The sequence below is a fragment of the Marisediminicola sp. LYQ85 genome, from assembly GCF_046600695.1.
Taxonomy (GTDB): Bacteria; Actinomycetota; Actinomycetes; order Actinomycetales; family Microbacteriaceae; genus Marisediminicola.
Genome location: NZ_JBKIWO010000001.1, coordinates 400,331 through 513,086 on the forward strand (window position 1 = coordinate 400,331; position 112,756 = coordinate 513,086).

General features: G+C 69.0%; 113 protein-coding genes (2 of these 113 cut by a window edge). 71 read left to right on the plus strand and 42 right to left on the minus strand.

Annotation, left to right across the window (positions count from 1 at the left end):
• From ACLHG5_RS01855 to ACLHG5_RS01865, 3 genes are all read right to left on the minus strand, one after another.
• On the minus strand, positions 1–378 hold the beginning of the coding sequence (locus ACLHG5_RS01855; RefSeq protein ID WP_411317695.1) for a hypothetical protein. It extends 567 nt beyond the left edge of the window; only the first 378 of its 945 coding nucleotides appear in the window; its start codon is at positions 376–378; its stop codon lies beyond the left edge, outside the window.
• A gap of 117 nt (positions 379–495) precedes the next feature.
• Complete coding sequence (locus tag ACLHG5_RS01860) at positions 496–735, minus strand: hypothetical protein (protein WP_411315897.1); 240 nt, start codon at positions 733–735, stop codon at positions 496–498.
• A gap of 102 nt (positions 736–837) precedes the next feature.
• On the minus strand, positions 838–1,839 hold the full coding sequence (locus ACLHG5_RS01865) for an aldo/keto reductase (protein ID WP_411317696.1): 1,002 nt from the start codon (positions 1,837–1,839) through the stop codon (positions 838–840).
• A gap of 108 nt (positions 1,840–1,947) precedes the next feature.
• Here ACLHG5_RS01865 and msrA point away from each other — a divergent pair, with 108 nt between their 5' ends.
• The 6 genes from msrA to ACLHG5_RS01895 all read left to right on the plus strand — a co-directional run bounded on the left by msrA (position 1,948) and on the right by ACLHG5_RS01895 (position 6,219).
• Entirely contained in the window at positions 1,948–2,475 is a 528-nt protein-coding gene (gene msrA, locus ACLHG5_RS01870) for a peptide-methionine (S)-S-oxide reductase MsrA (protein ID WP_411315895.1), read from the plus strand.
• A gap of 47 nt (positions 2,476–2,522) precedes the next feature.
• Complete coding sequence (locus tag ACLHG5_RS01875; RefSeq protein WP_411315894.1) at positions 2,523–2,741, plus strand: methyltransferase; 219 nt, start codon at positions 2,523–2,525, stop codon at positions 2,739–2,741.
• A gap of 95 nt (positions 2,742–2,836) precedes the next feature.
• Positions 2,837–3,385, plus strand: coding sequence for a single-stranded DNA-binding protein (locus tag ACLHG5_RS01880; RefSeq protein WP_411315893.1), 549 nt, complete (start codon positions 2,837–2,839; stop codon positions 3,383–3,385).
• A gap of 86 nt (positions 3,386–3,471) precedes the next feature.
• Positions 3,472–3,972, plus strand: coding sequence for a DUF6993 domain-containing protein (locus tag ACLHG5_RS01885; protein WP_411315892.1), 501 nt, complete (start codon positions 3,472–3,474; stop codon positions 3,970–3,972).
• Positions 3,973–4,055: 83 nt separating this feature from the next.
• Complete coding sequence (ettA, locus tag ACLHG5_RS01890) at positions 4,056–5,738, plus strand: energy-dependent translational throttle protein EttA (RefSeq protein WP_411317697.1); 1,683 nt, start codon at positions 4,056–4,058, stop codon at positions 5,736–5,738.
• A gap of 4 nt (positions 5,739–5,742) precedes the next feature.
• On the plus strand, positions 5,743–6,219 hold the full coding sequence (locus ACLHG5_RS01895; RefSeq protein ID WP_411315890.1) for an acyl-CoA thioesterase: 477 nt from the start codon (positions 5,743–5,745) through the stop codon (positions 6,217–6,219).
• 89 nt (positions 6,220–6,308) lie between these two features.
• On the opposite strand, the gene ACLHG5_RS01900 is transcribed toward ACLHG5_RS01895, so the two are convergent.
• Positions 6,309–7,223, minus strand: a complete 915-nt coding sequence (locus tag ACLHG5_RS01900) for an acyl-CoA thioesterase (RefSeq protein WP_411317698.1) — start codon at positions 7,221–7,223, stop codon at positions 6,309–6,311.
• Positions 7,224–7,306: 83 nt separating this feature from the next.
• Between ACLHG5_RS01900 and ACLHG5_RS01905 the strand changes: the two genes are divergently transcribed.
• Entirely contained in the window at positions 7,307–8,023 is a 717-nt protein-coding gene (locus tag ACLHG5_RS01905; RefSeq protein ID WP_411317699.1) for a hypothetical protein, read from the plus strand.
• Positions 8,024–8,038: 15 nt separating this feature from the next.
• Here ACLHG5_RS01905 and ACLHG5_RS01910 read toward each other — a convergent pair whose 3' ends face one another.
• Positions 8,039–8,776, minus strand: a complete 738-nt coding sequence (locus ACLHG5_RS01910; protein WP_411317700.1) for a maleylpyruvate isomerase family mycothiol-dependent enzyme — start codon at positions 8,774–8,776, stop codon at positions 8,039–8,041.
• A gap of 38 nt (positions 8,777–8,814) precedes the next feature.
• Between ACLHG5_RS01910 and ACLHG5_RS01915 the strand changes: the two genes are divergently transcribed.
• Positions 8,815–10,092 (plus strand): MFS transporter, encoded by a 1,278-nt coding sequence (locus ACLHG5_RS01915; protein ID WP_411317701.1) that lies wholly within the window; start codon positions 8,815–8,817, stop codon positions 10,090–10,092.
• Between the two features lie 84 nt (positions 10,093–10,176).
• Here the strand turns inward: ACLHG5_RS01915 and ACLHG5_RS01920 are convergent, their stop codons facing one another.
• Positions 10,177–11,109 (minus strand): ROK family protein, encoded by a 933-nt coding sequence (locus ACLHG5_RS01920; protein WP_411315885.1) that lies wholly within the window; start codon positions 11,107–11,109, stop codon positions 10,177–10,179.
• A gap of 159 nt (positions 11,110–11,268) precedes the next feature.
• Between ACLHG5_RS01920 and ACLHG5_RS01925 the strand changes: the two genes are divergently transcribed.
• The 8 genes from ACLHG5_RS01925 to ACLHG5_RS01960 all read left to right on the plus strand — a co-directional run bounded on the left by ACLHG5_RS01925 (position 11,269) and on the right by ACLHG5_RS01960 (position 19,526).
• Entirely contained in the window at positions 11,269–11,868 is a 600-nt protein-coding gene (locus tag ACLHG5_RS01925) for an SRPBCC domain-containing protein (protein ID WP_411317702.1), read from the plus strand.
• Positions 11,831–12,844: a deoxyribose-phosphate aldolase gene (gene deoC, locus ACLHG5_RS01930; RefSeq protein ID WP_411317703.1), complete on the plus strand. Its 1,014-nt coding sequence runs from the start codon at positions 11,831–11,833 to the stop codon at positions 12,842–12,844. The genes ACLHG5_RS01925 and deoC overlap by 38 nt, the downstream gene beginning before the upstream one ends.
• A gap of 2 nt (positions 12,845–12,846) precedes the next feature.
• Positions 12,847–14,322 (plus strand): aldehyde dehydrogenase family protein, encoded by a 1,476-nt coding sequence (locus ACLHG5_RS01935; RefSeq protein WP_411317704.1) that lies wholly within the window; start codon positions 12,847–12,849, stop codon positions 14,320–14,322.
• Entirely contained in the window at positions 14,319–15,173 is an 855-nt protein-coding gene (locus tag ACLHG5_RS01940; RefSeq protein ID WP_411315880.1) for an aldehyde dehydrogenase family protein, read from the plus strand. The genes ACLHG5_RS01935 and ACLHG5_RS01940 overlap by 4 nt, the downstream gene beginning before the upstream one ends.
• 60 nt (positions 15,174–15,233) lie before the next feature.
• Entirely contained in the window at positions 15,234–16,715 is a 1,482-nt protein-coding gene (locus ACLHG5_RS01945; protein ID WP_411317705.1) for an SDR family oxidoreductase, read from the plus strand.
• Between the two features lie 100 nt (positions 16,716–16,815).
• Complete coding sequence (locus ACLHG5_RS01950; RefSeq protein WP_411315878.1) at positions 16,816–17,451, plus strand: GDSL-type esterase/lipase family protein; 636 nt, start codon at positions 16,816–16,818, stop codon at positions 17,449–17,451.
• A gap of 21 nt (positions 17,452–17,472) precedes the next feature.
• Positions 17,473–17,829 carry a DUF6804 family protein gene (locus tag ACLHG5_RS01955; protein ID WP_411315877.1) on the plus strand — a complete coding sequence of 119 codons (357 nt, stop codon included), beginning with the start codon at positions 17,473–17,475 and terminating at the stop codon, positions 17,827–17,829.
• Positions 17,830–17,942: 113 nt separating this feature from the next.
• A complete protein-coding gene (locus tag ACLHG5_RS01960) occupies positions 17,943–19,526 on the plus strand; it encodes a stealth family protein (protein WP_411317706.1) in 1,584 nt (527 codons plus the stop codon).
• A gap of 62 nt (positions 19,527–19,588) precedes the next feature.
• Here the strand turns inward: ACLHG5_RS01960 and ACLHG5_RS01965 are convergent, their stop codons facing one another.
• Positions 19,589–20,536, minus strand: a complete 948-nt coding sequence (locus tag ACLHG5_RS01965) for a phosphodiesterase (RefSeq protein ID WP_411315875.1) — start codon at positions 20,534–20,536, stop codon at positions 19,589–19,591.
• Positions 20,537–20,860: 324 nt separating this feature from the next.
• On the opposite strand from ACLHG5_RS01965, the gene ACLHG5_RS01970 reads away from it, so the two are divergent.
• Entirely contained in the window at positions 20,861–23,020 is a 2,160-nt protein-coding gene (locus tag ACLHG5_RS01970; protein WP_411315874.1) for a DEAD/DEAH box helicase, read from the plus strand.
• Positions 23,021–23,084: 64 nt separating this feature from the next.
• Here ACLHG5_RS01970 and ACLHG5_RS01975 read toward each other — a convergent pair whose 3' ends face one another.
• Genes ACLHG5_RS01975 through ACLHG5_RS01985 form a run of 3 tightly spaced genes read right to left on the minus strand, consistent with a single transcriptional unit; the run spans position 23,085 to position 27,003 of the window.
• A complete protein-coding gene (locus tag ACLHG5_RS01975; protein ID WP_411317707.1) occupies positions 23,085–24,479 on the minus strand; it encodes a maltokinase N-terminal cap-like domain-containing protein in 1,395 nt (464 codons plus the stop codon).
• A gap of 40 nt (positions 24,480–24,519) precedes the next feature.
• A complete protein-coding gene (locus tag ACLHG5_RS01980; RefSeq protein WP_411315872.1) occupies positions 24,520–24,795 on the minus strand; it encodes a mycoredoxin in 276 nt (91 codons plus the stop codon).
• A 9-nt stretch (positions 24,796–24,804) separates the two neighbouring features.
• Entirely contained in the window at positions 24,805–27,003 is a 2,199-nt protein-coding gene (locus ACLHG5_RS01985; RefSeq protein ID WP_411317708.1) for a S9 family peptidase, read from the minus strand.
• 90 nt (positions 27,004–27,093) lie between these two features.
• Here ACLHG5_RS01985 and ACLHG5_RS01990 point away from each other — a divergent pair, with 90 nt between their 5' ends.
• Positions 27,094–28,656, plus strand: a complete 1,563-nt coding sequence (locus ACLHG5_RS01990; protein ID WP_411317709.1) for a CHAD domain-containing protein — start codon at positions 27,094–27,096, stop codon at positions 28,654–28,656.
• Positions 28,657–28,740: 84 nt separating this feature from the next.
• Here ACLHG5_RS01990 and ACLHG5_RS01995 read toward each other — a convergent pair whose 3' ends face one another.
• The 6 genes from ACLHG5_RS01995 to ACLHG5_RS02020 form a co-directional block, all read right to left on the minus strand.
• The gene (locus ACLHG5_RS01995; RefSeq protein ID WP_411317710.1) at positions 28,741–29,484 is read right to left on the minus strand and encodes a hypothetical protein; all 744 of its coding nucleotides are present in this window, start codon (positions 29,482–29,484) and stop codon (positions 28,741–28,743) included.
• A 54-nt stretch (positions 29,485–29,538) separates the two neighbouring features.
• The gene (locus ACLHG5_RS02000; RefSeq protein ID WP_411317711.1) at positions 29,539–29,736 is read right to left on the minus strand and encodes a hypothetical protein; all 198 of its coding nucleotides are present in this window, start codon (positions 29,734–29,736) and stop codon (positions 29,539–29,541) included.
• Between the two features lie 81 nt (positions 29,737–29,817).
• A complete protein-coding gene (locus tag ACLHG5_RS02005) occupies positions 29,818–30,846 on the minus strand; it encodes a glutathione S-transferase family protein (protein ID WP_411315866.1) in 1,029 nt (342 codons plus the stop codon).
• Positions 30,847–30,935: 89 nt separating this feature from the next.
• Positions 30,936–31,124: a hypothetical protein gene (locus tag ACLHG5_RS02010; RefSeq protein ID WP_411315865.1), complete on the minus strand. Its 189-nt coding sequence runs from the start codon at positions 31,122–31,124 to the stop codon at positions 30,936–30,938.
• Positions 31,125–31,206: 82 nt separating this feature from the next.
• The gene (locus ACLHG5_RS02015) at positions 31,207–31,653 is read right to left on the minus strand and encodes an Hsp20/alpha crystallin family protein (RefSeq protein WP_411317712.1); all 447 of its coding nucleotides are present in this window, start codon (positions 31,651–31,653) and stop codon (positions 31,207–31,209) included.
• 140 nt (positions 31,654–31,793) lie between these two features.
• Positions 31,794–32,090 (minus strand): tryptophan synthase subunit alpha, encoded by a 297-nt coding sequence (locus tag ACLHG5_RS02020; protein WP_411315862.1) that lies wholly within the window; start codon positions 32,088–32,090, stop codon positions 31,794–31,796.
• 638 nt (positions 32,091–32,728) lie between these two features.
• Between ACLHG5_RS02020 and ACLHG5_RS02025 the strand changes: the two genes are divergently transcribed.
• Positions 32,729–34,174 (plus strand): aspartate ammonia-lyase, encoded by a 1,446-nt coding sequence (locus ACLHG5_RS02025; protein WP_411318396.1) that lies wholly within the window; start codon positions 32,729–32,731, stop codon positions 34,172–34,174.
• Between the two features lie 33 nt (positions 34,175–34,207).
• On the opposite strand, the gene ACLHG5_RS02030 is transcribed toward ACLHG5_RS02025, so the two are convergent.
• The 3 genes from ACLHG5_RS02030 to ACLHG5_RS02040 form a co-directional block, all read right to left on the minus strand.
• Positions 34,208–34,744 (minus strand): hypothetical protein, encoded by a 537-nt coding sequence (locus ACLHG5_RS02030; RefSeq protein ID WP_411317713.1) that lies wholly within the window; start codon positions 34,742–34,744, stop codon positions 34,208–34,210.
• Positions 34,745–34,810: 66 nt separating this feature from the next.
• A complete protein-coding gene (locus tag ACLHG5_RS02035) occupies positions 34,811–35,560 on the minus strand; it encodes a glycosyltransferase family A protein (RefSeq protein WP_411317714.1) in 750 nt (249 codons plus the stop codon).
• 4 nt (positions 35,561–35,564) lie between these two features.
• On the minus strand, positions 35,565–38,114 hold the full coding sequence (locus tag ACLHG5_RS02040; protein WP_411317715.1) for an ATP-dependent DNA ligase: 2,550 nt from the start codon (positions 38,112–38,114) through the stop codon (positions 35,565–35,567).
• 134 nt (positions 38,115–38,248) lie between these two features.
• Here ACLHG5_RS02040 and ACLHG5_RS02045 point away from each other — a divergent pair, with 134 nt between their 5' ends.
• Positions 38,249–39,307, plus strand: a complete 1,059-nt coding sequence (locus tag ACLHG5_RS02045) for a Ku protein (RefSeq protein WP_411317716.1) — start codon at positions 38,249–38,251, stop codon at positions 39,305–39,307.
• Between the two features lie 5 nt (positions 39,308–39,312).
• Here the strand turns inward: ACLHG5_RS02045 and ACLHG5_RS02050 are convergent, their stop codons facing one another.
• The gene (locus ACLHG5_RS02050; RefSeq protein ID WP_411315857.1) at positions 39,313–40,842 is read right to left on the minus strand and encodes an AlkA N-terminal domain-containing protein; all 1,530 of its coding nucleotides are present in this window, start codon (positions 40,840–40,842) and stop codon (positions 39,313–39,315) included.
• A 93-nt stretch (positions 40,843–40,935) separates the two neighbouring features.
• Between ACLHG5_RS02050 and ACLHG5_RS02055 the strand changes: the two genes are divergently transcribed.
• From ACLHG5_RS02055 to ACLHG5_RS02075, 5 genes are all read left to right on the plus strand, one after another.
• Positions 40,936–41,877: a ribokinase gene (locus tag ACLHG5_RS02055; RefSeq protein WP_411317717.1), complete on the plus strand. Its 942-nt coding sequence runs from the start codon at positions 40,936–40,938 to the stop codon at positions 41,875–41,877.
• Positions 41,874–43,325, plus strand: coding sequence for an FAD-binding oxidoreductase (locus ACLHG5_RS02060; RefSeq protein ID WP_411317718.1), 1,452 nt, complete (start codon positions 41,874–41,876; stop codon positions 43,323–43,325). Before ACLHG5_RS02055 ends, ACLHG5_RS02060 begins: the two co-directional genes overlap by 4 nt.
• Positions 43,322–44,518, plus strand: a complete 1,197-nt coding sequence (locus ACLHG5_RS02065) for a PrsW family intramembrane metalloprotease (protein WP_411317719.1) — start codon at positions 43,322–43,324, stop codon at positions 44,516–44,518. Before ACLHG5_RS02060 ends, ACLHG5_RS02065 begins: the two co-directional genes overlap by 4 nt.
• Before the next feature lie 93 nt (positions 44,519–44,611).
• Positions 44,612–46,876 carry a HelD family protein gene (locus tag ACLHG5_RS02070; protein ID WP_411317720.1) on the plus strand — a complete coding sequence of 755 codons (2,265 nt, stop codon included), beginning with the start codon at positions 44,612–44,614 and terminating at the stop codon, positions 46,874–46,876.
• A gap of 18 nt (positions 46,877–46,894) precedes the next feature.
• The gene (locus ACLHG5_RS02075; protein ID WP_411317721.1) at positions 46,895–48,058 is read left to right on the plus strand and encodes an acyl-CoA dehydrogenase family protein; all 1,164 of its coding nucleotides are present in this window, start codon (positions 46,895–46,897) and stop codon (positions 48,056–48,058) included.
• On the opposite strand, the gene ACLHG5_RS02080 is transcribed toward ACLHG5_RS02075, so the two are convergent.
• The gene (locus tag ACLHG5_RS02080; protein ID WP_411317722.1) at positions 48,059–48,997 is read right to left on the minus strand and encodes a DMT family transporter; all 939 of its coding nucleotides are present in this window, start codon (positions 48,995–48,997) and stop codon (positions 48,059–48,061) included.
• Between ACLHG5_RS02080 and ACLHG5_RS02085 the strand changes: the two genes are divergently transcribed.
• Positions 48,996–50,408 carry a PLP-dependent aminotransferase family protein gene (locus ACLHG5_RS02085; protein ID WP_411317723.1) on the plus strand — a complete coding sequence of 471 codons (1,413 nt, stop codon included), beginning with the start codon at positions 48,996–48,998 and terminating at the stop codon, positions 50,406–50,408. The genes ACLHG5_RS02080 and ACLHG5_RS02085 overlap by 2 nt on opposite strands.
• Before the next feature lie 36 nt (positions 50,409–50,444).
• Here ACLHG5_RS02085 and ACLHG5_RS02090 read toward each other — a convergent pair whose 3' ends face one another.
• Positions 50,445–51,338: an EamA family transporter gene (locus tag ACLHG5_RS02090; protein WP_411317724.1), complete on the minus strand. Its 894-nt coding sequence runs from the start codon at positions 51,336–51,338 to the stop codon at positions 50,445–50,447.
• Positions 51,335–51,913: a helix-turn-helix domain-containing protein gene (locus ACLHG5_RS02095; protein ID WP_411317725.1), complete on the minus strand. Its 579-nt coding sequence runs from the start codon at positions 51,911–51,913 to the stop codon at positions 51,335–51,337. Before ACLHG5_RS02095 ends, ACLHG5_RS02090 begins: the two co-directional genes overlap by 4 nt.
• 307 nt (positions 51,914–52,220) lie before the next feature.
• Between ACLHG5_RS02095 and ACLHG5_RS02100 the strand changes: the two genes are divergently transcribed.
• Positions 52,221–52,784, plus strand: coding sequence for an adenine phosphoribosyltransferase (locus ACLHG5_RS02100; RefSeq protein WP_411315847.1), 564 nt, complete (start codon positions 52,221–52,223; stop codon positions 52,782–52,784).
• Between the two features lie 259 nt (positions 52,785–53,043).
• Here ACLHG5_RS02100 and ACLHG5_RS02105 read toward each other — a convergent pair whose 3' ends face one another.
• The 3 genes from ACLHG5_RS02105 to ACLHG5_RS02115 are packed head-to-tail and all read right to left on the minus strand — an operon-like array spanning position 53,044 to position 55,444.
• On the minus strand, positions 53,044–53,937 hold the full coding sequence (locus tag ACLHG5_RS02105; protein ID WP_411317726.1) for an NYN domain-containing protein: 894 nt from the start codon (positions 53,935–53,937) through the stop codon (positions 53,044–53,046).
• Between the two features lie 39 nt (positions 53,938–53,976).
• Positions 53,977–54,345, minus strand: a complete 369-nt coding sequence (locus ACLHG5_RS02110; protein ID WP_411317727.1) for a protealysin inhibitor emfourin — start codon at positions 54,343–54,345, stop codon at positions 53,977–53,979.
• Positions 54,346–54,358: 13 nt separating this feature from the next.
• Positions 54,359–55,444, minus strand: coding sequence for a M4 family metallopeptidase (locus ACLHG5_RS02115; protein ID WP_411317728.1), 1,086 nt, complete (start codon positions 55,442–55,444; stop codon positions 54,359–54,361).
• Between the two features lie 147 nt (positions 55,445–55,591).
• On the opposite strand from ACLHG5_RS02115, the gene ACLHG5_RS02120 reads away from it, so the two are divergent.
• Together ACLHG5_RS02120 and ACLHG5_RS02125 are read left to right on the plus strand one after the other, a co-directional pair.
• Positions 55,592–57,040, plus strand: coding sequence for a phytoene desaturase family protein (locus ACLHG5_RS02120; protein ID WP_411317729.1), 1,449 nt, complete (start codon positions 55,592–55,594; stop codon positions 57,038–57,040).
• Between the two features lies 1 nt (position 57,041).
• Positions 57,042–57,491 (plus strand): SRPBCC family protein, encoded by a 450-nt coding sequence (locus ACLHG5_RS02125; protein ID WP_411315842.1) that lies wholly within the window; start codon positions 57,042–57,044, stop codon positions 57,489–57,491.
• A gap of 51 nt (positions 57,492–57,542) precedes the next feature.
• On the opposite strand, the gene ACLHG5_RS02130 is transcribed toward ACLHG5_RS02125, so the two are convergent.
• Together ACLHG5_RS02130 and ACLHG5_RS02135 are read right to left on the minus strand one after the other, a co-directional pair.
• Positions 57,543–58,385, minus strand: coding sequence for an SDR family oxidoreductase (locus tag ACLHG5_RS02130; RefSeq protein ID WP_411317730.1), 843 nt, complete (start codon positions 58,383–58,385; stop codon positions 57,543–57,545).
• A gap of 64 nt (positions 58,386–58,449) precedes the next feature.
• Positions 58,450–59,181: an RNase H family protein gene (locus ACLHG5_RS02135; protein WP_411317731.1), complete on the minus strand. Its 732-nt coding sequence runs from the start codon at positions 59,179–59,181 to the stop codon at positions 58,450–58,452.
• Between the two features lie 433 nt (positions 59,182–59,614).
• Between ACLHG5_RS02135 and ACLHG5_RS02140 the strand changes: the two genes are divergently transcribed.
• The 3 genes from ACLHG5_RS02140 to ACLHG5_RS02150 all read left to right on the plus strand — a co-directional run bounded on the left by ACLHG5_RS02140 (position 59,615) and on the right by ACLHG5_RS02150 (position 62,656).
• A complete protein-coding gene (locus ACLHG5_RS02140) occupies positions 59,615–60,700 on the plus strand; it encodes a quaternary amine ABC transporter ATP-binding protein (protein WP_411315839.1) in 1,086 nt (361 codons plus the stop codon).
• Positions 60,697–61,656 (plus strand): ABC transporter permease, encoded by a 960-nt coding sequence (locus ACLHG5_RS02145; protein ID WP_411315838.1) that lies wholly within the window; start codon positions 60,697–60,699, stop codon positions 61,654–61,656. The genes ACLHG5_RS02140 and ACLHG5_RS02145 overlap by 4 nt, the downstream gene beginning before the upstream one ends.
• 112 nt (positions 61,657–61,768) lie before the next feature.
• The gene (locus ACLHG5_RS02150; RefSeq protein WP_411315837.1) at positions 61,769–62,656 is read left to right on the plus strand and encodes a glycine betaine ABC transporter substrate-binding protein; all 888 of its coding nucleotides are present in this window, start codon (positions 61,769–61,771) and stop codon (positions 62,654–62,656) included.
• 66 nt (positions 62,657–62,722) lie between these two features.
• Here ACLHG5_RS02150 and ACLHG5_RS02155 read toward each other — a convergent pair whose 3' ends face one another.
• On the minus strand, positions 62,723–63,283 hold the full coding sequence (locus tag ACLHG5_RS02155; RefSeq protein ID WP_411315836.1) for a hypothetical protein: 561 nt from the start codon (positions 63,281–63,283) through the stop codon (positions 62,723–62,725).
• Positions 63,284–63,373: 90 nt separating this feature from the next.
• On the minus strand, positions 63,374–64,555 hold the full coding sequence (locus ACLHG5_RS02160) for a MarP family serine protease (protein ID WP_411317732.1): 1,182 nt from the start codon (positions 64,553–64,555) through the stop codon (positions 63,374–63,376).
• A 358-nt stretch (positions 64,556–64,913) separates the two neighbouring features.
• Here ACLHG5_RS02160 and ACLHG5_RS02165 point away from each other — a divergent pair, with 358 nt between their 5' ends.
• Genes ACLHG5_RS02165 through ACLHG5_RS02175 form a run of 3 tightly spaced genes read left to right on the plus strand, consistent with a single transcriptional unit; the run spans position 64,914 to position 69,512 of the window.
• Positions 64,914–66,710, plus strand: coding sequence for a glycosyltransferase (locus ACLHG5_RS02165; protein WP_411315834.1), 1,797 nt, complete (start codon positions 64,914–64,916; stop codon positions 66,708–66,710).
• Entirely contained in the window at positions 66,707–67,438 is a 732-nt protein-coding gene (locus ACLHG5_RS02170; protein ID WP_411315833.1) for an HlyD family efflux transporter periplasmic adaptor subunit, read from the plus strand. Before ACLHG5_RS02165 ends, ACLHG5_RS02170 begins: the two co-directional genes overlap by 4 nt.
• Before the next feature lie 4 nt (positions 67,439–67,442).
• Positions 67,443–69,512, plus strand: coding sequence for a glycosyl hydrolase (locus ACLHG5_RS02175; RefSeq protein WP_411317733.1), 2,070 nt, complete (start codon positions 67,443–67,445; stop codon positions 69,510–69,512).
• Positions 69,513–69,540: 28 nt separating this feature from the next.
• On the opposite strand, the gene ACLHG5_RS02180 is transcribed toward ACLHG5_RS02175, so the two are convergent.
• Entirely contained in the window at positions 69,541–70,338 is a 798-nt protein-coding gene (locus ACLHG5_RS02180; RefSeq protein ID WP_411317734.1) for a lysophospholipid acyltransferase family protein, read from the minus strand.
• Positions 70,339–70,438: 100 nt separating this feature from the next.
• Positions 70,439–71,566, minus strand: coding sequence for a hypothetical protein (locus ACLHG5_RS02185; RefSeq protein WP_411315830.1), 1,128 nt, complete (start codon positions 71,564–71,566; stop codon positions 70,439–70,441).
• Positions 71,567–71,751: 185 nt separating this feature from the next.
• Here ACLHG5_RS02185 and ACLHG5_RS02190 point away from each other — a divergent pair, with 185 nt between their 5' ends.
• The 3 genes from ACLHG5_RS02190 (at position 71,752) to rpsO (ending at position 72,979) form a co-directional block, all read left to right on the plus strand.
• On the plus strand, positions 71,752–72,039 hold the full coding sequence (locus ACLHG5_RS02190; protein WP_411315829.1) for a Fe-S cluster assembly protein HesB: 288 nt from the start codon (positions 71,752–71,754) through the stop codon (positions 72,037–72,039).
• Positions 72,040–72,066: 27 nt separating this feature from the next.
• Positions 72,067–72,603 (plus strand): DinB family protein, encoded by a 537-nt coding sequence (locus ACLHG5_RS02195; protein ID WP_411317735.1) that lies wholly within the window; start codon positions 72,067–72,069, stop codon positions 72,601–72,603.
• 106 nt (positions 72,604–72,709) lie between these two features.
• Positions 72,710–72,979 carry a 30S ribosomal protein S15 gene (gene rpsO / locus ACLHG5_RS02200; RefSeq protein WP_411315827.1) on the plus strand — a complete coding sequence of 90 codons (270 nt, stop codon included), beginning with the start codon at positions 72,710–72,712 and terminating at the stop codon, positions 72,977–72,979.
• A 71-nt stretch (positions 72,980–73,050) separates the two neighbouring features.
• On the opposite strand, the gene ACLHG5_RS02205 is transcribed toward rpsO, so the two are convergent.
• From ACLHG5_RS02205 to ACLHG5_RS02215, 3 genes are read right to left on the minus strand one after another with little or no spacing between them, the layout of a single operon-like run.
• A complete protein-coding gene (locus ACLHG5_RS02205; RefSeq protein WP_411315826.1) occupies positions 73,051–73,764 on the minus strand; it encodes a CDP-alcohol phosphatidyltransferase family protein in 714 nt (237 codons plus the stop codon).
• The gene (locus tag ACLHG5_RS02210) at positions 73,761–74,171 is read right to left on the minus strand and encodes a DUF5684 domain-containing protein (RefSeq protein ID WP_411315825.1); all 411 of its coding nucleotides are present in this window, start codon (positions 74,169–74,171) and stop codon (positions 73,761–73,763) included. The genes ACLHG5_RS02205 and ACLHG5_RS02210 overlap by 4 nt, the downstream gene beginning before the upstream one ends.
• Positions 74,168–74,743, minus strand: a complete 576-nt coding sequence (locus ACLHG5_RS02215) for an HdeD family acid-resistance protein (protein ID WP_411315824.1) — start codon at positions 74,741–74,743, stop codon at positions 74,168–74,170. The genes ACLHG5_RS02210 and ACLHG5_RS02215 overlap by 4 nt, the downstream gene beginning before the upstream one ends.
• Positions 74,744–74,819: 76 nt before the next feature.
• Here ACLHG5_RS02215 and ACLHG5_RS02220 point away from each other — a divergent pair, with 76 nt between their 5' ends.
• The 7 genes from ACLHG5_RS02220 to ACLHG5_RS02250 all read left to right on the plus strand — a co-directional run bounded on the left by ACLHG5_RS02220 (position 74,820) and on the right by ACLHG5_RS02250 (position 81,742).
• Positions 74,820–75,650, plus strand: coding sequence for an aldo/keto reductase (locus ACLHG5_RS02220; RefSeq protein WP_411317736.1), 831 nt, complete (start codon positions 74,820–74,822; stop codon positions 75,648–75,650).
• Positions 75,650–76,489, plus strand: a complete 840-nt coding sequence (locus ACLHG5_RS02225) for an aldo/keto reductase (RefSeq protein WP_411318397.1) — start codon at positions 75,650–75,652, stop codon at positions 76,487–76,489. Before ACLHG5_RS02220 ends, ACLHG5_RS02225 begins: the two co-directional genes overlap by 1 nt.
• A gap of 84 nt (positions 76,490–76,573) precedes the next feature.
• Entirely contained in the window at positions 76,574–76,768 is a 195-nt protein-coding gene (locus ACLHG5_RS02230) for a hypothetical protein (RefSeq protein ID WP_411315821.1), read from the plus strand.
• Between the two features lie 57 nt (positions 76,769–76,825).
• Positions 76,826–77,317 carry a VanZ family protein gene (locus tag ACLHG5_RS02235; RefSeq protein WP_411315820.1) on the plus strand — a complete coding sequence of 164 codons (492 nt, stop codon included), beginning with the start codon at positions 76,826–76,828 and terminating at the stop codon, positions 77,315–77,317.
• 14 nt (positions 77,318–77,331) lie between these two features.
• Complete coding sequence (locus ACLHG5_RS02240) at positions 77,332–78,105, plus strand: fructosamine kinase family protein (protein WP_411317737.1); 774 nt, start codon at positions 77,332–77,334, stop codon at positions 78,103–78,105.
• Between the two features lie 388 nt (positions 78,106–78,493).
• Positions 78,494–80,767, plus strand: a complete 2,274-nt coding sequence (locus ACLHG5_RS02245; RefSeq protein ID WP_411315817.1) for a polyribonucleotide nucleotidyltransferase — start codon at positions 78,494–78,496, stop codon at positions 80,765–80,767.
• Between the two features lie 243 nt (positions 80,768–81,010).
• Positions 81,011–81,742: a glutamine amidotransferase gene (locus ACLHG5_RS02250; protein ID WP_411317738.1), complete on the plus strand. Its 732-nt coding sequence runs from the start codon at positions 81,011–81,013 to the stop codon at positions 81,740–81,742.
• On the opposite strand, the gene ACLHG5_RS02255 is transcribed toward ACLHG5_RS02250, so the two are convergent.
• The gene (locus tag ACLHG5_RS02255; protein ID WP_411317739.1) at positions 81,743–83,440 is read right to left on the minus strand and encodes a long-chain-fatty-acid--CoA ligase; all 1,698 of its coding nucleotides are present in this window, start codon (positions 83,438–83,440) and stop codon (positions 81,743–81,745) included.
• Between the two features lie 468 nt (positions 83,441–83,908).
• Between ACLHG5_RS02255 and ACLHG5_RS02260 the strand changes: the two genes are divergently transcribed.
• A complete protein-coding gene (locus tag ACLHG5_RS02260; protein WP_411317740.1) occupies positions 83,909–84,913 on the plus strand; it encodes an aldo/keto reductase in 1,005 nt (334 codons plus the stop codon).
• A 148-nt stretch (positions 84,914–85,061) separates the two neighbouring features.
• On the plus strand, positions 85,062–86,120 hold the full coding sequence (locus tag ACLHG5_RS02265; protein WP_411315811.1) for an aldo/keto reductase: 1,059 nt from the start codon (positions 85,062–85,064) through the stop codon (positions 86,118–86,120).
• Between the two features lie 43 nt (positions 86,121–86,163).
• On the opposite strand, the gene ACLHG5_RS02270 is transcribed toward ACLHG5_RS02265, so the two are convergent.
• Entirely contained in the window at positions 86,164–86,796 is a 633-nt protein-coding gene (locus tag ACLHG5_RS02270) for a TetR/AcrR family transcriptional regulator (RefSeq protein ID WP_411315809.1), read from the minus strand.
• A gap of 248 nt (positions 86,797–87,044) precedes the next feature.
• Between ACLHG5_RS02270 and ACLHG5_RS02275 the strand changes: the two genes are divergently transcribed.
• Together ACLHG5_RS02275 and ACLHG5_RS02280 are read left to right on the plus strand one after the other, a co-directional pair.
• The gene (locus ACLHG5_RS02275) at positions 87,045–88,391 is read left to right on the plus strand and encodes a M16 family metallopeptidase (protein WP_411317741.1); all 1,347 of its coding nucleotides are present in this window, start codon (positions 87,045–87,047) and stop codon (positions 88,389–88,391) included.
• A 6-nt stretch (positions 88,392–88,397) separates the two neighbouring features.
• Complete coding sequence (locus ACLHG5_RS02280) at positions 88,398–89,000, plus strand: histidine phosphatase family protein (RefSeq protein WP_411315807.1); 603 nt, start codon at positions 88,398–88,400, stop codon at positions 88,998–89,000.
• A 48-nt stretch (positions 89,001–89,048) separates the two neighbouring features.
• On the opposite strand, the gene ACLHG5_RS02285 is transcribed toward ACLHG5_RS02280, so the two are convergent.
• A complete protein-coding gene (locus ACLHG5_RS02285) occupies positions 89,049–89,549 on the minus strand; it encodes a GNAT family N-acetyltransferase (protein ID WP_411315806.1) in 501 nt (166 codons plus the stop codon).
• Between the two features lie 61 nt (positions 89,550–89,610).
• Here ACLHG5_RS02285 and dapB point away from each other — a divergent pair, with 61 nt between their 5' ends.
• Positions 89,611–90,351 carry a 4-hydroxy-tetrahydrodipicolinate reductase gene (dapB, locus tag ACLHG5_RS02290; RefSeq protein ID WP_411315805.1) on the plus strand — a complete coding sequence of 247 codons (741 nt, stop codon included), beginning with the start codon at positions 89,611–89,613 and terminating at the stop codon, positions 90,349–90,351.
• A gap of 23 nt (positions 90,352–90,374) precedes the next feature.
• On the plus strand, positions 90,375–90,791 hold the full coding sequence (locus tag ACLHG5_RS02295; protein ID WP_411315804.1) for a hypothetical protein: 417 nt from the start codon (positions 90,375–90,377) through the stop codon (positions 90,789–90,791).
• 3 nt (positions 90,792–90,794) lie between these two features.
• Here the strand turns inward: ACLHG5_RS02295 and ACLHG5_RS02300 are convergent, their stop codons facing one another.
• Complete coding sequence (locus ACLHG5_RS02300; protein ID WP_411317742.1) at positions 90,795–91,721, minus strand: TIGR01777 family oxidoreductase; 927 nt, start codon at positions 91,719–91,721, stop codon at positions 90,795–90,797.
• Positions 91,722–91,881: 160 nt separating this feature from the next.
• On the opposite strand from ACLHG5_RS02300, the gene thyX reads away from it, so the two are divergent.
• The 13 genes from thyX to dapF all read left to right on the plus strand — a co-directional run bounded on the left by thyX (position 91,882) and on the right by dapF (position 104,954).
• The gene (thyX, locus tag ACLHG5_RS02305; protein WP_411316330.1) at positions 91,882–92,580 is read left to right on the plus strand and encodes an FAD-dependent thymidylate synthase; all 699 of its coding nucleotides are present in this window, start codon (positions 91,882–91,884) and stop codon (positions 92,578–92,580) included.
• Positions 92,581–92,832: 252 nt separating this feature from the next.
• Positions 92,833–93,321, plus strand: coding sequence for an endonuclease domain-containing protein (locus ACLHG5_RS02310; protein ID WP_411317743.1), 489 nt, complete (start codon positions 92,833–92,835; stop codon positions 93,319–93,321).
• A gap of 137 nt (positions 93,322–93,458) precedes the next feature.
• Entirely contained in the window at positions 93,459–94,436 is a 978-nt protein-coding gene (gene dapA / locus ACLHG5_RS02315) for a 4-hydroxy-tetrahydrodipicolinate synthase (RefSeq protein WP_411315801.1), read from the plus strand.
• Positions 94,437–94,503: 67 nt separating this feature from the next.
• Positions 94,504–97,362, plus strand: a complete 2,859-nt coding sequence (locus ACLHG5_RS02320) for a DNA translocase FtsK 4TM domain-containing protein (RefSeq protein WP_411315800.1) — start codon at positions 94,504–94,506, stop codon at positions 97,360–97,362.
• Positions 97,363–97,366: 4 nt separating this feature from the next.
• Complete coding sequence (gene pgsA, locus ACLHG5_RS02325; protein WP_411315799.1) at positions 97,367–97,996, plus strand: CDP-diacylglycerol--glycerol-3-phosphate 3-phosphatidyltransferase; 630 nt, start codon at positions 97,367–97,369, stop codon at positions 97,994–97,996.
• A complete protein-coding gene (locus ACLHG5_RS02330) occupies positions 97,993–98,544 on the plus strand; it encodes a CinA family protein (RefSeq protein ID WP_411317744.1) in 552 nt (183 codons plus the stop codon). Before pgsA ends, ACLHG5_RS02330 begins: the two co-directional genes overlap by 4 nt.
• A gap of 167 nt (positions 98,545–98,711) precedes the next feature.
• Positions 98,712–99,020, plus strand: coding sequence for a helix-turn-helix domain-containing protein (locus ACLHG5_RS02335; protein WP_411315797.1), 309 nt, complete (start codon positions 98,712–98,714; stop codon positions 99,018–99,020).
• 96 nt (positions 99,021–99,116) lie between these two features.
• Positions 99,117–99,338 carry a DUF3046 domain-containing protein gene (locus ACLHG5_RS02340; protein ID WP_411317745.1) on the plus strand — a complete coding sequence of 74 codons (222 nt, stop codon included), beginning with the start codon at positions 99,117–99,119 and terminating at the stop codon, positions 99,336–99,338.
• A 322-nt stretch (positions 99,339–99,660) separates the two neighbouring features.
• A complete protein-coding gene (recA, locus tag ACLHG5_RS02345; RefSeq protein WP_411315795.1) occupies positions 99,661–100,752 on the plus strand; it encodes a recombinase RecA in 1,092 nt (363 codons plus the stop codon).
• Between the two features lie 60 nt (positions 100,753–100,812).
• Complete coding sequence (locus tag ACLHG5_RS02350; RefSeq protein WP_411317746.1) at positions 100,813–101,541, plus strand: regulatory protein RecX; 729 nt, start codon at positions 100,813–100,815, stop codon at positions 101,539–101,541.
• Positions 101,542–101,605: 64 nt separating this feature from the next.
• Positions 101,606–103,144, plus strand: a complete 1,539-nt coding sequence (gene miaB / locus ACLHG5_RS02355; protein WP_411317747.1) for a tRNA (N6-isopentenyl adenosine(37)-C2)-methylthiotransferase MiaB — start codon at positions 101,606–101,608, stop codon at positions 103,142–103,144.
• Positions 103,144–104,079 carry a tRNA (adenosine(37)-N6)-dimethylallyltransferase MiaA gene (gene miaA, locus ACLHG5_RS02360; RefSeq protein ID WP_411317748.1) on the plus strand — a complete coding sequence of 312 codons (936 nt, stop codon included), beginning with the start codon at positions 103,144–103,146 and terminating at the stop codon, positions 104,077–104,079. The genes miaB and miaA overlap by 1 nt, the downstream gene beginning before the upstream one ends.
• On the plus strand, positions 104,076–104,954 hold the full coding sequence (gene dapF / locus ACLHG5_RS02365) for a diaminopimelate epimerase (RefSeq protein WP_411317749.1): 879 nt from the start codon (positions 104,076–104,078) through the stop codon (positions 104,952–104,954). Before miaA ends, dapF begins: the two co-directional genes overlap by 4 nt.
• Positions 104,955–104,980: 26 nt before the next feature.
• Here dapF and ACLHG5_RS02370 read toward each other — a convergent pair whose 3' ends face one another.
• Positions 104,981–105,607 (minus strand): class I SAM-dependent methyltransferase, encoded by a 627-nt coding sequence (locus ACLHG5_RS02370; protein ID WP_411317750.1) that lies wholly within the window; start codon positions 105,605–105,607, stop codon positions 104,981–104,983.
• A gap of 41 nt (positions 105,608–105,648) precedes the next feature.
• Here ACLHG5_RS02370 and hflX point away from each other — a divergent pair, with 41 nt between their 5' ends.
• Entirely contained in the window at positions 105,649–107,211 is a 1,563-nt protein-coding gene (gene hflX / locus ACLHG5_RS02375; RefSeq protein ID WP_411315789.1) for a GTPase HflX, read from the plus strand.
• On the opposite strand, the gene lexA is transcribed toward hflX, so the two are convergent.
• On the minus strand, positions 107,163–107,855 hold the full coding sequence (gene lexA, locus ACLHG5_RS02380; RefSeq protein ID WP_411317751.1) for a transcriptional repressor LexA: 693 nt from the start codon (positions 107,853–107,855) through the stop codon (positions 107,163–107,165). The genes hflX and lexA overlap by 49 nt on opposite strands.
• Positions 107,856–108,270: 415 nt before the next feature.
• Here lexA and ACLHG5_RS02385 point away from each other — a divergent pair, with 415 nt between their 5' ends.
• From ACLHG5_RS02385 to ACLHG5_RS02410, 6 genes are all read left to right on the plus strand, one after another.
• A complete protein-coding gene (locus ACLHG5_RS02385; protein WP_411317752.1) occupies positions 108,271–108,585 on the plus strand; it encodes a LysM peptidoglycan-binding domain-containing protein in 315 nt (104 codons plus the stop codon).
• Positions 108,586–108,631: 46 nt separating this feature from the next.
• Entirely contained in the window at positions 108,632–109,723 is a 1,092-nt protein-coding gene (locus ACLHG5_RS02390) for a histidinol-phosphate transaminase (RefSeq protein ID WP_411317753.1), read from the plus strand.
• Positions 109,724–109,777: 54 nt separating this feature from the next.
• Positions 109,778–110,383 carry an imidazoleglycerol-phosphate dehydratase HisB gene (gene hisB / locus ACLHG5_RS02395; RefSeq protein ID WP_411315785.1) on the plus strand — a complete coding sequence of 202 codons (606 nt, stop codon included), beginning with the start codon at positions 109,778–109,780 and terminating at the stop codon, positions 110,381–110,383.
• 2 nt (positions 110,384–110,385) lie between these two features.
• Positions 110,386–111,027: an imidazole glycerol phosphate synthase subunit HisH gene (gene hisH, locus ACLHG5_RS02400; protein WP_411317754.1), complete on the plus strand. Its 642-nt coding sequence runs from the start codon at positions 110,386–110,388 to the stop codon at positions 111,025–111,027.
• A 131-nt stretch (positions 111,028–111,158) separates the two neighbouring features.
• Positions 111,159–111,908, plus strand: coding sequence for a bifunctional 1-(5-phosphoribosyl)-5-((5-phosphoribosylamino)methylideneamino)imidazole-4-carboxamide isomerase/phosphoribosylanthranilate isomerase PriA (gene priA / locus ACLHG5_RS02405; RefSeq protein WP_411315783.1), 750 nt, complete (start codon positions 111,159–111,161; stop codon positions 111,906–111,908).
• Positions 111,908–112,681, plus strand: a complete 774-nt coding sequence (locus ACLHG5_RS02410) for an SseB family protein (protein ID WP_411317755.1) — start codon at positions 111,908–111,910, stop codon at positions 112,679–112,681. The genes priA and ACLHG5_RS02410 overlap by 1 nt, the downstream gene beginning before the upstream one ends.
• A gap of 42 nt (positions 112,682–112,723) precedes the next feature.
• Here ACLHG5_RS02410 and ACLHG5_RS02415 read toward each other — a convergent pair whose 3' ends face one another.
• Positions 112,724–112,756 carry the 3' end of a DUF1844 domain-containing protein gene (locus ACLHG5_RS02415; RefSeq protein ID WP_411315781.1) on the minus strand. The gene runs 336 nt beyond the window's last position, so the window shows 33 of its 369 coding nt (coding positions 337–369); its start codon lies off the right edge, out of view — the gene reads right to left on this strand; its stop codon occupies positions 112,724–112,726.

A 112,756-nucleotide genomic window follows, 5' to 3' on the forward strand; every position in this document is an offset into this window, starting at 1 on the left:
GCTGAACGAGATCGAGTCGTTCTTCATCGACGCGATCTGGTGCGCGGCCCAATCGGCGGCGAGACCCGAACCGGGAACGGCGAGGAGTCGCACGCGCACATCGGCTTCGCTCGCCACGTGGTCGGCGTGCTGCTGCTCGGGCACGCTCAGGGTGTTCCACACCGACGCCTTGCGCGCGGCGCCGATCATCGTCGCGACGGCGGCGATGCGGTTCTCCCGGTCGTTGAGGGTGATGAGACGCTTCGTCGACCCGCGCCCGATGAGGGCCGCCACGAGGCCGGCGACGACGATCGCCACGAACGGGATGATCGCGCTCACGACGACGGTCTGCCCGTCATTCGAACCGAACCACTCGAGAAAGTCATTCCACCACTGCATAGGGGCAAGATAGCCCGCCGCGGACCCGCCGCGTCGGCCATCGCCCGAGTGTCACGACAATGCGGGTCGGATGAGGCTGCGGCTAGCGCCAGCGCAGGCGAGGGCCGCGCGTCGTCGTCAGCCGCGGAAGCACGCGAGAGCGTCGTTCATCGCCCAGAACTCGCCGTCGACCATGAATCGGCGTTGACGCGCGAGGAACCTCTTGGCACGGAACCGTTGGCCTGCCGGGGCCGTGAACCGCTCGACGTATCCGAGCACGTCCCCATCGGCGGTCGTGACCCTCCAGAGTTCGTCGTGCAGTTGCACGACGCCGAGGCCGGTCGGGCGGCGGATGTCGACGAAATCGAGAGTGGGCATCATTCCTCCTGTCGCGCCGCCGGCCCGGCTGCTGTGTCGACTCGACGCTAAACGCGACGGGCGACATTCAGGAGTGCGCGAACATCCGCCCGCCTCTGCGGGTCAGCGCGCGGTGCCGTCGACGGCGAACTCGTCGATCGCCGTCACCTCGTCGTCGGTGAGCGCGGCGCCGTCGAGGGCCCCGAGGCTGTTCTCGAGCTGCGTGACACTCGACGCGCCGATGAGTGCCGAGGTGACCTGAGGCTGACGCAGAACCCAGGTGAGCGCGAGCTGCGCGAGGGTCTGCCCGCGACCGCGGGCGATCTCCTCGAGCCCGCGGGCGCGGTCGAGGTAGGTGTCGCTGATGGTCTCCGAGTTGATCCATCGGCCCTCGGCCGCGCGCGAGTCGGCCGGAATGCCGTCGAGGTAGCGGTTCGTGAGCAGCCCCTGGGCGAGCGGCGAGAAGACGATGCTGCCCATACCGAGGTCGTCGAGCACGGGGAAGAGCCCGTTCTCGATGTGCCTGTCGAACATGTTGTAGCGCGGCTGGTGGATGAGCAGGGGGATCTTGTGCTCGGCGAGAGCCGCGTGCGCGGCGACCGTCTGCTCGGGGTCGTAGTTCGAGATGCCCGCGTAGAGCGCGCGGCCCGACTGCACGGCCGTGGCGAGAGCACCCATGGTCTCCTCGATGGGAGTCTCGGGGTCGGGGCGGTGGTGGTAGAAGATGTCGACGTAGTCGAGGCCCATGCGGTCGAGGCTCTGGTCGAGCGACGAGAGCAGATACTTGCGCGAACCGAAGTCGCCGTAGGGGCCCGGCCACATGTCGTACCCGGCCTTCGACGAGATGATCATCTCGTCGCGGTAGGGGCGGAAGTCGCGCGCGAACACCGTGCCGAAGTTGGACTCGGCGGCGCCCGCATCCGGTCCGTAGTTGTTGGCGAGGTCGAAGTGGGTGATGCCCAGATCGAAAGCGCGGCGGAGGATCGCCCGCTGGGTGTCGAGCGGTCGGTCGGAACCGAAGTTGTTCCACAGGCCGAGGGAGATGGCGGGGAGGCGCAGACCGCTCCGGCCCACTCTCGGGTAGTCGACGGACTCGTAGCGATTCTCTGCAGCGACATAGCTCATGCTGCCAGCCTAGGGCGGCGCGGGCACCGGGGAATGGTGGAGCGGCATCCGGTGTTCAGGTGAGAGGCCGCACAGGAGATCCCGCGGCCGGGAAAGTAGGGTCGAACCATGCAGACTTTCGTACTCGCCGGTGGATGTTTCTGGTGCCTCGACGCGGTTTACCGCGTACTCAAGGGAGTGGAGTCGGTCGTCTCCGGCTACACGGGAGGCGACACCGCCTACCCGAGCTACGAGGCGGTCTGCACCGGTCGCACCGGCCACGCCGAAGCGGTCGCCGTCACCTTCGACCCCGACGTCATCCCCGCCGACGTCATCCTCGACGTCTTCTTCACGCTCCACGACCCGCGCCAACTCAACCGCCAGGGAGCGGATGTCGGCACGCAGTACCGCTCGGCGATGTTCTACACGGACGACGCGCAGCGCGCTCTCTTCGAGTCCGCTCGGGACCGCGCATCCGAGATCTGGGACGGCGGAATCGTCACCGAGATCTCACCCCTCGGCGAGTGGTTCGAGGCCGAGTCCTACCACCAGGACTTCTTCGCCAAAAATCCCGGGCAGGGATATTGCATGGCCGTCGCGCTCCCCAAGGTAAATAAGGTGCGCAAGTCGTATTCTGAATACATCCTCGCGTCCTGACGCTCCTCGCGTCGGTCGCCGAGGGTCACGAGAGAAGGGGCTCAATGATGAGCAACGACAACTTGACGATGGAGCGCCACACGTGGGTCGCGTTCGGCTCGGCCGGGGCGATCGGTTCGGTCCACCGGGTCGTGGGTGGTTACACGTTCCGCTTGCTGCGTGACGAGCGCGAGCGCGCGACCTACCCGTCGCTCGAGGTCGCGAAGCGCGCGCTGCACGCGAGCCTCGTGCCCGGGTCGGAGTGGCCGGAGTTCCGCGAGCACTGACTCGTCTTCCCCGCCCCAGGGCGGTGCGAGGTCGCAGCATCCACGGATGCGGGCGACCTCGGTTTCTCGCGAGCCCGGGCGCCGAGACTCTCGGCATGACAGACACCATCACCATCGCCGGCGTAGTCGGCACCGTTCCGCGTCACGTGCTCACGGGCGCGGGACTCGCCATCACGAGCTTCAGGCTCGCCTCCACACAGCGCCGCTTCGATCGCGCTCAGAACAAGTGGGTCGACGGAGACACCAACTGGTTCACCGTCACGACCTTCCGCCAGCTCGCGCTCAACGTCGCGACATCCGTGAGTAAGGGTGACCGCGTCGTCGTGCTCGGCAGGGTGCGACTGCGGGATTGGCGGGCCGACGACAAGTCGGGGACAACGGTCGAGATCGAGGCCGATTCGCTCGGCCACGACCTCGCGTGGGGGTCGGCGGTGTGGTCGCGCTCGACGACGAATTCGGGCGCGGGCGAGTCCACCCCCTCCGCGGCGCCCCACGCTTCGGCGGGAGGGGGTGGCGCACCCCAGAGCGCGGCCGCGCACGATGCCCCGGCGAGCGTCGGTAGCGGCTCAGGCGAGGGCGCGGCGCAGAGCGAATGGGCGACCGCGTCGCTCGGTGACGGCGAGGTCTCCGAACCGCCGTTCTGAGTGAGCACGGCTCTCGGTCTCGAAGGTGAGAGCCCCACTACACTCGACCCGACGCGATCGCCTCCGATCGTGAGAGTCGGGAGTGCGTGGTGCGTCGCAGAGTCAACGAGAGTGGTCGGCGCGCGGTCCGAGGGCTCGCCCTCACGGGACTGATCGTCGCCGCGACCCTCGCCCTCGCGGGGTGTTCGACCGAGTCGCTCACGCCCGAGCCGTCGGCGAGCGCGGAGCCGACTCCGAGCCCGTCGGCGCCCGAGTCCGCCCCCGAACTCGTGCCCGACGGTTCGGCCGCCGACAACCGCGCCTACTTCGATCTCGTCAACTCCGATCTTCTCGACGACGGCGCACGCCCCGGAGGGCGACCCATCATCGACAATCTCGTCGAGGCGGGTTTCGACAAAGACCTCATGCAAGTGACGCCCGACGGCACGGTCACGGGCCTCGAAGCCGACTCCGTGCAGTTCTCGGTGCGGTTCGGCGATGAATGCCTCATCGGCCAGTCGAGCGCCTCCGGCTACTCGAGCAGCGTCGGGCCCGTCGTCGCCGAAACCCGATGCCTCCTCGGAGTGACCCGCGCCATCGACTGGTGACGACGCGCGGCGTTCGCGACGAGCGCGCGGCGAGATCGGAGCCGTGGGTCGGTGGCGAGGCTTCTCCCAAATAGACTGGGCAGATGGCCGAATACATTTACTCGATGGTGCGCGCCCGCAAGGCGGTCGGCGACAAGCTCATTCTCGACGACGTCACGATGTCGTTCCTCCCCGGAGCGAAGATCGGGGTCGTCGGGCCCAACGGTGCCGGAAAATCGACGATCCTCAAGATCATGGCGGGGCTCGACACCCCGAGCAACGGCGAAGCCCGACTGAGCCCCGGTTTCACGGTGGGCATCCTCATGCAGGAACCCGAACTCGACGAGTCGAAGACCGTGCTCGAGAACGTGCAAGAGGGCGTCGGGCCGATCAAGGCGAAACTCGACCGCTTCAACGAGGTCTCGGCCGCCATGGCCGACCCCGACGCCGACTTCGACGCGCTCCTGGCCGAAATGGGCACTCTGCAAGAAGAGATCGACGCGGCAGACGCGTGGGACCTCGACTCGCAGCTCGAGCAAGCGATGGATGCCTTGCGAACCCCTCCGGGCGACGCCTCCGTCACTAGCCTCTCCGGTGGAGAGAAGCGTCGCGTGGCCCTCACGAAGCTCCTGCTCTCGAAGCCCGACCTGTTGCTCCTCGACGAGCCCACCAACCACCTCGATGCCGAGAGTGTTCTGTGGCTCGAGCAGTTCCTCTCGAAGTACCCCGGCGCCGTGCTCGCCGTCACTCACGATCGGTACTTCCTCGACAACGTCGCGGAGTGGATCGCCGAGGTCGACCGCGGTCACCTCTACCCCTACGAGGGCAACTACTCGACCTACCTCGAGAAGAAGGGTGCCCGCCTCGAGGTGCAGGGCAAGAAAGACGCGAAGCTCGCGAAGCGCCTCTCGTCGGAACTCGAGTGGGTGCGGAGCAATGCGAAGGGCCGACAGGTCAAGTCCAAGGCGCGACTCGCGCGCTACGAGGAGATGGTCAACGAGGCGGAGAAGACCCGCAAACTCGACTTCGAGGAGCTCGTGATCCCCGTCGGGCCCCGCCTCGGCGCTCAGGTCATCGACGCGAAGAAGGTGCACAAGGCCTTCGGTGAGCGCGTGCTCATCGACAACCTCACCTTCACCCTTCCCCGCAACGGGATCGTCGGCGTCATCGGGCCCAACGGTGTCGGAAAGACGACCCTCTTCAAGACCATCACGGGCATCGAGCCCCTCGACGGCGGCGACCTGAAGATCGGCGAGACCGTCGACATCTCCTACGTCGACCAGGATCGCGGCGGAATCGACCCGAACAAGACGCTGTGGGAGGTCGTCTCCGACGGCCAGGACTTCATCCAGGTCGGCAAGACCGAGATCCCGTCGCGCGGCTACGTCTCGCAGTTCGGGTTCAAGGGTCCCGATCAGCAGAAGAAGGCGGGTGTGCTCTCCGGTGGTGAGCGCAACCGCCTCAACCTCGCGCTCACGCTCAAGCAGGGCGGCAACCTCCTCCTGCTCGACGAGCCCACCAACGACCTCGACGTCGAGACTCTCGGCAGCCTCGAGAACGCGCTCCTCGAGTTCCCCGGATGCGCCGTGGTCATCACTCACGATCGGTGGTTCCTCGACCGCATCGCGACGCACATCCTCGCCTACGAGGGCACGGCGGAAGACCCGGCCAACTGGTACTGGTATGAGGGCAACTTCGAGGCGTACGAGCAGAACAAGATCGAGCGGCTCGGGCCCGACGCGGCGAAGCCGAGCCGCGCGACCTACCGGAAGCTCACGCGGGACTGACGGCATGACCCGCATCCACGTCGACATCCCGCTCCGCTGGTCGGATTTCGACGCGTACGCCCACGTCAACAACGCCGAGATGCTGCGCTTGCTCGAGGAGGCGCGCATCCAGGCGTTCTGGCGACCCGACTCGGGGGCGGCACCCGCTGTAGCCACGGCCATCCTCGACGCTCGCCCCGGAGCCGAACTCATCAGCCTCATCGCGCGTCAGGAGATCGAGTACGTCGCCCCGATTCCCTACATGCGCGCGCCCATCGACATCGAGATGTGGATCGGACGCATCGGGGGAGCGAGTCTCGAGATCTGCTACGAGCTCTACTCGCCGAGCGGCGTGACCCCGCGCATCCTCTTCACCCGGGCGGCGACCACTCTCGTGATGGTCACGGCCGCGACGGGCAAACCGACGCGCATCAGCGACGAGCTCCGTGACGCGTGGAGTCCCTACCTCGAGGAGCCCGTCGTCTTCACCAAGCGCTCCTAGCCCAAAGAACGCAGTTTCCGCGAGCGTGCGCCGGATCCGGCGCACCCTCGCGGAAACTGTGTTCGGTGGGGGCGGTGGCAGGGGCGGGGTCACGCGCGCGGGGGGCGCACCATTCCCTCTTGCGCGACGCTCGCGAGCAAGCGACCCGCGCGGTCGAAGATGCGCCCGAGCGAGAGCCCGCGTCCTCCGATCGCGTTGGGTGACTCCTGCACGTAGAGCATCCACTCGTCGACCCTGCCGAACCGGTGCCACCACATCGCGTGGTCGAGGCTCGCGGCCTTGAGCCCCGGGGTCACCCACGCGAGACCGTGGCGCCGGAAGATCGGTTCGAGGATGGAGTAGTCGCTCGCGTAGGCGAGGGCGGCCCGGTGCAGGTTGGGGTCGTCGGGCAGCGTGCCGACCGCCTTGATCCACACGGCCTGGTGCGCCACGTGAGCGCCCTCGACGCTCAAGAAGATGGGCGAGGGGACATGCCTCATGTCGAAGGGGCGATCGTTGGCCCAGTACTTGGCCACGGGGTGGTCGAGCGCGCCGAGCACCTCGGCGGCACTCGGCAGCGATTCGGGGTCGGGGAGGTCGGCGGGCATCTCGACCTGGTGCTCGAGGCCGGCATCCTCGATCTGGAACGACGCGATCATCGAGAGGATGGGGCTGCCGTCCTGGTAGGCCTGCGTGCGCCGCGTCGAGAACGAGCGGCCGTCGTGGATGCGGTCGACCGAGAACGTGATCGGCAGCTCGACATCCCCGGGGCGCAGGAAATACCCGTGCATCGAGTGAACGAAGCGGTCGTCGGGGATCGTGCGCATGGCCGCGACGAGAGACTGGGCGAGCACTTGGCCACCGAACACCCGACCGAGCGGAACCCACTGGCTCGGCCCCGTGAAGATGTCTTCGCTCGTTCGCGCCCCCGTGTCGGTGAGGTCGAGGGCGGTCAGGAGCCCGGCGAGCGGATCGGCAGCGTGCTCAGCGGTGTGCGGCTGATCGGTGTGTGGCTGATCGGTCATGGTTCTCCCCGACTGTCGATCGTGCGTGTGCGATTGTGCGCGTGGAGGGCGTGCTCCCCCGCGCAGAGTATTTTAGAGGGCACATGAGCCGTGACTTCTCTCTCACCGATTCGCTTTCCCTCGCAGACCTCCAGGTCTTCCTCGGCCGGGCGGGTCGCGTCGACGACGGTTCCGTGCGCCTCACGGCGAGCGGTCGCGTGCTCGCGGCCTACGTCGCGGTGCTGTATCCGAGCGGGCTGCTCGACGAGTCCCCGACGGTGCTCGGGTTGCGTACCTTCGCTCTCACCGAACCCGCCGAGTTCGACGCCGTCGTGCCCGTGCGGGGGCTCCTCGACCGCATCGTGCGGCTGCAGAACGAGTCGGTCGACGCCACGGCCGCCGTGCGCGTGTCGGTTCCCCCCGAGGTTCTCACCGCCACGTGGGCGGCCATCTCCGCGCCTCGCGGGGGGTGGTCGTCGAACGGGTCGACGTCGAGCTCGGCACTCGAGGCGGCTGCTCGCGCGGGGATCGACGAGGTCGCTGCGGCGATCCCGTCCGGCACGGGCGAGCAGATCGTGCAGCGCGTGCGATCCGAGGTGTGGGGTCGCCCGCTCCCCGACAACGAGAGGGTCACGACGGGCGCGGCTTTCGCGGCATACTCGCTCGGTTTCCTCCCCGCCGTCGAGGGTCACGCCGCGGGGGATGTCGCTCCTGCCGCCGCGAGCGATGTCGCCGTGTTCGAGGCGGGACCGTGGACGCGCCTCTCGACCGATCGCGGCCACGTGCTCGTCAAGCGGAGGACGCGCTTGGGTCTCGCCTGAGCCTCCCGTCGGCTTTCACCCGGTCGGTGGTGCAGCCGGCGCCGGGCCGACGCCCGGGGGAGCCGCCCGCGCGTCGTCGGCGTCGAGGGCGATGCGTCCGAAGAGGAAGAGGATGATCGTCGCCGCGGGCGCCGCGATCTCCTCGCCGCGCCCGACCGTCCAGTCGGCGTCCGTCGCGCGCAGGGTGCGCCTCGTGACGATGGGTTTGACGGTGCTCGGGGCATGGAGCGAGCGCGCGACGGCGACCGCCCCCGACGCGACGGCGGGGACCGTGAGGGGCAGGCCGAGGGCGTGCGAGATGTCGTACCCGTGGACGACCGCTTCGGTGAGGTCGGCCAGATGCCCGCGACCTCGCCCTCGACCCTGACCGCTCTCGCTCGCCGAGACCCGTTCGCGAGCGAGGGAGCGGATGCTCGCGACGAGCTCCTCGGGCGTCGACCGCGCGGCTCGGCGGCTCAACTCGTCGACCACCCTCGAGGGCGGGATCCTCTCGCGGAACACCGCTCGAGCGCTCGACGTCGCGAGCTGAGTGACCGAGCTGCCGAGTCGCCACACGAGGTGACCGGCGACGTCGCGCACGCGCCATCCCTCGCACCTGCTGGGGGACTCCCACTCGGCGGGCTCGAGGCCCTCGAGGAGGTCGGCCACGACGTCGAGTGTCGACGCGGTGAGAGGCCGCCAGTCGCCGGTCACCCCGGTCTCGTCTGCGCCGCCGCTCTGACTGAACGGGAGGTGTCGGGAGATGTCGTTCATGAGCCCTCGATCGCACGTCGGTCGGTACACTCAGCCTAATGCGCACCCCCCGCCCGCTTCCCGTGTGGGCGGGCCGCACCGCGGTGCTCGTCGGCATCGTCCTCGTCGCGCTCAACCTCCGCACCGCGGTCGCCGCGATCTCGCCGATCGTCGCCGACATCCGCGCCGACATCGCGATCGACAGCGTCGGTCTCGGCCTCATCGGGGCGCTTCCGCCTGTCGCGTTCGCGATCTCCGGTCTCGTCGGCGGCTCGCTCGCGCGGCGCGTGGGTCTCGAGCGCCTCCTCGTGCTCTGCATCCTCGCGATGGCTCTCGGTCACGTCGCTCGGGGGCTCGCGCCGTCGTACGGCGGTTTGCTCGCCGGGAGCGTCGTCGCGTTCGCGGGTATCGGCCTCGCGAACATCCTCTTGCCGCCCCTCGTGAAACGCTATTTCCCCGATCGCATCGGGCTTCTGACGACCGTCTACGTGTCGATGATGTCGATCAGCACGGCCGTCTCGGCGTCTCTCGCGGCGCCGCTCGCCGACGCGGCGGGCTGGCGCTGGTCTCTCGGCGTGTGGGCGGCGCTCGCCGTGGCCGCGCTCGTGCCGTGGGTCGCCGTGCTCGCGTCGAATCGCGGCGAGCGGATGTCGTCGCGCAACGCCGGCACCGCCAGCGATGCCGACACCTCCACTTCCGCCGCCCCCGGCACCGACATCCCCGTCGCGCCGACGGGCCGTCTCGCGGGGCCGGTGTGGCGCTCGCGCACGGCGTGGGCCGTCTCCGCGGTGTTCGCGCTGTCGTCGCTCAACGCCTACGCCGCGTTCTCGTGGCTGCCGCAGATCCTCACCGACGTGTCGGGGGTCACGCCCCTCGAGGCGGGAGCGCTCCTCGCCGTCTACGGTCTCGTCGGGCTGCCCGCGGCCATCCTGCTCCCGCCCCTCGTCGTGCGGGCGCGGTCGGTGACGCCGCTCGTGTTCGCGGGCATCGCGTGTTTCATCGGAGGGTACGCCGGCCTCCTGCTCGCGCCGACCGCCGTGCCGCTCCTGTGGGTCGTTCTCGCCGGCGCAGGTCCGCTCCTGTTTCCCGTCGCGATCGTGCTCATCAACCTCCGCTCCCGCACGGCGGCGGGCTCGGTCGCCATGAGCGGCTTCGTTCAGGGCGTCGGCTACACCGTGGGGGCACTCGGTCCCCTCGCCGTGGGGCTCCTCCACGACGCGACCGGTTCGTGGACGGTGCCGCTTCTCGTGCTCATCGCGACCGCCGTCGCGTGCATCGTCCCCGCGATCGCCCTCGGCCGTGTCGCGTTCGTCGAAGACGAGGTCGAGAGGCGCTGAGGCGCTGAGACGCTGAGACGCTGAGACGCTGAGACGCTGAGACGCTGAGGTGCTGGGGCGGCGCATCGGCCGTCGTCGGGCGCCTCAGTCGATGTGGCTCTCGCGGTGCACGAGCGCGGCCGCGCCGATGAGGGGGCCGTCGCTCGAGAGCGCGCTCGGCACGACGCGCACTTTGGTCACGAACCCGAACACCGCTCGAGACGCCACAGCAGTGCGGATGTGGGCGAAGAGGTCGGGTGTCACGAGCGAGAACCCGCCCCCGATCGCGACGACATCGAGGTCGACGAGGGCAGTGGCGGAGGCGATCGCCTGACCGATCGCGCGGCCCGACCGTTCCACGGCCGCACGAGCCGTCTCGTCTCCGGCGGCGTAGTCCGCCGCGAGCTCTTCCCCGCTCGTTCCCGACCAGCCCCGGCTGCGCGCCCAGCGCACCGTGTTGGGGCCCGACGCGATGGCCTCGACGCATCCGATGCCGCCGCACGCGCACGGGTCGTCGAAGCCCGCGACCTCGACGTGGCCGATGTGGCCCGCGTTGCCCGTCGGTCCGGTGACGGTGCGCCCGCCGAGGATGAGGCCGCCGCCGATCCCCGTCGACACGATCATGCCCATGACATTGTCGATGCCCCGCGCCGCGCCGATCCACTGCTCGGCGAGGGTGATGCACAGGCCGTCCATGCGCAGTCTGACCTCGGGGGCGGGCACGAGGTCGGCGATGAAGTCGCGCAGCGGGAAGTCGCGCCAGACGGGGAGATTGAGGGGCGAGATGAGGCCGGCGTGTTCGGTGATGGGGCCGGCGGCGCCGATGCCGACACCGACGAGATCCGCGCCCGCCGGCACCCTCGCGAGGGTCGCGAGCACCGACGACCGCACGGATTCGGCGAGTTCGTCGCTCGTTCGGGCGGGGCCCGTGCCGCCGCGGAACCGGCTGCCCTCGACGACGAGCCCCGCGGAGTCGACGAGGGCCGACTCGACCTTGGTGCCCCCGAAGTCGACCGCGAGAGCGAGCGCCGGCCTCATGCGCGCGTCATCCTCGACGGCGAGCTGGGGAGTGGATGTGTCGACGGTGACGGCGTGCCCATGGCCCGAGCTTAGGGGTGGTTCGATCCGGGTGCGCGGAGTCGTGACGGCCCGATCGGCCCACCGTGCGCTGTCGGTCGCCGCGCGTACAGTGGGCGCGTGACCGACCCGACCGTCGCCCTGTCCCACCTCGTCGAGCTTCCGCGCTCGATCGTGTGGGATGCCCTCGTCGACCCCGACCTCGTCGCCGGGTGGCTCGGCGAGGCACGCATCGACCCTCGCGTCGGTGGGGCGTTCGACCTCGCGTGGGTCGCGATCGTCGACAGCGCACCCCTGAGCGGTCGCATCACGGTCTTCGACGAGCCCGCGCGATTCGCTGTCGAGAGCGACACGTTCGGACTCCTCGAGTTCGCGCTCGAGGAGGTCGCGGGCGGCTCCCGCGGCACGTCGACCGTGATCACTCTCGAGATCACCGCGCCCATCGAGCCGGCGTTCGTCCCGCGCGCGACCGAACGGTGGCAGCTCGCCCTCGCCCAGCTCTCCGACCTCGTGCGCGGTCATCCGGTGCTCTGGCGACGTGACGAGGGGGTGGCAGACGCCGCGCTGTCACCGGAGCACGCGAGCGATCGAGCGAGCGATGAGGCAGAATTGACTGTCGCCGCTCTCCCCGGGAGACTGCCCGGCCGGCTCGCACACGATCACCAAGGACTCGGTACACCCGATGACAGCTCACACCCGCACCGCCCTCGCTCCCGCTGAACGCGCGGTCGACCTCATCGGAGGGGACCTCACCGAGAAGAGCCTGCGACTGCACCTCGAGGGGCTTCCGGGCGTCGACGCCGTCGGCCTCGAGGCGCGCGCCGCCTCGCTCGGGTCGCGCTCGATCAAGGCCTCGTCGAAGGCCGCAGCGCTCGACACGATCATCAGGCTCATCGACCTCACGACTCTCGAGGGTGCCGACACCCCGGGCAAGGTCAGGTCGCTCGTCGCGAAGGCGATGACCCCGGATGCCGGCGACCCCGCCACTCCGCGCGTCGCGGCCGTGTGCGTCTACGGTGACATGGTCGGCGACGCCGTGGCCGCACTCGGCTCCGCCCACTCCGCCGGTCGAGACGGCGGCATCAATGTCGCCGCGGTCGCGACGGCGTTCCCGAGCGGCCGTGCGTCGCTCGCGGTCAAGCTCGCCGACACCGCGGAGGCCGTCGCGGCCGGGGCCGACGAAATCGACATGGTCATCGACCGCGGCGCCTTCCTCGCGGGTCGCTACGGTCTCGTCTTCGACCAGATCGTCGCGGTCAAGGAGGCGTGCCGTCGCGGCGACGGGAGCTTCGCCCACCTCAAGGTCATCCTCGAGACCGGCGAACTCACGACCTACGACAACGTGCGCCGGGCGTCGTGGCTCTCGATCCTCGCGGGCGGCGATTTCATCAAGACCTCGACGGGCAAGGTCGCCCCCGCCGCGACCCTCCCCGTGACACTCCTCATGCTCCAGGTCGTGGCCGATTGGCACCGACTCACGGGCGAGAAGATCGGCGTGAAACCCGCCGGCGGCATCCGCACGTCGAAAGACGCCATCAAGTACCTCGTAACGGTCGCCGAGACGGTGGGGGAGGAGTGGCTCGAACCCCACCTGTTCCGCTTCGGAGCGTCGAGCCTCCTCAACGACGTGCTCTTGCAGCGGCAGAAGCTCTCCACCGGCCGGTACTCCGGCTCCGACTACGTGACGATGGACTGACGATGACTTTTCTCGACTACGCCCCCGCTCCCGAATCGACCGCGGTGCTCAACCTCAAGGAGTCCTACGGGCTCTTCATCAACGGCGAGTTCGTCGACGGCCACGGTGAGCCGTTCGCGACCATCTCGCCGTCGACCGAGAAGCACATCGCGAGCATCGCCCAGGCCGACGCCTCAGACGTCGACGTCGCTGTCGCCGCGGCCCGCAAGGCCTACGACCGCACGTGGTCGCGCCTGTCGGGCGCCGATCGCGGAAAGTACCTCTTCCGCATCGCTCGGCTCGTGCAGGAGCGGGCCCGCGAGCTCGCGGTCGCCGAGAGCCTCGACAACGGCAAGCCCATCAAAGAGAGCCGGGACGTCGACATCCCTCTCGTCGCTGCGTGGTTCTTCTACTACGCGGGCTGGGCAGACAAGCTCGACCACGCCGGGGTCGGCCCCTCACCTCGCCCTCTCGGTGTCGCCGCGCAAGTGATCCCGTGGAACTTCCCGCTGCTCATGCTCGCGTGGAAGATCGCGCCGGCGCTCGCCGCGGGCAACACCGTCGTGCTCAAGCCCGCCGAGACGACCCCGCTCACGGCCCTGCTCTTCGCCGAGATCCTCCAGCAGGCAGACCTACCCGCGGGGGTCGTCAACATCATCACGGGTGCGGGCGACACCGGCGCAGCGCTCGTCAACCACCCGGGCGTCGACAAGGTCGCGTTCACGGGGTCGACGGCCGTCGGCCGGGCCATCGCGCGGTCGACCGCGGGAACCGGCAAGAAGCTCACCCTCGAGCTCGGCGGCAAGGCGGCCAACATCGTCTTCGACGACGCCCCGCTCGACCAGGCGATCGAGGGCATCGTCGACGGGATCTTCTTCAACCAGGGTCAGGTGTGTTGCGCGGGGTCGAGACTGCTCGTGCAGGAGAACATCCACGACGAGGTCGTCGACAGGCTCAAGAGCCGTCTCGAGACTCTGCGCGTCGGCGACCCCCTCGACAAGAACACGGATGTCGGCGCCATCAACTCCCGGGCGCAGCTCGACCGCATCCGCGAGCTCAGCGACGTCGGAGAGGCGGAGGGGGCGGAGCGTTGGAGCCCCGCGTGCGAGCTCCCCGAGAACGGGTTCTGGTTCGCGCCGACGATCTTCACGGGCGTCTCCACGAGTCACCGCATCGCGCGCGACGAGATCTTCGGGCCCGTGTTGAGCGTGCTCACCTTCCGCACCCCCGCCGAGGCGATCGCGAAGGCGAACAACACCCCCTACGGCCTCTCCGCAGGAATCTGGAGCGACAAGGGGAGCCGCATCCTCGCCGTCGCCGACAAGCTCCGCGCGGGTGTCGTCTGGGCCAACACCTTCAACAAGTTCGACCCCGCGAGCCCCTTCGGTGGCTACAAGGAGTCGGGCTACGGGCGCGAGGGTGGCAGGCACGGCCTCGCCGCGTACCTCGAGCCGACCGGATGGTCGGCGCACGCCGTCGCGACAGGAGACTCCGAATGACCCGCATCGCCGTGCCGAAGACCTACAAGCTCTACATCGGCGGCAAATTCCCTCGCAGCGAGTCGGGTCGTGTCTACGAGATCCAGTCGTCGAAGGGCGCCTTCCTCGCGAATGCCGCGAAGGCGTCGCGCAAAGACGCGAGAGATGCCGTCGTCGCCGCACGCTCAGCGCTGTCGGGCTGGTCGGGAGCGACGGGATACAACCGCGGTCAGGTGCTCTACCGCATCGCCGAGCTCCTCGAGGGCCGCCGGGCGCAGTTCGTCGACGAGATCCGCTCCAGTGAGGGAGTGAGCGCCTCCGCCGCCGAGAAGCACGTCGACGCCGCCATCGACACCTGGGTCTGGTACGCCGGGTGGGCAGACAAATACACGCAGGTCGCCGGGGGCGCGAACGCCGTGAGCGGTCCGTACTTCAACATCTCGGTGCCCGAGCCCACCGGCGTCGTGGCCATCGTCGCGCCGCAGGCGTCGTCTCTGCTCGGGCTCGTGAGCGTCGTCGCTCCCGCGATCGTGTCGGGAAACACCGTCGTCGTGATCGCGAGTGAGCCCGCTCCGCTGAGCGCGATCAGCCTGAGCGAGGTACTCGCGACGAGCGACGTGCCCGGCGGCGTCATCAACATCCTCACGGGGTCGCCCGCCGAGATCGCGCCGTGGCTCGCGAGCCACGCCGACGTCAACGCTCTCGACCTCGCGGGAGCGGAGTCGCTCGAGTGGGTCGACCTCCAGATCGCCGCGGCCGAGACGCTCAAGCGAGTGCTCCCGCCTGTGACCGGGGTGCCGCGGGCGTCGCTCGAGCGCGTGACGTTCTTCACCGAGACCAAAACGGTGTGGCACACGAAGGCCCTCCTCTAGCCCGCCGCACGGATCGTTTTGCCAGGTGCGCGCCCGTGCGGCCGGTCTACAGTCGGTCTCATGAGGATGCTCGTCACGGGGGCCACCGGGTACATCGGTGGCCGACTCGTTCCCAAACTGCTCGAATCCGGCCACGACGTTCGCGCGTTCGTGCGCAACCCGGCGAAGATGCGTGACGTGCCCTGGGCGCGCGACGTCGAGGTCGTCGTCGGCGATCTCGGCGATCGGGACAGTCTCGCCGAGGCCATGCGCGATGTCGATGTCGTCTACTACCTCGTGCACGGCATGGGGTCGGGGGGCGACTTCGAGACCGCGGAGCGGGAGTCGGCGATGAACGTCGCGCGCGCCGCGCGGGCCGCGGGTGTCGCCCGCATCGTCTACCTCGGAGGCCTGCACCCCGACGGCGAGCTCTCGCCGCACTTGCGGTCGCGCGCCGAGGTCGGGCGTATCCTCATCGAGTCGGGGGTGCCGACGGCCGCACTGCAGGCGGGGGTCGTCATCGGCTCGGGCTCGGCGTCATTCGAGATGATCCGCCACCTCACCGACGTCTTGCCCTACATGCCCGCGCCCCGGTGGGTGCGCAACTTCATCCAGCCCATCGCCGTGCGCGACGTGTTGCACTACCTCGTCGAGTCGGCCACTCTCCCGCCCGAGGTCAACCGCACCTTCGACATCGGCGGGCCGGACGTCTTGAGGTACGGACAGATGATGAACGGCTACGCCCTCGAGGCGGGCCTCAAGCAGCGTCCCATCGCGGCGCTGCCCGTGCTCACGCCGTGGCTCGCCTCGCAGTGGGTCAACCTCGTCACGCCGATCCCGCGGTCGCTCGCCGTGCCCATCATCGCCTCGCTGCAGTACGACTGCGTCATCCACGAGCACGACATCGGCTCCTACATCCCCGAGCCCGAGGGCGGCCTCACTCCCTATCGTCGTGCGGTGCGGCTCGCGCTCGAGCGCGTTCGCGACGGCGAGGTCGAGACGAGCTGGCAGAACTCCTCGGTCGACGGTGCTCCCGCGAACCTGCTCCCGAGCGACCCGGACTGGACGGGCCACACGGTCTACGTCGACCTCAAGTCCAAGACGACGGATGCTCCCGTCGAATCGCTCTGGCGGGTCATCGAGGGTATCGGCGGCGACAACGGGTGGTACTCCCTCCCGGTGGCGTGGGCGGCGCGCGGTGTTCTCGACAAGCTCGTCGGGGGAGTGGGCTTGCGCCGGGGCCGTCGCAATGCCGAACGACTCAGCAGCGGAGACGCCCTCGACTTCTGGAGGGTTGAGAAGATCGACCACGGTCGCTTCTTGCGACTGCGGGCCGAGATGAAGCTCCCCGGCCGAGCGTGGCTCGAACTCTCGGCCGACCCCACAGACGACGGCGGGTCGCACTACACCCAGCGCGCGGTGTTCTTCCCGACCGGACTCGGGGGCCGCCTCTACTGGTTCGCGATCCTGCCGTTCCACGGCATTATCTTCGAGTCGATGGCGGCCAAGATCACCCAGAAGGCTCTCGCGGACACCCCGTCTCCGACGCCGGCGAACGTGTGACGCCGGGCGGCCTCGCGCCGCCCAACTGGTGATTCACATCCCACTCGACCACAATGGGATGACGCTGCCCCCAGGGGCGACAACCGGTGAGGGTACTTCCATGACCGAACATTCCAACGGCGGCACCGAGTCCGCTTCGTACAACGACGAGCGCGAGACCGTGGCTTTCCTCGGCGACAGCCTCACCCGCGAGGGTGACTGGCAGGAGTGGTTCCCCGACGTCAACGCGATCAACATGGGTGTCGGCGGCGACCGCACCGACGACGTGCTCGATCGGCTCGACGAGGTCGTCGCAGCCCACCCCGATGAGATCCTGCTGCTCATCGGCACGAACGACCTCGGCATGAAGCAGAGCGTCGAGCACCTCGTGCGCAACGCGCAGTCTGTGTGCGTGCACTTGCGCAAAGAGCTCCCGGGATCACGGATGCTCGTGCAGTCGATCCTGCCCCGCGCGCGCGAGTACGCGCAGCGCATCCAGGAGGCCAACATCCACTTGCGCCAGTTCTCGTCGACGGTCAACGCGCAGTTCCTCGACCTGTGGCCGGCTCTCGCTCTCGATGACGGCGAGCTCAACCCGGCGTTCTCCGACGACCGCCTGCACCTCAACTCCGCGGGCTACGAGGCGTGGCTCGCCGAGCTTCGACCGGCGCTCGCGCGGTTGCGTGAAGCACCCCCGATGACGACGCCCATCCAGATCATCCGACCCGACCAGTACGCGCGGCCCGAACCGCTCTGATCGAATGGGTAGCCTGGCGGAATGACCACCTACCCCACACCGGAATTCCGGCGCACGGCGCTGCCGCCGAGCATCCTCGCGTCGATCGTGCTCATCGCGGGCATCCTGCTCCTCGGGACCGGCGGTTTCGTGTGGATCCTCTACGCCGTGAGCATCCTCGCCCTCATCGTGCTCGTCTTCACCTGGCAGGCGCGCCAGTGGTGGTGGATTCCCGTGCTCGCGGCGATCGCGGTCGCGTGGAACCCCGTCGTGGTCTTCGACTTCTCCGGACCGGTGTGGCTCGGCGCCCAATTCCTCGCCGCCCTGCTCTTCGTCATCATCGGGTCGACGGTCAAGGTCGCGAACCCCGACGCCCCGAGGCGGCGCTCGCCGGGCTGACCCGGTCTCGGCCCTGCCCTCGAGGGGTGATAATGAGGTAGATGTGAGCCTCGACACTCCGACGGCTGCCCCCTCGCGACGTGATCCGTCGCCGACACCCGTGACAGGAATCCATGACAGACAATCTCGCACCCGTGGTGATCTCCTCCCTCTCCATCCCCGGGCTCATCAAGCGAGACGACGTCGTCATGCGAAAAGGACTCTTCACCCTCGTCAACGGTCATCTCACCCCCCGGGAGTCGATGATCGAGGATCTGCTCTTCCTGCGCTCGGTTCTCGACACCGCCGGCGTGCGCTACTTCCTCGTGCGCGGCGACAATGATCGCCTCGTTCTCGCGGTCGACTGGAAGGACCGCAAGACGCTGCGCGCGGCTCTCGCGACAGCGTGCGCCAACGAACCCTTCTACTCGCGCACCGAAGACCGCGACGAGCGCTCGCGCGTGCTCGTCGCCGAGGGGGCTCTCGGCACCGACCCGAAGTCCCGCGCCTTCACCCTCTACCGGCCCCGCATCGAGCCGCAGGGACGCTTGCGCTACGGCGTCGAGACCGGTGTGCGGCTCGAGCTGTGGGAGTGGAAGAAGGGCGTCATCGTCGCACCGAGCGACAACGCCCTCATGCGCACGACCGTGCCGGCGGCCGAGGTGCAGATCGGCGTCACGCGGCTCTACGATCTCGACTGGCCGACGATCGACGGGATGTTCGACCACCACGCGAGCGACATCACCTTCGACATCGACATCGTGTTCTCGTGGGTCGACGGAACGTCGATCGAGTGGCAGCGCGCTCGGGCGAAGCGCATGGAGAGCTACGTCGTCGGCGAGGGCGACGACGCCGAAGCGCGCTTCCGCCAGATCGACGAGCTCAAGTACGCGCTGCGCTCGGTGCACCTCTTCGCGCCCTGGATCCGCCGCATCTTCATCGTCACCGACTCTCCCGTGCCCCGCTGGTTGGACGACCACGAGGGTGTCACGATCGTGCGGAGCGAAGACTTCTTCGTCGATCCCTCGGTTCTGCCGACCCACAACTCGCACGCGATCGAAGCGCAGCTGCACCACATCCCCGGGTTGAGCGAGCACTTCCTCTACTCCAACGACGACATGTTCTTCGGTCGCCGCGTGGCCCCCGACATGTTCTTCTCGCCCGGGGGGCTCACGAAGTTCATCGAAGCCCCCACCCGCATCGGTCTCGGTGACAGCAACCCCGACCGCAGCGGGTTCGAGAACGGTGCGCGCGTCAATCGTCGATTGCTCGCCGAGAGGTTCGGCCGTGTCACGACGCGCCACCTCGAACACGCGGCGACCCCGCTGCGCAAGTCGGTGCTCTTCGAGCTCGAACGCGAGTTCTCCGAGGACTTCACGCGCACGAGCGCGAGCGCGTTCCGATCGGCGACCGACATCAGCGTCACCAACTCGCTGTACCACTACTACGCGCTCATGACCGGCCGTGCCGTCGTGCAGACGAACGCGAGAGTGCTCTACGTCGACACGACGATGCGCGAGGGGTTGCGCGAGCTCTCGCGCTTGCTCAAGCGGCGATCCCACGACTTCTTCTGCCTCAACGACGGGAGCTTCCCGGAGATCGATGCGGCGGAGCGGGCGACGGCCGTGCTCTCGTTCCTCGACCGCTACTTTCCCATCGCAGCGCCGTGGGAGAAGAGTGCCGCGAGCCTCGCCGACGCGAGGCCCGAGGTCGGCTGAGGCTCGAGCGAACGGTCGGAGCGGGACGTGAGTGACCGTCGGCCCCTCAGACCGACTTCCTGTCAGCGCGTCGAGGCGACGAGCGGCACCGGGAGAACCGAGGGCTGCTCCGGGGGCACGGGGGCGTTGATCCGGGCAGGGATCGTGATGCCCTCGGCCTCGAGGATGCGCGCCGTCTCGTCGGCCGTGACCCACGCCGAGACGGTCGGGTAGTCGCCGATCGGCACGACGGAGTGCAGCACGGTGTCGTCGTAGACGTGGATGAGGTTGAACGACTGGGCGCCGTCGCGGGCTCGCGTGCCGCCGACGGGAACGTTGAGGTCTTGCGTATAGCACGTGGCCGACGCGACCGAGACGGGAACGCCCGCGAACGTGGCGGTCGTCGAGTAGTGCAAGTGGCCCGCGATGATGCTGCGGACATCCGATCCACGGATGACTTCGGCGAGCCCCGCCTGATCGCGCAGCTCGACCCGCACGGCGAGATCGAGAACGCTCGGCACGGGAGGGTGGTGCAGCGCGATGATGGTGCCGTGAGGAGCCGGAACCGAGAGCTCCTCCGCGAGCCAGTCGAGTTGCGCGTCGGCGATGTGGCCGTGGTGGTAGCCGGGCACGGTCGAGTCGAGCGCGATGATGCGTAGTCCGTTGACGTCGTACACGCGGTCTACCGGAGTCGTGAGGGGGATCTGGTCGAGCAGCTGTTCGCGGAACGTCGCGCGGTCGTCGTGGTTTCCCATGACCCAGATCACGCGAGCGCCGAGCCGTTCGGCGGCGGGCGTGATGATCGCCTTGAGCTTGGCGTACGCCGCGGCTTCACCCTTGTCGGCGAGGTCGCCCGTGAAGACGATCGCCTCGGGCCTGGCCCCCGAGGCCTCGAGCTCGGCGAACAGTTGTGTGAGCCGCGCCTCGCTGTCGACCTCGCCGTAGAGGCGGTCGCCGGCGACGAGGTGCGTGTCGCTCAAGTGGAGTATGAAATGGTCGGGCCGAGCGTGCTGGGCCGTGTAACCGGACATGACTCAACCCAACCACGCGAATCTTGCCGGTAGATGAACGGCAGACGGAGAGTCGCCGTCTCGAGTTCCAGTGGCGAGGGGCGGGTTTTCGAGCGTAGAGTGATACCGCGTCTGACGAATCCGGTCTCAAGCCCGACCGTGCTCGCACGTTGCTCGGTGTCGGAACCGTCGCGTATCGACCACGTCACCTCTCGACCACATCGCGACCTCGACCACTCGGGTCACGCGGTTCGACGCCACGCTCGATGAATGCCGTCGGGGCGAGGGGCGCAGCGACGAACCCACAGCGCGCAACCCCGAAGCGCACGAAACACCCGGAGGAACATGGCCAGGTCCAGCCAGTCGAAGGCGCCTCAGCGTGGTGCATCGACCAAGAAATCGGGGGCGCGGTCGCAGCAGCGTCGCGTGCGCCACGGCGACGAAGCCGGCCTCATCCCCGTGTTGGCGCGCGCCGTGCGGGAGATCGAGTCCGCGGCCGAGCGAGGCAAGGTCGGCCCCTCGAACCGCACCAAGTTCCAAGTCGTCGCCCTTCTCGTGCGCGAAGAGCGCGCGCGGGCCAAAGCCGACCGTGAAGTGAGTGACGCCGAGCGGGCCGAGGTGCTCAAGAGGCTCGACGGTGTCGCGACGATTCTCGCCAAGACCGCGGCGCGCGACACCTCCCTCATCCAACTGCTCGGTGAAGACGCGACCGTCTCCGACACCGCGAAGTCGCTCCGCCGCGACATGCTCATGGCGTCGGGGGTCGAGCTGTCGCCCGACGAGCTCATCATCGCGAAGGAGCCGGCTCCCGTCGTCCCGGCCGCCGAACGCCAGGTCGTTCCCCAGTCGGTCGTCGCGCGCCAGCTCTCGAACCCGTTCCTCGCTCCCGACTTCAGTCAGCCGGTCAAGCACAAGCCGACGACGCGGCGCCTCGCCAACTGGGAGCTCCTCGAGCCCCTCTTCCGCGCCTTCGAATACGGTTCGGGCGGCAACGTCGCGAGCATGGAGCTGCCCGAGCCCAGCGCGAACGACCGTCGGGTTCCCGGCGGCCGCGAACTCTTCCTCCACCAGGCCGAGTTCGTCGCGAGCGTGCGCGAAGGGCACCGCACCTTTCTGCTCGCCGACGAGCCGGGACTCGGCAAGACGGCTCAAGCGCTCCTCGCGGCATCCGCCTCCAACTCCTACCCGCTCCTCGTCGTCGCCCCGAGCGTCGTCAAGATGAACTGGGCTCGCGAGGTCGAGCTGTGGACGCCGAACAAGACGGCCACCGTCATCCACGGATCGGGTGAGAACCTCGACGCGTTCGCCGACGTCGTGATCGTCAACTACGACGTGCTCGACCGCCACATCGGATGGCTGCGCACCCTCGGCTTCAAGGGCATGGTCGTCGACGAGGCGCACTTCATCAAGAACCGGGAGTCGCAGCGGTCGAAGCACGTGCTCTCGCTCGCCGCGAGCATCCGTGCCCGCGCCCCGCGCGCCCTCATGATCGCTCTCACAGGAACCCCCCTCATCAACACGATCGACGACTTCCGCGCGATCTGGCAGTTTCTCGGATGGATCGACGGCGACCAGCCGACGGCCGACCTCATGGATCGCCTCGAGGAGAACGGCCTCACCCCCGCCGACTTCGGGTTCTTCGCCGAAGCCCGCCAGACCGTCATCGACATGGGGATCGTGCGACGCAAGAAGATCGACGTCGCGAGCGACCTGCCGGCCAAGCGCATCGCCGATATCCCCGTCGAGCTCGACGACGAGATCGGACGCTCCATCCGCGATGCCGAGGCGGCCCTCTCGGCGCGACTGCTCGAGCGCTACCGTCGGGGTATCGCGCTCTCGAAGAACCCCGACGACATCGACAGGGCAGCACTCGTGCGCCTCGTCGCGAGCGCCGAACTGGACGAGTCCAAGGCCGCGAAGTCGGGAGACAACGTCTTCACGATGGTGCGCAAGATCGGTCAGGCGAAAGCGGTGCTCGCCGCCGACTACACCGCGCAGCTCGCGCGCTCGGTGGGCAAGGTGGTGTTCTTCGCCAAGCACATCGACGTCATGGACACCGCGGAGGAGACCCTCGCTCGTCGTGGGCTCAAGACGGTGTCCATTCGCGGCGACCAGTCGGCGAGCTTCCGCCAGTCGCAAGTCGACGCCTTCAACACCGACCCGGATGTCTCCGTCGTGGTCGCGTCACTCACCGCCGCGGGGGTCGGACTCAACCTGCAGGCGGCGTCGAACGTCGTTCTCGCCGAGCTCAGCTGGACGAGCGCCGAGCAGACCCAGGCGATCGACCGTGTGCACCGCATCGGCCAGGACGAGCCGGTCACGGCGTGGCGGATCGTCGCCGCGCAGACCATCGACGCGAAGATCGCCGAACTCATCGACAGCAAAGCGGGACTCGCGGCACGCGCCCTCGACGGCGACGACTCGTCGGTCGCCGCAGAGTCGAGCCTCCAGCTCGACGCGCTCACCCACCTGCTCGAAGAGGCACTCGAGCGCGCCGGTCACTGACCCACGTCAGCGACCGCATTCGGTGGCCGCGGGTCGCTCGAGAGCGGCCCGCCGAGCGGCCGACCTACGCTCGCGAGGCGCGGTCGACGAGTCGTCCGATCGCGCCGAGCGGGATCGGCAGCCACGACGGCCTGTTGCGAGCCTCGTAGACGGCCTCGTAGAGCGCCTTGTCGATCTCGAAGGCGTCGAGCAGGGCACGGTCGGCGAGGAGGTCCCGGCCCGACCGCGCGGCGTACCCCTCGACGAAGCTCGCGCGAGCATCCGCAGCCCAGCCCTTGGGTGATGCCGCGGGGTCGCTCATCGAGACCGACCCGGCGACGTAGTCGAAGGAGCGGAGCATGCCCGCGACGTCGCGCAGAGGGGAGTCCTCGACCGACCTCTCGTGCATGGGGCGCAGCGGTTCGCCCTCGAAGTCGAGGATGACCCATCCGCGCTCGGGGACGGAGAGAACCTGGCCGAGGTGGTAGTCGCCGTGGATGCGCTGCATGGGCGGCCACGCGCTCGCCGAGATGCGGGAGTAGACGCTCTCGAGGGCGTCGCGATGCTCGGCGAGAGCCGGTACCTCCTCGACGGCCTGATCGAAACGCGATCGCATGCTCGAGACGACGCCGGCGATCTCCGCGGCCCCCGTCTCGTGCGTCGGAAGAGCGCGCGCGAGGGCCACGTGCACGTCGGCCGTCGCCTCACCGAGCGCGCGGGCTCGTGTGGCGAAGTCGTCACCGGCCGCGGCCGCGCTCACCGCGACGCGCCAGGCATCCTCGACCCCCGGAAGGAACTCCTGGGCGAAGGCGAGGTGACCGTGCGCGATGCCCGTGGGCCGCGCGCTGTCGCGCCACTCGCCCGTGATGTGCCCGATCGACCGGGGCACGACCGTCGAGCCGGCGACACCGAGGGCACTCAACAGGGTGACGTCGGGATTGTCGCCGTGGTGCAGGGAGCGGAACACCTTGCAGATGACGGGTTCTCCCGGTGTGCCGTCGTCGTCGTCGGCGACGTCGAAGATGATCGACGTGTTGGATTGCTCTCCGCTCAGCACGCGCGAGCCGACGACACGCGAGACGGGAACGCCCGGAGCGCGGTGGCCGCGCGCCGCGATGCCCGGAGCGCCGTCGTCGGGGAGAGCCGTCGACTCGTCGAGCACGAGTCGGAGGATCGCCTCGGCCCCGGCCGGATCGTGCGTTCCGTCGTAGACCCAGGTCGTGTGCCCGTCGGTCTCGATCGTGCCGACGAGAGCGTGAGCGAGCCCGTCGACGGGCGCATCGCGCTCGGTGAGGGGAACCTGGTAGAGCAGGGGCTGCGCCGAGTGGGCGAGCACGAAGTGCACGCCGACCCGGGCCTCGCCCGACGCGGTCGCGAGGCGGAACCCGCCGATGCGCTCGAGCGTGGAACCGGCCCCTTTGCCGGCGAACCAGCGTTGCGCGGGCATCCACGGGGTCAGAAGGTCGAGAAGATTCGGCACGGTCGCTCCGGGGGCTCGCGGTCGGGTGGGGAGGCGGAAGTCAGGCGAGTCGCGCGACGACGTCGCTGAGCGACGGGTTCGTCGCCGACGAGCCGTCGGGGAAGAGCACGGTCGGCACGGTCTGATTGCCGTTGTTGATCGAGGCGACGAGCTCGGCCGTTCCCTCGACCTCCTCGATGTTGACCTCGCGGTAGCCGATGCCCTGCTTGTCGAGCTGCGACTTCAAGCGAGCGCAATAGCCGCACCACGTGGTGGAGAACATCGTGATGGTGCCGGGGGTGGGAACGAAATCGGTGCTGACGGACTCGGTGCTCATGCGTCGAGCCTACGCGTCGAGAGTGGGTGCAACCGGTGCGCTCGACTCCAGATCGTCTCGTGCGCCGCGCGTGGCCGTGTCGATGACCCACGCGTATTCGAACGCGCGCTCGCGCCACGCGTCGTATCGCCCGCTCACGCCGCCGTGCCCGGCCTGCATCTCGATCTTGAGCAGGGCGGGAGCACCCACCTCGCGCAGTTTCGCCACCCACTTCGCGGGCTCCACGTAGAGCACGCGCGTGTCGTTGAGACTCGTGACGGCGAGGATCGGCGGGTAGCCGACATCCGACCGCACATTCTCGTACGGCGAGTACGAGCTCATGTAGTCGTAGACCGCGGGATCGTGCAGAGGGTCGCCCCACTCGTCCCACTCGATGACCGTGAGGGGCAGCTCGGGATCGAGGATGCTCGTGAGGGCGTCGACGAACGGCACCCCCGCGAGAACACCCGCGAAGAGGTCGGGGGCGAGATTCACCGCGGCCCCCACGAGCAGACCGCCGGCGCTCCGCCCCTCGGCGACGAGCCCGTCTGGCCGCGAGCGCCCGGACGCGACGAGGTGCTCGCCGACCGCCACGAAATCGGTGAACGTGTTGCGCTTCGTGAGCGTCTTGCCGTCGTCGTACCAGTGCCGGCCGAGCTCGCCGCCGCCGCGCACGTGCGCGATGGCGAACAGGATGCCGCGATTGAGGAGCGAGAGGCGCGCGATCGAGAACGACGGGTCCATGCTCGCCTCGTACGAACCGTAGCCGTAGAGCAGAGTCGGGGCGGGAGCGGACTCGTCGACGGCACCGGGCTTCCACACGAGGGAGATCGGCACGCGCGTGCCGTCTGCGGCGGTCGCCCAGTCGCGCACTTGCGCGTAGTCCTCCGAGCGATAGCCGCCGAGCACGGGCATGCGCTTGAGCACGGTCGTCTCGCGAGTCGCCACATCCACCGACAGCACCGTCGAGGGCGTCACGAACGACGTGAAGCCCAGGCGGAGGGTCGGCTGCGTCCACTCGGGGTTCGACGACACCCCGACGTCGAAGAGCGGCTCGTCGAACTCGAGCTCGGTGAGGGCGCCGTAGCCGACGATCTCGCCGACCCTGAGCACCCCACCCGCAGCGATGCCGCCCGAGAGGGGCAGGATGCCCACTCGTGTGAGCGCGTCGCGACGGTACGACACCACGACGTGCCCCGCGAAGGCGTCGACACCGTCGATGCGGGTGTCGGTCGAGGCGGGGACGACGACGTCGCGGAGCCCCCGCGGATCGGCGGCCGCGACATCCACGACCTCGAAATTCTCGGCACCGTCGTTGTGGGTGATGAGCAAGCGGTCCTCGCCCGCGAGCACGACGTGCTCGACGTCGTACTCGACGCCCTCGACCCTCGGCCAGACCACCGCGAACTCGCCCATCGGGTCGGCGGCGTCGAGCAGGTGGACCTCGGAGGTGATCTTCGACCCCACCTCGACGACGATGTACTTGCGGCTGCGCGTGCGCCCGACCCCCACCCAGAACCGGTCGTCCGGCTCCGTGAAGACGGTCACGTCGGCGCCGCTCGACGACCCGACGGCGTGACGCCAGACCGTGTCGGGTCGCCACGCGTCGTCGACCGTGCAATAGAAGACGAACGCGCCGTCGGGAGAGAACATCGCGCCCGCGGCCGTGTTCGGTATGACGTCGACGTCGCTCACCGCGCGAGAGGCGAGATCGACGATGCGGAGGGTGTAGCGCTCGTCGCCCTCGGTGTCGACACCCCACAGGAGCGAGCGGCCGTCGGGGGAGACGTCGAAGGTCCCGAGCGAGAAGAAGTCATGACCCTCGGCCTCGACGTTGGCGTCGAGGAGGACCTCCTCGCCCGGCAGTGTCTGAGCGGGATCGACCGCGGGCGGAACCCAGTCGTCGGGCGACGCGACGGGGGCGCGGCAGAACACGCCGTACGACGAACCCTCGACGGTGCGCGTGAAGTACCAGTGGTCGCCCTTGCGCACCGGAACCGAGAGGTCGGTCTCGAGGGTGCGGGACTTGATCTCGTCGAAGATCGCGTCAGCGAGAGGGGCGAGGTGGGATGTCTCGTGCGCGGTCCACTCGTTTTCGGCCTCGAGGTGCGCGACGACATCCGGGCTCGACTTGTCGCGCAACCACTCGTAGTCGTCGGTGAACGAGCGGCCGTGATGGGAGCGGACGACGGGGCGCCGGTCGGCGCGGGGAGCACGAGGAGAGATCACCCTTCACCGTACTCGCGTCGGCCGTCGGCGCGCGCGGTCGCGACGGGTATCGCGGTGTCGGCGGACGGCAGCGTGAGGTAGACAGGAATGATGACCGACTCACGCCACATCGAGATCGAACGCAAATACGACGTCGACGAGACCGCGACGCTCCCCGACCTGAGCGACATTGCCCCGACGGAGCCCGGCGGGGTCGTTCCCTTGCGAGCCGAGTACTTCGACACCGCCGACGGCGTGCTCGCGGCCCACCGCATCGTGCTCCGCCGACGCGAGGGCGGCGCAGACGAGGGCTGGCACATCAAGGTGCCCGCGGCGCTCGGGAGACTCGAGAGGCACTGGCCGCTCGCGCTCGAGGGTGCGGAGGGAGAGGAGCCTCGCGTGCCGGAGCCCGTTCTCGACGCCGTGCGGGCGCGCGTGCGAGACCGGCCGGTCGCCGTGATCGCCCGGTTGAACACGCGACGCACCCTCGTGCGGATGCTCGATGAGCAGGGACGTCGCATCGTCGAGATCGCCGACGACGTCGTCACCGCGAGCGATGTCGCGACGGGGATCGCGCGAGTGTGGCGGGAGTGGGAGGTCGAACTCGACGACGACGCCCCCGCCGACCCCGACGACGCCCGCGTGCTCCTCGACGAGATCGAGACGCGCGTGCTTCGAGCCGGAGCGCGCCCGGCGGCGAGCGCGTCGAAACTCGCGACGGCACTCGGTCGCACGAGCCTCGACGACGCACCGGCATCATCGGCGCGCTCGCAGACAGACCAGGGTGCTCTCACGAAGTCGAGCCCGGGCTCGGCCGTCGTCGTCGCGGCGCTCGCCGCCCTCGTCGACGACATCGTCGCCCTCGACGCGCGCGTGCGCGAGCGGCAGCCCGACTCGATGCACCAGTTGCGAACGAGGGTGCGGCGCATCCGCAGTCTGCTCACGACCTACAGCCCACTCTTCGCGACGACCGTCACTCAGCCCCTCCGCGCGGAGCTGCGCCACCTCGGTGCGGTGCTCGGCGAAGCGCGCGACGCCGAAGTGATGGAGGATCGCGCCCGCGCCATCGTCCGAGACCACGAGACGGTCTCGGCAGCTGTCGCCGACGAGCTCGGCGGTCGCTGGCACACCGCGGGCGAGGCGGCGATGGGGCGCGTGCTCGCCGAAATGTCGAGCGCGCGATACTTCCGGTTGCTCGACTCGCTCGACGCCCTCGTGGCCGACCCTGCGGCGCTCGCCGACGACACCTCGTCGGCGAAGGACATCCTGCCCTCGAGGCTCTCGCGAGACGCCCGACGCGTTCGTGCCCGGGCTCGGACGGCGGCCGACGACACCCTCGACGCGGCGACCCGCGACGAGGCCCTGCACGAGACGCGCAAAGCGGCGAAACGCTTGCGGTACGCCGCCGAGGCGGTGTCCTCGGGGCCCGGCGCCGTCTACGGAGGCAGGGTGCTCGCGCTCGCGTCGGCCGCCGAGGCCGTGCACGACCTGCTCGGAGAATACCGTGACGGGCGTGTCATGCAAGAGCACCTGCGGGTCGCGGCATCCACGAGCGCGTTCCCGTTCGACTACGGGGTGCTCCACGAGGTGGAGCGGCTGTCGGCGGCGCTGTGCCTCGACGACTACCCGGCGGCCCTCCGCTCGCTCGCGAAGGCCGCCGCCCGCCTCCCCTGACCCCGCACCCACCCCCACAGTGTGCGATTTCCGCGAGCGTGCGCCGGATCCGGCGTACGCTCGCGGAAATCGCGTGGTTTGGGGCTAGTGGAGGTCCCAGCCGGGGATGACGTCGAAGGTGGCGGTCGGGCCGACCCCGCGCTCGACGAACTGCACGAGGTCGTCGAGCGCCCGCTGCGTGCCCGACGAGACCCGGGGGAGCCGCGCCCAGCCGTCTGTGACCCCGCGGTAGCCGGGTTCCCGCACTCCGACACCGCCCGAGCGCAACGCCCGTTCGAGGGCGACCGTCTCAGCGCGGCTCGGGGAGGACTCGGAATCCTGGATGAGAGTCGTCGGCACCCCCGCGGGATCGACGGGGCCGACCTCCCGCGGCGCGATGAGCGCGACGCGGCGAACCTGCTGCCGGCTCGCATCGAGGGCGGCCGCCGCCGCCGAACCCTCGCCGACGACGGTCACGGGGAGCTCGGAGTCCACGTGAAAGCGAGCCCGCTCGACCGCCGCGATCGGGTCGTCGATCGAATCGACGATGACGACAGCCGCAGAGAGTCGCTTCGCGAGCGTCGCCGCGAGCCACCGCATCGCGAGCGGTCTCGGCGAGAAGATGACGACGACGGTGCGGAGACCATGCCCGGACGATCCGGATGCGCCCGTCGAACCCGGTGCCCCCGACGCATCCGCCACACCCGAAGCGCCCGTCGTCACGACGAGCGTGCCTCCGTCGACCGCCGACGCGGTCGTGCCGCGAACGCGCGGCGCAGCGAGTCTCGCGGTGAGCCGCGGCGCGATGCGCAGTCCCCAGCGCGCGACGGTGATCGAGAGCGCGCTCACCGATCGACCGTCGCGGATGCCGCGGGTCGCGAGAGCGCCCGCGGCCGCGAGTCGCTACTGAACGGCGGGCTCGTCGTCGTCGACACCGTGCTCGCCGTCGGTCGGTCCCCAGTCGGGCAGCGGCGGGTTCTCCGCGTCGCCTTCGACGCCATCCGCCCCCTGGCCGTTGGGCACGGCGTCGAGCCCGGCCGTGTCGTTCGTCGCGTCGTCGTCGTTCGAGGGAGTGGTTCCGATGCCTGATGCACTGTTCATGACTCCAGAGTAGGCACGCCGGGCTCGGCCACGACACCCCTTGCGGTCGACGTCATCGGGGGGCGTGGGAGCGCCCCACCGTCACGCGGCGCCGTGCCCCGCGGGAACACGCTCGGACTCGAGCGGTGCGTCGGGTGGGGTGCCGTCACCGAACGGACGCCCACCGAGCGACTCGCGCCCGTGCGCGTCGAGCCACCCCGACGCATCCGGGCCCGCGGGCACGATGCCGGTCGGATTGATGTCGGTGTGCACGAGGTAGTAGTGCTGCTTGATCTGCACGAAGTCGATGGTGTCGCCGAACCCGGGGGTCTGGAACAGGTCGCGAGCGTATGCCCACAGCACCGGCATCTCGGTGAGCTTGTTGCGGTTGCAGCGGAAGTGTCCGTGGTAGACCGCGTCGAACCGCGCGAGGGTCGTGAAGAGGCGGATGTCTGCTTCGGTGATGGTGTCGCCGACGAGATACCGCTGACCGGCGAGTCTGCTCTCGAGCCAGTCGAGTCGATCGAAGAGGCGGGTGTATGCCGCGTCGTATGCCTTCTGGGAGCCGGCGAAGCCCGCGCGGTACACCCCGTTGTTGACGTCGCGGAACACGAGGTCGTTGACCTCGTCGATCTCGGCCCGGAGGGCCTCGGGGTAGAGGTCCGGTGCGCCGGCACGGTGGTGCTCGGTCCACTCGGTGGCGAAGTCGATCGTGATCTGCGGGTAGTCGTTCGTCACGACGCCGCCGCTCGCGATGTCGACGATCGCGGGCACCGTGATGCCTCGGGGGTAGTCGGGATACCGCGTGAAGAAGGCCTGCTGGAGGCGTTCGATTCCCAGAACAGGGTCGACTCCGCCCTCATCGAGGTCGAAGGTCCAGCTGCGCGAGTCGTGGGTCGGCCCGGGCATTCCGAGGCTGATGGCGCTTTCGAGCCCGAGGAGGCGACGCGAGATGACGGAGCGGTTGGCCCACGGGCATGCGCGGGCGGCGACGAGGCGGTAGGTGTCGGCAGCGACCGGCCAACCGTCGCGACCGTCTTTCGTGATGCGGTCGGGGATGTAGTTCGTGTCTCTCGTGAACTCTTTGCCCGGCTCGACGTAGGCGGTCTGCGTGGCAGTGTCGTCAGTCATAGCGCGAGCCTACGGTCGCCGGCGGCGAGGACCCTGAGTCGTGTCGCTCGGGTGCAGCGCCAGAGGTGCCGGCGACCGGTCAGGGCGACTCAGTAGTGGCGCTCGGCGCGGTCTTTCTCGTCTTCGGCCTCGGGGTCGACCCCGGGCTCGGACGCCGTGTCGGATTCGCCGTCGGCGTCGTTCGAGGTCACGAGGTCGGCGTCGGCGGGGATCGAACCGTCGTCGAGGGGCGAGTTGCTGTCTGCGGGGGTGCCGTCGGACGGGAGATTTGTGTTCATGCCTCCACCTTCGCCCGGGCGGCGGTCGGGGTGCAAGGGGGTTGCGGCGCGGGAGCCGTCGAGCGACGGCTCCCGCGCTCGGTCACGAGGTGATCGACTCGCTCGGGGTCGACGGGGCGGTGCTCGCGCCCGTGTTGTTGGTGACCTCGATCTTGCGCGGCTTGGCTCGCTCGCTCACCGGGATGGTGACGCTCAGCACGCCGTTGTCGTAGCTCGCCTCGATGTGCTCGGTGTCGATGCCCTGACCGAGGTTGAGCTGGCGGAGGAACGAACCGGCTTGCCGTTCCCGCGAGAGCCAGTTGACCGAGCGGGAGTTGCTGAGGGTCCGCTCGGCGCGGATGGTGAGCAACTGGCCGTCGACATCGATGTCGACCGACCCGGGGTCGATGCCCGGGAGGTCGGCGGCGAGCACGTAGTGGTCGCCGTCGCGGTAGAGGTCAATCGGCATGAGTCGGGGCCCCTGTCGGGTGTCGAACAGGGCTCCCGCAACGCGGTCCAGTTCACGGAACGGGTCGAAATTCATGGCCATCGTCAACTCCTTCACGTTGATCGTTCGTGGTGTGTGAAGTTGAGCCGAGGCGACTCAACTACGAGAATTGTAGGAATCGGAGGGCTCGGGCAACTCAGAAATCGCTGAAAGAACCCTGGGGGTTCGACGGGAGTGGGACGTCAGCGCGACGGCAGATCGATCGCGCCGAGCATCCGCCACACGGTCGTCGTGAGATCGGGGTGATCGAGTCCGATCTGTCGGAGGACGCGGTAGTCGCGCACGGCGCTCGGGAGGCGCGAGTCGTCGGCGACGATCGAATCGGCGCGCAAGAGGGCGACGACGAGTTCGTCGACCGTGGGGAGGTCGTCCATGAATTCCCACGGATCCTCGCCCGCGCGGCACCGATCGAGGATCACGGTGCGCAGTTCGTCTCGTGCTTCCGCCCGCAGAACCTCGAGGCTCGGCCCGCGCGTCACTCCGTCGCTCCCGTCGCCTCGGTTCCGCGACGAGAGTCGGTCGATGCAGTCATTCCTCGACCCTACGTCGCGCGCTCCCGCGAAGCCTGATCGCGTCACGAGCGAGCGAGCGAGCGAGCGAGCGTGCGAGGCCCGGCGATCGGCGCGGACCTCGGTCGCGATGTACCCCGTTCGTCCCCCTAATGCTGGACCCCCTCTCTGGGGGCCGCGGTCGTCAGAGCAGATCCATAGGCTGAATGACAACTAGCCGGGGGGCTAGGGATGACGGCGACTCTCGGTTGCCGGCGAGTCGCGGGGGCGACAGCGCCGCCTAACCACAATCGAGAAGTCGCCGTCATCGCAACACCGCTCGGCGGTGCATCCGCCACCGGTTCGGCGGCACGACCACCCACCGTTTTTCTCTCGCGCGGATGCCCCGGCGGATCCGACGCCCGCGATCACGCCGCGAGTAGAGTCGTCTCGTTCTCGGCCACAAGCCACGCGACCTCGACACCGGAGCGACCCTCGTGAATGACAGCGCACCTCAGCACCCCGCCGCCGCGACACTGCCCGCCGACGAGGGGTTCGAGGGGGCGGGGGAGTCGACCGCCGCGCCATCGCCGTCGTCGGGGCACTTCGGTCGCCCCTCGACGGGCCCCGTGCGCCTCGAGCGCGACTCGCTCGGGGAGATGGAGATCCCCGCCGAGGTGTTCTGGGGCATCCACACCGCGCGGGCCCTCGAGAACTTTCCGATCACGCGCCGACCCATCTCGGTGTACCCCGACCTCATCCGCGCTCTCGCGAGGGTCAAGCAAGCGGCGGCACGAGCCAATCGCGCGATCGGCGTGCTCGAGCCGGAGAAGGCGGATGTCATCGAGCAGGTCTGCCTCGAGATCATCGACGGCCAGTGGCACGACCAGTTTCTCGTCGGGGTCATCCAGGGCGGCGCGGGCACGTCGACGAACATGAACACCAACGAGGTCATCGCCAATCGCGGACTGCAGATCCTGGGTCGTCCGCTCGGCGACTACGCGAGCCTGCATCCGCTCGACGACGTCAACCGCAGCCAGAGCACGAACGACGTCTACCCGACGGCCATCAAGCTCGCGATGGTCTTCGGCCTCACGCGGCTGCTCGAGGAGCACGAGAGGCTCACCGTGTCGTTCGCGGCGAAGGGGTCGGAGTTCGCGGGCATCCTCAAGGTGGGGCGTACCCAGCTGCAGGACGCCGTTCCGATGACCCTCGGCCAGGAGTTCAGTGGGTTCGCCCACACCCTCGTCGAAGACCACGACAGGTTGAGCGAGGTCATCCCGTGGCTCAACGAGATCAACATGGGGGCGACGGCGATCGGCACTGGCATCACGGCCGACCCGCGCTACGCGAGGGCTGTGCTCGACGAGCTCATCGCCGTCACGGGCATCGAGATGGAGACCGCGGCCGACCTCATCGAGGCGACCTCCGACGCCGGCATCTTCATGACGCTCAGTGGCACGCTCAAGAGGGCGGCCGTCAAACTCTCGAAGATCTGCAACGACTTGCGCTTGCTCTCGTCCGGCCCTCAGGCGGGTCTCGGAGAGATCAGCCTGCCCCCGCGCCAGGCGGGGTCGTCGATCATGCCGGGCAAGGTCAACCCCGTGATCCCCGAGGTCGTCAACCAGGTCGCGTTCAGCGTGATCGGAGCGGATGCCACGGTCACCGCCGCAGCCGAGGGCGGCCAATTGCAGCTCAACGCGTTCGAGCCCGTGATCGCCCACAGCATCCTGCAGTCGCTCGCGTGGATGACGAACGCGTGCCGCACCCTGCGCGTCAACTGCATCGACGGGATCACGCCGAACCTCTCGAGGCTCAGCATGCAGGTGGAGACCTCGGTGGGGGTCGTGACGGCGCTCACGCCGTACATCGGCTACGCCGCGTCGGCCTCGCTCGCGCACACGGCGCTCACGACGGAGTCGTCGATCGCCGACCTCGTGGTCGCCGCAGGCCTCATGAGCAGAGAAGAAGTGACGCGAGTGCTGTCACCCGAGCGACTCAGCGGGATCGTGCCCATGACGGGCGTGATTTCGGTCGTGGCCCAGGACCGGTTCGCCGACGACCACGACGACTGACTGTCCGACGCCTGACCGCACAAGCGCCGCGCGTCAGCTCGGCTGACGAGGCGTCGACGCGTCGCCCGCGGGCTCGGTCGTCGCGTCGTCGGGGGTGCGCTCGTCCGAGCTGTCGTCGGAACCGTTCGTGGCGCCCGTGATCTTCGCGGTGGCCTCCGACGCGGTCTCCGCGACCTTGCCCGACAGGTCTTTCGCAGTCTCGGCGACCTTCTCGGCGGCATCCTTGACGACCTCGGCGGCGACCTTGGTGCCCTCGGCGACACTCGTGCTCGCGATCTTGGCCGTCTCGGCGACCTTCTCGGCCGCGACCTTCGTGCCGTCGGCGGCGATCTTGGCCCCCTGGGCGACCTTGTCGCTCGCGACCTTCGCGCCTTCGCCGACCTTCTCGGCGACGATGGGTGCGTTCTCCTTCACGAAGTCCTGAGTCTCCGACACGGCCTTCTGCACGCGCGGGTCTTCCCAGGCCTCGTTCGCCTTCGCCTTGATCTGCTCGTAGCGACCGTGTCCGGCGCGAGCGCCGAGCACGTATCCCGCGATGAGTCCGACGACGAACAGGAATTTGAGTCTCATGGCGGGTCCTTTGGCTGTGAGGAGTGTGAGCCTCCCGTGGGGGAGCAGTTCTACGTTACGTCGTGGTCACCCTCGGCGCGACAGAGCGCGCACGACCCTCACGCGCCGCGACCACCGGAACGGCGGCAGTTCGCGCACGCCGTGCACCGCGATGGTGCGCACCGCGCGCCACGTGCGCAAGAGCATCGACGGGATGTTGCCGAAGGGTCGAGCCGAGACACCGACCGCGAGCGACCGGTCGAGGATGACTCGCGACCACGGGTCGAGGTGGTATCCGAGGTCGAAGTCGTCGTGCACCCCGGAGTCGTCACGGTGCACGTCGAGCCTGATGCGGTTCCACACGGTCGAGCGGATGGCGAAGCTCGAGCCGAAGAGGGGCCAGTGCCCGAGGGTCACGAGACCCATCGCGAAGTAGGCGCGCATGTAGACGAGGTCGGCGAGGGCGCGAGGGAACCGCGGCAGCTGATAGAACACGCCGGGGCCTGTCGCCGCGACGGCCTCGGGGTCGAGTGAGAGAAGGGTCTCGACGCGCTCGATCCAGTCGCGTCGGGGTCGCGAGTCCGCGTCGAGCCTCGCGATGATGTCTCCCGTCGCCACGTCGAAGCCCCGAGCCGCGGCAGGCCAGATGCCCGGCGTGTGCTCGGTGTGCACTCGGGCGCCGTAGCGCACCGCGACGGCCGCGGAATCGTCGGCGCTGCCGTTGTCGACGACGATGATCTCGTCGGCCGGACGGGTCTGACGCTGCAGCGCTCGCAAGCAGTGTTCGAGTTCGACGGCGTCGTCGCGCACGGGAATGACGACGCTCACGCGAACCATCGGGTCACCCTTCCTCGGCGTCGCGGGGCGACGAGACGCCCGCGAGATCGAGAGACGTCGCATCCGAGGCTACGTCGTCGGGGGACTTGTCGCTGCGGATGCCGCGCCACGTCGCGTGCCGCAGTCGCCCGCTCGCGGTCATCTCGGCGTAGTGCACTTCGACGACGAGCCGCGGAGTGACCCAGTGGGCGTCGGAGGCGTCGGATGCCGGCACGTCGATGAACGGGGAGGTGCTTCGCGCGGCCGCCCGGAACGTCGTCGAGAGGGTCGCGAGGTCTCGCTCGGTGAGGCCCGTACCGACCCTGCCGAGGTAGCGGAGCCCGTCATCGGTCGGCACCCCGACGAGGAGCGACCCGATCGTCGAGGCGCGCGAGCCTCGCCCGTCTCGCCAGCCGCCCACGACGACCTCGAGTGACCGGTGGTGTTTGATCTTGAGCCACGCGCGCGATCGTCGCGACGGGGAGTAGCGGCCGTCGAGTCTCTTCGCCATGACCCCCTCGAGTCCCTGTTCGAGGCTCGTCGCGACGGCGGCAGCCACGTCGCCGACGAACGCGGGAGACACGAGCACGGCACCGCCGGGTGTCACCACCGAGTCCAGGAGCGCTCGGCGCTCGCTCCACGGCAGTGCTGTGACCACGGACGAGTCGTGCGAGAGCACGTCGAAGGCGATGAAGTGCACGGGGGCGTGTTTCGCCGCGGCCGCGACATCCTTCGGTCTCGTCACCCCCATGCGCGACTGCAGCTGACCGAAGTCGGGTCGGCCCCGCTCGTCGAACGTGACGATCTCTCCGTCGAGCACGGCGTCGCCGTCGACGGCGTCGGCGAGGATCGCGAGCTCGGGATACGACGCTGTGAGGTCGTTGCCGTTTCGGCTCGCCAGTCGAACCCGACCGTCGACGATCGTCGCGATCGACCGGATGCCGTCCCACTTCATCTCGAACGCCCACTCGGCGTCGTCGTCGAGGTCGGCTTCGGTCGCGAGTGTCGCGAGCATCGGTGCGGTGTCGCTGGTCGCCGCGCTCCTCGCCGAACCGACGGTCGTTCGCGTGCGCTTCGGACCGGCCGTGCGGGGGGATGTCGCGGACGACCGTTTCGGCGAGGACGCCCCGGGGGGCTCCATGAGGTGGATGAGCCACGAGTCCTTGCCCGACCCGGACCCCGATCGCGACCCCGTGTTGATGAGCGCGTAACGGTGGGTTCCGTGCTTCTCGCCGTGGAGGGTCGCGATGACCTCCTTGCCCTCGCGCCACTTCTCGAGCTCGAAGGTGCCCGAATCCCAGATGGTCACGTCACCGCCGCCGTACTCGCCGTGCGGGATAGTGCCCTCGAAGACGCCGTACTCGAGGGGGTGGTCTTCGGTCTGCACGGCGAGGTGGTTGATGCCCGGATCGGTCGGCACTCCCTTGGGAAGCGCCCAGCTCACGAGCACGCCGTCGTGCTCGAGACGGAAGTCCCAGTGCAGTCGCGACGCGTGGTGCTCCTGGATGACGAAACTCGCGCCCGCGCCCGAGCCCGCGTGCGGTGCGTCGGTGGGAACGGGCTCGGGCGTCTTCGAACCGTCGCGTTTCGACCGGTAGATCTCGAGCCGGTCGCGGGATGCCGGCGTGGCATCGAATCCGTCGAGGCGAGCGGGCGACGGTTCGAGAGAGTCGACCCGTCCGCGCGACATCGGCGCGAGAGGGTCGCCGTTTTGAGCGACACGCTCGAGCACCTCGCGGAAGTCGAGGTGGGCGAGCTGCGCGGAGTCGAGTTCGTCCCAGGTTCGCGGTGCCGCGACCGTCGGCGAGGATCGCCCCCGGAGGGAATAGGGGGTCACGGTGGTCTTCGCGGCGCTGTTCTGGCTCCAGTCCACGAGCACTTTTCCGGTGCGGAGTGACTTCGTCATGTCACTGACGACGAGATCGGGGTGATCCGCCTCGAGGGCACGAGCGAGCTCGCGCGCGACCGCACTCACCGCTCGCGAGTCGATCGACCCGTCGAGGGCGGCGTAGAGGTGGATGCCCTTGCTCCCGCTCGTCACGGGCATCGGATCGAGACCCATACCGGAGAGGATTGCGCGCGCGGCACGGGCGACCTCGGCGCACTCCGCGAGACCGACACCCTCGCCGGGGTCGAGGTCGATCACGAGTCTGTCGGGGTTCTCCTGCTCACCGTCACGCGAGAACCGCCACTGCGGAACGTGCAGCTCGAGGGCGGCGATCTGGCCGAGCCACGTGAGGGTCGCGCGGTCGCCGAGCACGGGATACGCGGTGGAGTGGTCGGAGTGTTCGATGGTGCGGCGCTCGACCCACTCGGGCGCGGTGTCGTCGAGGTTCTTCTGGAAGAACACGGTGCCGGGTTTCGCGTCGGTTCCCACGCCGTCGACCCAGCGCTTGCGGGTCAGCGGGCGGACGCGGGCGTGGGGGAGCAGAACGGGGGCGATGCGCGCGTAGTAGTCGATGACGTCGGCCTTCGTGGTTCCCGTCTCGGGGTAGAGCACCTTGTCGAGGCTCGTGAGGCGGATGCGACGGCCGTCGACCGAGACGACGGTCGCTGTCGCGCTCGAACCGGACATGCGGCGTCCTCCCGTGACGAGTCGTGACTTGACGTGGTGGCGGTCGTGCTCGCGACCGTCCTCCGATTGAGCCCTGCCGGTGGGCGCCGCGTCAACCGCTTACGCCGATCGGTTGCGCGACTCAGAATGGGTGTATGAGAGCCATCTGGACAGGCGCGATCACGTTCGGCCTCGTCAACGTGCCCGTCAAGGTCTACAGCGCGACCGAGGACCACGACATCTCGCTGCACCAGGTGCACGATGCCGACGGCGGGCGCATCCGATACCAGCGCCGGTGCGAGATCTGCGGAAAGATCGTCGACTTCGAGCACATCGACAAGGCCTACGACGACGGCGAGCGCACCGTCGTGCTCACGAGCGACGACCTCTCGTCGATTCCGGTCGAGAAGAGCCGCGAGGTCGACGTCGTCGAATTCGTGCCCTCGGACCAGCTCGACCCGATCATGTTCGATCGCAGCTACTTCCTCGAACCGCAGACGAACGCGGCCAAGGCGTACACGCTTCTGCGCCGCACCCTCGAAAAGACGGATCGCACCGCGATCGTGCACTTCGCGCTGCGGCAGAAGACGAGGCTCGGTGCCCTCCGCGTGCGCGGCGACGTGCTCATGCTTCAGTCGCTCCTGTGGGACGACGAAGTGCGCGAGGCATCCTTTCCCGCTCTCGACGAGCGCGTGCGCATCTCGTCGCGCGAACTCGAGATGTCGGAGTCGCTCGTCGAGAGCTTCGCCTCCGACTTCGAGCCCGACAGGTTCAGCGACGACTATCAGGAGCAGTTGCGCGAGCTCATCGACGCGAAACTCGACAAGGGGGAGGCTCTCGACACCGACGAGACTTTCGGCGAGGGCGACGAGGGCTCCGGTGGGGAGGTGCTCGACCTCATGGAGGCGCTGAGGCGCAGCGTCGAGAGGAACCGCTCGGGAGGGTCGTCGTCGGCGCCCGCGGCGAAGCCCGCCGCGAAGAAATCGACGGCCAAGAGATCGACGGCGAAGAAGTCGACGGCGAAGAAGCCCGCCGCCGATAAATCGGCAGCGAAGAAGTCGACCGCCGCGACGAAGGCCGCGAAGAAGTCCCCCGCGAAGAAGTCCCCCGCGAAGAAGCCCGCAGCGAAGAAGCCCGCAGCGAAGAAGCCCTCGACGACGAAGTCCGCAGCGACGAAGCCGGCCGCGGTCCGCCAGGAGAAGAAGAGCGCCTGACGGCGTCAGCGCCCCGTCGACCGCCACAGGTGCAGCCCCGCGTAACTGCGCCAGGGGGCCCAGCGCTCGCCGTGGGCCGCGAGACCGCGCTCGGTGTCGGGTAGGCCGAGTTCGCCGGCGCTCTTGCGCATGATGAGGTCGCTCGAGAGCAGAATGTCGGGTGCCCCGAGCACGCGCATCGCGACGTATCCTGCGGTCCACGGTCCGATCCCGGGCATGGCGGTGAGGCGCGAGACGAGGTCGGGCGTCGACATCCCGACATCCACGGCGAGGTCGCCCGACGCGAGGGCGCGAGCGACTCCGAGGATCGTCGCGACCCGCGAGGCCGGACCCCGGATGACCCCCTCGCCTCGCTCGGCGATGTCGGTCGCGGTCGGGAACAGCCCCGAGTCGCCGCACAGCTCGGCGCTCACGCGGCCCAGCACCGTCGTCGCGGCCGTGACCGACACCTGCTGACCGATGAGGGTGCGGAAGAGTGTCTCGTGCGCGTCGAATCCGCCGGGCAGACGCGTGCCCGGGCTCGCCGCGACCGACGGTGCGAGGGCGGCGTCGGCTCCGAGGGCGTCGTCGATCGCGACCGAGTCGGCGTCGAGATCGAACACGCGACGGATGCGGGCGACGAGCGTCGAGAGGTCGGCGACGTCGTCGAGGCGCGCGACACACGACACCGCGTCGTCTCCCGCGAGCGCGAGCGTGACGTGCGCCGTTCCCCGCGGAAGCCGCACCCGCCGGGCGAAGGTGCGATCGTCACCCGTTTCGACACCGCGGATGGCGTGCACGCTCAGAAATCGCAGGAGCCCCGCCCCGTCGAAGGGCGCGCGCGCGGGGAGGCGAAGCGTGATCGTCGTCGAGCCGGGGAGCCCGGCATCCGGCCGGGTTCCGCCGCCGGCGGCGCCGAGGCCTGCGTGGGGCTCGGTGCCCGGTGATCGACCGCCGCCGCCGGCTCGCCGCACCTCGCTCGGGGAGCGCCCGAACACGGCGACCATCGTGTCGTTGAACTGGCGCACACTCGTGAATCCCGCCGCGAACGCGACATCCGTCACGGCGAGGTCGGTCTCGACAAGAAGGGCGCGAGCCGACTGGGCGCGGTGGGCGCGCGCGATAGCGAGCGGACCCGCACCCAGTTCGCGATCGAGCACGCGCGTGAGGTGCCGCGGGGTGTAGCCGAGTCGAGCGGCGAGTCCGGGAACGCCGTCGCGATCGACCGTGCCGTCGGCGATGAGACGCATCGCGCGCGACGCGATGTCGTCTCCCAGATTCCACTCGGGAGAGCCGGGCACCGCGTCGGGCCCGCACCGTTTGCACGCGCGCAGGCCCGCCTCGTGTGCGCCCGCGACGGTGCGGTAGAACGCCACGTTGCGTCTCAGCGGTGTGATGGCGGGGCAGCTCGGTCGACAGTAGATGCCGGTCGAGTGCACCCCCGTGACGAACTGCCCGTCGAAGCGGGCGTCCCGCGAGGCCATCGCCGAGAATCGTGCCTCGAACCGAGGATCGCCGTCGCGCACGACGGCGTCGCTCGAATCCTCGTCATCCATGTCCGCACTCTCCCACGGCCACCCGGGAGCCGGTAGCGGAAAAGAGACATCGCTCCGAGGTGAAGCCCGCGCCTGCCCACCTAAACTGTGCCGGTGACGACGAACGGCGCTTCCGACGCGAGGGTGATCGTCGTGGGCAGCGCCAACACCGACACGGTGTTCTCCGTCGACCGGGCTCCGCGGCCCGGGGAGACGGTGCTCGCGGGCGCTGCGGCAGAGCACCCGGGCGGCAAGGGTCTCAACCAGGCCGTGGCCGCCGCGCGCGCGGGAGCGCGGGTCGCTTTCGTCGGTGCCCTCGGCCGCGACGAGCGGGGCGACGCGCTCGAGAGCGTCATGGCGGCCGACATGATCGACTCGACTCTCGTGCGGCGAACCGAGCACCCGACGGGCCAGGCTTTCATCGTCGTCGACGCGTCGGGCGAGAACTCGATCGTCGTCGCGTCGGGGGCGAACGCCACGGTCACCGCGCTCACGGATGCCGACGGTCGCGCGATCCGCGCGGCGCGCGTGCTCGTGCTGCAGCTCGAACTGCCGCTCGCCGCGGTCGAGGCGGCCGCTCGGGTCGCGTCGGCCGCGGGCACCCTCGTCGTGCTCAACGCGGCCCCCGCGATGGCGCTCGGGCCCGACACCCTCGAGTCGGTGGACGTGCTCGTGGTCAACGAGCACGAGGCCCTCGTGGTCAGCGGGCTCGACGACCTCGATCGGGCGGTCGCCGCGCTCTCGGCGCGAGTGCGGCGACTCGTCGTGACGCTCGGTTCGGCGGGGTCGGTTCTCGTCGACTCCGGCGTCGAGGTCGCGAGGATCGCGGCGCACCGGGTGAGCGTCGTCGACAGCACGGGGGCGGGTGACACGTTCTGCGGAGCGTTCGCCGCGGCGCTCGCCGAGGCCGACGTGACGCCTCAGCTCGACGTGTCCCCGCTGGATCTGGAGCGGGCGGCGCGATTCGCGACGGCCGCGGCGGCGCTCTCGGTGACGGTCGCCGGGGCCGTGCCCTCGATCCCCGCGCGGGCCGACGTCCTCGAGGCGATGTCGTGACCTCGCCTGCGGAGCGCGCGCTCGACCGCTTGCGCGGCGCTCTCGGCGATGTCGTCGACGGCGGGGCGGTCGACTCGACCCCGGCGACCGTCGAGGCGATGCGCACCGACAAATCCGGGCACGACTCGGGTTCGACTCCCGTCGCCGTCGTGACCGCCCGCAGCATCGCCGACGTGCAGGAGACGCTGCGCATCGCGAGCGACCTCCGCATCGGGGTCGTCACGCGCGGGGCGGGAACGGGGCTCGCGGGCGGGGCGATCGCCGGCCGCGACGAGATCGTGCTGTCGACCCTCGCGCTCGACGACATCACCGACCTCTCGGTCGCCGACGAGACCGTGGTCGTCGGGCCCGGCATCATCAACGCTGAGCTCAATCGTCGGCTCGAACCCCACGGCCTCTGGTACGCCCCCGATCCGGCGAGCAAAGCGATCTCGACGATCGGCGGCAACATCGCGACGAACGCGGGTGGGTTGCTGTGTGCCAAATACGGCGTGACGCGCGAAGCGGTTCTCGGCCTCACGATCGTGCGGGCCGACGGCACCGTCATGACGCTCGGTCACCGTACCGTCAAAGGCGTCACGGGCCTCGACCTCACGGCCCTCGTCATCGGCTCGGAGGGCACCCTCGGTGTCATCGTCGACGCGACCCTCAAACTCCGTCCGCTCCCGACGGGCGTCGTCGCGACGATCGGGGCCTACTTCGCCGACATCGTCTCCGCGGCCGGCGCCGCGGCCGCCATCACCGCCGCCGGGCTCCGCCCCGCCGCCATGGAGCTGCTCGACTCCCTCGCGCTCGAGCACATCGGCGTCCACCTCGACCTCGAGCTCGGCGACCGCGGCCGCGCGTTCCTGCTCGTGCAGACGGATGGCGACGCGAGCGTGTCGGAGGCGGAGCGAGTGCTCGCGATCATCCGTTCCCTCGGCGGCGACGCGGACCTCACGACCGACCCCGAGGAGGGCGAGCGGTTGCTCGCGATCCGGCGGGCGTTCCACCCCGCGCTCGAGGCGCGGGGCACCGTGCTCATCGAAGACGTCGCGGTGCCGCGCAGCGCCCTTCCGCAGATGTTCGCGGCGATCGCGACCATCGGCGAGCGGTTCGCGCTCGATATCCCGACCGTCGCCCACGCGGGAGACGGCAACCTCCATCCCAACTTCCTCTTCGCGGGAGACGAGGTTCCCCCGCGCGTGTGGGAGGCGGCCCACGAGGTCTTCCGGGCGGCGCTCGACCTCGGTGGCACCCTCACGGGGGAGCACGGGGTCGGAGTGCTCAAGCGTCGCTGGCTCGCCGACGAGCTCGGAGACGACCAGGTGCGGCTGCAACACGACATCAAGAGGGTGTTCGACCCGCTCGGCATCCTGAACCCGGGCAAGCTGTTCCCCGCCGACATCCGGCACGCCGACATCCGGCCCGCCAATTCAGGCCATCCCGAAACCGAGGACCACTCGTGAGCCAATCGCACCCCTTCTCGCCCGTCGCCGCCAACCCCAGCCCCGTCGGCGGTGGCGGAGCCGAGGCGACGAGGCCCGCGCGAGGTGCGGACGCGGCCGTCGTCGTCGCCGTCGTGGCCCTCGCAGTGCTCGGGATCGTCGCTCTGCTCGTGTCGGGGTATCTCGTGCTCTCGTTCGGGAGCGTCGCCGTGGCGATCGGTGCGGTGCTCGCGCTCGTGCCCCTCGCGCTCGTGCTGTGGGCGATCCGGTGGATCGACCGGTGGGAGCCCGAACCGCGCCTCGCACTCGTGTGCGCGCTCCTGTGGGGAGCCGCCGCGGCCGTCGCGATCGCGCTCGTGTTCTCGTTCATCACCCAGATCGGTCAGGCGCTCCTCGGTGTCGGAACGAGCACGGGAACCCTCTTCCTCTCGAGCGTCGTGCAAGCGCCCATCGTCGAGGAGATCGCCAAGGGCATCGGCGTGCTCGTGCTCTTCTGGGTCGCCCGATCGCGATTCGACGGCCCCGTCGACGGTCTCGTGTACTCGTCCGTGGTCGCCGTCGGTTTCGCGTTCACCGAGAACATCCAGTACTTCGCCATGACCCTCACGACCGGGGACATCGTCGCGGTCACCGAGATCTTCTTCCTCCGCGGAGTGCTCTCTCCGTTCGCGCACGTGATGTTCTCCGCTTTCATCGGGCTCGCGCTCGGTTTCGCCTCGCGTCGCACGGGAGCGCTCGGGGCCATCGGATACTTCGGGGTCGGACTCGTGCCGGCGATCCTCTTTCACGCGCTGTGGAACGGCGCGGCCTTCCTCGTCTCCAACTTCTACCTCTACTACGTGCTCGTGCAGGTGCCGCTCTTCGTGATCGCGATCGTCGCGGTCGTCGCCGTGCGGCGACACGAGCGGAGGCTCACCGCGCAGCGCCTCGACGAATACGCGGCCGCCGGGTGGTTCACGGCGACCGAGGTCGGCTATCTCTCGAGCGAAGCGGGCCGCCGCGCCGCACGATCGTGGGCGGCACGTCACGGCGCGGGAGCCGCGTATCGCCGCTTCGAGAACAACGCCACGCGGCTCGCGTTCGCGCGGCAGCGCGTCATCACGAGCCGGGATCGACTCGCCGCGACGAAAGCCGAATCCGAGCTGCTCGCCCGGATCGTGGCCGATCGCACCGCGATCGCCGCTGTTCCGCCCCTGCCGGTGCCCGCGCGCTAGACCGCGGAGTGCCGACGCCTCGGCGCGCTCGGGTGGTCGAGCTCGCAGGGTGCGACGAGTAAGCTCGTGTGCCGGAAACAAGGGGTGTGAAACGTGGCGGAGACCGAACTCGAGCGCGAGCGTCAGTATGTCGCGGGACTCTACGCGCGCCTCGACGAGCTGCAGCGCGAGGCGATCGATCAGCTCACCCTCGTGCGTAGGCAAGACGTGGGCGGCGGGCACCAGAGCAGGTCGGAGCGCGACGCCTTCGCCCGCATCTACGAAGACCGCATCGTGCAGTTGCGCGAGGTCAACGAGCGGCTCGCGTTCGGGCGACTCGAGCTCGACGGCGGAGCGGATGTCGGCGGCGACCCCGAGCGCTCCTCGAACGGCTCCCTCGTGCGCTACATCGGCCGCCTCGGTCTGCGCGACGCCGACCTCCGCCCGCTGCTCCTCGACTGGCGCGTTCCCCAGGCGAGCGCCTTCTACCAGGCGACCGCGGCCAACCCCCTCGGCGCACGAGCGCGGCGGCACCTCATCTCGTCGGGGCGCGACATCGTGCGCATCGAAGACGAGGTCTTCGACCCCGAGCTGCTCCGCGAGGGCGGAGTCGAGTTGCAGGGCGAGGGAGCGCTGCTCTCGGCTCTGACCGCCGAGCGGACGGGGCGGATGTCCGACATCGTCGCGACGATCCAAGCCGAGCAGGACCGCATCATCCGCTCCGAACTGCAAGGGGTGCTCGTCGTGCAGGGCGGCCCGGGCACGGGCAAGACCGCCGTCGCGCTGCACCGCGCCGCCTACCTGCTCTACTCGCACCGCGATCGCCTGAAGAACTCGGGGGTGCTCATCGTCGGGCCCTCGGCGTCGTTCCTGCAGTACATCGAGTCGGTGCTCCCGTCGCTCGGCGAGACCGGGGTCGTGCTCTCGAGCGTCGGCGGGCTCTTCCCGGGAATCGAGGCGACCGCGGATGACTCGCCCGACGTCGCCGCGGTGAAAGGCTCGGCCGACATGGCCGCCGTGCTCTCGCGTGCCGTGGCGTCGCGTCAACGCGTGCCTGCGGCGCCGCAGGAGCTCGAGGTGAGCGGAGACAGGCTCGTGCTCGACCCGTCTCTCATCCAGTCGGCGATCCAGCGCGCGGCGCAGTCGCGCAAGCCCTACAACCAGGCGCGCGTGACCTTCGTGAAGAACGCTCTCGGGGCGCTCACCCGCCAGTGGGCCGATCAGCTGCGGGCGCAGGGCAACTCGGTCGACGAGTCCGACCACCCGATGCTGCGCGAAGACCTGCGCACCTCCTACGACGTGCGCGTGGCCCTGAACACCGCGTGGTTGCCGCTCACACCCGAGAAGCTCGTGCGCGACCTCTTCGCGCGGCCCGCGTGGCTCGCCGAGCTGACCCCGGGGTGGACCGACGAGCGCCGTGCCCTGCTGCGCCGCGATCGCGACGCGCCGTTCACCGTGTCGGACGTCCCCCTGCTCGACGAGGCTGCCGAACTCCTCGGCACCTACGACGACGCCGACGCGGCGCAGAAGCGCGAGGCGAAACAGCAGCGCAAGCGCGACGTCGAGAACGCCGAGCGCGCGATCGAGAACATGGACGTGCAGGGCCTCGTCAACGCCGAGAGCCTCGCCGACAGCTTCGCCGAGGTCGCCCAGCGCGGCACGACCGCCGAGCGTGCCGCCGCCGACCGCTCGTGGACATACGGGCACATCGTCGTCGACGAAGCCCAGGAGCTCTCGCCCATGCAGTGGCGCGTGCTCTTGCGTCGGTGCCCCCTGCGCTCGTTCACGATCGTCGGCGACATCGCGCAAGCGTCGTCGGCGGCGGCATCCGGTTCGTGGGACGACGCCCTCGCGAGTCTCACCGGGGGCAAGGCCGGGGCGCACCGCTGGCGCCTCGAGGAGCTCACCGTCAACTACCGCACGCCGAGCCAGATCAGCGCGGTCGCCGAGCGCATGGCCATCGCGCACGGCCTGCCCGTGACGCCGTCGACAGCGGTGCGCGGCAGCGAGTGGCCCATCCGCGTGTCCGACGACGTCGTCGAAGCCGTCGAACACGATCGCGCCATCACGACGGTGGGAACACTCGCGGTCATCACGACGACGGATGCCGTCGCCGCGACCGCTGAGCGCCTCCGCGAGGTGTTCGGCGACGCGGTCGGTCGCGGGCCGGCCGGTCTGCTCAAAGCCATCGCGGTGCTCGGGCCCCACGACGCGAAGGGCCTCGAGTTCGATGCGGTCGTCGTCGTCGACCCCGACGCGATCATGCGCGACACCGATCGGGGAGCCGGTGCCCTCTACGTCGCGATGACGAGGCCGACCCAGAGGCTCACCCTCGTGTCGGCCGGGGCGCTCCCGGAGGGCATCGAGCCTCTCGGGTAGCGGTGCGAGACTGGGGCGATGCCCGACCCCCGTTCGCCCGACCCGCTCTCGCCCGACCTGCTCGACCGCATCCGGTCGCGCGCGGCGGCGCACGATCGCGACAACACCTTTCCGCACGACGACCTCGCCGATCTCGCCGGTGCGGGGTATCTCCGCGCCCTCGTTCCCGCCGGATTCGGCGGTCTCGGGCTGAGCCTGACCGACGTCGTGCGATCGCAAGCGGCGCTCGCGGGGGCCGCGCCCGCGACGGCGCTCGCCGTGGGCATGCACCTCATCTGGACGGGTGTCGCGCGCACACTGTGGGATGCCGGCGACCCCTCGCTCGAGTTCGTGCTGCGCGACGCCGGTGCCGGGGAGATCTTCGCGTTCGCCATCAGCGAGGCGGGCAACGATCTCTCCCTCTTCGGCAGCACGACCGTGGCCGAGCCGATGCCCGACGGCGCCTACGCGTTCACGGGTACCAAGATCTTCACGAGCCTCTCGCCCGTGTTCACGAGACTCGCGACCTTCGGCCTCGACTCGGTCTCGCCCGACGCCCCGAAGCTCGTGCACGCCGTTCTCGAGCGGGACGACGAACGCATCGTCTCGCTCGCAGACTGGGACACCGTGGGGATGCGCGCGACCCAGAGTCATACGACGAGGCTCGAGAGGGCACGAGCCGAACCCTCGCGCGTGCACCGGCGCCTCGACGCGGGCCCGAGTGCCGACCCGCTCGTCGTCGCGATCTTCCAGAACTTCGAGATCCTCGTCTCGGCCGTCTACGTCGGCATCGCCGAGCGAGCGCTCGACCTCGCCGTGCTCGCCGCGCGGTCCCGCGTCTCCGCTCGCTCGGGTCTCTCGAAAGACGCCGATCCGGCGACGCGGCGGAGGGTCGCGGTCGCCGCTCTCGAGATCGATGCGGTGCGGCCGAGACTCGAGTCTCTCGCGCGCGACGTCGAGTCGTCTGCCGATCACGGTGACCAGTGGTTCCGCGCTCTCGTCGGCCTCAAGCTCGCCGCGACGACGGCCGCTCGCGCCGTCGTCGGCGAGGCGATCACGGTCGCCGGGGGAGCGGCGTTCGCGTCGGACCACGAATTGTCCCGGCTCTATCGCGACGTTCTCGCCGGCGGCTTCCACCCGAGCAACGACGACGCGGCCCTCTCGACCGTCGCGACCGCGGTGCTCGGACCCCCACCGACCTGATCATGCAGCGGCGCGCGGGCGGGCAGGGGAACCCGCTCGCACCCGCACGGCGAGCCCGGCGAAGAGGATGACGGCCGCCCCGCCGAGCAGGGTCGGCACGGTGATGTGCTCGCGCAGGATGGCGGCGGCCCACACGATGCTCAGCACGGGTTGCGCGAGCTGCACCTGGCTCACGTGCGCCATCGGCCCGATAGCCAGTCCGCGGTACCACGCGAAGAACCCCAGAAACATGCTCACGACAGCGAGGTAACCGAACGAGAGCCACTCCGCGGCGCCTCCCGTCGGGGGCTCGACGACGATCGAGACGGCCGTGAGCGCGGTCGTGAGAGGCGCCGCGAGCACGAGTGCCCACGACACCGTCTGCCACGCGCCGAGCTCGCGAGCGAGGAGGCCGCCCTCCGCGTAGCCGATCGCGGCGGCGAGCACGGCGGCGACGAGCGCGAGGTCGGACCACGAGGCGTGCCCGAGCCCGCCACCCTGCATCGACGCGAAGGTGATCGCCGCGACGGCGCCGAGCGCGGCGAAGACCCAGAACGAGCGGGAGGGATGTTCTCCCCCGCGCAGAACGGCGAGCGCTGCGGTCGCGGCGGGCAGCACCCCGATGACGACCGCTCCGTGGTTGGCCGACGACGAGACGAGAGCAAACGATGTCAGGAGGGGGAACCCGACGACGACTCCACTCGCGACGATGGCGAGCCTGACCCACTGCCTCGGCGAGGGTCTCGATTGGCGCGTGAGCGCGAGAGCCGCGGCCGCGAGCACCGCGGCGATGACCGCGCGGCCCGACCCGATGAAGAGCGGCGACATCGTCTCCACGGCGACGCGCGTGAACGGAACCGTGAAGGAGAACGCGGTGACGCCTGCGAGCCCCCAGAGCAACCCGGACCGCGAAGAGAACACTCGCGGCATATAAGGTGTAACGCTACTGTGTCCTGACATGGGCCACGATAGCACCGAGCGCATCACCGCCGACCTCACCCGTTGGGTCGCGGCCGCGGCGCCGGGGGCGCGCGTGCCGTCCAATCGCGCTCTCGTGGCGCGATACGGGGCGAGCCCCGTGACGGTGCAGAGAGTCATGAGCGACCTCGCGGGGCGCGGTCTCGTCGAGAGCCAGCCGGGGGTGGGCACCTTCGTTCGCGCGGTGAGGGCACGGCGCCCCGCCGACTACGGCTGGCAGACGAGTGCCCTTCCGGCATCCGAACACCGCGGCACCTCGGTCTCGTCGACCCAGACGACCCCCGCCCCCGACTCCATCGCGCTGCACTCGGGGTACCCCTCGCGCGAGCTGCTCCCGGAGAGACTCGTGCGCCAGGCGCTCGCGCGCGCCGCTCGAGCGCCGAACGCGCTCGAGCGGTCGCCCGCGGCAGGCCTCCCCGAACTCCGGGCGTGGTTCGCTCACGAAGTCGCGAGCGTCACCCCCGCGGGGCTCGGAGCGCCGACGGAGCGCGACGTGCTCATCGTCGGCGGCAGTCAGAGCGGGCTCAGCTCGATCTTCCGATCGGTCGTCGGCGTCGGTCGTCCCCTTCTCGTCGAGTCGCCGACCTACTGGGGAGCCATCCTCGCCGCGCGGCAGGCCGGGGTCGTCCTCGTGCCCGTCGCGACGGGCCCCGACGGTCCCGACCCCGACGCCGTCGCTCGCGCCCTCGACCTCACGGGTGCCCGAGCGTTCTACGCGCAGCCGAACTTCGCCAACCCGACAGGGGGCCAGTGGACCGCGGAGCGCGCGACGGCGGTGCTCGACGTCGTGACGCAGCGGGGCGCGTTCGTGATCGAGGACGACTGGGCCCACGATCTCGGCATCGACGCGGAATCCCGCCCTCTCGTGGCGCACGACGACGCGGGTCGCGTCATCTACGTGCGGTCGCTGACGAAGAGCGTTTCTCCCGCCGTGCGTGTCGCGGCGATCATCGCGCGCGGCCCCGCGCGCGACCGCATCCTCGCCGACCGCGCCTCAGACTCGATGTATGTGAGCGCGGTGCTGCAGACCGCCGCGCTCGACGTCATCACGCAACCCGCGTGGCGCGCGCACGGGCGATCGGTGCGCGCGCAGCTCGCCGACCGCCGCGACGCCCTCCTGGGGAGCGTGCTCGACACGATCCCGGCGGCGCACGTCGAACGGCGCCCGGTCGGCGGCTTCAACCTCTGGGTGCGGCTGCCCGACGGCGCCGACGTCGACCAGCTCGCCGTCGAGTGTCGCGGGCGAGGAGTGGTCGTCGCCCCGGGCACCGAGTGGTTTCCCGCCGAACCGTCGGCACCGCACATCCGTCTCAACTACGCGGCGGCCGACCCCGCGCGCTTCGACGACGCCACCTCGGTGATCCGCGACGTTCTCGCCGCCCACACGCGCTGACTCACGCTCGCGTGCTCCGCGCCCGCCCGCTCCGCGCTAGTCGACGACTTCCGGCCGCGGGAGGGGCGGATCGGCGGGCTCGCGGCGCCCGGTCCGCTGGGCCGCGGCTCCCGCGGCGACGACGAGCGCGATCCCGAGGCCCTGTGTGATCGTGAGGGTCTGCTGGAGGATGAGAAAGCCGAGGAGCACGCCGACGGCGGGTTCGAGGGCCATGAGCGTGCCGAAGGCCGTGGCCGTCATCCGTCGCAAGGCGATCATCTCGAGCGCGAACGGGATCACGGGGAGGAGGAGTGCCAACCCTGCCGCGGCGAGGAGCACCTCGACGGTGATGTGCCCGATCGACTGAGGAACCCCGAGGATCGCGGCGGTCGCGGCCGCGACCGGCACGGTGAGGGCGAGGGCGCTGATGCCCGTGAAACTGTCGCCCACGCGTTGCGTGAGCAGGATGTATCCGGCCCACCCGAGTGCCGCGAGCGCCGCGAACCCGACACCCAGGAGGTCGACGCGCCCGTGCCAGGGTTCGGTGACAAGAACGACCCCCGCGAGAGCCACGGCGGGGAACACGAGGGCGACCTTGCTCTGCGCGCGGATCGCGGCGACGGCGAGGGGCCCGAGGAATTCGATGGCGACCGCGGTGCCGAGCGGGATGCGGTCGATGGCGGAGAGGAAGGCGATCGTGACGAGCCCCGTCGTGACCCCGAGCGCGAGGATGGCGGGCATGTCGCGCCGTCTGAGGGAGGCGAACGACGGCCGCACGATCGCGATGAAGACGAGCGCCCCGATGCTCAGCCGCAACCAGGCCGTTCCGGCCGGTCCGACGGCGTCGATGACGCCGACCGAGAGGGCGGACCCGAGCTGCACCGACGAGATCGCGGCGATCGCGAGGGCCCACGGCGGAATCGCGCGGGAGACCGCCGCGCCGCGCGTCACGACGGCGCCCCGGGGTCGGACACCGCGAGGGAGAAGAGAGCGCGCTCCCCGTTCGGGTTGGCGTAGGCGTGCGGCACGTCGCCGGGGAACGCGACGGCGTCGCCCGCGGCGAGCGTCACCCGTCGGCCGTCTGCGGTGACCGTGATCGAGCCCTCGAGCACGTGGATGAGCTCCCGAGTCCCGGGGGAGTGGCTGTCGCTCTCCCGCGCGTCGCCGGGCGCGAGCATCCACTCCCACAGCTCGGTGACGTCGTGGCTGCCGGCCGACGCGACGAGGCGCCCGTAGCCTCCCGCGGGGGTGCTCCACAGTGTCGGCGCGTCGCCGTCGCGCACGACGGAGAGCGTCTCGGCGCGAGGAGGTTCGACGAGAGCGGGCAGACCCACCCCGAGTGCGCCGGCGAGCCGCAGGAGTGTTCCGATGCTCGGGTTGGCGCTGCCCTGCTCGACGTTGACGAGCATCCGGCGACTGACTCCGGCGGAGGCCGCCACCTGGTCGAGCGTGAGCCTCCTGGTCGTGCGGGCATCGCGAACGCGATCGCCGATGGCTCGAGCGAGCGCGTCGTTTCCGTCATCCATGAGTGCACGATAGTGCACTGTTAGTGCAGTGCGCGAACGTCGAGCGATCGGGGGCTCGCCCAGCCGATGTGCGAGGTCTTGCGGCACCGAGTGGTTCTCCGGTGCCGCAAGACCTGCCCCCCAACACGCTCGCACCCCCCGGGCGACACGAGTCGGAGCCCTTCGGGTCGGTTCCGCTCCGTGGTGTTGAGGGGTATTCGGAGTCCTCGGCGAAACGGTTCGGTCCCGGTCTCGGTCGCGGGCCGAATCGCTCGTGCCGGCCCGCCGGTGACCGGGTGTGTCTCGCCGCGTCGGTTAGCGTTGCCCGATGACCACCTCTGCTCGCCGCTTCGTTCACGACCTCACCGAGGCCCACCACGACTTCCCCTCGGCCGGTGTGCTCTTCCGTGACCTCACCCCGGTGTTCGCGAGCGCCGCCGCCTTCGCCGCGGTGATCGACGAACTGAGCGACGGTGTGTCCGCACCGTCAGTAGGGGACCCGGCATCCGAGCCGATCGCGCGCGTCGACGCCATCGCCGGAGTCGAAGCGCGCGGCTTCCTGCTCGCGGCTGCTACGGCGTACAAGGTCGGCGCGGGGCTCCTCGCCTTGCGCAAGCCGGGCAAACTCCCCGGCGAACTGCTCGCCGAGACCTTCGACCTCGAATACGGCAGCGCGAGCCTCGAACTGCAACCCGGGCGTCTGCCCGCCGGTTCCCGCGTGCGCCTGCTCGACGACGTCCTCGCGACGGGCGGGACACTCCTCGCCGCCGTCCGGCTCCTCGAGCGCGCGGGATACGAGGTCGAGAGCATCGCCGTCGTCGTCGAGATCGACGGGCTCGGCGGCCGCGAGGTGCTCGACGGCTACCCGGTGTCGAGCATCACGACCCTGTGAGACAGCGGAGGGGAGCACAGGAGGGTACGTCGTCCCCCAAATTGGGGGATAGGTGATCCCGGCCCCACCCCCCATGATGGACATACGCAGGCGTCCGGGGGGATGTCTGCGAGTCATCCGGGGGGAAGACTGAATCACAGCGCCACGTCGCGCGAAGAGGGGCCGGGAACGGGGGTTTCCGGCCCCTCTCTTTTTCTGCGGTGAGGCCTCGCGCCCGCCTCGCCCCTCGCTCCACCGCGCACTCACTCCACGGCGCTGGTCACTCCACTGTGCGCAACCTCATCCGTCGCGAGGGGTGCCCGTCGTCGAGTTCGACGATGGGGTCGAGCGACTGCACGAACTCCGTGAACGATTTGTACCCCAGTGCCCGCTCCTGGAAGGTCGGGTCCATGCGCAGCATCTGATTCTTCGTCGTTCCGCTCGCCTGCCACTCGTCGTCGGTCTTCGCACGCCCGAGCTCGAGGGCTCGCACGAGGAGATCGGCGGCCGAGTCTTGCGCGCTCTTCGGCTTCGATCTTCTGCCGCTGCGTGACCGCGGTTCCCGCGTCGCGGGTTCGGCCGGCTCGGGCTCTTCGACCACCGGGTTCACCCCGGGCAGGGCGTCGTAGTCGGCGAACTCGTCGCACGCCCAGCCGAGGGCCTTGCTCGTCGACCCGGCGACGCCGATGCCCACGACGTAGCGACCGAGCTGCTTGCTGCGCTGAGCGAGCGCGACGTAGTCGGAATCTCCCGCGACGATCACGACGTGGGTGAGGTCGGGCAAGCGGAAGAGGTCTTCGACCACGTCGACGGCGAGTCGGATGTCTGCGCCGTTCTTCATCGAGGCCACCGTCGGGAAGAGCTGCACGAGGTCCACCGCGCGCTCGATGAGTTGGCGCCGGTAGCTCGCGTTGACGGTCGCCGACCAGTCGGCGTAGGCGCGGCTGATCGCGATCGTGCCGAACGACGACGCGAAATCGAGGATCGCCCCGAGGTCGACGGTCGCCTTCTCGAGTCGCTTGGTGACATCCGAATCGGGGTTCGCCGCCGGATCGAACGAGCGCGCCTTGTCGGTGTGGAACTGACCGCGCTTGCTGCGCTGGTCGTAGCGGGAGATCACGATGTTGTCGAAGTCGATGTAGACGGCGACGCGGGGATCAGTGGTTTCTGCCATTCGTGGTGCCTTCCGTTGCGGTGCACCCAGTCTGGTGCGTTAGTCGTCGTGGTTCAGGCCGCCGGGCGGCGTGGGGTCGGGTGGCGCGGGCTCGGGCGGCGTGGGATCGGGCCGTCGGCGATCGCGCGAGGGCGACACGGGGGTGGGGTCGCTGATCGCGCGCACCCGATCCACGAGTTCGCGCCACGGGCCTTCGACGCGCGTCTCGGGCAGCGTGATGCGGCGCCGGGAGACCCTGATGCGGTAGACGAACCGATCGACGCCGTCCTGCTCCGCCGGTCGCTCGCTCCACGGCAACGCCTCGACGAGGGCGAACCATTCGTCGCGGTCGACCAGTTCGTCGACCTCGACCGTCCACCGGGTCGCGAGGCCCGCGAACCCTCCCGTGCGGATGACCGTGATCTTCACGATCAGCAGCCTGTCACGCGTCGGTCCCCGCGACCACCCCCACGGTGCGCCACGCGGCGGTGACGGCGGTGTGCTCGGCCGAGCCCGAGCCGAATCGGGAGCCTGCGGCATCCGTCGTCGCGGAAGCGAACTGTGCGAACGTGCAGTCGGCGCGGATCGACCCCGCTGTGAGGGTGTCGTACCAGATGCGCCCCGCGCCCTCCCATGCCGGACCGCCGATCGCGGTGGCCGCGAGATGGAATGCGCGGTTCGGAATACCCGAGTTGAGGTGCACCCCTCCGTTGTCGTCGGTCGTGTCGATGTAGTCGTCCATCGAGGCGGGTTGCGGATCCGTTCCGAGAACGTCGTCGTCGAAAGCCGTACCCGGCGCGCTCATCGACCGCAGCGCCGCTCCCTGCACCCGGTCGGTGAAGAGCCCGGCGCCGATGAGCCAGCTCGCCTCGTCGGCATCCTGCCCGAGCACGCGCTGTTCGACGAGCGCGCCGAAGACGTCGGCGATCGACTCGTTGAGAGCGCCGGACTGCCCGCGATAGATGAGCCCCGCCGTGAACTCGATGACGCCGTGCGCGAGCTCGTGGCCGATAACGCTCAGCGACGCGGTGAACCTGCGGAACACGATGCCGTCGCCGTCGCCGAAGACCATGCGCTCGCCATCCCAGAACGCGTTGTCGTAGTCGCGCCCGAAGTGCACGGTGCCGTCGAGGGGAAAGCCCGCGTCGTCGATGGATGCTCGCCCGAACACGTCGGCGAAGAGCGCGTGGGTGTGGCCGAAACCGTCGTAGGCCTCGGTCACCGCGACGTCGTCGGTCTCGGAGTCGCCCTCGCGACGCACGACGACGCCGGGGAGGGTCTCGGCGTTCTGAGCGTCGGAGATCGTGCGGTCGGGAGCGCCGGGCCTCTCGGCGCCGGGCGATCGGGCACCGGGCCGCGGTGCTCGCCCGCCCTCCGGCGACTCCCTCGTCTCGCGGAAGGGCGTGTCGATCGCGAGCGAGTGGCGAGCCGCGTCGATCGCGCGCGCGAGGGTCGGGTCGTCGAGGCCCGAGGCACGGAGGCCGGACAAGTGGACGAGGAGGTAGGGGGGAACGATGAAGCGGCGCATGCCCCGATGCTCGCACGAGCCGACGACAGCCCACCCGGAGACGCGCTCGAGTGGTCGCGGGGCCCCGCGGGTGAGCGCCGAGGTGCGCCGCGTCAAGCCCGCGGGCAGTTTCGGGCCGGGTGCTCGGTCGACTGCCAGACTGGGCCGATGGACACTCCAGATGTGACCGTCGTCGGATCGGGCCCCAACGGTATGGCGGCAGCCGTGACGATGGCACGCGCCGGGCTCTCCGTGCACGTCGTCGAGCGAGCGGCGACGATCGGCGGGGGAGCGCGAACGACCGAAGCCACCCTGCCGGGTTACCGCCACGATCGGGGCTCGGCGGTGCATCCGATGGCCCTCGCCTCGGGGTTCTTCCAGAAGTTCGACCTCGTCGATCGCATCGACCTCGTCACCCCCGAGCTCTCTTACGCCCACCCCCTCGATTCGGGGCGCGCGGGTCTCGCGTGGCACGACCTCGAGCGCACCGCTCGGGGGCTCGGCGTCGACGGCGGAGCGTGGCGCTCGCTCTTCGCCCCGCTCGTCGACCGGGTGCAGGAGGTCGCGCAGTTTAGCGGCTCGAGCATCCTCCAGGTGCCGAGGCACCCCCTCACTGTCGCGCTGTTCGGTCTCCGTGTCCTCGAGCAGGGTTCGGCGGCGTGGAACCTGCGTTTCCGGGGACTCGAGGCGCCCGCGCTGCTCGCCGGGGTCAACGCGCACTCGATCAAGCCCATGCCGACCCTCTCCACCGCCGCCGCGGGTCTCGTGCTCGCGACGCACGGCCACGCGAGAGGCTGGCCCGTTCCCGTCGGCGGGAGCCAGGCGATCATCGACGCGATGGCTCTCGACCTCATCGACCACGACGGTCGCATCACCACGGGGGTCGACGTCACCCACGTCGACGAGCTGCCGCGGTCGCGCGCGATCATCTTCGACACGAGCGCGAGGGCGATGAGTCGCATCGCCGCCTCGCGACTCCCCGACCGCTATCGGTCGCGCCTCGCGCGATTCACCTACGGCAACGGCGTGGCCAAAGTCGACTTCGCCCTCTCGGCGCCGGTGCCGTGGACGAACGAGCACGTGCGCGACGCGGGAACGGTGCACGTGGGGGGAGACCGGGCCGAGATCGCCGCGGGCGAAGCGGATGTCGCGGCGGGCCGTCATCCGTCGAGTTCCTACGTTCTCGTCTCGCAGCCGTCGTCGTTCGACCCGAGCCGCGCGCCGGAGGGCAAGCACGTTCTGTGGGCCTACACCCACGTTCCGCGCGGGTCGACGCGGGACATGACCGAGGCGGTCACCGCGCAGATCGAGCGCTTCGCCCCGGGGTTCCGCGACACGATCCTCGCCTCGCACCAGTCGAGCGCGATGGGCATGCAGGAGTACAACCCCAACTACATCGGCGGCGACATCGCGGCCGGCGACGCGAGCATCGGGCAGCTCATCGCGAGGCCCGTCGTCTCGCGCGACCCGTGGCGCACCCCCGCCGCGGGCATCTACCTCTGCTCGTCGTCGAGCCCGCCCGGCCCCGGCGTGCACGGCCTCGCCGGCTACTACGCCGCACGAAGCGCCCTCCGTGCGGAATTCGGTCTCACCCCACCACGACTCGGAAAGAACTGACATGGCTGCGAACTACATCGAACTGAAGTGCTCGCCTGACGACGTCTTCCGTGTGCTCGACGACGGGTGGCTCTACGCGAGCTGGGTCGTGGGCGCGAGCCGCATCCGCGACATCGACGACCGCTGGCCCGACCCGGGCACGAGCATCAGGCACTCGTTCGGGCTGTGGCCCGTGCTCATCGACGACGTGAGCTACTCGGTCGAGTGGGACCGCCCGCATCACGCGCTACTCCGCGCGCGAGGGTGGCCCATCGGCGAGGCACTCATCGCCATCGACGTCAAGCCTCGCGGCGACGGATGCATCGTGCGCATGTACGAGGACGCCGTGAAGGGCCCAGGGCTCCTCGTGCCCAAGCTCGTGCGCGACATCATCATCCACTTTCGCAACGGCGAGGCGATCAAGCGCCTCGGGCACCTCGCCGAGGGCTACGCGGGCCGCCACCCCGGGTGACATGGCGCGGCAGGGTCGGGCGCTGCCCGACCCCGCCATCCACCGCACCGGTCAGATGCTGCCGCCCGCGACGAGGATAGTCGCGCCCGTCGTGTAGCTCGCGTCGTCACTCGCGAGGTAGACGTAGGTCGAAGCGATCTCGGCGGGCTGACCCGGGCGACCGTAGGGAGTCTGGGCGCCGAACTCGCGCAATTGCTCGTCGTCTCCCGCGTCGGGCTGGAGGTTGGTCCAGAACGGTCCCGGGGCGACACTGTTGACGCGGATCCCCTTCGGCGCGAGCTGCTGCGCGAGGCCCTTCGTGAAGTTGACGATCGCGGCCTTCGTGCCGGCGTAGTCGAGCTTGTCGGGGGAAGGCTTCTCCGCCTGGATGCTGCTCGTCGTGATGATCGTGCCGCCCGCGGGGATGTGGGCGAGCGCGGCCTTCGAGAGCCAGAAGAGCGAGAACACGTTCGTCGCGAAGGTCTTCTCGATCTGGCCTGTCTCGAGCTCGAGGATGTCGTCGACGTTGTTCTGGTAGCCCGCGACCATCACGAGGGTGTCGAGCCCGCCGATCGCCGCGACCGTCTCGGCGACGGCGTCGTAGCACTCCTGCTCGTCGGACGCGTCGAGCTTGATGGCACGGCCCGTGCGGCCGGCCCTCTCGATCTGCTCGAGGGTGCCGTCGGCACCGGCCTGGTCGCTGTGGAAGGTGAACGCGACATCCGCTCCCTCGCGGGCCATGGCGATGGCGGCGGCACGACCGATTCCGGAGTTGCCTCCCGTGAGGAGCACTTTGCGGCCGTCGAGTCTGCCCCGCCCGACGTAGGTGTCTTCACCGTGATCGGGCGTGGGGTCGGGCTCGCCGTCGACGATCTGGAACGGCGGGCGCGGGTACTGGTCGAGGGGATTCTTCATGCGTCCAGTAGATCGAGGCCGCGAGGGGAGCGGAACCCCCTTGCGCTCCCAGGTCGTGCCCGCGTCAGATGAGGCCGCGCACGAGCTCGTCGATGCTCACGCCGCGCTCGCGAGCGCGGCTCACGAGCCTGGCGTGCTCGTCGGCCGTGAGTTCGAGGGTGAGCGAGACCGGGGGAGTCTCGGCGTCATCGAGATCGAAGAGCCCGGGTTGCACCGGCGCGGCCACGGGCGCGGTGGCCACGGGTGCGGCGGCCGCGGGATCGAACTCGGGCTCGGGCGCGCTGTCACGCGAGATCTCGGGCGCCCCCGCTCGCCCGGCACCCGTGAGCCCGGCACCCGTGAATCCGGGTCCCGCGTCGGGAAGCCGACCGCGCTGAAAGGCTTCGGCTGCCCCTCGCGCCCGCTCGTCCGCCGCCTCGTTGAGCGGATGATTGGCGTGACCCTTGACCCACTCGAAACGGTAACGGCGCCCCGCGAGGGCGGCGTCGAGCTCCTTCAGGAGCTCGAGGTTGAGCACGGGTTTGCCGTCGCCCTTGCGCCACCCCTTGGCCTTCCAGCCCGTCATCCACTTCGTGACCGAGTTGATGACGTATTGGCTGTCGCACAGCACGAGGAGGTCGTCGTCGACGTGCGCCGTCGCGCGGAAGAGCTCGAGCACGGCCTTGAGCTCGCCCTGATTGTTGGTCGCGTGCTTCCACCCGCCGGCCCCCCAGCATCCGTCGTCGACGTACCACGCCCACCCGGCCGGACCGGGATTGCCGAGTGCTGAACCGTCTGCGGCGGCGGTGATCGTCACGAGAGACCTTTCGAAAGGGGGAATGGCGACGACCAGTCTCCCACCGCCGGGGAGGCGCACCGATCGGGGCGCTTCTCTAACGAATAGGCAACGACTCGATCCCCGCCGTGGCGGGCATCGAGGCCTCTCGAGAGCTCGACAGGGCGTCGACAGAGGGGGTTGACGCGAAACGCCACGGTGTGCTCCCGCTAAGCTTTCGTCAGGTCTTACCGACCTCACCCGCCAAGGACGCGGTCCGCTCGAACCTCCACGGTTCGCCGGATCGTACGGTGCGGCCCTGATGGACGCGATCCCACGATCGGTCCGGCCTCTGGCTCTCGACGTGCTCAGCACCGAGTGGCCAGGAGAGCGATCACGGCCTACCCGTCTGCCACCAGTGAGTCTCCGCGCGACCGACACCGGTCGTCACGGCGCTACTCCGGAGCACACCACCGTGACCACACACCCCGCCCTGCGCGCCGAAGGACTGTTCAAAGTCTTCGGCCGACGTCCCTCCGACGCCGTCACCCGCCTCCGCGCCGGCGAGCCCCGCTCCGCCGTCGAGCACCTCGGCACCCCCGCGGTGATCGACGCGAGCTTCGACGTGCAGCCCGGTGAGATCTTCGTCGTCATGGGGCTCTCCGGGTCGGGCAAGTCGACGCTCATCCGCATGCTCAACGGCTTGCTCGAGCCCACGGCGGGAACCGTGACCATCGGGTCGTCGCGCATCACGGGAGTGCCGGCCAAGAAACTCCGCGAGGTGCGGCGCACCCAGGTGTCGATGGTCTTCCAGCATTTCGCTCTGCTGCCGCACCGCTCCGTGATCGACAACGTCGCCTACGGGCTCGAGATGCAGGGGATGGCGCGCGAAGCGCGACTCGCGAAGGCGCGCACGATCATCACCCTCGTCGGTCTCGACGGGTGGGCGGACAAGCTCCCCGAGCAGTTGTCGGGAGGGATGCAGCAGCGCGTGGGTCTGGCCCGCGCGCTCGCCGCCGACACCGACGTGCTCCTCATGGACGAGGCGTTCTCGGCGCTCGACCCGCTCATCAGGCGCGAGATGCAAGAGCAGCTCGTCGAGCTGCAGGCGAGCCTCGGCAAGACCATCATCTTCATCACCCACGACCTCAACGAGGCGATGTTCCTCGGTGATCGCATCGCCGTCATGCGCGACGGTCGCATCGTGCAGATCGGCACGCCCGAAGAGATCCTCACCGACCCGGCCAACGACTACGTCGCCCAGTTCGTCGGCGACGTCGATCGCGCTCGCGTGCTCACCGCCGCGAGCGTCATGGAGCCTGTTCCCTCCGGCGTCGAACCGGGTCCGGGGCCGAGAGTCTCGCCCGACACTCTCCTCGTCGATCTCGTCGACCCGTCGGTCGCGAGCGCTCGCCCGATCTCGGTCTGCGACGACGGCGGTCGGTTGCTCGGCACAGTCTCGAGAGTGGGCCTCCTCGCCGCCCTCGGCAACGTCACGCCCGACGCGCGTGAGATGACACACACCCCGCAGTCCAGCGAACTCGAAGGAGCCGACCGGTGAACGACTTCCGCATCCCCCTGGGCTCGTGGGTCGAGTCGGGCATCGACTTCGTCACCGACACGTTCGGGTTCCTCTTCGACTTCATCCGCGTCGTGTTCGAGGGTGCATTCGACGCCGTCGCCTACCTGCTCGGCGAACCGCCGTTCTGGATCATCATCGCGGTGCTCGCCGTGCTCGCGCTCCTGACCCGAGGGTGGGTGTTCGCCGCGGGCACCGCTGTGGGCCTGCTGCTCATCGTGGGGGTCGACCAGTGGGACAACGCGATGGACACCCTCGCGCTCGTCCTCGTGGCGAGTGCCATCGCGATCATCATCAGCATCCCGCTCGGAATCCTCGCGGCCAAGTCGTCGTTCGCCTCCGGGGTGATCCGGCCGGTGCTCGACTTCATGCAGACGATGCCCGCGTTCGTCTACCTCATCCCCGCCCTCATCCTCTTCCGCATCGGTGTCGTCCCCGGCATCGTCGCGACGATCATCTTCGCGATGGCTCCCGGCGTCAGGCTCACCGAGCTCGGCATCCGCGGGGTCGACCGCGAGGTCGTCGAGGCGGGCCAGGCCTTCGGGTCCTCGCCGTGGCGCATCCTGCGGCAGATCCAGTTGCCCCTCGCGATGCCGACGATCATGGCCGGGATCAACCAGGTGATCATGCTCGCGCTCTCGATGGTCGTCATCGCCGGCATGGTCGGGGCCGGTGGGCTCGGGCAGGACGTCGTCGCGAGTCTCAACCGCATCGACATCGCCCTCGGGTTCGAAGCCGGGCTGGCCGTGGTAATCCTCGCGATCTTCCTCGATCGACTCACCGCGGCACTCGGCAAGGGCGATACGCCCCTCACGCGGATCCTCGCGTCGGGCAAGGGCCGCCGAACGACGTCCGCGGTCGAACCACTCGCCGAACCACTCGCCGACCCGGCTGCCGACCGTGCCGCCGAACCCGTCGGCGCGTCAGCACCGCGCTGACCCCCTCCACTCGCGGATGCATCCGTATCCGTGCGAACCGCGCGCTCGACTCTGCGCGCACCAACCGTCAACCCCCCGTCACCGTCACCCGGTGGCACGAAAGGAAGACACCTTGAGAAACCTCACCAAGACATCGATCGCCGCAGCAGCGGTCGGACTCCTCGCCCTCACCGGATGCACCGCGTCCGACGACACCGCGGGCGACGGCGGCGAAGACATGGACATCACCATCGCCGTCTTCAACGGCTGGGATGAAGGCGTCGCGACCTCGTGGCTGTGGGCCAACATCCTCGAAGACGAAGGCTACGACGTCGAGCTCGAATACGCCGACCCCGGCCCCGTCTTCACGGGTCTCGCGAGCGGTGACTCCGACTTCACGACGGATGTCTGGCTGCCGAACACCCACGAGAGCTACCTCGAGGAGTACGGCGACGACATCACCGACCTCGGCGCGTGGAACGAAGACTCCAAGCTGACCCTCGCGGTCAACGAGGACGCCCCGATCGACTCGATCGCGGAGCTCGCCGAGAACGCCGACCTCTTCGGCAACCGCATCGTCGGTATCGAGCCCGGCGCGGGTCTGACCGAGGCGATGGAAGAAGAGGTCATCCCCGGATACGGCCTCGAGGACATGGAGTTCCTCACCTCGTCGACCCCCGCGATGCTCAGTGAGCTGACCGCGGCGACCGACGCCGGCGAGAACATCGTCGTGACCCTGTGGGAGCCGCACCGCGCCTACGCGCAGTTCCCGGTCAAGAACCTCGAAGACCCCGAGGGTGCCCTCGGCGGAACCGAGAGCCTGCACACCTTCAGCAGCACCGACTTCCCCGAGTCGTCGCCGATCGCTGCGGGCTGGCTCGAGAACTTCGAGATGGACACCGACACGCTCTACTCGCTCGTCGACGCCATGTTCGTCGACTACGAGGGCGACGACTTCGAGCCCGTCGTCGACCAGTGGATCGAAGACAACCAGGAGTACGTCGACTCGCTCACGAGCTGAATCGACGCCTGAACGACAGAACCCCGCCGTGCGTGCACGGCGGGGTTCTCGTCTGCGTGGAGCGTGTCAGCGCACCCAGTGGTAGACGATGTGCGGCGGAAGGCCCCGCTGTTCGGCGCGGCGCACGACCGTTCCCGATTCGTCGCGCTGCTCGGCGATGAGCACGAGCTGGCTTGCGGCATCCCACGAGAAGTCGGCGGCGGCGCGCGGCACCGTTGTGAGCGTGATCGTCGCGCCGAAGAAGCCGGCGTCGGCGGCGTTGACCGCAGGAAGCGAGATCGTCGCGGCGGGGAAGCCGTCGGCGTTCGCCCAGTAGAGAGACACCGGCGAGGTCTCCGACCACCCGGTGCCGAGGATCGACACGCGCGTCACCGACCCGGAGCCGTCTCCGTCGACGGAGTTCACCGACACGCGCGTGAGCGTGATGGAGGTGGGCCAGGTGAAGTCGCGGTCGTTCCAGATGCGCTCGACGGCGCTCACCATCTCGCCGGGAAGCGTCAGGGTGCGGTCACCGCCGAACGAGAGGTTCGCGGCGACGAGAGCGGGCGTGATCTCGAACGACTCCACACCCAGATCGAGGTCTGCTTCAGTAAATCCGGATGCGTTTCGCGTGGCGGTGTCGGTCACATTCACTCCTTGTTCGTCGCTGCAAGTTAACACCCCCCGGTCTGCCCTTGTCGATTCGAGCAGGAGTCGGGTGCCGCCGTCGGGCCGGGCTCAGCCGCGCACGCAGGTTCCCGATGCGACGGAGCCGGTGAGCCCGGTCGCCGCGACCACGACGGGTTCGAGCTCGACGAGGGTCGCCGCGTACCCCACCCCCTCGGTCGTCGCGCCCTTCGCGAAGACGATGCCGACCGCGTCACCGGACGTCGCGAGCACCGGCCCGCCCGATTCGCCCTGCTGCACGTCGGAGGCGAGGGTGTAGACGTCGCGAGCGGCCGTGGACTCGCCGTAGATGTCGGGGACGACGAGAGGGCCGACGACGGCCACTTCGGCGGGGTGTGCGCTGAACGGCCCCCCGAAGGGATAACCGCCCACGATCGCGGTGTCTCCCGCGGTGAGCGGTGTGCCGAGCTCGAGGGCAGCCGTGTCGAGACCCTCGACCGCGATGACCGCGAGGTCGTCGACGGGGTCGAAATAGACGACCCTCCCGACTCTCGAGCCGTCTCGCGGCGTCTCGACGACGGGCTCGTCGACACCCGCGACGACGTGGGCGTTCGTGACGATGCGATCGGGAGCGACCACGAACCCCGACCCCGACTGGTTCTGCCCACACGCGAAGGCGGTGCCCGTGATGCGAACGATCGACGCGGCGGCTCGGTCGAGCTCGGGCGACCCGGTCTCGACGTCGGGGATGGTCGGTGCTGCCCCCGCGAACGCATCGGCGATCTGCGGAAGCGACTCCCGCACGGCGAACGACCGCGCTGCCGCGAGCATCCGCGTGAGGCCGTCCGGGGTCGATTGGCCGATGACGCGCAACACCTGGGAGTTCGCGATCGGCTGCGAGAGGAGGGGCACGCCGAGGGTTCCGATGCCGAAGGCGATCGTCGACGTTACGAGGGCGGCGGCGACGACGCTCGCGGCCGCGCCGACGAGGCGGTCGACGCCACGGAGCGGCGAGCGCGCGACGCGCGTGCGCATCGAGTCCCCGAGGGTCATGCCCGCGGTGAGCCCTGCCGCGATGAGGAGGAGGGACGCCCCGACGGTCACGACGACGCGCCATTCCGGCGATTCGACGAGAGCGCCCGCGAGGGGCGCGAGGACGTAGGCGAGGGCCCCGCCGACGACGATGCCGACGATGCCGCTGACGCTCCGCACGAGCCCACTGCGATAGCCGTAGACGAGGAACGACACGAGGACGAGCACGAGGAGCACGTCGAGAATCACACTGAGCGGCACTGTTCTCCCGGTTCGTCGGGGGGCCGGAACACGAAACCCCCAGGCGGAATTTACCCGACGGACATGTCCCGACCGCCCATTTTCGTGTTATCCCGGCTACAGTGGACGTCAACCCTAGCTCGACGACAGACCCCGCCTCATCCCGAACGCGTGGTCGACCCTCGTCGAAATGGATCCGCGCGCAGAAACTTACCCGTCTGCTCGAGGCTCCGGACGCCAATGATGTCGCTGTGTTGTTTCCGGCGTGCGACCCCGTCCGCTGTCGTCCCGACACAGTCCCGTCGATCGCCGACCCCCCTTACCCCGCTTTGTCTGCGATCGCCGTTCTCGCCTCTTCACCCCGAAAGAGACCCCCGCAATGACTGCCCTCTATTCCCGACCCCGATCAGGTTCGCCGTCTCCCGACGAAGTCGAGTCTCCGACCGCAGACGACCCGTCGACCGACGGAACCGTGCTCACGCGTTTCGCCCGCGACGACGTGAGTCGACCCCGCCCCACTCGCGAGACCCCGGCAGACCGCGTGCCCACCGCGGGTGAAGCCGTGCGAGCGCAGTCGCCCTCGATGGTCATGCTCGTCCTCGCGGCGACCATCGGCATCCTCGCGTACGCCAACTTCCTGCTCAACCCCGCGAGCCGCGGTGACTGGTTGCCATACACGATGGTCATCGTCGCCGAGACCGTGCTCATCGGCCAAGCGCTCCTGTCGATGTGGACGATCCTCTCGGGGTCGCAAGACCCCCGCGATTTCGCGTTCCACTACGCCAAGGGTGCGCTCTTCCGCGATCGCGACATCGCCCTCGACCGTGCGAGCTCGCACCCCGAGACCTGGGCGCTCTACCTCGACGAGGCCGAGATCGGGGTGGATGTCTTCATCACGACCTACGGCGAAGACCCGGCGGTCATCCGTCGCACCGTCACGGCCGCACTCGCGATGCGCGGCAAGCACGCCACGTGGGTGCTCGACGACGGTCGCTCCGACGAGGTGCGGGACCTCGCCGCCGAGCTCGGCGCGCGCTACGTGCGCCGGCTGAGCAGCAACGGCGCGAAGGCCGGAAACGTCAACCATGCTCTCTCGATCAGCAAGGGCGACTACTTCGCCATCTTCGATGCCGATTTCGTTCCCGACCCCGAGTTCCTCGTCGAGACCGTTCCGTTCTTCGTCGACCGCAAGGTCGCCTTCGTGCAGACACCGCAGACCTACGGCAACCTCCACAACGTCATCTCCAAGGGCGCCGGCTACATGCAGGCGATGTTCTACCGCTTCATCCAGCCGGGTCGAAACCGCTTCAACGCCGCGTTCTGTGTCGGAACCAACGTCATCTTCCGCCGCACGGCGATCGACGAGGTCGGCGGCATGTACACCGACTCCAAGTCGGAGGACGTCTGGACGTCGCTCATGCTCCACGAGCGTGGCTGGCGCACGATCTTCATCCCCATGACGCTCGCCGTCGGCGATGCGCCCGACACCGTCGAGGCGTACACCAAGCAGCAGCTGCGCTGGGCGACCGGGGGCTTCGAGATCCTGCTGCGCCACAACCCGCTGAGCCCGAAGCGCAAGCTCACGCTCGACCAGCGACTCCAGTACGTCGTCACGGCGTCGTTCTACCTCACGGGCATCTGCCCGCTGCTCCTGCTCCTGGTGCCGCCCATGGAGATCTTCTTCGACCTCCGGCCGATGAACATCTCGACGACCGTCGTGACCTGGATGCTCTACTACGCGGGCTTCTACGTGCTCCAGATCGTTCTGGCGTTCTACACGATGGGGTCGTTCCGCTGGGAGACCCTCATGCTCGCGACCGCGTCGTTCCCGATCTACGTCGCCGCGCTCATCAACGTCATCGTGGGCAAGGAGCAGAAGTGGAATGCCACGGGAGACAAGTCGAAGGCGAGTTCGCCCTTCAACTTCATGATCCCGCAGGTGCTGTTCTTCGTCTTCCTCCTGCTCACCTCCGTCGTCGCCGTATGGCGCGACCTCGGCAACGGCTTCCTCTCGCTCGCCACAGCGTGGAACGTCACCAACACGATCATCCTGGGGAGCTTCGTCGTCGCCGCCGCGCGTGAAGCCCGCCACCTCCGCGCCGCAGGCAGTAGGGCGCGCCGCGCCGCTCCCGCCGCCGCGACAACGTCTTCTACCCGAAACCTGGTGACCTCATGACCTGGAAAAACCGCCTCAAAATGTTCCTCGGCACGGTCGTCGTGTTCGTGCTCGTCGCTGGGATGACGGTGATCTTCAATCAGCGGCAGGCTCAAGTCACGAGCGCCTCCGCGGCCATCGAAGCCGAGAGGTACCCGGTCGGAAGCGACTACGGCGGAACGGTTCTCGATCGCGAGGTCTCCGAGGGTGACCGCGTCGCCGCGGGTGATGTGCTCTTCCGCGTGCAGAGCCCGACCCTGCAAGCCGACCTCGCCGAGGGACTCCTGCGACCCGAGACGGTCGCCTACGCCGTGACCCCCGACGGCGTCATGACGCTCACGGCGACTGTCGACGGAACCGTCGGCGACATCACCGCCGAGCGCGGATCGTTCGTGCAGGCCGGTCAGATCCTCGCGACGATCGACCGCACGGGTTCGCTTTTCGTGAGTGCCGACTTCGTGCTCTCGAGCCGCGACTACGCGCGCATCGAGGATGGCGCGGCCGTCGAGCTCGTGCTCCCCAACCAGTCGCGCATCTCGGGCCAGGTGGAGTCGATCGACGTGCAGACCTCCGACGGTCTCGCCGAGACGACCGTCACGGTGTCGAGCGAGGGCCTCGTCGACGGCGCCGCCAACAACCTCATGACCCGGGGAACACCCGTGTCGGCGACGCTGCTCCTGCGCGACGACGGCCCGCTCGCGGGCGTCGGCGACGGGTTCTTCGACTTCATGCGCAAGATCGGGCTGTGACCCCGTGCCGACCACCTCTCGGGCGTTCGCGCCCCGCCGTGCCACCACGCGACTCGCCGTTCCCGTCGTCGCTCTGCTCGCGCTCCTCACCGGGTGCTCGGCAGTGGGGGTGACCGGCGACGGTGACACCGCGCCGGCCGCATCGGTCGACGCGATCTTCCCTGACGACGAGATCGGACCGCTCGTCGAGGCCCTCCCGCAGCAGACGATCAAGCCCCTCCCGTCTGCGCGTCTCGCCGAGGGCCTCGTTCCCCCGACCAACCGGTGGTTCTCGGGCCTCGTCTTCGGTGACGACTCGATGCCCGTGTTCCCCTCTCCGCTGTCGTTCCAACTCACCGACGGCGGGTTCGACCTCGGTCTGCCTCGCGTCACGACGGCGCCCAAGGTCATCATGGGTGGTCACGTCGCCCACATCGGAGTCAGCGTCGGGGCCGACGTGGCAGAGGTCTCGGACTACGACACGGCATCCGTCACCATCACGCACCTCGCCGACGACGTCGCGGTCGGCGAGACGGTGATCGCGCGGGGATCACCGTTCGTGAGCTTCACCGCGCTCTCGGCGGCCGACGTGTCGACCGTCACGGCCTTCACCCCCTCGTCGGTCGACGGTGCGGCGACCGCCGTCATCGACGGCACGACCTACGGCCTCGTGAGCGACGCCGAACTCTCCTCCGACGGCACAGGACTCGCCCTCGCCGAGGGGGAGACCGCCACGTGGTTCGCCCTCGCCGACGGAGCAGAACTCGCCGACTTCGCCGACGCCGCGACGCACACGGTCACAGGCACGACCCTCGATTACACGACGAGCGACACCGAGGTCTCGACGACCATCGCCTACACCACTGCCGACGGCGAACCCACGATCGTGGCCGCCCTGCCGCACCAGCAGGCAGGCCTCGCCGATTCGGTCGCGTGCTCGTCGGCGACCTACTCGACGATCTACGGCGACATGACCGCGTGCACGACCGATGCGCTCACCTGGTCGAGCCCCGCGCTCGAACCGAGTGGTGCCCTCGATCTGTCGGCGCTCGACGACGCGGATCGCGATCGCCTCGCCGAGCAGGTCACCCTCGACATCGCCGAGACCGAGACGTTCGCCGATGACACCTATTTCGGAGGCAAGTCGCTCTATCGGGCGGTCAACCTCCTAGAGATCGCCGAGGAGGTCGGGGCGGATGACGCCGCGGCGACAATGCGCGACCGACTCGTCACGACGATGTCGGAGTGGATGGATCCCGACCGCTGCGACGAACGCGACCTCCGGTGCTTCGTCTACGACCCCGAGGCGCGCGGAATCGTCGGGCTCGCGACATCCTTCGGCTCGGAGGAGTTCAACGACCACCACTTCCACTACGGGTACTTCCTCTACACCGCTGGTGTTCTCGCGGCCGACGACCCCGAGCTCGTCGAGAGCTGGGCGCCCGTGATGAACCTCCTCGCCGCCGACCTCGCCACCCGGGGAGAGAGCACCTACTTCCCCGAGCAGCGCAACTTCGACTCCTACGGCGGGCACTCGTGGGCGAGCGGCACCTCCCCGTTCGGCGACGGCAACAACCAGGAGTCGAGCTCCGAAGCGGTCACCGCGTGGAACGGCCTCGCCCTGTGGGCGGCGGCGAGCGACCAGGGAGACCTCGAGACCGAGGCGCGATGGATGCTCGCGGCCGAAGCGACTTCGGCGAAGGCGTACTGGACCGATTTCCCGCTCGACGACCCCATCATGGAGGGCTTCGAGCACACGATCACCTCGCTCGTCTGGGGTGGCAAGCGTGACTACGCCACGTGGTTCAGTGCCGAGCCGAGCGCGATGCTCGGCATCCTCGTGCTGCCGATGAGCCCCGTCGCCGACTACCTCGCCGGCGACCCCGAGCGCATCGACGCGAACATCGCCGATGCGGCTCCCGACGGCTTCGACGTGACATTCGGCGATTACCTGCTCATGTACTCCGCGCTCTCCTCGACCGAGGCGGCGTCGCGTGCGCTCGAGGAGTCGCGAGAACTCCACGAAGACCGCATCGACGACGGGAACAGCCGCAGCTACATGCTCGCGTGGCTCATGGCGCACGCGGCAGCCTGACCGGGACGCCTTCGGGCGCCCTCCGGTGTCAGCGGTGCGCGGCGGTTCGCGAGGCGCGAGCCGCCGCTTCTGCTTCCCGTCGCACGCGGCGTGCCTCATCTGCTGCCGCCGCTTCGCCCGGAGTGGGGGCGGTTCCGCCGAGGTGGCGCGGCTGCCACCACTGCCCGGTGCCGTCGACGGGGTAGCGGGCCTGCAACCCCTCGACGAGCGCGACGATCGTGTCGCGCAGGGTCGCCGTGACGGCCTTGGCGTCGTCGGTCGGCGACACCGTGAGCGGTCGACCGAACGCGAAGTGCACGGGCACACCGAATCGCTCGCGGAATCCGACCCGGTGATTCTTCGTGAGGAGTCGGTGGCCACCCCACACGCCCACGGGCAGAAGCGGAACGCCCGCCTCGGCGGCGAGTCTCGCGGCCCCCGTTTTGAACTCGCGCACGGTGAAGGATGCGCTCACCCCGGCCTCGGGGAAGACTCCGATGAGTTCTCCGCGCCGCAGTGCCGCAACGGCTTCGGTGTAGGCCGACGATCCCGCGGCCATGTCGACGGGGATGTGTCTCATTCCCCGCATGACGCTGCCGACGAGCGGCTTGTGGAAGACCTCTTGCTTGGCCATGAAGCGGATGCGTCGCTTGCGATGCATCCACGTCGTCCACTCGACGAGAGCGAACTCGAGGTAGCCGAAGTGGGTCATGGCGATGACGGCGCCGCCCGTTGCGGGGATGTGGTGCGCCCCCGTCGTGCGGGGCTTGAGACGCCAGAAACCGAACAGACCGCGCCCGGCGAGGATCGCGGTGTCGTAGAGGGGCTCGGTGGTCCTGGCTGTCATAACGACAGGGTAGAGGCGCACCCTGGGCGGCCAGCCGCGCTCACGCGCCCCGTATTCCCCGACCGACATACGCGCGGAATACGACGCGGGCGGTCTCCCGCTAGAGCGGGAAGCGGAGTGTCGCCGCGACGGGCGAGGCGTCGGGGAGGTCGGCCTCGCGCACGGCGCGCACCGTCGCGCCGGAGCGGAGCGCCCGCGACGCGATCTCGTCGATGACGTTGTAGGTGCCCGAGACGTCGTCGCCCGAGCCCGGTTCGGTCAGCAGACCCGACCCGTCGACCATTCCACGCACGTCGGCGTCCATGTCGAAGTGGATCTCCTCGATCGCACCGGCGGTCGCGGCGCGCGCGAGCTCGGCGACGTCGCTCGAGGCCCGCCCCCCGGCACGTCTCGACCCGAAGTCCTCGTTCCACTCGGCGAGCCCGCCGGCATAGTGGGCGTCGAGGATGCCGCGAGCCCGATCGTCGATGTCGTTCGCCGAGAGCGATGACGGGTGGGCGTCGATTCCGCGAGCCAGAAGCGATCGCAGCGTCGAGACGGCACGGTAGGCCGGCTCGAAGTCGTCGGACGCCGCGAGGATCACGGGGGTCGTCGTGGCGCCGATCACCCGACCGACCGCTTCGTCGATGATGCGGCAATAGCGCTGGTGCTCGATCCTCTGACCCGTCGTGCCTTGCGAGCGGGGCATGTCGGCTTGTCCATGATTCTCCGCGTGCTCGAGAACGCTCGACAGGTCGCCGGGGAGCTCGAGCGCGCGCTCACGCGGGCGGGATTCGGCCGAGAGCTCGATGAGACGCACGTCGGCGGGGTTCGCCGTCACCGTGACCACGAAACCGCTGTTCGCGAAGGTGACGGCGCGCAGCAACGGACCGACGTCGAGACGGTCGGCGACGACCACTCTCTCGGCGACGCGGTTGGCTATCCGGAAGACGGAGAATCGGTCGGGCGTCGCGAGGATGGCGAGCGATCGGGACTGGTTCTGCCAGAACTCGAGGTCGTCGTCGAGGCTCTCGAGCGGGTCGATCACCGACGCGACCTCGGTGGCGTCGGCACCGCGCTCGACGAGGGCTTTGCGCACCGTCGACGTCGCGTTCTTGAGGCTCAGTTTCACCGCCGCCGTCTCGCTCGATACGGGGGAGGAGGGGAGATAGACGGTCACGCTCGACGGGTGACGCTCGTCGGCGAGGGTGATGAGTTCTGTGGGCTGAGGTAGATCGACAGGAATCATCGTTCCACGGTAGAACACCGACCCTCGTGTGGCGAGAGTGCCGTTTGCTCTCGAGGCCGAAGTGCTGGAGACTCGGTGATTCCCTCGGCGGCGCGATCGATTCGACGGCGCGCTCGTCATCACCGCGTGAGTCCGTCGACAGCGCCGAGGCCCCGAACATCTCCGACCCCACGCAAGGACACTCAATGCCCCTCACACTGACTGACAACGCGAGCATGATCGTCAAGGCCATCGCCGAGCAGACCGCCGGGACCACGGTCGCCGGCCTCCGCATCAGCCTCGAGCAGGAGACCGCGACCGACTTCGACATCTCGGTCGTACCTGACGCCGAGGACGGCGACACGATCGTCGAGAGCGACGGCGCGCGCGTCTTCCTCGACGTCGCGGCCGCCCAAGTGCTCACCGACGCGGTGCTCGACGCCGAGGTCGACGACGAGGGCTCGGTGCAGTTCTCCGTCGGCACGCAGGACTGACTCCGGCGCAACACGGAAAGGCGAATCGTGACGATAGTGCCCGACGACAAAGACTGGACGTGGGTGCTCTCGGAGCGGTGTCCGGAGTGCGGTTTCGACGCGAGCGTCGTGCCCTTCGCCCACGTGCCGCGGCTCCTGAGAGAGAACGCCGCCGCGTGGCCCGCTCTCCTGCGGTCGACCGACGCCGCGGTGCGACGGGACGCATCCACGTGGTCGACGCTCGAGTACGCCGCCCACGTGCGTGATGTGTGTCGCGTGATGAGCGAGCGCTTGGCGCTCATCCTCGCCGAAGATGCCCCGGTCTTCGCCAACTGGGATCAGGATGCGACGGCGGTCGCCGAGAGATATCACGAGCAGGACCCGGCCACCGTCGCCGTCGAGCTCGTGGTGGCGGCAGAAGAGGCGGCGTCGGCTTTCGGCGCCGTCGGCCCCGAGCAGCTCGACCGGGTCGGCACGCGGTCGAACGGCAGCGTTTTCACGGTCGAGACCCTCGGGATCTATTTCCTCCACGACCCGATCCACCACCTCGCCGACGTCACCGCGCACCGCTCCACGGTCGAGTGAGGTCGTCTGCTAATATCTCAAGGTTGCCGTCCAACGGCCGCGGACAAAGAGAGCTCCCCCATTCCGGGTAGGGCACCGCGCAACGAGCAGAAAGGGGATCCCGTCTATGGCTCTTGAAGCCAGCATCAAGAAGGCGATCATCGAAGAGTACGCAACCCACGAGGGTGACACCGGATCCCCCGAGGTTCAGGTGGCCATGTTGAGCCGCCGAATCAAGGACCTCACCGAGCACCTCAAAGAGCACAAGCACGACCACCACTCGCGTCGTGGCCTGCTTCTGCTCGTCGGACAGCGTCGCCGTCTGCTGGGCTACCTGCAGAACATCGACATCGACCGTTACCGCTCGCTGATCGAGCGCGTGGGTCTGCGCCGCTAGTCGTCGCCAGTCTTGAACGGGCCGTCTCCTTCGGGAGGCGGCCCGTTTGTCGTTTCCGGCGGGTAGGTCACCTAGCGGGAGCGGATCGAGCGGATGGTGCGCAGCACCGCTCGAGCGCCGAGCACGACCTCCATCGCCGCCGCGGGCCTGAACCACACCGATCGCGGCGCGTCGAGCATGCGGCCCTTGACGATGCTCGCGACCGTGATGGCGATCACGGGGGCCGCCCAGGCCGCGAACGTCGCGACGGCGAGCACGCGGCTCGGCTCGTGCCTCACGATGAACCAGGTCCAGAACGCCGTGTCGGCGAGGAAGTCCGCCTGAGTGCCGAACGGGGTCACGGTGCCCGTCGCTCGCGCGAGCTTGCCGTCGGCGAAATCGGTCGCGAGGGAGATCACGGGAAGCGCGGCACCCAAGCGGTGGTCGAGAGCGGGGAGCGTGCCGCGCGCGAGGGTGAGGGCGTTGGGGACACCGAGTGAGGAGCGGTCGCCGAGCATCCCGAGGTGCGTCGCCGCCATGACCCAGCTCGACGCGATCCAGACGAAGCCCCGGCGCCCCGCGATCGCCCCGGCGACGGCGTGGATGAGCGTGGCCTCGGCGAGGGCGCGGGGGTGGAGTCTGGCCTGGTGCACGGATCGTGCCGTCGCGAGCCACACGAACTCGGCCACCGCGCGAGGTCGCCCCCGTCCGTCACGCAGGAGCGCGAGCAGACGATCACTCGCTTCTCTGCTCGGGGCCTCGAGCACCTCGCTCGAGTCCGTGTCCGGCCCGGTGCCCTCGGTCACGCGTTCGGATCGATCGGGGCGGCTTTGGGGCGTGGTTGCGGTCGCCAGGTCGATTTGTCGAGGCCGAGCCACGCGGCCCACACGACGGGGAGGAAGATGTGCAGGATCACGAAGTACCCGCTCTTCTGGAACCCCTTGCCGACGTCGTACGCGGCGATGATGAGCGCGATGACCGCGATGATGTTCACGAGGGGCACGAGCAGAAGCAGGGCCCACCAGCCCTTCATTCCGCCCAGTTCGAAGAGCCTCCAGACGTTGTACACCGGCACGAGGCCGGTCCAATACGGATAGCCCGCTTTCTGCATCACGAAACCGAGGAAGACGCTGAACAGGACGTAGTGTGCGACGGCGTAGACGACCTGCCACGTGAGGATGGTCGACGAGTCGAACTGGGAGAGGTCGTTCATGCAGCCTTCGCCTTGCGCGGGATGGTGAGGAGGGTCGTGACGCTCACGGCGATGAGCAGAGCCGACCCGATGAGCACGAGGGAGGTGATGCCCGCGGCGGGGAGGACGAACATCGCGATGCCCGCGCCGATCGCGATGATCCCGCTAACGAAGCCGAGCCAGCGCGGGATGATCGCGCCCCGCAGTGCCGACATGAAGTCGACGATGCCCTCAGCGATCCAGCCGAAGCCGATGACGACGGCGAGAACGACGAGCGAGTCGAAGGGATTCGCGAGGGCGAGGATGCCGGCGATGATGACGACGAGGCCGAGGAGCCCCGTGAGCCACCGGAGCGGCACGGTGAGGTGATCGGCGACGAGGGCCGCGGTGATGCGGAAGATCCCCGACGCGATGAGGTAGCTGCCGAAGAGCACCGCGACGGTGAGCAGGGTCACGTCGGGGAAGATGAGCCCGATGATGCCGAGGATGAGGCCGATGATCGCGACGGCGATGAGCTGACCGCGATGCACCTTGAGCATGCCGAGGGGTGCTCCGGTGAGGAGAGTGGGGGCGGGGTTCTGTGGCGTCGACATGGCAGTCATTGTCGCACTTCACCCCCGCAGCGGGTCAGCCCCCGCGCCGGAGCGACATTGGGGGCATGCTGGGGGGATGACTGCACCCACGATCGACCTCAACGACGGCCGCGCCATCCCCGCGATCGGTCTCGGAACCTACGGTCTGCGCGGTGACGACGGCACGGCGGCGGTCGTCTCGGCGATCGAGTCGGGCTATCGCCTGCTCGACACGGCCCTCAACTACGAGAACGAGCGCGAGGTGGGCGAGGCGGTGCGCCGCGCGAGCGTCGATCGCGGCGAACTCTTCGTGACGACCAAACTGCCGGGCCGCCACCACGGGTTCGACGAGACCCTCGCGGGCTTCGAGGAGTCGCGCGCCAACCTGGGCCTCGACTACGTCGACCTCTACCTCATCCACTGGCCGAACCCGAGCGTCGACAGGTTCGTCGACTCCTGGCGCGCGATGGTCGAGTTGCGCGAGCAGGGGCTCGCGCGGTCGATCGGGGTGAGCAATTTCACGCCGGCACACCTCGAACGCATCGTCGGGGAGACGGGAGTGACCCCCGCCGTCAACCAGGTCGAGCTTCACCCGCGTTTCGGGCAAGCCGACCTCCGGGCGTTCCACGCCGAGCACGGCATCGTGACGGAGAGCTGGAGTCCGCTCGCGCGGCGCAAGGAGCTCACGGCCGAGCCCGCCGTCGTCGCGATTGCCGACGTACTCGGGGTCACGCCCACGCGCGTCGTGCTGCGCTGGCACATCCAGCTCGGAGCCGTGCCCATCCCGAAGTCGGGCGACGCCGCGCGGCAGCGCGAGAATGTCGACGTCTTCTCGTTCGAGCTCGACGACAGGCAGATGGCGACGATCTCGGGGTTCGAATCCGGCCGCCTCTGGGACGGCGATCCCGACACCCACGAGGAGTTCTGATCTCGACACCGGTCCCGAGCCTCGAACTCAACGACGGGCACCGCATTCCCGCCGTCGGCCTCGGCACGGCGGGCATGCGCCGCGACGCGGGGGTGCAGGCGATCGTCTCGGCACTGCGCGGCGGCTACCGATTGCTCGACACCGCCCTGCGCTACCGCAACGAGCGCGAGGTGGGGGAGGCGCTCGCCGCATCCGTTGTGCCTCGCGACGAGGTCGTCGTCACGACGAAGCTCCGCGGACGACACCACGGGGCGGATGCCGCGAGACGCGGCCTCGAGCTCTCGCTCGCCAACCTGGGCCTCGACCGCATCGACCTCTACCTCATCCACTGGCCTCTTCCGAGGATCGACCGGTACGTCGAGACGTGGCGCTCGATGATCGCGATGCGCGACGAGGGCCTCATCCGGTCGATCGGGGTCAGCAACTTCACCCCGACGCACCTCGACCGACTCGAGCGCGAGACCGGTGTGGTGCCCGCGGTCAACCAGGTCGAGCTGCACCCGCACCTGCCCCAGCGGGGCCAGCGGGAATACCACGCGGCGCACGGCATCGTCACCGAGAGTTGGAGCCCGCTCGGACGAGGGCGCGTGCTCCGCGATCATCCGGTGATCACCGACATCGCCGCCCGGCACGGGGTGACCCCCACCCAGACCGTCCTGCGTTGGCATCACGAGCTCGGGAGCGTCGTGATCCCGAAGTCGCGCAATCCGCAGCGGCAGAGGGAGAACCTCGACCTCTTCGCCTTCTCGCTCGACGACGACGAGGTCGCTGCGATCTCCGCGCTCGAGACCGGCAGGCGGTTGTGGTGGAGCAACCCCGACCGTCATCACGAGTTCTGACGGGGAGTGCTGGCAGAATCGACGGATGACAGTGACACGCTCCGCCTCCACCGGATTCGCCGCGATGACGATCGGCGGTTCGCGATGAACCCGTCGACGAAGTGGTCCCTCGGGGGAGTGATCGGCCTCGTCGTGCTCGCTCTCCTCGTGTGGTTCGTCCTCGACGCCGTGTTCGGCGTCGTCTTCTTCCTCGTGCGTGTCGTCGTGCTCGTCATCGTCGTCGGGATCGCCGCGATCATCCTGCGCCGTCTCTTCACCCGGAGCCGCGGCGACCGATGACGACACGGGGTGTGTCGCGCGGACCGCATCCACAGATAGCCCTGCCAGGCTGATCGGATGTTCCGCCGCCACCCACTCCTCAGCCTCGCGACGTTCGCGTATCTCGGGTTCGTCGCGTGGATGACTCTCGGCCCGCAGCCCCTCGACGCGGGCAACAGCTCGCTCCTGTGGCGCGCGCTCGCCGTCTTCTCGCGCTACGAGGAGACCGACTGGATCACCTACCAGCGCGTCGAGTTCACGGCCAACGTGGGCATGTTCATCCCCATCGGCATGTTCTTCCTGCTCCTGTTCGGGCGCCGCCTGTGGCTCCTCGCGATCGCCGCGGGGGTGCTCCTGACCTGCTCTATCGAGTTCGTTCAGATGTTCCTCCCGACGAGGGTGTCCGACGTGAGCGACATCATCGCGAACTCCGCGGGCACCGTCGTCGGCGTCGTCTTCGTACTCATCGTCACGACTCCGGCCGCTCGGCGGGCGCGACGGGCCGAGGCGGGGCGCCTCGCCGCACGCGCGGCCGCCCGCCCCGAGACCCGCGCTCGATCGCGCGTCTGACACCGGCGCGCGACGTGACCGACTCGACCTTCGTCAAGCGGCGCCCCGGCGCCCCCGACGACTTCTTCGCCGCCGAAGCGGCCGGGCTCGCGTGGCTCGCCGAGGCTCCCGGCGCTCGCGTCGTCGGAGTCGTCGAGGTCTCGCGAGAGAGCATCGAGCTCGACCGCATCGTCGAGACGCGACCGACCGCCGAGGCCGCGCGGCGGTTCGGTGCCGCGCTCGCGCGCACGCACGCATCCGGGGCTCCCGCCTACGGCGCGGCTCCGGCGGGCTATCCGGGCTCTCTCTACATCGGTCGGCGAGCGATGCCGAGTGCCGCGGATGCCTCGTGGGGCGGGTTCTACGCCCGGGATCGGGTTCTGCCGTTCCTGTCGATCGCTCGCGCGGCGGGGTCGCTCGACGCCGAGGGCGAGCGCGTCGTGCGGGCCGCGTGCGACATCGTCGCCGACGGCCGCTTCGACGACGTCACCGAGTCACCGGCCCGGCTCCACGGCGACCTCTGGAGCGGCAACGTGCTGTGGGCTGCCGACGGCGTCGTGCTCATCGACCCGGCAGCGCACGGAGGCCATCGAGAGACCGACCTCGCGATGCTCGCCCTCTTCGGTTGCCCGTTCCTCGAGACGATCATCGAGGGGTATGACGCCGAGGCGCCGCTCCGGGAGGGGTGGCGCGAGCGCGTTCCGCTGCACCAACTGCATCCGCTCGCCGTGCACGCCGCCGGCCACGGCGAGCACTACGGCGTCGCCCTCGTGAGCGCGGCGCGGAGAGTGCTCGACTCGGCAGGGTGAGTCGCGCCCGACGGGGCGACACGCCCTGCTGGTAGTCTTTCGAGTGGTCACCGCGAGGTGATCGCACAACTCAACAGCTTCCGACGCGGCCAGGCCGGGTCGGAGACGCACGGAGCAGGCCGGCAAGACGCTGGTCATCGGTGGTGAATTACTGGGTGAGGCCGAGCGGCCTCCGGACCAGTGACTTTCTACTGTTGGCCAGACATGCGCACCACTTCGGGTCGCCGCACGTGCACGAGTCCGCCCCGCGGGCACCGTGCCATCGAACCCGCTCCTGCTCCTGCACCGCCGCATCCACACGGGATAGCGGTGCGTCCCGGTGCCGCTCGCGACCAGCGCGAGTGGCCGGGCGGAGATTGGCTCAGCCAAAAAAGAGGAGAAAAACCCTATGGAGGGTCCAGAAATCAAGTTCGCCGAAGCCGTTCTCGACAACGGCAAGTTCGGCACGAGGACGGTCCGGTTCGAGACCGGTCGCCTCGCACAGCAGTCGCAGGGCGCGGTCGCCGCGTACCTCGACGAAGACACCATGCTGCTGAGCGCCACGAGCGCCGGCAAGCACCCGAAAGACAACTTCGACTTCTTCCCGCTCACGGTCGACGTCGAAGAGCGCTCCTACGCGGCAGGCAAGATCCCCGGATCGTTCTTCCGCCGCGAAGGTCGTCCCTCGACCGAGGCGATCCTCGTGTGCCGTCTCATCGACCGGCCGCTGCGCCCGTCGTTCGTCGACGGCCTCCGCAACGAGGTCCAGATCGTCATCACCGTTCTGAGCATCGCTCCCGGTGAGTTCTACGACGCCCTCGCGATCAACGCCGCATCGGCGTCGACGCAGATCTCGGGTCTCCCGTTCAGCGGCCCGATCGGTGGCATCCGCCTCGCCCTCATCGACGGCCAGTGGGTCGCCTTCCCGACGTTCGAGCAGCTCGAGCGTGCCGTCTTCGACCTCACGGTCGCCGGCCGACTCGTCACCGACGACCAGGGCAACGAGGATGTCGCGATCATGATGGTCGAGGCCGAAGCGACCGAGCACGCCTGGGGTCTCATCCAGGGTGGAGCGACGAAGCCCGACGAAGCCATCGTGGCTCAGGGACTCGAGGCGTCGAAGCCGTTCCTCACGCAGCTCATCAAGGCCCAGTCGGAGATGGCGGCCCAGTCGGCCAAGCCCGTCGCCGACTACCCGGTCTTCCTGCCCTACACGCAGGCCGCCTACGACGCGGTCGCCGAGCTCGCCTACGACGAGCTCGTGGGTATCTACCAGATCGCCGCCAAGACCGAGCGCCAGAACGCCGACGACGCCCTCAAGGAGCGCGTCAAGGCGCAGATCCTCGAGAAGGTCGAAGCGGGTCAGCTCGGGGGAGACATCCCCCCGATGGTGAGCGCGGCCTACAAGTCGGTCACCAAGACCGTCGTGCGCGGACGCATCCTCACCGAAGGTGTGCGCATGGACGGCCGCGGCCTCGCCGACATCCGACCGCTCGACGCCGAGGTGCAGGTCATCCCCCGCGTTCACGGTTCGGCGATCTTCCAGCGCGGGGAGACCCAGATCCTGGGTGTCACGACGCTCAACATGCTCAAAATGGAGCAGCAGATCGACAGCCTCGCGCCGGTCACCAAGAAGCGCTACATGCACCACTACAACTTCCCGCCGTACTCGACGGGTGAGACCGGTCGTGTGGGCAGCCCGAAGCGTCGCGAGATCGGGCACGGCTTCCTCGCCGAGCGCGCCCTCGTTCCGGTTCTCCCCGACCGCCAAGAGTTCCCGTACGCCATCCGCCAGGTCTCCGAGGCTCTCGGCTCCAACGGATCGACGTCGATGGGCTCCGTGTGCGCGTCGACCCTCTCGCTCCTCAACGCCGGTGTGCCGCTGCGCGCCCCGGTCGCCGGAATCGCGATGGGTCTCGTGACCGACGTCGTCGACGGGCAGACGCGCTACGCGGCTCTCACCGACATCCTCGGTGCGGAAGACGCCCTCGGTGACATGGACTTCAAGGTCGCCGGCACGTCGGAGTTCGTCACGGCCATCCAGCTCGACACGAAGCTCGACGGCATCCCCTCGGCCGTGCTCGACGGTGCGCTCAAGCAAGCGAAAGAGGCCCGCACGGCCATCCTCGCGGTGCTCAACGCGGCGATCGACGCTCCAGACGAGATGGCCCCGACCGCGCCCCGCGTGATCTCGGTGCAGATCCCCGTCGACAAGATCGGTGAGCTCATCGGCCCCAAGGGCAAGACGATCAACCAGATCCAGGACGACACGGGAGCCGACATCTCGATCGAAGACGACGGAACCGTCTACATCGGTGCCGTCGACGGACCGTCGGCCGACGCCGCTCGCGCCGCCGTCAACGCGATCGCGAACCCGCTCAACCCCGAGGTCGGCGAGAGGTTCCTCGGAACCGTCGTCAAGATCGCGCCGTTCGGTGCGTTCGTGTCGCTCACCCCGGGCAAGGACGGCCTGCTCCACATCAGCGAGGTGCGCAAACTCGCCGGTGGCAAGCGCGTCGAGAACGTCGAAGACGTGCTCGGTGTCGGCCAGAAGATCCAGGTCGAGATCACCAAGGTCGACGACCGCGGAAAGCTCTCGCTCGCTCCCGTCATGGAGGAGAACGCCGGTGACGACACCGACGGCGCCCCCGTGGCATCCGACGCAGGTTCGTCGGAGAGCTAGAGCGCACAGGTCTGCCGGAGGCCGCTCGCCAGCGCTCCGGTAAGACGGAAGAGCCCGTCCCACTTCGGTGGGGCGGGCTCTTCTGCGTCCGGACCGGATTGACCGCGCATGAGCCCGTTCCACTTCGGTGGGGCGGGCTCTTCTGCGTCCGGACCGGATTGACCGCGCATGAGCCCGTTCCACTTCGGTGGGGCGGGCTCTTCTGCGTCCGGAGTCACAGCGCGCCCGGGATACCCTGAATCGGTGAAACCGTTCCTGCTGCTCGCGACTCGCGCCGAGGATGCCGCTGCCGACGGTGAATACGCCGCCTTCCTCGAGGCGGGAGGCCTCGAGCCACCCGAACTCGTGAGGGTGCGCCTCGAGTCACAGCCGCTGCCCGACCTCGACCTCGACGACTATTCGGGGATCGTCGTCGGGGGGAGCCCGTTCAACGCGAGCGACCCGGTCGAGTCGAAGAGCGCCGTGCAGCGCCGCGTCGAGCGCGAACTCGACGCGCTCCTCGACACCGTCGTGGCGACCGACTTCCCCTTCCTCGGGGCCTGCTACGGCGTCGGTCTGCTCGGCACGCACCAGAACGGCACCGTCGACCGGCAGTGGCCCGAGCCCGTCGGTCCCACGCGCGTGACCGTGACCCCCGACGGTCTCGACGACGGCATCTTCGACGGCCTCGGGTCGCAGTTCGACGCGTTCGTCGGGCACAAGGAGGCGTGCGCGGTGCTGCCGGCGGGAGCGACGCTCCTCGCGACGGGAACGGCGTGCCCGATCCAGGCGTTCCGGATCAAGAGCAACGTCTACGCGACCCAGTTCCATCCGGAACTGACCGTCACGGGCATCGTCGAGCGCATCCGCGTATACCGCGACTACGGCTACTTCGCCCCCGACGAGATGGACGATCTCATCCAGTCGATCGAGAGTGCGCCGTTCGACGGTCCGAGCGGTCTGGTCCGCTCGTTCGTCGAGCGATACGCCCGCTGATCAGCTCGCGGCGCCGCTGTCGATGAGGCCGTCGCGCACCTTCTTGCGCAGCACCTTGCCGATGAGCGAGGTGGGCAACTCGTCGAGTTCGACGACGCGCTTCGGAACCTTGTATGCCGCGAGGTGCTCGCGGCAGTGGTCGCGAACGGCACTCTCGTCGAGCGGGCTCGAGCCGTCGAGCACGACGGCGGCGACGACATCCTCGCTCCCGTCGGGACGGGGGATGCCCACGACCGCGGCGTCGCGCACGCCCGGGGCTTGACGCACGGTGCTCTCGACCTCCGACGGCGAGACGTTGAAGCCTCCCGTGATGATGAGTTCTTTGATGCGGTCGACGATCGTGACGAAGCCGTCACCGTCGACCGTCACGATGTCGCCCGTGCGGAACCAGCCTCCGGGCAGAAGCACCTCGCCGGTCTCGTCGGGCCGGCGCCAGTATCCCTGGAACACCTGCGGACCCTTGAGGAGTAGTTCGCCCTTCTCGCCCGGGGTGACATCATCGGTCGGCGACTCGGGGTCGACGACGCGCATGAGCGTGCTCGGAAACGGCACACCCACGGTGCCGGGGCGCCTCGTCGGGCCGATCGGGTTGCCGAGGGCCACGGGCGAGGTCTCGGTGAGGCCGTATCCCTCCACAAGGTAGCCGCCGGTGACGGCCTCCCAGGTGTCGACGGTCGTCACGGGAAGTGTCATCGCACCGGAGATCGAGAATCGCACGCTGCGCAGGTCGACCTTCTTCTCTGTCGCCGCTGCCGCGAGCCTCTCGTAGATCGGCGGCACCGCGGGCAGGAACGTCGGCGGATGCTTGCGTGCCGCCGTGAGAACGAGGTCCACGTCGAAGCGGGGGAACAGCACGAGCCTCGCACCGATGCTCATGGCGAAGGTGACGCACAGGGTGAGGCCGTACGCGTGGAACATGGGGAGCACGGCGTAGACCGTCTCCTCGCCGGGGGTGAGCCCCGGAACCCAGGCCCGGCCCTGCGCGGCGTTGGCCACGAGGTTGGCGTGCGTGAGCATGGCGCCCTTGGGGTGCCCGGTGGTTCCACTCGTGTACTGCAGCACCGCGAGGTCGTCGACGGCGGGGCGGGGGTGGCGCTTCGACAGCTGGCGTGCGCTCGTGAGGGTCTCCCACGAGGTCGTCCCCTTGGCGGCGCCGGTCAGTGCGGATCGCGCCTCGCGAGCCTTCGGAACGGGGAGACGCAACTTGAGGCGCATCGAGAACGGCATCGACCTCGTGAGGTCCACCGAAATCACGGTGTCGAAGGCGATGTCGGCGGGGAGCGTCTGCAGGCGAGCCGCGACCTTGTCCCACGCGATCACGATCTTCGCCCCGTGGTCTTCGAACTGGTGACGCATCTCGCGATCGGTGTAGAGCGGGTTGTGCTCGACGACGACGGCCCCGAGCCTCAGCACCGCGTAGAACGCGACGATGTGCTGGGGGCAATTGGGCAGCACGAGGGCGACGCGGTCTCCCGCGGTCACGCCGACGCGGCGGAGGCCTTCTGCCGCTCGCGAGATCTGCTCGCCGAGTTCACCGTAGCTCGTCTCGGCACCGAAGAACTCGAGCGCCGGCCGCTTCGCGTAGCGCGTGGTCGAGTCGGTGATGACGTCGACGAGGGTCTCGGTGACGGGGGCGATGTGGTGCGGCACGCCGTCGGCATACTGCGAGGTCCAGGGAGTGGCGGTCGGCGCGGTCATGGGTCAAGACGTTACCGCCTCGCGGTGCGGGTTCGGCCGTGAAGAAGACCCGGCCATATGTTGCCCGACGCATACACGCGCGTGCGGGCGCGGGCGGGATTCCGCGGGCGATAGGCGTGTCGCAACTCTCATCCTCTGGTCGAGCGTCACACTTCGAGGAACCAATGGCGGTGGACAGACGACGGGGGACGACGGATGGCGCGACACAGGGCACACCGGATGCGTCGGTCGACGCGCGCTCGGCACCGCGGGCACGGGCGCGTGCGGCGGTCGGTCGATCGCGGGGTGCACGCTGCCCTGATCTCGGCCGCTGCGGCCGTGATCGTGCTGACGATGTATGCGAGCGATCCCGGGGCTCACGCTCGCGTCTGATCACTCGGATCACTGTGCCTCGGTAGACCCCGTGTCAATGCCTATCAGGGCTGTATCTGCGGTACGTAGTGTTCGAAGAGAAAATCGGAGACCGGCATGACGACCATCCCTTCGGCGCCTGCCGAGCCCACGCGCGCGACGACGATCGCGCCCCTCACCGACGCGGCGACGCGAGACCTCACGCGCGGCTCGACGACTCCGTCGCGCCGCGCCGGGCGCTACCCACTCGCACTCGACGGGAGCATCTTCGGCTGGGTCGCCGGTGCCGAGCAGACCGGAGAGGTCCTCGACGGATTCGCCCGAGCCGGCGGCTCCATCGTGAGCACGGCCGACCACTATGCGGGCGGCCGCAGCGAGATCATGATCGGGCACTGGATCGACACTGTCGCCGACCGCTCGTCGATCGTGGTCGCAACGAAGGTCGGCAAGCATCCGGACTACCCCGTCACCGACGCGCCGAGCCTGCTCGCGGCCGTCGACGCGAGTCTCGTGCGTTTGCGCACCGACCGGATCGACGTGCTGTCGTTCGACGGAGACCTTCCGGGCATCACGGTCGACGACCTCGTCGACGCCGCCCACGTGCTCGCGTCGAAGGGTCGTGTCGGCCGGTTCTCGGCGTCATCGCTCTCGGACGCCCGATTCGACCGGATCGACGGCGCTCTGCGCGCCGCGGGTCTCGCGGGGTTCGAGGCGGTGTTCAGCGAATACAGCCTCGTGCGCCGCGAGCCGTTCGAGTCACACCTCGCACCCCTCGTGCGCGACAGGGCTCTCGACAGTTTCGCGCGACTGCCGCTCGCCGGCGGCTTCCTCACGGGGGCGTACCGTTCGCGCACCGACCTCCCCGACTCGCCCATGTTCGTCGGCGCGCTCGACCACGTCGGGCGCAAGGGCAAGAGGGTGCTCTCGGAGGTCGAGTCGATCGCCGACGAGCTCGGAACGACTGCGGGAGCCGTCGCGCTCGCGTGGGTCGTGGGGGCAGCGGACATGACGTTCGCCGTCGTGAGAGCCAAGGATCTCGCTCAACTCGATGGCCACGTATCCGCCCTCGCCGTCGACCTCACGAGACACCACCGACGTCGCCTCGATCGCGCCTCGGCCTGACCATCGGCCGGGCCGCGAACGGTTCGGTCGACACGCGCATAACGATTGAGCCTCCTGCCGAGCGCGGCCCTGCCGCTCCCGTAATGTCGACCACAATAGGGCCGCCGGCGCGGTGCCTTCACCCGAACATCGAGCTCAGGAACCCGGAATGACCAACGCACCGCCCCCGGCCCTCCCGCTCGCGCGCCGTCGCGCGGCGGATGCCGGGCTCCGTGACCGCGCGGTGATCGCGGCGCGCACCGTCATCCCGACGCCCGGTCCTCCTCCTGCGACCGGTCCCATCGTTCTCCGGCGTCGCACCATCGGGTCGACCGACCTCGTCGTCTATCCCCTCGCCCTGAGCGGCAACGTGTTCGGCTGGACGGCCGACGACGAATCCACGGGAGGCATCCTCGACGCCTACCGCGATTTCGGCGGCAACTTCATCGACACGGCCGACTCCTACGCCGCGGGTCGCAGCGAGATCATGATCGGCAACTGGATGCGACGTCGGCGCAATCGCGACGACATCGTCCTGGCGACCAAGGTCGGCAAGAGCGCCGACAATCCCGGTGTGACGCAAGAGGCGATCACCCGATCGGTCACGGCGTCCCTCGAACGACTGCGGTGCGACCACATCGACCTCCTCTACCTGCACACCGACGACAGTACGGTCGCGTTCGAGGAGACCCTCCTCGCCGTCGACGCGCTCGTCACGGCGGGCAAAGTGCGGCACTTCGGGCTGTCCGACCACTCGAGCAACAGGCTCATCGAGGCGCGGGTCATCACGGCCCAGATGGGAGTCGCCCCCGTCGCCGCCGTGCAGACGAGGTACAACCTCCTGCACCGATCCGACTACGAGGGCACCGTCGCGAGACTCGCGGGGCACCTGGGTCTCGGCGTCATGCCGAGATTCGCCCTCGCGAGCGGCTTCCTCTCGGGCAAATACCGCACGCGGGGCGACGTGGCGCGATCACGCCGGCAGGGAGACATCTCGAGGTATCTGAGCAAGCGGGGGCTGAGAACAGTCGCGGCACTCGAGGCGGTCGCGCGCGAGCATCACGTCGCCGCGGCGACCATCGCGATCGCGTGGTTGCTCAGCAAACCCCTCGTCGTCGCACCGGTCGCGAGCGCGAGCAGCCCCGATCAGATCGCCGATCTCATGGCGGCATCGTCCGTGCAGCTCACGCGCCACCAGGTGGCGCTGCTCGACGGAGCGTCGAGGTAGCCGGTCGCCGAACCCCGCGGAGCGATCCCGCGGTTGCGACGGGTCAGTCGGGGATGTCGGCGAGCACGCGCTCGACGTTGCGAACGAGGGCGGCCGACGCGGCGATCGCGTCTCCCGCGTAGCCCCCGCTCATCGCGCCGTCGCGTGCGAGCAGCAGTTCGTCGGCGGCATCCCCGGGGAGCGGATGGCCGGCGTCGCGAACGAGGTCGGTGAGTGTGGTGCTGTACCAATCGCGATGGTCTTCGATGATCCGGCGCACGGTCGATGAGGGATCCGGAAACTCGGCGGCCGCGTTGAGAAAGCTGCAGCCCCGAAAATCCGGGGATCCGATCTGCGTCGAGATCATCGCGGCGATGGCCCGGATGCGCTCGACCGGAGGCATCGCCTGGAGAGAGGCCGCCGTCTCGCGGATGCGCTCGTGGCGCCCCCTGAGGTATTCGGCGATGACGGTGTCTTTCGAGCCGTAGTGCTTGTAGAACGTCGCCTTCGTGACAGCGGACTCGCTGATGAGCCTGTCGATACCGACGGCGCGGATGCCCTCGCTGTAGAAGAGTCGGTCCGCGGTGTCGAGGATTCGTTTTTTGGCTCCCGGCCCGTGCGGCACATTGAGAGCGTCTGCGGGGGCCGTCCCGTCGAGGGCACGCTGCGCGGTCGGATTCGAATCGACGACCGGCACAGCGTGGCTCCCTCAAACAGGTTGTCCTCAAACAGCCTTGAGGAAGCACACCGGGCCCCGCGGGGGAACGGGGACCGGTGTTTGCGAACACGTTCGCGGTGGTGCTGCGCACCACGTCGGGGGGCGGGTGGTGCGATGGATACGTTAGCATAAAACGGGACAGACAACTCTGTTTGTCCCCTTCTTTTTCTCACGGCTCGATCAGGCGGACCGGGTGCGAGTCGGTCGCCTCCCGTAGGCTCGGACCGATGAACGGCGCAGTGCAATTCCCCCTCGGCCTCGCCGACCTGTCTTTCACCGCCTCGGGAGACGCCCTCGTGCGCCGCACCGTGCTCCCGAGCGGTGTCCGAATCGTGAGTGAGCGTGTTCCCGGCGCGCGGAGCGCCACGATCGGATTCTGGGTCGCCGTCGGTTCGCGAGACGAAGAGCCCGCGACATTTGGATCGACGCACTTCCTCGAGCACTTGCTCTTCAAAGGCACGACGAGCCGCTCCGCGCTCGACATCGCGGTGAGCTTCGACGCGGTCGGCGGCGAGCACAACGCGATGACCGGCAAGGAATACACCTGCTACTACGCCAAGGTCCAGGATCGCGACCTCCCCATGGCCGTCGAGGTCATCGGCGACATGCTGACGTCGTCGGTTCTCGACCGCGACGAGTTCGAGACCGAGCGCGGCGTCATCCTCGAAGAGCTCGCCATGGCAGACGACGACCCCGCGGATGTCGCGAGCGAGCGATTGTTCGAGGCGGTCTTCGGCGAGCACCCCCTCGGGCGCCCCATCGGCGGCACTCCCGACACGATCGAAGAGGCGACGAGAGACGCGGTCTGGGAGCACTATCGCGCCAACTATCGCGCGGAAGACCTCGTCATCACCGTCGCCGGTGCCGTCGACCACGACGAGCTCGTGCGCGGAGTCGAGTCGGCTCTCACCTCGGCGGGGTGGTCGCTCACTCTCGAGGCTGCTCCCGTCGAGCGACGCGCCGCGGGAGCCGAGCGGGTCGAGCGGGGCAGTCCGCTCGTCATCGTCGATCGACCGGTCGAGCAGGCGAACGTGCTCTTCGGTGTCGTCGGTCTGCCCTCGGCCCACCCCGACCGCTCGACGATGGCCGTTCTCAATTCCGCATTCGGGGGCGGCATGTCGTCGCGGCTCTTCCAGGAGGTCCGCGAGAAGCGCGGTCTCGCCTACTCCGTCTACTCGTTCTCACCGAGCTACTCCGATACCGGACTCTTCGGCATCTACGCGGGTTGCGCACCGACGAAGCTCGAAGAGGTCTCCGACATCGTCATGACCGAACTCGAGACGCTCGCGAGCGGAGGCATCTCCCGCGACGAACTCGACCGGGCCGTCGGTCAATTGAGCGGGGCATCCGCTCTCGCCCTCGAAGACAGCGACACGAGGATGTCGCGGCTCGGGCGTGCCGAGATCACGCTCGGGGAGTTCGTCGACCTCGATGAGTCGCTGCGTCGACTCTCCCTCGTCACGACGGACTCTGTCGCGAGCCTCGCAGCCGATCTGGCCTCGCGACCCCTCTCGGTCGCCGCGGTCGGCACGATCGATGCGGCGTCACTCGATCGCTTCGCCGAGAGGGAGTGACCCCCGATGCCGCACTTCCTCTACCTCGTCCGCCACGGTGAACAGCAGGATGCCGAGCACGGGCTGCCGGACGGTCCCCTCTCGGAGCGGGGCAAACGCCAGGCGAAGGCGATAGCGCAGCGCTTGAGCGGCGTTCCCTTCACGGGCGCGTGGCACTCGCCGCTCGACGGGGCGACCGAGACCGCGCAGATCTTCCAATCGACGCTTCCGAGCCTCGACGTCCAGCCCTCGGCGCTCCTCTTCGACTGCATCCCCTCGGGGCCCACGCCCGACATGCCGAGCGCCTTCAAACCGTTCTTCGGTTCGGTGACCGAGGCGCAGATCGAAGCGGGCCAAGCTCAAATGGCGGATGCCGCGCTCGAATGGCTCGCGCCGTCGCGCGAAGACCGCCACGACCTCCTCATCACCCACAATTTCGTCATCGCGTGGTTCGTGCGCGAGGTGTTCGAGGCCCCCGCGTGGCGGTGGATGGGAACCAATCAGGCCAACGGCGGGCTCACGATCATCCGCGTGCGGTCGGTGAAGTCACCCGAGCTCATCACGCACAACGACCTCGCCCACTTGCCGGCCGAGATGCGCACGGGCCTGCCCGTCGCGCAGTCCCTCTGATCCCCGTCCTCCCTGATCGCCCGCGCCCATCGCACGTGCGACGTCGGGTCACTCGAGTTCGGTCGTGAGGTTCTTCGCGAACCAGTGGGTCGCGTTCGAGTTGTCGTTGTACGCCGCGATCTCGACGTAGCCGTTGCTGCGATAGAGACCTCCCGCGGCCTGCAGCGTGGCGTTCGTGTCGAGCACGATCTCGCTCGCCCCGAAGGCCCGCGCGCGCGCCTCGAGCTCGTCGAGCAGGAGCCGGCCCACGCCCCGCCCGCGCACGTGCGGTTGAACCCACAGGTGCTTGACCTCGAAGCGCGTCACCCCGGCACCGTGCTGCAGCAGACGGATGCCTCCGCACCCGACATCCGCAGCCTCGCCCGCGAGGTCCTCACCCTCGACGATGAGGAACACGCCGTGCGGGGGAGTGAAATCGTCTGGCGACGGGAACACGGTGTTGTACGTTCCGAGATCGGCGGGGAACGACTCGGCTCTGCTCGAGAAATACTCGGTGAGCAACGCGAGGGCCGCGTCATCTGCCACCGATGCGGTGCGGAAACTGACCATCCTCCAACCCTAGGGTGCTCGCTCTCCGTCGACGTCGAGCACCGCCCGGTAGATTGACCGGATGACAACGAAAGTCGCCGTCGTCGGCGCGACAGGCAAACTCGGCCAACTCGTCTCGCAGATCGTGCGCTCGGCGGACGACTTCGAACTCGTCGCCGAACTCGATTCCCAGGCCGAACTGACCGACATGCTCGGGGCGGACGTCGCGGTCGACGTGACCCTCCCCGGGGTGAGCCCGGGTGTCGTCGAGTTCGCGGTCGCCCACGGCATCAACGTGCTCGTCGGCACGAGCGGGTGGACGAGCGAGCGGATCGTCTCCCTCGAGAACCGCATCACCGGCACGCTCGCGGTCGGTGTCGTCATCATCCCCAACTTCTCGATCGGCTCGGTGCTCGCGACGACCTTCGCGACCATGGCGGCGCGCTTCTACGACTCCATCGAGATCGTCGAGGGCCACCACTCGTCCAAGATCGACTCGCCGTCGGGCACGGCCGTGCGCACCGCCGAGCTCATGGGCATGTCGCGGGCAGAGCTCGGCCCCGTCGCCGCGCCGCACACCGATCAGCGCGCCCGAGGCCAGCAGGTGTCGAGCATTCCCATCCACAGCTTGCGCATGCACGGCGTCGTCGCTCGGCAAGACGTGATTTTCGGGGGGAACGGCGAAGTGCTGACGCTCCGGCACGAGACCCTCGCCCCGAGTTCCTACGAGGCGGGGATCCTCCTCGCACTGCGTGCCGCGCGCACCGCGCGCGGCGTGACCGTCGGGCTCGACAAACTCATCGACCTCAACCCGGCGCCGTGAGAGGTCTCGCCGGAGCGGTCGTCATGACCGCTCTCCTCGGGCTCTACCTCGTCGTCGTCGCGCAACTCGCGGTGCGGTTGCTCATCGTCGACGAACCCGTGTCTCGGGGGATCGGGGTCGCGCTGCTCGTGCTGCCCCTCCTCGGTGCGTGGGCCCTCGTCGCCGAGATACTCTTCGGCATCCGCAGTCAGCGTCTCGGGTCGCTCGTCGACGCGGAAGGCGACATCCCGGCGGCCGACGTGCCCCGTCGGCCGAGCGGTCGGCCCGTTCGGAGCGCGGCCGAGGCGGAGTTCCCGCGCTACAAGGCAGCGGTCGAGGCGGCACCGGATGACTGGATGACGTGGTTCAGGCTCGGACTCTCCTACGACGCGTGCGGTGATCGCCGCCGTGCCCGCGGGGCCATCCGACGCGCGATCGCCGTCGAGCGCTCGTCACGCTAGCCGCTACCTCTTCGACACGAGGGCGTCGATGGCCGCCGCGACGGTCTGGTGACGGAACACGAAGCCGTCGTCGGTGAGTCTCTGGGGCACGGCCCGTTGACTCACGAGAAGGAGCTGGCGCCCGGCCTCGCCCATGACGGTCGAGATCACGAAGCGGGGGAGCACGAAGAGGTGCGGCCGGCGCAACCGCCGGGCGAGTGCGCGCGTCATCATCTCGAACGTCGACGGCACGGGACCCACGAGGTTGACCGCCCCCTCGATCTCCGAGGTGAGCAGGTGTCGGATGGCTGCGGCTTCGTCGTGGAGGCTGATCCACGGCAGATTCTGCGCGCCCGACGCGATGCGAGACCCGAGACCGAACTTCGTGAGGAGCAGGAGGGGTTTCATGCCCCCGCCGTCGCCGATGACGAAACCGGTGCGGAAGGTCACCACGCGAGTCGCGGCCGCCGCGATCTGCGCCGCGGACTCCCACTGCTCCACGACGTCCGCGAGAAAACCGCGGCCACGGGTCGACTCCTCGGTGAGCAGCTCACCGGGGCGATCGCCGTAGATGCCCACGGCCGACGCCGAGAGGAACACCGACGGAGGTTGCGTCGACCGGGCTATCGCGGTCGCGAGGGTGGAGGTCGTGAGTACTCGGGATTCGAGGATGGCTGCGCGATAGTCCCGCGTCCAGGGGATGCGCCCGAGGGAGGCGCCCGAGAGGCTGATGACCGCGTCGACGGAGTCGAGGGCGCCCGGGGCGATCGTGCCCGCGCGCGGTGACCACGTGAACTCGCCCGGGGCTGTCGCCTCGCGACGCACGAGCGTGCGCACCTCGTAGCCGTCGGCCCGCAACTGGGTGACGAGCTCGGTGCCGATGAGTCCGGATGCGCCCGCCACGAGGATCGTGAGCGGGGCGCTGTTCGACGCTGGTGTGGTCGCGGTCATGTCGTGCCCTTCGTTGGGACTTCAGCTTAGGGTTCGAGGCTGGGCGGGCCGGCGAGGGCGGGGCGCACGAGTCATCCGTCGCCGGTATCGTGATGTCGTGCCTGAGCCTGAGAAGAAGTCGCCCGAGAAGAAGTCGCCCGAGATGGTGTTCCGTTCCGACATGACGGTCGAGCTCGTCCGCTCGAACGCGAGCGACGCCGACGTGCTCTTCGCCGCTCGCGTGTCGACCCAGGGGGAGAAGACCCTCGACGCCGCGCGTGACGACCACGTCGACACGTCCCGCAGCAAGGGCCTCATCAACTACCTCATGCGCGACCGCCACGGTTCGCCTTTCGAGCACAACTCGATGACGTTCTACGTGCAGGCGCCGATCTTCGTGTTCCGCGAGTTCATGCGCCACCGCATCGCGTCGTACAACGAGGAGTCGGGTCGTTACCGCGAGCTCGGCCCCGTCTTCTACGTGCCCGGCGCCGACCGCAATCTCGTGCAGGTCGGCAAGGCGGGGGCTTACGAGTTCCTGCCCGGCACCCCCGAGCAGACCGCGCTCGTCGAGGCGGAGACCCGCCGCATGTCGACCGAGGCTTTCGCGTCGTACCAGCGGATGCTCGACGCCGGGGTCGCTCGCGAGGTCGCGCGCATCGTGCTCCCGCTCAACATCTTCTCGTCGATGTACGTGACGATGAACGCCCGCTCGCTCATGAACTTCCTCTCGCTGCGCACCAAGCGCGAGGGGACGCACTTCCCGTCTTTTCCGCAGCGCGAGATCGAGATGGTCGCCGAGCACATGGAGCAGTCGTTCGCCGAGCTCATGCCGCTCACCTACGAGACCTTCAACGAGAACGGCCGCGTCGCCCCGTAGGCCGGCTCGGCGGGGGTGCCTGGCGCAGCTCGTCCACTCCGGCCGGATGTGCGGCGGGTAGGAGTCTCCGAGCGACGCGCAGGCGAGTGAGCCTCCACTGCGGCTGCAGCCGACCGATCGTCACGTGCGTGATCCGGTCACGGGTGGGCCGCTCGATACCGGTGCGCGAGAGCTCGTCGTGCACTGGACGAGCGATCGCCCCTCGCCGGGACCGACGGATGCGCGCCCTGGCGCGAGGCGCTCGCCGACGTCATGCGGTGCGTTCCTCGAGACCTGGCGGTCGCGGTGCTCGAGTCGGCGCTCCACCGCACGCACGCGTCGCGCGACGACGTCTCGGCCACGGCACTGCGTGTTTCGACGGAGTGGCGATCGATCGCGCGCGAGCTCAGATCCGATGCCGAGTCCGGCAGCGAGTCGCTGTTCCGATTCGGGATGGCGCTGCTCGGCGTCGATGCACGGCCGCAGGTCACCGTCCCGGGTGTCGGTCGGGTCGACTTCGTCATCGGCGACCGACTGATCGTCGAGATCGACAGTGACGCGCACCACGGCAGCCGTGAACAGAGGCTTCGCGACCTCGGCCGGGACGCGGTGGCCGCGGGGCTCGGATTCGTCGCGCTTCGGTTCGACTATTCGCACGTGCTCAACGACCGGGGGTCCGTCGAGTCCGCGGTGCTGGCCGTCGTCGCGCGGGGCGAGCACGTGGCGCGCGGAGCCTCCCCGCGTGCTGCGAGGAGGACGTGAAGCGCGACACGCGCTGGTCGGGCACGCCGGCGCGGCGTGTCGACCGCAACTCCTACTCCTGGCCCGCACTCGCGCTCCGAGCGCCCGAGCGCCGGAGCGCCCGCGCCCGCCCAGCCCGCACCCGATACCCTGGAGGCGTGTCACATCGTGAGAACCCCTTCGGCCAAGTGCTCGTCGCCCTCGTCACGCCGTTCACGGCCGACGGTGAAGTCGATTGGCCCGGAGTCGAGAAGCACATCGACGACGTCATCAGCGCGGGGGCCGACGGCATCGTCGTCACGGGCACGACGGGGGAGACGTCGACCCTCACCGACCCCGAGAAGATCCGCCTCGTGGAGGTCGGCAAGTCGGTCGCCGATGGCCGCGCCAAGATCATCACGGGTGGTGGCTCGAATGAGACCGCTCACGCGATGCAGCTCGCGCGCCAGAGCGAGAAGGCCGGCGCCGACGCGAACATGATCGTCACGCCGTACTACAACAAGCCCACGCAGTCGGGAATCCTCACCCACTTCCGGATGATCGCGGATGCCGCCGACCTCCCCGTCATCCTGTACGACATCCCCGGGCGCACGGGCGTTCCCATCCGCTACGAGACGATTCTGCGGGCGGCGAAGCACCCCAACATCCGCGCCATCAAAGATGCGAAGGGTGATTTCAGCGAGGTCAGTCGCGTGCTGAACCAGACCGACCTGCTCTATTTCTCGGGCGACGACGCCAACGTGCTCCCGCACCTGTCGATCGGGGCCTCGGGTCTCATCGGGGTGACGGCGAACATCGCGGCGGCGCCCTACCGCGTGATCGTCGACGCCGTGAACGCGGGCGACCTGACCGCCGCCACGGCTGCGCACCAGGCCCTCGAGCCTCTCGTTCGCGCGGTCATGACTCACGTGCCCGGCACGGTCGCGGCGAAGTACATCCTGCACGGGCTCGGCCGCATCTCGAGTCCGCGCGTTCGACTGCCCCTCGTGGGGCCCGAAGACTTCGAGGCGGCGCAGATCGAGGACGAGATCGCCCTCGTGGGCGCGATCCCCGGCCTCGACCTCAGCAACTTCCGCCCCGACCGCAACGCGGCCGCGGGTGGGGCGCTCCCGAAGATCGCCGGCACGACGCGCTGAGGCCCTGACGCCCGGTCTCACGGGTGTCGCTCCGGGCTCACGTCTGACCCCGGGATAGCGTGGTCGCATGGCTACGAGCACCCGGTCGACCCCCCGCGCCAAACCGCGTTCCGGCGCGAAACGAGGCGCCGCGACGGCGAAGACCGAGGTGCTGCCCGCGTCGGGCCGCGGCTCCACGCGCAAACTCCCCGCGACGAAGGCCCCCGCGTTCGAGCCGGACAAGCCCGGCCTGCTCGCCTCGGCGTGGCTGGGGCTCGCGCACATCGTCGGCGGGGCCGCGCGAGTGCTCGGCAAAGAGACTCTCGCAAAGGAGGAGCGCCGTGACGGCGTGCCCTTCTTCCTCGTGCTCCTCGCCGTGGCGGGCGCCGCGGTGGAGTGGTTCAACCCCACCGACCCCGTCGCGGTCGCCCTCGACGCCTACACCTTCGGCGGTCTGTTCGGCCGGGTCGCGTTCGCGCTGCCCGTCGTCATGGTGCTCTTCGCCGTGTGGCTCTTCCGCCACCCCGCGTCGGTGCACGACAACGGGCGCATCGGCATCGGCCTCGCCGTGCTGCTCACGAGCATCAGCGCGCTGTGCCACATCGCGGGCGGGCAACCGGCGCCGTCGAGCGGGATGCCGGGTCTCGCGACGGCGGGAGGGGTGCTCGGGTGGGTGCTCGCTGCCCCGCTCATCGCCGTCATCACCGTGCCGGGCGCGATGGCCGTCATCATCCTCCTGCTCACTCTCTCGCTCTTCATCATCACGAAGACGCCGCCGAACAGGCTCGGGGCGAGGCTCCTCGAGCTCTACGCCTACCTCTTCGGCGCACAGCTGCCCGACGACGAGCAGCGTGCGGCGAAGAAGGCGGAGAAGGAGCGCGCGAGCCTCGGGGGCATCGACGATCTCGAGCTCGACGACGTCGACCCCGCCGAGCTCCCGTGGTGGCGACGCAACAAGACCCAGCGCGAAGAGGATCCGGCTTTCGACAGCCCCGTGATCGTCCGCGATCGCGATGAGACCGAGGTCATCGACCGCACCAAGCTCGAGGAGGTCGTGACGCCGGCCACAGCAGCGCCGACCGCGCAGGCGTCGGCGGTGAAGGCTCGGGCGGATGCCGCGCTCCTCGACGAGCTCGCCAAAGCGGAGTCGGCGGTCAAGAGGTTCAGTGGCGAGATCGACGCGCACCCGACGGGTATCCGTGACGATGCCGACCGCACGGCGACGCCGACCGAGCTCCCCGGGTTCGCGCCCGGTTCCGACGGTTTCGTCGAGCCGACGGATGCCGTGGCCGGCGACGGCCCGTCGGCTCCCTACCGCCTCCCCGGCATCGCCGCGCTCGCGATGGGCACGCCCGCGAAGTCCCGCTCGGAGGCGAACGACGTCATCGTCCGTGCGATCACCGAGGTGCTCAAGCAGTTCTCGGTCGACGCGAAGGTCACGGGGTTCAGTCGCGGTCCGACGGTCACGCGCTACGAGATCGAGCTCGGACCCGGGGTGAAGGTCGAGCGGGTCACCGCGCTGAGCAAGAACCTGAGCTACGCGGTCGCGAGCAACGAGGTGCGCATCCTCTCGCCGATCCCCGGGCGCAGCGCGATCGGCGTCGAGATCCCCAACACCGACCGCGAGATCGTGTCGCTCGGCGACGTGCTGCGGTCGAAGGCGAGCACGAGCAGTGCCCACCCGCTCACGATGGGGCTCGGAAAAGACGTTGAGGGGGGTTTCGTCGTGGCGAACCTCGCCAAGATGCCCCACTTGCTCGTCGCGGGTTCGACGGGGTCGGGCAAGTCGAGCTTCGTGAACTCGATGATCACGTCGCTCCTCATGCGCGCGACGCCCGCCGAGGTGCGCATGGTGCTCATCGACCCGAAGCGCGTCGAGCTCACGCCGTACGCGGGCATCCCGCACCTCATCACGCCCGTCATCACGAGCCCGAAGAAGGCCGCGGAGGCGCTCAGCTGGGTCGTCAAAGAGATGGACATGCGCTACGACGACCTCGAGAGTTTCGGGTTCCGTCACATCGACGACTTCAACCGCGCGGTGCTCGCGAACGAGATCGTGTTGCCCGCCGGCAGCGAGCGCAAACTCAAGCCCTACCCCTACCTCCTCGTCGTCGTCGATGAGCTCGCCGACCTCATGATGGTGGCCCCGCGGGATGTCGAAGACTCGATCGTGCGCATCACCCAGCTCGCGCGAGCATCCGGAATCCACCTCGTGCTCGCGACCCAGCGCCCGAGCGTCGACGTCGTGACGGGGCTCATCAAGGCCAACGTGCCGTCGAGGCTCGCGTTCGCGGTGAGCAGCATGACCGACAGTCGAGTGATCCTCGACCAGCCCGGCGCCGACAAGCTCATCGGCCAGGGCGACGCCCTCTTCTTGCCCATGGGTGCCTCGAAGGCCATCCGCGTGCAGGGGGCGTGGGTGACCGAGAGCGAGGTCAACGCCGTCGTGCAACACGTCACGAGGCAGGCTCAGCCCGAATACCGCAAGGACGTCGCGGCTGTCGCCGAGAAGAAAGAGGTCGACGGTGACATCGGCGACGACCTCGAGGTGCTGCTCGCGGCGGCCGAACTCGTGGTCAGCACACAGTTCGGCTCGACCTCGATGCTGCAGCGCAAGCTCCGCGTCGGCTTCGCGAAAGCGGGCAGGCTCATGGACCTTCTCGAGTCGCGGGAGATCGTCGGGCCCTCCGAAGGGTCGAAGGCGCGAGACGTGCTCGTGACCGCCGAGCAGCTGCCGGGGGTGCTCGCGAGACTCCGCGGAGAGGATGCGCCCATCACCGCGCCCGCGAGCGCGACGAGCTCATCCGCCGGGTCCGTCGCGCCGGTTCCCGTGGGCTCCGAGTCGAGTGATCGCTACCACGGCGACCCGGTCGGTGAGATGACGAGCGGCTACGATGAGGTCGACGTTTCCGACGAGGACGCGTGGGGTCTGACCGGCAGGGAGTAGCGCCATGGCAGCAGCAGGCTCCTCGCACGCGCTCCACGGGCGGATGATCAGGTCGGGTGAGACTCGGGCGAGCGCGGCCAACGTGGCGAACATCATCACCGTGGTGCGCATCTTCATGGCTCCGGCCTTCGTGTGGCTTCTGCTCGCGGATGCGGGCGAGATGGGTGCCGCGCGTTGGATCGCAGCCGTGGTCTTCGTCGTCGCGATCCTCACCGACAGTCTCGACGGTTTTCTCGCGCGTCGACAGAACCTCGTCACCGATCTCGGCAAGATCCTCGACCCGATCGCCGACAAGGTGCTCATCGGCGGTGCCCTCGTGGCGCTCTCGATCCTCGACGAGGTGTTCTGGTGGGTCACCATCGTGATTCTGGTTCGCGAGTTCGGCATCACGGTGTTCCGTTTCGTCGTTCTCCGGTCGCGGGTCATCCCCGCATCGGCCGGGGGCAAACTCAAGACCGTCCTGCAATCGGTGTCGCTCTCCGCCTTCCTCTTCCCCATCGCGAGTGTCGTGGGGGAGTGGTTCGTGTGGGTCTCCGGAGGGCTCCTCGCTCTCGCCCTCGTCGTCACGGTCGTGACGGGGCTCGACTACCTCTACAAGGCGTATCGCTTCAACCGTGCTCCCGCGGTGTCGTGACCGCTGATTCCGTCGTCGCGTCGGAGGGCGCCCTCGACAGGGTGCCCGCCGAGACGCCCGGGGAGAGGATCGCCGACACCGTCGTTGCTCGACTCGCTGAGAGACACCTCACGATCGCCGTCGCGGAATCTCTCACGGCGGGGCTCGTGACCGCGGAACTCGCGTCGGTCGCCGGTGCCTCGGAGGTGCTCCTCGGATCGGTCACGGCCTACTCGACCGACATCAAGCACTCGGTTCTCGACGTCTCCGCCGATCTCCTCGCCCTCCACGGCCCCGTGCACCCGGACGTCGCGATGCAGATGGCGGCGAACGTTCGCGCGGTTCTCGCTCGGCGAGGGGTTCCCGCCGATGTCGGCATCTCGACGACGGGCGTGGCGGGTCCCGGACCGCACGACGGGCACCCCGCGGGAACGGTCTTCGTCGGGATCGCTGTGGGCGGCGATGTCCGCGCCGTCGCGCTCCAACTCTCCGGTGACCGGGGAGCAGTCCGTTCGGGCGTCGTCTCCGAACTACTCACATCGCTTGCGTCGCGACTGGCCGAGCTGTGAACCGGCCGGGGTGCGGGAATGTTTCCCGTTTCCATCCGGTTACAGACCAGTGATTCACAAGCAAGGTACAGACTGGTCTCGCTAGAGTTTCCGGACCGGAGCAGGGGTCGACAGCCCCCGATCCGATCTGAGATTGAGTGGTTCGGTCATGAGGAGGAGGGTCCACAGTGGTATTGGTTCGCCAAGAAATCGGAGATGTGCTCCGGGACTTCCGCCTGCAGAAGGGCCGCACCCTCCGGCAGGTCGCGAGCAAGGCGAGCGTCGCGCTCGGCTACCTCAGCGAGGTGGAGCGGGGCCAGAAAGAGGCCAGCTCCGAGATCCTCGCGTCGGTGGCGGATGCGCTCGAGACGCCCATTTCGGTCATCATGCGTGAGGTCGGCGATCGGCTCGCTGTCGTGGAGGGTCTGAACCCCATCCCCGACACTGTTCCCGACGACCTCGTGGCAGATTTCGATGCCGACCTCGCGGTTCGGTAACACCTGAGTTTTCTCGAACGCCTCGACCTCCGGGTCGGGGCGTTCGCGCGTTCGTGGGTGCAGCCGACGTACCGTCGCGCTTGTTAGCGTTGTCGCATGCGCGTGAGTGAGTTCTGGCAAGCGGTTCGCGACGAGTTCGGCGAGCCCTACGGCCAGATGGTGACGCGTGACCTCGTTCTGACCGAGTTCGGTGACCGCACCTCCGCGCAGGCGATCGCGTCGGGTGAAGACACGAGGGCGGTGTGGATCGCGCTGTGCCGCGCATCCGATGTCCCGAAGTCCCGCTGGCACGGCGTCGGCCAGTTGCCGCAGCGCTGACCTCGACGCATCCGCGCGTCCCCGCTATCCGGCACGCGACACACCGGCGCGCTCTCGAACATCCGTTCGGATATCGATAGGCTCCTGAACAGGCGCAGTCGAAGACGGGTTGTGCACTGTGCGTCGGCGCGACCGAGAGCAATGTCGGGCGTGGAACGTACAGTCGCACTTGTTGGAGATGAACCAACGACAACGCACCATCGGCAGCTCAGTTGCCTACACTACCAGCCTTGTCGCGGTCTGCCGGGCCTTGCAACATCGGTCTGGCACGAGAGCGGCAGCCTATAGGCGCACAACCCACGACGCACAAGGAGTCCCACCAATGGCATCACCAGCAGACCGCGAGAAGTCTCTCGAAACCGCCCTCGCCCAGATCGACCGCCAGTTCGGCAAGGGCTCCGTCATGCGCCTGGGGAGCGACGAGCGCGCTCCCGTCGCAACGATCCCCACGGGCTCCATCGCGTTGGATGTCGCGCTCGGCATCGGGGGGCTCCCACGCGGCCGGATCGTCGAGATCTACGGACCGGAGTCCTCGGGCAAGACCACGCTCACGCTCCACGCGATCGCGAATGCGCAACGCGCCGGCGGCATCGCCGCGTTCATCGACGCGGAGCACGCTCTCGACCCCGAATACGCGAAGAAGCTCGGTGTCGACATCGACGCTCTGCTCGTGTCGCAGCCCGACACCGGTGAGCAGGCTCTCGAGATCGCCGACATGCTCGTGCGCTCGGGCTCGATCGACCTCATCGTCATCGACTCGGTCGCGGCGCTCGTGCCGCGCGCCGAGATCGAGGGCGAGATGGGTGATTCGCACGTCGGCCTGCAAGCGCGTCTCATGTCGCAAGCGCTGCGCAAGCTCACGGGCGGGCTGAGCCAGACCAACACGACCATGATCTTCATCAACCAGCTGCGCGAGAAGATCGGAGTCTTCTTCGGAAGCCCCGAGACGACCGCGGGAGGTAAGGCGCTCAAGTTCTACGCGTCGGTGCGACTCGACATCCGCCGAATCGAGACGCTGAAAGACGGAACCGACGCCGTCGGAAACCGCACGCGCGTCAAGGTCGTCAAGAACAAGATGGCTCCGCCGTTCAAGCAGGCCGAGTTCGACATCCTCTACGGGGTCGGTATCTCCCGCGAGGGCAGTCTCATCGACTTCGGCGTGGAGCACGAGATCGTGCGCAAGTCGGGTGCGTGGTACACCTACGACGGCGATCAGCTCGGCCAGGGCAAGGAGAACTCGCGAAACCACCTCCTCAAGAACCCCGAGATCGCGGCCGAGATCGAGCAGAAGATCAAGATCAAACTCGGCATCATGGACGACCCCAATGCGGTGCCGGGTGCCGCCGCCGTGACAGATGCTCCCGTCGAGCAGATCGCGAAGAAGCTCGCGTCGCGCAAAGCCGTCGGGGCCTGATCGATGAATCCGGGCGAGGGACCAGACGAGTTGAGTGCCGCGAGGCGACGGAGCACACGCGTGCCCGCGTCGACCCGCAACGCTGAGCCCGACGACTCCCTTGCCCGGGTCACCTACCTCCCCGGTGCGCAAGGGCGACCCGACGGACCCCGGTTCGCCGACGAGACTCCCGAGCCCGTGCCCGAGCCTGAGCCGCACGACGTCGGATCGGGTCACGCTCGTGGCGCTGAACCGGTGACCGATGAGGAACGCCGCGAGGCACGGTCCGCGAAAGCGGCGGCGGCTCGCGACAAGGCCGCCGAGCGCAAGGCGAAGCGCGCCGAGAACGTGAGCATCCACGCGCTCACCCGGCGAGGCATGTCCCGCTGGGAGCTCGAGAAGACCCTTCTCTCGCGCGAGCTCGAACCCGACGAGGTGACCGCCGAACTCGACAGGCTCGCGAGCGTGGGTCTCGTCGACGACGGTGCACTCGCCGAAACACTCGTGCGAAACCAGCACGAGCGCAAGGGGCTCGGTCGAAGCGCACTCACCGCCGAACTGCGCCGACGCCATATCGACCAGCACCACATCGACGCGGCGCTCGAGCAGATCGCCGACAGCGACGAGCTCGATCGCGCGCGCGAACTCGCGAACCGTCGCGCCCCCCAGTTGCGATCACTCGACACGACCACCGCGGTTCGACGGTTGAGCGCCTTCCTGCAGCGCAAGGGCTACTCCTCCGGAGTCATCCGCATCGCCGTCGACGAGGCGCTCGCGTCCGGCCGCACGGCGACCGTGCGGTTCGAGTGACGTGCCCGCGCCCCTGCCCGCGCCCGATCTGAGGCGCCTCACGGCAGATTAGGCTGGCGGAACGATGACTCTCACGTTTCCCCCCTCGACCGCCACCCCGGTCACGACTCCCGGCCGCACCTACGAGGTGCGCACGTTCGGGTGCCAGATGAACGTCCACGACTCCGAGCGATTGAGCGGTTCGCTCGAGGCAGCGGGATACCAGCCGGCGACAGCGGATGAGCAGGCAGACGTCGTCGTCATCAACACGTGCGCCGTGCGGGAGAACGCTGACAACAAGCTCTACGGCAACCTCGGAATGCTGGCCTCGGTGAAGAAGAAGCACGAGGGCATGCAGATCGCCGTCGGCGGATGCCTCGCCCAGAAAGACAAGACCGTCATCCTCGAGAAGGCACCGTGGGTCGACGTGGTCTTCGGAACGCACAACATGGGCTCCCTCCCGACCCTCCTCGAGCGCGCACGCCACAACGGCGAGGCGCAACTCGAGATCCTCGAGGCGCTCGACGTCTTCCCGTCCACGCTTCCGACGAAACGCGAGTCCACGCACAGCGGGTGGGTGTCCATCTCGGTCGGCTGCAACAACACGTGCACGTTCTGCATCGTGCCCGCGTTGCGCGGCAAGGAGAAAGACCGTCGGCCCGGCGACATCCTCGCCGAGATCCAGGCCATGGTCGACGACGGAGCGATCGAGGTGACCCTCCTCGGTCAGAACGTCAACTCCTACGGGGTCGAATTCGGTGATCGCGCCGCCTTCGGCAAGTTGCTGCGCGCGGCCGGGCGCATCGCCGGGCTCGAGCGCATCAGATTCACGAGCCCGCACCCGGCGGCATTCACCGACGACGTCATCGACGCTATGGCGGAAACCCCCACGGTCATGCCGCAGCTGCACATGCCGCTGCAGTCCGGCTCCGATCGCATCCTCAAGTCGATGCGCCGCAGCTACCGCTCGACGAAGTTCCTCGGCATCCTCGACAGGGTCCGGGATCGCATTCCGCACGCGGCCATCTCCACAGACATCATCGTCGGCTTCCCCGGGGAGACCGAAGAGGACTTCGCCGAGACGATGCGCGTCGTCGAACAGGCGCGGTTCGCAACGGCGTTCACCTTCCAGTACTCGATCCGGCCGGGAACCTCCGCGGCGACGATGGACGAGCAAGTGCCCAAAGCGGTGGTGCAAGAGCGTTACGAGCGACTCGTCGCCCTGCAGGACCGCATCTCGTGGGAAGAGAACACGAAGGTCGTCGGTCGCACCGTCGAGGTGCTCGTCGGCGCCGAAGGAAAGAAGGATGCTGCGACGAACCGACTCTCCGGCCGCGCCGAAGACAGCAGGCTCGTGCACTTCGAGGTGCCGCCGCACAGCGCCGCCCCACGCCCCGGCGACGTCGTGACCGTGACGGTGACCGACGCGAAGCCCTTCCACCTCATCGCCGACACGCTCGACGGCTCGCCGCTCGTCATCCGCCGCACGCGCGCGGGCGACGCCTTCGACCGGGCCGAGGCGGAGAGCTGCGGTGTGCCGACTCCGGCCGGAGCCACCGCGTCACCGGGAGGGGCGCCTCGCGTGTCGCTCGGGCTTCCCGGGATGCGCCCGACCGACGCCTGATGCTCGTCGCGATCGTCGGAGCGACCGGAACCGGGAAGTCCGATCTCGCGCTCGATGTGGTCGAGCGTCTCGCGGCACGCGGAAGGCGCGCGGAGATCGTCAACGCCGACGCGATGCAGCTCTACCGCGGCATGGACATCGGCACGGCCAAACTGCCCGTCGCAGACCGGCGAGGTGTTCCGCACCACCTTCTCGACGTGCTCGACGTCACCGATGAGGCCACCGTCGCTCGCTACCAGAGCGAGGCGCGATCCGTCATCCGGCGACTCGAGGATCGGGGAGACGTCGCGGTGCTCGTCGGCGGCTCGGGCCTCTACGTCTCGTCGGTGCTCTACGATTTCGAGTTCCCGGGCACGGATGCGCGCATCCGCGAGGCGCTCGAGGCCGAACTCGTCGAGCGTGGCCCCGGGCTCCTGCACGCTCGATTAGCCGTGGTCGACCCGCCCGCAGCAGCGGCGATCGGGGCCAGCAATGGTCGTCGCCTGGTCCGTGCCCTCGAGGTCATCGAGATGACGGGGAAGCCGTTCGGGTCGGGGCTCCCCGACCCGAGTGCCTTCTGGACAGACACCCGTGTCGTCGCCGTCACCGCGGAGCGCGCGACCCTCGTCGAACGGCTCGACGAGCGGGTGCACTCGATGTGGCGGCGCGGTCTCGTTTCGGAGGTCGAGGGTCTGCTCGAGAACGGGCTCGACCGGGGAGTGACGGCGAGGCGGGCGATCGGCTACGCGCAGGCCGCCGAGCAGATCCGGGGCACCCTCACTCGCGAGGCGGCGATCGATCAGACGCAGGCACTCACCCGCAAGTATGCGAGACGACAGGTCGGCTGGTTTCGACGGTATCCCGCGACCGTGACCGTCGTCGGGGGTGAGTCGGCCGTCGGGGAGACCGTCGTGGATGCCCTCGTCAGCAGCGGCCTCAGTAGCATGGACCGGTGAGCCCGACACTGCACTTCACCAAAGGCCATGGCACGGGCAACGACTTCGTGCTCTTCAGCGACCCCGAGGGGTCGATCGAGCTGGAGTCCATGCAGCTCGCGGCCATCGCCGATCGGCACTTCGGCGTCGGGGCCGACGGCGTCATCCGAGCGGTGCGATCGGAGAACCTCGAGGCGGGGGCCGCCGCCCTCGCGGAGGACGACGCCGCGGAGTGGTTCATGGATTACCACAACGCCGACGGATCGCCGTCGGAGATGTGCGGAAACGGAATCAGGGTCTACGCCAGATATCTCGTCGACAACGGTCTCGCCGAACTGGGGCCCGGCGACACCCTCGTCATCGGCACGCGCGGGGGAGTGCGCGACGTCCAGAGCAACCGTTCCGGATACCAGGTCGATCTCGGTCGCTGGTCACTCGACGGAGGCGAGCCTCTCGTCCGCGCGAAGAATCTGCAGGTGGCGCGCCCGGGGCTCGGGATCAACGTCGGCAACCCCCACGTCGTCGTCGCGCTCGCGAGCGATGACGAACTCGAGAGCGCGGATCTCTCGTTCGTCCCCCTCGTCGAACCTGAGTTCCCCGCGGGAGTCAACGTCGAGTTCGTGGTGCCGCGTGAGCCCATGGTGCTCGACGGGGTCGGGCGCATCCGCATGCGCGTGCACGAGCGCGGCAGTGGAGAGACGCTCTCGTGTGGAACGGGTGCCGCGGCAGCGGCCCTCGCGACACGGCACTGGGCCGGCCCGGGGGCACCGAATCAGTGGAAGGTCGAGGTGCCGGGAGGCACCCTCGGGGTGCGGATGTTCGCGACCGAAGACGGAGAACACGTCGCCCTCTCGGGGCCGGCGGAGTTCTCGTTCGAGGGCGAGCTCACGATCTGATCGATGTATCGATCGACCGGGTCGGTTCAGAGGTCGGCGGGCAGAACTCGTCGCCGCACGCGCAGCACCCGGTATCCCTTGTGGGTTGCCGCGCGTGAGACGGCGAACCCGTCGGAGAGCTCACCGTCGAGCCACCGGTGCAGCGAGTCAGAGCCGAGGTTGCGCTGCACGACGAGCCACGCGTCGGACTCGGGTGTCAGGCGCGGAACCCAGCGCAACAGCAGGTTGTGCAGCTCGTTCTTGCCGACGCGGATGGGCGGGTTCGACCAGATCGTGGTGAAACCGAGATCGTCGGGAACATCCTCGGGGCGGCAGGCGTTGATATTGTCGAGGCCCAGCTCGTCGGCATTGCGCCTCACGAGATCGAGCGCACGCTCGTTGACATCGACAGCCCACACCGTCGCCCGCGGAGATTGCAGAGCCAACGTGTAGGAGATCGGACCCCATCCGCATCCCAGATCGAGGAGGTTGCCTCCCGGCGGAGCCGGCGGCACGTTCGCGAGCAAGACGGATGTTCCCGCATCGATGCGGTCGGGGCTGAAGATGCCCCCCGCGGTCGACACGTCGTGCGGGGTGCCGTCGATGGTCACCCGGATGCGACGGAGAGCAAGCTCACTCTCGGGATTCGCCGAGAAGTAGTGCTCGTTAGTCATCCCGAAAACCTACCCAAATACGAAGAGCTAAGGTTAACCCAATGACTGAAGTACACCCTTCCGAGCGAGACGACGACGTCATCGCCCGCGTACTCGCCAACTCGTCCTCGCGACCGGCCGGTCTCAGCCTGTTCGGGAGCGGTAGCGCGCAAGCCCTCCAGCAGACCGGAGCGTCGGCGACGACAGATGACGACCACGACGGCGACCAGTTCGATAGGGAGGATCGCCAGGCGCTGCGCCGTGTCGCGGGCCTCTCGACCGAACTCGACGACGTCACCGAGGTCGAGTATCGCCAGTTGCGCATCGAGCGCGTCGTGCTCATCGGCATCTACTCGCAGGGCGGCGTCGTCGAGGCCGAGAACTCGATGCGCGAGATGTTCGCTCTCGCCGAGACGGCCGGAGCCGTCGTGCTCGACGGTCTCCTCCAGAAGCGTCCTCACCCCGACCCGAGCACCTACTTCGGTAAGGGCAAGGCGGTCGAGCTGCGGGATGTCGTCGCGGCGACCGGGGCAGACACCGTCATCGTCGACGGCGAGCTGGCTCCGAGCCAGCGTCGCGCGCTCGAAGACGTCGTGAAGGTCAAGGTCATCGACCGTACCGCGGTCATCCTCGACATCTTCAGCCAGCACGCGAAGAGCCGTGAGGGCAAGGCGCAAGTCGAACTCGCTCAGCTCGAGTACCTGCTGCCGCGGTTGCGCGGGTGGGGTGAGTCCATGTCGCGTCAGGCCGGTGGCCAGGTCGGTGCCGGAAACGGCATGGGTTCGCGCGGTCCGGGTGAGACCAAGATCGAGCTCGATCGCCGCCGCATCCACACGCGGATGGCGAAGCTGCGCAAGCAGATCGCCGGCTTCGCGCCGTCCCGCGAGGCGAAGCGCGCGAACCGGGTGCGCAACGACGTGCCGTCTGTCGCGATCGCCGGATACACGAACGCCGGCAAGTCGTCGCTGCTCAACAGGGTGACGCGGGCGGGCGCTCTCGTGGAGAACGCGCTCTTCGCGACTCTCGACACGGCCGTGCGCAAGAACGTGACGGCCGAGGGTCAGGCGTACACCCTCACCGACACCGTCGGATTCGTGCGCAACCTCCCGCACCAGCTCGTCGAGGCCTTCCGGTCGACCCTCGAGGAGGTCGCGGACGCCGACGTCATCGTGCACGTCGTCGATGGATCGCATCCGGATCCCGGGAGTCAACTCGCGACGGTGCGCGATGTGATCGGCGACGTCGATGCTCGCCACCTGCCCGAGATTGTCGTCTTCAACAAGGCAGATCTCGTCGACGACGATCAGCGCCTCGTCTTGCGCGGTCTCGAGCCGAGTGCGGTGTTCGTGTCTGCGCGGACGGGCGAAGGCGTCGAGGAGCTGCTCGAGCGCATCGCCGAAGCGATCCCGTCGCCGTCGGTCGAGCTCGATCTGCTCATCCCCTTCGATCGGGGGGACGTCGTCACGCGCTTGCATGACAACGGCGTCGTTCTCGACACCCGCTACGACGAGAACGGCACGCGGATCCACGTGCTCGTCTCGGAGGAGGTCGAGGCTCAGGTGGAGCAGTTCACCGCTCAGACCGAGCGCAGCACCGCGACGACCTTGCCGAGCACTTCGGCGTAGTCACCGAGGATCGGCGCGAAGGCCGAGTTGCGCGGGAGCAACCAGGTGTGGCCGTCGCGCTGCTGGAACACCTTGACGGTCGCTTCGTCGTCGAGCATCGCGGCGACGATGTCGCCGTTCTCCGCGGTCTTCTGCTGGCGGACGACGATCCAGTCCCCGTCGCAGATCGCGGCGTCGACCATCGAGTCTCCGACGACCTTCACCATGAACAGGTCGCCTTTGCCGACGAGCTGGCGGGGGAGGGGGAAGACCTCGTCGACCTGCTGGTCGGCGAGGATCGGCACTCCCGCCGCGATGCGACCGACGAGGGGGACCATCGCGGCGTCTCCGACGGGGGTCGGCGCGTCGGAGACGACGGGGACGTCGGGGCGTTGCAGGTCGATGAGGATCTCGAGTGCGCGCGGTCGATTGGGGTCGCGGCGCAAGTAGCCGCTGAGCTCGAGCTGATTGAGCTGATGGGTGACGCTCGAGAGCGAAGCGAGCCCCACCGCATCGCCGATCTCGCGCATGCTCGGCGGGTAGCCCCGGCTCGAGACCGATCGGGAGATCACGTCGAGGATCGCGAGCTGCTTGTCGCTCAGACTCTTGCGGCGCCGGGTCGACGGCTTGTCCGCTTGCGGTGATCCCTGCTCGGTGTCGACCACGTCGTTCCCCTCGATGTGCACCTCGTGCGCCGCGAGAACGGCGAATGTCGGTGGCTCCTGATGGTCTGTCTTCAGACAATCGAAACTGTATCCATTCGGCGGTCGCTTTCCAAACGTCTATTCGAGCGTGTTGCGCTAATTTGTTACCACACTTTCGAATATCGGCTTGATTTGGCGAGTATTCGAAGATATGTTCGGAACACGGGTTCGCATCCGGCTCTCCCGGCCGAGTGTCGGGTGCGACACCCGCCCACCATCACGAGCAGCACCTCCGAGAACACGACCCGCGAGTGATACCCCGACCTGAAAGGCAAGAACCATGAGCGCAGCGACTGGTATTGCTCCCTCCGCATCGTCCGCATCGTCTGCATCGTCTGCATCGTCTGCATCGTCCGCACAGGCACGGTCGGGGCGCGTGCCGCAACGCAGACTCCGTCTCACGAGGCGCGGTCGCGCGGTGTTCACGGCTCTCGTCGCGGCACCGATCGTGCTCGCCGCGGGAGCATTCGCTCTCAACGGCGGAATGGCGACGGCGTCGAACGAAGACGGAGCCGACGTGGTCTTCGTGCAGGTCGAGAGCGGCGAGTCACTGTGGGAGCTCGCCGTCGGGCTCGCGCCCGAGGCGGACCCCCGCGAGGTGGTGTCCGACCTCGTGCACTTCAACCAGCTCGACTCGGCCGACGTTCAGCCGGGGCAGAAGCTCGCGGTTCCCGCCGCCTACGCTCGATAGTCGAGGGGCATCAGTCGTGGGGCATCGACAGCCCTAGTCTTGATCGGTGACTTCGCTCAACGACCTCCCCATCCGCGATGACCTCCGCGGCCTCACCCCGTACGGTGCGCCCGAGTCCCGAGTGCCGATCGCTCTCAACGTCAACGAGAACACCCACCCGATCCCGGAGTCGGTCGCCCACGGCATCATCAGTTCGATCGCTGCGGCAATCCTGTCTATCAACCGCTACCCCGATCGCGAGTTCGTCGCATTGCGCACGGCGCTGGCCGACTACCTCGGTCACGATCTGACCGCAGAGAACATCTGGGCGGCCAACGGGTCGAACGAGGTCCTCCAGCAGATCATGCAGGCGTTCGGTGGACCGGGCCGCTCCGTGCTCGGCTTCCCTCCGACGTACTCGATGCACTCGATCATCGCCTCGGGCACGGGCACCCGCTGGGTGTCGGGCGAGCGAGACGCCGACTTCGAGATGTCGCCGGCGACGGTCGTCGAGTGGATCGAGCGCACCGACCCCGACGTCGTCTTCCTGTGCTCACCCAACAACCCGACCGGAACGCCCGTGTCGATCGAAACGATCGAGGCGGCGTATTCCGCGGCGCGGGGCATGGTCGTCGTCGACGAGGCCTACTCCGAGTTCTCGCCCGAGGGCGAGCCGTCGGCGCTCACACTTCTGCCCGGCCGCGAGCGGCTCATCGTGTCGCGCACCATGAGCAAGGCGTTCGCTTTCGCCGGTGCGCGCGTCGGCTACCTCGCGGCCGACCCCGCTGTGACCGACGCGCTCCGGCTCGTGAGGTTGCCCTACCACCTCTCCGCCCTCACGCAAGCGGCCGCGCTCGCGGCGCTCGAGCACGCCCCGGAGATGCTCGCGATGGTCGACGACATCCGCACCCAGCGTGATCGGTTGCTCATCGAGCTCGCGGCCCTCGGGTTCACCCCGTGGCGCAGCTGGGGCAACTTCGTTCTCTTCGGGGGAGTCGACGACCCCCACGCGGTCTTCACCGACCTGCTCGATCGCGGCATCATCATCCGCGACCTCGGCATGCCCGGACACCTGCGGGTGACGGCCGGCACCGAGCGTGAGACGACGGCGTTCCTGACCGCCCTCGCCGAGGTGACGGGGCGTTCGCGCGAGGCGTGACCGGGAGCGAGCGCTTCGCGGTCCGCGCCGAGTCGCGCTCGGTAGGATTGCCCCATGGCACTTGAGCGCACAGCGCACCTCACCCGCGAGACGAGCGAGTCGAGCATCGACCTCACCCTCGACCTCGACGGAACCGGTATCGCCGACATCCAGACGTCGGTGCCGTTCTTCGACCACATGCTCACCGCGTTCTCGAAGCACTCCCTCATTGACTTGCGCGTGCGCGCGACCGGTGACGTCGAGATCGACGTGCACCACACCGTCGAAGACATCGGAATCGTGCTCGGCAAGGCCATCGGGCAGGCTCTCGGCGACAAGCACGGCATCGCCCGGTTCGGTGACGCCCACGTTCCGCTCGACGAGGCCCTCGTGCGCGCGGTCGTGGATGTCTCGGGGCGGCCCTTCCTCGTCCACTCCGGCGAGCCGGACGGCTTCGAGTTCCACCTCATCGGCGGTCACTTCACCGGATCGATGGTGCGTCACGTCTTCGAGGCGATCACCTTCCATGCCGCTCTGACCGTGCACGTCACCGTGCTCGGGGGGCGCGACCCTCACCACATCGCCGAGGCGGAGTTCAAGGCGTTCGCGCGTGCCCTGCGCACGGCCGTCGCGGTCGACCCCCGAGTCACCGGCATCCCGTCGACCAAGGGAGCGCTCTAACCGTGGGTGCTCCCACGGTCGCTGTTCTCGACTACGGCTCGGGCAACGTGCACTCCGCCGTCAAGGCACTCGAGTTCGCGGGTGCCGACGTGACGCTCACGTCCGACCGTCGCGCCGTGCACGAGGCCGACGGACTCCTCGTGCCCGGCGTGGGCGCGTTCGGCGCCGTCGCCGACGCGCTCGCGGAGGTGCGCGGTGCCGAGCTCGTCGACCGGAGGCTCGCCGGATCGCGCCCGGTCTTGGGCATCTGCGTCGGCATGCAGATCATGTTCGAGCGCGGTGTCGAGCGGGGCCTCGAGTCGGACGGCCTCGGTGAGTGGCCCGGAGTCGTGACCGAGCTGGATGCTCCGGTCCTCCCGCACATGGGCTGGAACACCGTGCGCGCCGGCGCCGACTCCGTTCTCTTCGACGGCATCGCCGACGAGCGCTTCTACTTCGTCCACTCCTACGCCGCGCGGGACTGGACGCTCGAGACGATGCCGCCCTTCACCCCGGCGACGCTCACGTGGGCGCACCACGGCACCGATTTCCTCGCGGCGGTGGAGAACGGACCCCTGTCTGCGACGCAGTTCCACCCGGAGAAGTCGGGGGATGCGGGCATCCGTCTGCTCGCGAATTGGATCGCGAGCCTCCGGAAGAACTAGGCTCTGGTGCCTGTCGGCACGAGTCGCGCCACGCGCACCCTGACCGACGTCGTCGGAGCCCTGCTCACCGCGACCGAACCCAGACCCAACCCGAACCGAGTTCCGCGTGCGCGGGCTCCAGAGAGAGCGACATGAGCGAGTTCAACCAGACCCCGAGACTCACGCTGCTTCCCGCGGTCGATGTCGCCGGCGGTAAAGCGGTGCGGCTGACACAGGGCGCGGCCGGGAGTGAGACGAGCTACGGCGACCCGATCGACGCCGCCGCGGACTGGGCGAGTCAGGGAGCCGAGTGGATCCACCTCGTCGACCTCGATGCCGCGTTCGGGCGCGGGCACAACAACCACGTCATCAAGAAGGTCATCAAGCAGGTTCGCGGTTCGGTGCTCATCGAGCTCTCCGGCGGCATCCGCGACGATGAGAGCCTCGAGGCGGCGCTCGCGACGGGAGCCAAGCGCATCAACCTCGGCACGGCCGCTCTCGAGAACCCCGAGTGGGCCGCCCACGTGATCGCCGAATACGGCGAAGCGATCGCCGTCGGCCTCGACGTGCGGGGAACGACCCTCGCCGCTCGCGGCTGGACACAGGAGGGCGGCGACCTGTGGCACGTCTTCGACCGTCTCGAGCACGCAGGCTGTGCCCGCTACGTCGTCACGGACGTGACGAAGGACGGCACCCTCCAGGGCCCGAACCTCTCGCTGTTGCGTGAGGTCGCCGACCGCACGGACAAGCCCGTCATCGCCTCGGGAGGAATCTCGAGCCTCGACGACATCGCCGACCTGCGCGAACTCGTGCCGAACGGCGTCGAGGGAGCCATCGTCGGCAAGGCGCTCTACGCGAAGGCGTTCACTCTCGCGGAGGCGCTCGACGTCGCAGGCGACTGATGCCCGATCACGGCGGCCAGGCAACCGATTCCGCCGGCACCCCGTGGGTGGGCCGGCAGTTCGAGCACAACCCGTTCGGCGGTGACGACGGCTCGGCGTCGCCCGAGCTCGTCGCCGCTCTCTCCGCTTTCCGTCGGGGAGAGACGGGCGAGGATGTCGTCGTCGACGCGATTCGCGCGGCACGGTTGCTCGCCCCCCTCGTCGCCACTCTCGGCGAGAGCGGGTCGGGCGAGCACGGTCTCCTCGTCGACAAGTCGGCGGAGCTCGCCATCGTCACGGTCGCGGGGCCCGACGGGCGCCGGGTGCTGCCGATCTTCACCTCCGTCTCGGCGATGGCCGCGTGGAACCCCGCCGCTCGGCCGGTTCCCGTCTCCGCGGATCGCGCGTGCCTTGCCGCGGCGAGTGACGGCACCGAGCTCATGGTTCTCGACCCGACGAGCGACACCGAGTTCGTCGTTCGGAGGCCGGCTCTGCGAGCCATCGCCGAGGGCGCGGCATGGATCCCGAGCCACCGGGATGCCGACGTGCACGAGGCGATGCGCGCGGCGGTCGTCGACGTCGCGAGCGTGCGCGGCATCCGTTTCGCCTCGGGCGACCCGGTGTCCCGGCTCGCGGGCCCCGAGCTCGCGGTCACCCTCGAGCTCGCGCCGGGGCTCGACTCCGACGCGCTCTCCGTCGTGCTGACCCGCGTGAGTGAGGCTTGGAGTCGATCGGAGATCGTGGCGCTGCGGGTCGACAGTCTCGCCGTGACCCTCGCCGCGGCATCCCCCTGACGCGATTGCGCGCGCGAGCACCGGTGCCGGGCACCGGTCTCGTCAGGTGACCGGACCGGTGTACTTCTCTCCCGG

Coding starts and splice junctions, on each gene's coding strand:
- ACLHG5_RS01860 (WP_411315897.1), bottom strand. CDS start 735: ATGCCCACTCTCGATTTCGTCGACATCCGCCGCCCGACCGGCCTCGGC.
- ACLHG5_RS01865 (WP_411317696.1), bottom strand. CDS start 1,839: ATGAGCTATGTCGCTGCAGAGAATCGCTACGAGTCCGTCGACTACCCG.
- msrA (WP_411315895.1), top strand. CDS start 1,948: ATGCAGACTTTCGTACTCGCCGGTGGATGTTTCTGGTGCCTCGACGCG.
- ACLHG5_RS01875 (WP_411315894.1), top strand. CDS start 2,523: ATGAGCAACGACAACTTGACGATGGAGCGCCACACGTGGGTCGCGTTC.
- ACLHG5_RS01880 (WP_411315893.1), top strand. CDS start 2,837: ATGACAGACACCATCACCATCGCCGGCGTAGTCGGCACCGTTCCGCGT.
- ettA (WP_411317697.1), top strand. CDS start 4,056: ATGGCCGAATACATTTACTCGATGGTGCGCGCCCGCAAGGCGGTCGGC.
- ACLHG5_RS01895 (WP_411315890.1), top strand. CDS start 5,743: ATGACCCGCATCCACGTCGACATCCCGCTCCGCTGGTCGGATTTCGAC.
- ACLHG5_RS01900 (WP_411317698.1), bottom strand. CDS start 7,223: ATGACCGATCAGCCACACACCGATCAGCCGCACACCGCTGAGCACGCT.
- ACLHG5_RS01905 (WP_411317699.1), top strand. CDS start 7,307: ATGAGCCGTGACTTCTCTCTCACCGATTCGCTTTCCCTCGCAGACCTC.
- ACLHG5_RS01910 (WP_411317700.1), bottom strand. CDS start 8,776: ATGAACGACATCTCCCGACACCTCCCGTTCAGTCAGAGCGGCGGCGCA.
- ACLHG5_RS01915 (WP_411317701.1), top strand. CDS start 8,815: ATGCGCACCCCCCGCCCGCTTCCCGTGTGGGCGGGCCGCACCGCGGTG.
- ACLHG5_RS01920 (WP_411315885.1), bottom strand. CDS start 11,109: ATGAGGCCGGCGCTCGCTCTCGCGGTCGACTTCGGGGGCACCAAGGTC.
- deoC (WP_411317703.1), top strand. CDS start 11,831: ATGACAGCTCACACCCGCACCGCCCTCGCTCCCGCTGAACGCGCGGTC.
- ACLHG5_RS01935 (WP_411317704.1), top strand. CDS start 12,847: ATGACTTTTCTCGACTACGCCCCCGCTCCCGAATCGACCGCGGTGCTC.
- ACLHG5_RS01940 (WP_411315880.1), top strand. CDS start 14,319: ATGACCCGCATCGCCGTGCCGAAGACCTACAAGCTCTACATCGGCGGC.
- ACLHG5_RS01945 (WP_411317705.1), top strand. CDS start 15,234: ATGAGGATGCTCGTCACGGGGGCCACCGGGTACATCGGTGGCCGACTC.
- ACLHG5_RS01950 (WP_411315878.1), top strand. CDS start 16,816: ATGACCGAACATTCCAACGGCGGCACCGAGTCCGCTTCGTACAACGAC.
- ACLHG5_RS01955 (WP_411315877.1), top strand. CDS start 17,473: ATGACCACCTACCCCACACCGGAATTCCGGCGCACGGCGCTGCCGCCG.
- ACLHG5_RS01960 (WP_411317706.1), top strand. CDS start 17,943: ATGACAGACAATCTCGCACCCGTGGTGATCTCCTCCCTCTCCATCCCC.
- ACLHG5_RS01965 (WP_411315875.1), bottom strand. CDS start 20,536: ATGTCCGGTTACACGGCCCAGCACGCTCGGCCCGACCATTTCATACTC.
- ACLHG5_RS01970 (WP_411315874.1), top strand. CDS start 20,861: ATGGCCAGGTCCAGCCAGTCGAAGGCGCCTCAGCGTGGTGCATCGACC.
- ACLHG5_RS01980 (WP_411315872.1), bottom strand. CDS start 24,795: ATGAGCACCGAGTCCGTCAGCACCGATTTCGTTCCCACCCCCGGCACC.
- ACLHG5_RS01990 (WP_411317709.1), top strand. CDS start 27,094: ATGACCGACTCACGCCACATCGAGATCGAACGCAAATACGACGTCGAC.
- ACLHG5_RS02000 (WP_411317711.1), bottom strand. CDS start 29,736: ATGAACAGTGCATCAGGCATCGGAACCACTCCCTCGAACGACGACGAC.
- ACLHG5_RS02005 (WP_411315866.1), bottom strand. CDS start 30,846: ATGACTGACGACACTGCCACGCAGACCGCCTACGTCGAGCCGGGCAAA.
- ACLHG5_RS02010 (WP_411315865.1), bottom strand. CDS start 31,124: ATGAACACAAATCTCCCGTCCGACGGCACCCCCGCAGACAGCAACTCG.
- ACLHG5_RS02015 (WP_411317712.1), bottom strand. CDS start 31,653: ATGGCCATGAATTTCGACCCGTTCCGTGAACTGGACCGCGTTGCGGGA.
- ACLHG5_RS02030 (WP_411317713.1), bottom strand. CDS start 34,744: ATGAGACTCAAATTCCTGTTCGTCGTCGGACTCATCGCGGGATACGTG.
- ACLHG5_RS02035 (WP_411317714.1), bottom strand. CDS start 35,560: ATGGTTCGCGTGAGCGTCGTCATTCCCGTGCGCGACGACGCCGTCGAA.
- ACLHG5_RS02040 (WP_411317715.1), bottom strand. CDS start 38,114: ATGTCCGGTTCGAGCGCGACAGCGACCGTCGTCTCGGTCGACGGCCGT.
- ACLHG5_RS02045 (WP_411317716.1), top strand. CDS start 38,249: ATGAGAGCCATCTGGACAGGCGCGATCACGTTCGGCCTCGTCAACGTG.
- ACLHG5_RS02050 (WP_411315857.1), bottom strand. CDS start 40,842: ATGGATGACGAGGATTCGAGCGACGCCGTCGTGCGCGACGGCGATCCT.
- ACLHG5_RS02075 (WP_411317721.1), top strand. CDS start 46,895: ATGCCCGACCCCCGTTCGCCCGACCCGCTCTCGCCCGACCTGCTCGAC.
- ACLHG5_RS02085 (WP_411317723.1), top strand. CDS start 48,996: ATGGGCCACGATAGCACCGAGCGCATCACCGCCGACCTCACCCGTTGG.
- ACLHG5_RS02080 (WP_411317722.1), bottom strand. CDS start 48,997: ATGTCAGGACACAGTAGCGTTACACCTTATATGCCGCGAGTGTTCTCT.
- ACLHG5_RS02095 (WP_411317725.1), bottom strand. CDS start 51,913: ATGGATGACGGAAACGACGCGCTCGCTCGAGCCATCGGCGATCGCGTT.
- ACLHG5_RS02100 (WP_411315847.1), top strand. CDS start 52,221: ATGACCACCTCTGCTCGCCGCTTCGTTCACGACCTCACCGAGGCCCAC.
- ACLHG5_RS02105 (WP_411317726.1), bottom strand. CDS start 53,937: ATGGCAGAAACCACTGATCCCCGCGTCGCCGTCTACATCGACTTCGAC.
- ACLHG5_RS02115 (WP_411317728.1), bottom strand. CDS start 55,444: ATGCGCCGCTTCATCGTTCCCCCCTACCTCCTCGTCCACTTGTCCGGC.
- ACLHG5_RS02120 (WP_411317729.1), top strand. CDS start 55,592: ATGGACACTCCAGATGTGACCGTCGTCGGATCGGGCCCCAACGGTATG.
- ACLHG5_RS02125 (WP_411315842.1), top strand. CDS start 57,042: ATGGCTGCGAACTACATCGAACTGAAGTGCTCGCCTGACGACGTCTTC.
- ACLHG5_RS02130 (WP_411317730.1), bottom strand. CDS start 58,385: ATGAAGAATCCCCTCGACCAGTACCCGCGCCCGCCGTTCCAGATCGTC.
- ACLHG5_RS02165 (WP_411315834.1), top strand. CDS start 64,914: ATGACTGCCCTCTATTCCCGACCCCGATCAGGTTCGCCGTCTCCCGAC.
- ACLHG5_RS02170 (WP_411315833.1), top strand. CDS start 66,707: ATGACCTGGAAAAACCGCCTCAAAATGTTCCTCGGCACGGTCGTCGTG.
- ACLHG5_RS02180 (WP_411317734.1), bottom strand. CDS start 70,338: ATGACAGCCAGGACCACCGAGCCCCTCTACGACACCGCGATCCTCGCC.
- ACLHG5_RS02185 (WP_411315830.1), bottom strand. CDS start 71,566: ATGATTCCTGTCGATCTACCTCAGCCCACAGAACTCATCACCCTCGCC.
- ACLHG5_RS02190 (WP_411315829.1), top strand. CDS start 71,752: ATGCCCCTCACACTGACTGACAACGCGAGCATGATCGTCAAGGCCATC.
- rpsO (WP_411315827.1), top strand. CDS start 72,710: ATGGCTCTTGAAGCCAGCATCAAGAAGGCGATCATCGAAGAGTACGCA.
- ACLHG5_RS02210 (WP_411315825.1), bottom strand. CDS start 74,171: ATGAACGACCTCTCCCAGTTCGACTCGTCGACCATCCTCACGTGGCAG.
- ACLHG5_RS02215 (WP_411315824.1), bottom strand. CDS start 74,743: ATGTCGACGCCACAGAACCCCGCCCCCACTCTCCTCACCGGAGCACCC.
- ACLHG5_RS02220 (WP_411317736.1), top strand. CDS start 74,820: ATGACTGCACCCACGATCGACCTCAACGACGGCCGCGCCATCCCCGCG.
- ACLHG5_RS02230 (WP_411315821.1), top strand. CDS start 76,574: ATGAACCCGTCGACGAAGTGGTCCCTCGGGGGAGTGATCGGCCTCGTC.
- ACLHG5_RS02235 (WP_411315820.1), top strand. CDS start 76,826: ATGTTCCGCCGCCACCCACTCCTCAGCCTCGCGACGTTCGCGTATCTC.
- ACLHG5_RS02245 (WP_411315817.1), top strand. CDS start 78,494: ATGGAGGGTCCAGAAATCAAGTTCGCCGAAGCCGTTCTCGACAACGGC.
- ACLHG5_RS02255 (WP_411317739.1), bottom strand. CDS start 83,440: ATGACCGCGCCGACCGCCACTCCCTGGACCTCGCAGTATGCCGACGGC.
- ACLHG5_RS02260 (WP_411317740.1), top strand. CDS start 83,909: ATGACGACCATCCCTTCGGCGCCTGCCGAGCCCACGCGCGCGACGACG.
- ACLHG5_RS02265 (WP_411315811.1), top strand. CDS start 85,062: ATGACCAACGCACCGCCCCCGGCCCTCCCGCTCGCGCGCCGTCGCGCG.
- ACLHG5_RS02275 (WP_411317741.1), top strand. CDS start 87,045: ATGAACGGCGCAGTGCAATTCCCCCTCGGCCTCGCCGACCTGTCTTTC.
- ACLHG5_RS02280 (WP_411315807.1), top strand. CDS start 88,398: ATGCCGCACTTCCTCTACCTCGTCCGCCACGGTGAACAGCAGGATGCC.
- ACLHG5_RS02285 (WP_411315806.1), bottom strand. CDS start 89,549: ATGGTCAGTTTCCGCACCGCATCGGTGGCAGATGACGCGGCCCTCGCG.
- dapB (WP_411315805.1), top strand. CDS start 89,611: ATGACAACGAAAGTCGCCGTCGTCGGCGCGACAGGCAAACTCGGCCAA.
- ACLHG5_RS02295 (WP_411315804.1), top strand. CDS start 90,375: ATGACCGCTCTCCTCGGGCTCTACCTCGTCGTCGTCGCGCAACTCGCG.
- ACLHG5_RS02300 (WP_411317742.1), bottom strand. CDS start 91,721: ATGACCGCGACCACACCAGCGTCGAACAGCGCCCCGCTCACGATCCTC.
- thyX (WP_411316330.1), top strand. CDS start 91,882: ATGACGGTCGAGCTCGTCCGCTCGAACGCGAGCGACGCCGACGTGCTC.
- ACLHG5_RS02310 (WP_411317743.1), top strand. CDS start 92,833: ATGCGGTGCGTTCCTCGAGACCTGGCGGTCGCGGTGCTCGAGTCGGCG.
- ACLHG5_RS02320 (WP_411315800.1), top strand. CDS start 94,504: ATGGCTACGAGCACCCGGTCGACCCCCCGCGCCAAACCGCGTTCCGGC.
- pgsA (WP_411315799.1), top strand. CDS start 97,367: ATGGCAGCAGCAGGCTCCTCGCACGCGCTCCACGGGCGGATGATCAGG.
- ACLHG5_RS02340 (WP_411317745.1), top strand. CDS start 99,117: ATGCGCGTGAGTGAGTTCTGGCAAGCGGTTCGCGACGAGTTCGGCGAG.
- recA (WP_411315795.1), top strand. CDS start 99,661: ATGGCATCACCAGCAGACCGCGAGAAGTCTCTCGAAACCGCCCTCGCC.
- miaB (WP_411317747.1), top strand. CDS start 101,606: ATGACTCTCACGTTTCCCCCCTCGACCGCCACCCCGGTCACGACTCCC.
- miaA (WP_411317748.1), top strand. CDS start 103,144: ATGCTCGTCGCGATCGTCGGAGCGACCGGAACCGGGAAGTCCGATCTC.
- ACLHG5_RS02370 (WP_411317750.1), bottom strand. CDS start 105,607: ATGACTAACGAGCACTACTTCTCGGCGAATCCCGAGAGTGAGCTTGCT.
- hflX (WP_411315789.1), top strand. CDS start 105,649: ATGACTGAAGTACACCCTTCCGAGCGAGACGACGACGTCATCGCCCGC.
- hisB (WP_411315785.1), top strand. CDS start 109,778: ATGGCACTTGAGCGCACAGCGCACCTCACCCGCGAGACGAGCGAGTCG.
- priA (WP_411315783.1), top strand. CDS start 111,159: ATGAGCGAGTTCAACCAGACCCCGAGACTCACGCTGCTTCCCGCGGTC.
- ACLHG5_RS02410 (WP_411317755.1), top strand. CDS start 111,908: ATGCCCGATCACGGCGGCCAGGCAACCGATTCCGCCGGCACCCCGTGG.